Below are 113951 nucleotides of genomic sequence, written 5' to 3' on the forward strand. Positions count from 1 at the left end.
CGCACGACCTAGCGGCCTACGAGAAACTGCCAGCGCAGCAGCATGACGAGATCGGCGATCTGGCGCGCGCCTTCGGGCAGCTGATGCATGACGTGCGCGAGCGGCGCGAGCAGCTCGACCTGAGCGAGCGCCAGTTGCGCGCGGTCACCGATACGCTGCCTGCGCTGCTGGCGTTTATCGGGCCCGACGAGCGCTACGTCTTCAACAACCTCGCCTACGAGCGGACTTTCGGCATCACGGTGCAGGCGCTGCGCGGCATGAGCGTGCGCGAAGTGATCGGCGACACCCGCTATGCCCGCGCCCGGCCGTTCCTGCAAAAAGCACTGGCGGGCAGCGCGGTGACGTTCGAGACGGAAGAAAGCGATCCGGATTACCGCTGCATGGAGACCAGCCTGCGCCCCGAATGGAGCGCGGATGGCAGCCATGTGGTGGGCGTGCATGTGCATGTGCAGGACGTGACCCAGCGCAAGCTGGAGACCCTGCGGCTATCACGCATCTCCCGGCTCGACCACCTGACCCAGTTGCTCAACCGCAACGCCTTCGAGGCGCTGCTGCAGGCCGCCATGACGCGCAGCCGCGAAGACGGCCGGCTCATGGCGCTGCTCTACCTGGACATGGATCGCTTCAAGGCGGTCAACGACTTCCACGGGCACATCACCGGCGACCTGCTGCTGCAGGCCTTCGGGCGGCGCCTGCAGCGCTGCGTGCGCGAGCGCGACACTGTTGCGCGCCTGGGCGGCGACGAGTTCGCGATCGTGCTGGAGGATATCGGCGGCGCGGCCAATGCACAGCGCATTGCGCAGGCCATTGTGCATTCGGTGAGCCGGCGCTTTTTCATCGACGGGGTGTTTGCCGATGTGGATGTGAGCATCGGCGTGGCGCTCTACAAGGGCGCGCCGATGCCGGACCAGGAGTTGATGCGCCAGGCCGATGCCCTGCTCTACCGCGCCAAGGCGGCAGGCCGCGGCCGCTTTGAGATGGGGCCGCCGGACCTGCTGGATAGCTGACTTAGCTCACCTGGCTGACTTACTTGCCTTCTTCGAACGGCACGTGCTTGCCGTCGCGCGACTGATAGCCCAGCTTGGTGTCCGCGCCCATCATCCGCTCCCATGCCACCATGGCATCCGCCACGGCTTGAGGCTCGCCCTTGAACACCAGCACATCGTTGCCGCAGTTCGGGCACTGCCCGCCAAACACGGCATCGATGCCGCGCAGGTTGGGGGCGTCGATGGCATCGAAGGTACTGAACGCCGTCTTGCAGGCGCCGCACACCAGTTGCGCGGGCCGCATGCCTTCGAGCCGCGCGCGGGCCTGGCCGGCACGCTCTGCCTGGCTGCCCCGTTGTTTTGCTTCACCCATGATGGACTTCCTTTGCGCAGCCGCCTGGCTGCGCTTCACTTGATTGATTCATCCGTTGCGCGCCCCTCAGAACGGCGCGGGGCCCACGGCCGACTGCGGCGCCACCGGCGGGAACGCGATCTGCCCGGTCTGGCGCTGCAACGCGTAGCGCACATAGACGCCGGCATACCACTGGCGATAGTCGCGCGCGTTGTCGATGCCAAGCATGCCGCCGACAAACAGCTGCTGGGCCGCCTGGTACTCCATCGAGCCAACCAGATTGTAGGCCAGGCCGGTCTTGGACTGGCCAGGATAGACGGTATTGCCGGCCGCCGACTGGGCCGCTCGATCGGTCGGGAAATAGTCCGATGCATCCTCGCGGAACGCCTGCATGCCTAACGCGCCGCGCACATTGTAGGCCAGCCGGCCGCTGCGCCCTGCCAGCGAGAGCGGCACGGTCACGGCGAAGTAGGTCTGCGGGCTGAAGTAACCACCCTGGCCGAAGGTGAAGTAGCGCAGGTTATCCGCGTACCCCATCGAGGTGAAGTTCACGCCGCTCATCAGGCGCTGCTCGGCGTTGTCGATCAGGCGCAGGTAGAACCCGCCACCGCCTTCCCAGCGTGTGTTGCGCTTCACATCGTGCCCGGTCAGCAAGCCGTAGCCGCCGTAGCCGTAGATACCGAAGAAGCCATCGTCCCAACCCAGGTCGACGCGCCCGCTGCTGTTCATCACGCCCCCCCACTGCAGGCCGGTGCGGTCATCGCGCGCGCCCGCGTACGACAGCAAGCTGTCGGTGACGGGGCGGCGCGATGCGCCAAGCGACAGCGTGGTGCGTTGCGTCAGCGGCAGGTTGAAGCGCACGCCGGTATTGACGTCGGTGTAGCGGAAGCCCAGCGGCGTGCTGCCAATGTCAGCCTTGATGCGGTCCGATTCATAGGCCACGCCCAGCGCCACACCAAAGGCATTCTGCTGGCCGGCGGAAGTGGACCGCAGCGGCGTGCCGGCCGAGTTGACGGGCGCGCCGCCCACCGGGACCGCCAGCGGGCCGCCGCCAAAGCGCGAGGCGGTGTTGAAGTCGCTGCCCACAGAGCCCGCATCCAGCGCGACCGGTGTCACGCGCGCCACCAGCTTGCCGTTGCCGACGGCTATCTTGGCTTCGGCCACCACCTGCATCTCGGTGAGCTGGCTCATGCCGGAGTCGCCATTGCGCCCGCGTAGCACAGGGCCGCCGGCGAGCGTGCTGGTGCGCTGCGATTCGATCTCGTTGAGTTCCTGCTGCGCGGTCTTGGGGCCGGTTGGGTTGGCCTGCGAATCGGCTTCGGCCAGCCAAGGCGCGCGCGACTGCGCGCCAATCGGCTGGCGCGCGGTCGCGGCGGGCGCCGGTGCCGCCGCGTAGCCGCCGGCTGCCGGCGCGGCGTACTGCGCGACGGGATACTGCGGTGCCACGGCCTGCTGCGGCACGGGATAGGGCACGCCAGGCTGCTGGGCGAGCTGCGCGTTGGCTGGATAGGCGGGGTAAGCCTGACCAGTTTGACCAGCCTGACCAGTCTGATAAGACCGGTTGGCTGGGTAAGCCTGCGCAGGCGCCTTGGCCGCGCGCGTGTTCTTGCCGCGTGTGCTGGCGGGCGCCTGCATCGGCATGGGCGCTTGCACCTGCTGCGCATAGTAGGCCTGCGGCTGCTGGATCTCCGGCGCCATGCCTTGCCCGGCAGCGGACAGCGGCGCCGGGATGTAGGGCTGCGAGGCCTGTGCGCTCGCGTTCATCATCACCGGCGCGGGAGCCATTGCCGGCTGGGGCGCGGCCGCGGCGCGCGTGGGACCGGGCACGATCAGGTACGGCGCCTGCGACCCGGGCGGCGGCAACTGCGAGCTGCCGCGCTGGCCGGGCAGGCCGACAAACGGGTTGGACGGCACGCGGTCGAAGCCCGCGCCATTCGGGCGCGCGCCGGTCGAGGCTATGCCCGTGGCGTTCTCTGCTGCCACCGCTGCGCGGAAATACTCGGCGGCACGCGAGGTCTTGCCTTGGGCGCGGTAGAGCCGCCCGGCGGCGGTCAGTACCTTGGGCGATTTGGGTGCCTGCGCCAGCGCCATCTGCAGCGTGCCTTCGGCCCAGCTGTATTCCTTGGCGGCGGTGGCGGTGCCGATCGCCGCCAGCATCAGGTCGAGGTTGCGCGGATCCTTCTCCAGCACGCTCTCGTACAGCGTCAGGGCCTTCTTGTTCTCGCCCGCTTGCGCGTACATGCGCGCCAGGCTTGCGCGCACGGCGCTGTTGCCAGGGCGCTCGGAGAGCGCCGGCGCCAGCATGTCGTAGGCAGCCACGAGGTCGCCGCTCTCGGTCAGCGCATCGGCCTGGCGCACGATGTAGGCGACCCGCAGGTCGTCATAGTCGCGGCGCTGCGAACTACTCAGGTTGGCGTTGGCAAGCTGGCGCAGCACGCCAGCCAGCTCCACGTCCTGCTTGGTCTTGAGCAGGATGGCGGCGTACTGCAGCTGCATGCCAACGTCCGGGCGCACCGTGCGGCCCATGACGTTGCGCATCAGCGAGAGCGCGCGCGCCTCGTCGCCAGCGTCGGCATAAGCCAGAGCCAGCGCGCCCAGCTGGTCGGGGTCCTGCTGGGCGTAGCGTTCGGCTTGCGGCAGCACGCCCAGCGCGGCGGCCTGCTGGCCGGCGGCGGCGAGCCCGCTGGCGCGCTCGGCTTCCGCGTGTACCCACAGGCGGCGTTGCAGGGTACCCATGTCGCGGGTGCGGTTCTGCGGGGGAATGCGCTCTAGCGCTTCGAGCCCGCTTTGCCAGTCGCCGGTTTCGGCGGACAGCAGCGCGCTGGCGTACAGCGCGTCCGGCATATTGGGGTTGGAGAGCAGCAGGCCGTCCATGACGCTGCGCGCCTGCTCCTTCAAGCCCATCGACGCATAGGCGCGCGCTACATCCAGGCGCACCCACGGGTTGGTGGGGTCGGCCGCCATCGCGTCTTCCAGCGCGCGGCGCGCGCCGGCGGCATCGCCGCGCTGCAAGGCGGCACGGGCCTGGCCTCGGGCCTCCTCGGCGCGCAGCTTGCCCAGCGAGCCCACCTTGTCCTGCTGGGCGGGTGTCAGGTTTTGCACGATGGCGAGCGCTTCCGCGCTCTTGTTCTGCGCCGCCAGCACGCCAACCAGGCCGCGCGTGGCGTCGGGATTGTCGGGCTGCTGCTTGAGCACGCGGCGATACGCGGCTTCGGCCGGGGCGTACTGGCCTTCCTCGGCCATCACGTCGGCCAGCGCCACCTGGGCGGAAGGCTCGCGCGGGTCGAGCTTGACCGCACGCTCCAGCAGGCTGCGCGCCTCGGCGCGATTGCCCGCGCCACGCGCGGCGCTGGCCTGCTCGGACAGCAGCCAGTATGTGGCGCTGTTCTGCGCGCTGCGGTAGCGGCCCCCGGCACCACGCTTGGCGGCCTGGTCGAGGAAGTCCAGGGCCTCGGCAAACTTCTCCTGCTTGAGGCGCAACACGCCCATGCCGCCGAGCGCGTCGGCGTCGCCGGGGCGCTCCTGCAGCGCGGTCTGGAACCGGTCGCCGGCGCGCTCGAGGTCGCCGGCATCCATGGCGTCGAAGCCCTGCTGCACGATCTGGCGCGCAGGGTTGCCAGCGGCACCTGCCGCTTGCGTGGCTTGCTGTTGCTGCTGGGCCTTGACCGCATCGAGCTTGGCGCGGATGGTGGCGTCGTCGGGATGGCTTGCCAGCCAGGCCTGGTACAGCGGCGTATCCGCCGGGCGGCCGCCCAGCCAGGTCAGCGCCCGCCGCCAGCTCTCGCTGGCCTGGCTGGCTACGTCACTGCTTTTAGACAGCCCCTCCAGCTGGCGAATGCCGTCGCGGCGCGTGGACTCGCGATAGGTCAGGTGCTGCGCCAGCGCGAGCTGCGCGCGGTTGTCCGACGGATTGGCGCGAGCCAGCCGCTCCAGGCCCTTGCGGGCTTCTTCCCAGCCCTGTGCCGTGCCGCCCAGCGTCTGGTAGTACTCCAGGGCCAGGTTGCCTTGCGGCACCGCGCCGCCCACAGCTTGCTGATAGCGCTTGACCGCTTCCTCGCTCTGGCCGCTGCGCGCCAGCTGGCGCGCCTGCTCGACCTGCTGGGTTGCGCCGCCGCTGCTGATCACCTGCGTGAGGCGCGCCACCAGCGGGGAGTTGGGCTGGGCCTTCTTCAGGCGCTCCAGGTAGGTGCGCGCGCCATCGGGGCGGCCCGCCTCGGCTTCGGCCACGCCCATGCCATACAGGGCTTCCGGCTGGGCCGGATTCAGGCGCAGGATCTTCTGCCACGCTTCGGCAGCGCGGTCGCTGCGGCCGCGTTCCTGCCAGTACTTGCCCTGGTCCACCAGCAGCTTGACCGGGTCCTCCTGCGCCGTGGCGGCCGCGGCGAACGCCGTCAGCAGGCTCAGCACCAGCGTCTTGGCGCGCAGGCCCTTGCTGCGCGCGGTGTCCGCAACAATGTGCTGCCCGCTCGCCGAGCGGGGGGTGTTCGCGCGTCCGTTCATGGCCGGGCGCTTGCGGTTCGACATGTCTTCTCCCACTCCAGCTCCAGTTGCCCCGAAGGCGCGAACCGGTAGCGGCCTTCGGCAAAGCCGAGGCCGAATAATCCCAATACGGTGTCGTAGTACGTGGCGGCGGATCTGCCCGTGGCCGAGCCGATCATTGTCTCCGCCCGGGTGCGCTGTACCGCGGCTGCCGGCGATCCGGCCGCCTGCAGGAACGGCACCAGCGCGGCGGAAAAGCCCGTCGGGCCATCGCCGTCCACGGCACCGCTATCGGCGTGCATGCGCTCGGGCGGCGCAGCGCGTCCCGCCATGCGCTGCGCCTGCGGCACCAGCGCCTTCATCAGCATGCGGCCAGCGGCGTCACCGCGTGGCGTCACGCCGGCCCATAGGTAGACACGGATGGCGTCATAGCTGCTGACATCGCCCTTGTCGGGGTCGGTGAGAAAGCCGCTGCCGGCTGCGTCGCTGCGGTAGGCCGACCAGTCGGGCACAATGCCCTGTTTGGCCACCGCTTCGACCAGCTTGCCGGCCTGCGTGGCAAGCGTGCCCCACGGGCCGGACGGCTCGGCCGAGGCCAGGCGGCGCAGCAGCGGCACCGGCAGGTAGCTGGCATTGAGGCGCCACTGGCGCGGGCCATCGGCATTGCCTTGGACGAAGCCCTGCGGGCCGGGCAACAGCATGGTGCCAAAGCCGGGCAGCGACACCACTTCTTGCCTGGCCACCAGCTTGAGCAGCGCGCGCGCCTGCTCGCCATAACGCGGCTGCTTCCACAACCGCGCGGCTTCGAGCAGCGCGAAGGCGAACCACAGGTCAGCGTCCGATGCGGGGTTGGCATCGATCACGCCCCACGAGCCGTCGGCCCGGTGGCCCCACTGCCAGGCGGGCAGCTTGTCCTGCAGGTTGCCCGCACCGAGGTTGGCAACGCTCCATTGCCACAGACGGTCGAAAGTAGCGCGGTCGTTGGCCATCAGGGCGAACACCATGCCGTAGGATTGGCCCTCGGAGGTGCTTTGCTGCTCCTTGGTGGACGGGTCGAGCACGCGGCCGTCGGCCTGCACGAAGCGGGACAGGAACTGCTGGTACAACGGCCACGCGCAGGCAATCTGCGCCGATGCCTTCGGCGCTGCGGCGCGGGCCAGCACGGGCCAGCCACCCAGCGCCCCGAGCGCGCCCAGGCCGGGCAAGCCCGCGAGCCATCGGCGGCGTGTGCGGTTCACGCTCACTTGTGTTCCCCCAGCTTGCGGCGCGCGGCGCGTGCCCGCAGCGACAGATACATCAACACCGCCAGCAGCAGCGCGGCGCCGCCGATCATCAGCACCATGACGAGCGGCCGCTGCGAGAGCCACCACTGCACATAGGTCCAGGGCGGCAGCTTGCCCACGTGGTAGTTCTGCTGTGCCGCCAGGCTGTCGATCTCCTTGCCGCGCACCAGCGCCAGGCTGCCTTGCACCTTCGTGACCCGGTCGGGATCGAGCAGCACCTCTGTCACGGTCTGCAGGCCTTGCGGCGCGTTGCTGGTGACGGCCACCACACTGCGCCCGGACGCCAGCGGCGACTCGAAGGCGCTTAGCGCGGCATCGGTGCTGGCGCTGCTGATCGACATGCGCGTCTCGACCGGGCGGTTGCGCGTGCCATCCGCGCCGTTCCACCAGCCCGTCACCGCGGACACCAGATCGGTCAGCGCAAAGCGCTTTTCATTGCCGGCCAGCGTGACCGGCATGCGCTCGGCCCATTGCGTGAAGAGCGGCTGGCTCTGCGTGGTGCCGATCACCAGCAGGTCGCGCGCGGCCTGCTTGTCGACCTGCGCGGCGCCGCTCACGGCCACTCCGGTAGTCGGATAGCCAGTGGATTCGCCCATGCGCCCCATCAGCGTGAGGTAGGTCGAGTAGTCCTCGGCAGCGGGCTTGTCCGGCAGGATGACGGCGGTCTCGGAGAGGTCGGCCATGCGCGTGAAGGGAAAGCCGCTGTTGCCGAACACCGCCAGGTCAGGCAGCGCGATAAAGTGCGGCAGGCCGGTGATGTTGATGGTCGAGTCCGGGTCGATCGCGCCCTTGACGTTGTCCAGCATCACGTCCTTGCACGCGCCCTGCTTGAGGTAGTCGTAGTAGAAATGGAACTGCAGCTGCGACTGCGCGGGCAGCATGAACAGCGGCAGCGCGATGCGCTCGTCGACCGGCACCGAGCCATCCGGCAGCACCTTGGCCAGCAACTGGCTGGCACGGCCATCCTGGTTCTTGACCGAGCGCAGCGCGTAGGCGCGCAGGAACTGGTTGCTCACGCTGATGTTGAGGGTGGACTTGTCCACCACCGGGCGCGGCGTATAGCGGTACTTCAGGTCGATCGGGATGCCCTTGCTGCGCCAGCCGAACAGGTCGGGCGGCAGCCGGAAATTCACCCGCACCAGGTCCGGATTGTAGCCCGAGACATTGAGGTCGCGCATTTCGGCTAGCTCGCCAAAGCGCACCGGGCGGTCGCTGCGGATCCAGTTGGGCGCGTCGTAGGGCACGCGCGGCGCCACGTCGTCGAGCTTGTTGATGGTGGCGCTCTGCCCGGACAGCGCGCGCGCGCCGAGCGTAAGCGCCTGCGCCGCGGTCTTGAGCTCGGCGCTGTCGCGGCCCATCACCAGCAGAAGCTTGCCGTTCGCATCGCCCGGATTCGGCACCACCGCGATCGACGGCCCGCCGATGGCGGGCACCTGCACACCCGCAGGTTTTTCTTCGTTGGTGACGAACACCACCGCATTGCCGGCAGCCGGTACCTGGTTGAGCGTGGCGGCAAACGACGCACCGCGATAGCCGGCCAGCGCGCCGAACCACGACGAGACCGTGCCCGCGGCTTCCAGCGTGGCCGGCGACGGCGCGCCAGCGAACACAAAGGGCAGCCTGAGGCGGCTAACGTCGCGCCGATCGAAGAACGGCAGCGGCAGCAGCGCCAGGTCGTTGGCCAGCGCCACCGGCGTGAGCGTGAGCTCCAGCACGCTGCTGTTGCCAACGGTGGCCCACAGGCTGGAGTGGAAGGGATCTTCGCAATCGGTGGTGTAGTGGCCGATCAGCTGCAGGTTGAGGCGGTTGAACTCGGTGATCAGCCGCGGCTCGATCGGCACATCGCGCTCCAGGCTGGTGCCCGCGGTGTCCTTGGGCACCGGCACGGCGCCGGCAACCTCGCCGTTGACCATCACGTTGATATGCGACAGCGCCGGTATCAGCGCGGGCGAATACGTGTAGCGCAATTTCAGGCGCGCGCCGGTCACGACCTCGTCAGCACGGATCGAGAATGGCACGCCGTTGATGGCGTCCACGCCGCGCAACTGGAACGGCGCGGCGGCACCCAGCTGCTTGAGCGTGAGCTGCACGGTGCGCGCGCCGCTGCGGGGCGCGGCGGCGACGGCCTGCGCCGCCACCCCGGCGGGCGACTGCGCGACGACCTCGTCGCGCGTGGTGTCGGGCACGCCGGCACGCTGGGCGCCGGCCGGGGTCACCGTCAGCATGGCGAGCGCGAGCAATGCGCTAAGGCGGGTCGCGGCGGGCAGGCGCGCGGTGCGGTGCGCGGTTGAGCGCGCAGGCGAGCGATCGGTCAGGCGTGGTGTCTTGGTCAAACGCATTCTCTGTCTTTTTGCCAGTGGTCCGGTGCGTGTTCAAGCCGCGACACGAACCGTTGCGGGACGCGGCGCTGGGCCGACGAGGCCGATCAACGGGTGGAAGCGCCAGGTTCTGGACGGCGCAACAATTGGCGCATCTCGCGCCCAAGGTGGAACATCACGTTATGGAAGCCAAGCAGGCCAATGCGCAGGATCTGGCCGGCGGCCAGCCCCGGGGCATCCGGCCGCTTGCGGCCCCACGAATCGATCCACGCGTCGGCTCGCGCAAAGGTGCACTGCACGAAAGCCATCTCCTCGCGCGGGCTCATTTCCGCCAGTTCCAGGCCGGTGTGCGTGTCGCCCTGGAACACCACCTTGGCGGGGAACATGTGCTCGTCGTTCTGCAGGTAGAGCGAGATCTGCACCTGCTCGCCCACGGCTGCCTTCATGCCCGGCGGCAGCCGCATGCCAATGCCACCCTCGGCGAAGTCGATGGTCTCGCACACCAGCGTGCGGCCATCGGGAAAGTGCAGCGTGGCGGGCAGCTTCATCGCCACGCGGTGCGCCACGCGGATCTGGCGCGTCTCGCTGGCGACCGCAATCGAGGCGCCGAGGATGATCAGGTTGTAGAACGTCCAGATCAGGTTGAGCACCACCGTGGTGGCCTCGAACTGGTTCCACAGGAACAGCCGCAGGAAGCCCACCACCACGCCCAGCAAGTTGAACAGCAGCAGCACCAGGTAAGGCCGCGAGATCACCCAGTCGAAGTAGGCTTCCTCGATCACGCCGCCCTTGGGCGTCACGTTGAACTTGCCGGCCGCGGGGTTAACGAACGCCACCAGCACGGGCCGCATGATGTACCACGCCAGCACGGATTCGTAGACTTCGTTCCAGAACGAATGGCGGAACTTGCCCTGGATGCGCGAATTGGTCATGTTCGCGTGCAACAGGTGCGGCAGCGCGAAGGTGGCGATGGTCAGCGCCGAGGCCTGGATCACGTGGGCGCCGAACAGCAGGTAGGCCAGCGGCGCCGTCAGGAACACCAGCCGCGGCAAGCCGTAGAAGAAGTGCAGCATGGCATTGAGGTAGCACAGCCGCTGCGGGATCGACAGGCCTGGCCCGAACAGCGGGTTGTCCACCCGGCAGATCTGCGCCATGCCCCGGGCCCAGCGAATGCGCTGCCCGACGTGGCCGGAGAGGCTTTCCGTGGCCAGCCCCGCGGCCTGGGGGATCGCCAGGTAGGCGGTGCCGTAGCCCTTGCGGTGCAGCTTGAGCGCGGTGTGCGCGTCCTCGGTCACGGTTTCCACCGCGATGCCGCCCACTTCCAGCAGCGGCGCGCGCCGGATCACGGCGCACGAGCCGCAGAAGAAGGTAGCGTCCCACAGGTCGTTGCCGTCCTGCACCAGGCCATAGAACAACTCGCCCTCGTTGGGGACTTCCTGGAAGGTGCGCAGGTTCTTCTCGAACGGATCGGGCGAGAAGAAATAGTGCGGCGTCTGCAGCATGGCCAGCTTGGGGTCCTTGAGGAACCAGCCCATGCTGATCTGCAGGAAGGAGCGCGTGGGAATGTGGTCGCAATCGAAGATCGCCACGTACTCGCCGTGCGTGCCCTTGAGCGCTTCGTTGATGTTGCCGGCCTTGGCGTGGCGATTGTGGTTACGCGTCACGTGGGTGACGCCGACCTTCTCGCAGAACTCGCGGAATTCCTCGCGCCGGCCGTCGTCCAGCACATAGACGTTGATCTTGTCGCGCGGCCAGTCCAGCGCCATCGCCGCGAATACCGTCGGCTTGACCACCGACAGCGGCTCGTTGTAGGTCGGGATGAAGATATCCACGGTCGGCCAGCTGGCAGTATCCGCGGGCATGGCCACCGGACGGCGCTTGAGCGGCCACGCGGTCTGGAAGTAGCCCAGCATCAGCACCACGAACGCGTAGATCTCTGCCAGCACCAGGCCGATGCCAAAGGCGGCGTCGAACCAGCCGCCCAGGCCCACCGTTTCCGTCAGGCGCCAGTACATATAACGGCTGGAAGCCGCGATCGACAGGATCACCATCATCAGCGTGGCGAGGTGGCCCTTGACCCGGTTCAGCCAGACCGCCAGCCCGAAGCACACCGCGGCAAACCCGACCTGCTGCCAGAAATCCAGCGGCACCGTGATGACCAGCGCAAACATGAGCAGCCCGGCCAGCAACGCCAGCCCCCGCGCCACAGCGCTATCCCAAAAGGGAAGCTCGACGACGGTGTTGCCGAAACGCTGCAACGCGGCCGACAGCGCGTTGGGCTTGTCGTCGCCCTCGCTTTTGACCTTGTCCTTGACCTTGCCCTTGGCCCGCGCGCCCTTGGGCGCCGCGGCGGCTTTTGCCTTGGCTGGCTTCACGCGGCTTCTCCGTGAGCGGCCAGCGCCTGGCGCACCCATGCAGCGCAGCGCTGCAGGTCGTGCGTGGCCTGGCTGTGAGGGTTGTACTCGAGCACGCTGCGGTCGTAGGCCAGCGCCTCTGCCACCGCCTGGTCCTGGTGGATCACGCCCAGCACGCGCTCGCCCAGCTGGGCGCGCAGCACCTGCACCACATCCTTGCCGAGCTGACGGCTCACGTCGACCTGGTTAATCACCAGCATATGGCCCAGGTAATCGGGCCGGCCCTCGCAATAGGTGCGGATCAGGTCTTCCATCAGGGGCATGGTGGCGTAGGACGCGGCGTCCGGCAGCGACACCATCAGGCACAGCTGCGCGCATGACAGTGCCTGGCGCATGTATGGCGACGGGCCCGGCGGCGTATCGATCACCACGACATCGTCGCGGCCCAGGCCAAGTCCGGCAAGCTGGGTGCGCAGCCATCCCGGATGGGTGGAGAGGTGCGCTTCAAACGCAGAGCGGTCCACCTCGTTGAGCGAGCCGAACGGCATGACCAGCACACGGGAGCGGCCCTTGTACATGCTCTGCTGCCACGCTTCTCCGGCCAGCGTGGCGCGCGCATGCCCGGCAACGTCCTGCGGCGGCATGCCGAAATGCAGGCGCAGTGCATTTTGCGGATCCAGGTCCACGGCGAGTACGTTCTCGCCGGCAACCGCCAGCGCTTCGGCCAGGTTGGCCGACAGCGTGGTCTTGCCCACGCCGCCTTTGGCCGAGACAACAGCAATGATCTTCACGAGCGATTCAGCCGATCAAGAAAGGAGCGGCGCGCGGGTGCGCGCTCGCTGGTAGTGGCCGGCTCCTGGCGGCCTTCGAGGCGGGCGAACACCTTGGACAATTCGGTGTCGGCGGCGCGGGCCGGCTCTGCCGGCGGCGCGGCCGCTCCCGCAGGCGCGGCCGGGGACCAAATGCGGGCCGGCTCGGGCTCGGGGGCAACGACCGGGTTCGCTACGGCTGCCACTGGGGGTAGCGCAGCGGCAACTTCCGGCGTTGAACGCGGCATCGAGGCCGACGCCGCCGGCGCCATGCCTTCCGGCGTGCGGAAAAGCGGCCTCATCGCCGAGGGGGGCGCGCCAGTTGCCGCCGGTGCCACCGGTGCCACCGTTACCGCCGGTGGGACAACCTGAGCGGCCGGAGCCTCGGCGGCGCGAGCCGGCTCCGCGGCAGGCGCAAGCTCGCCTGCCGGCAGGGCCGCGCGCCACAATGGCGCGGGTGGCGCGGCTTGCGCCGCTGCCGGGCCGGCAACGTCATGCGCATGCGGCGCGGCGGGCTGCACGGGCGGCACTACGGCAGCGCGGTCGACCCGCACGGACGTCAGCAGCGGCCAGCGCTCGCGCGCCTGCGTCGCCGCGTCTTCGCGCACGATCTCTTTGTAGGACTCCGCCTTGCCTCCGAAGCGCTGGAACAGCTTGGACAAATCGTCGGATTGACTCATGGGATCTCACTCACGCAAGGCTGTGCGCAGGCGCGAAAACTATCGCAAACCGCTGACGGCACTTCAACGCCCGAACCGGAATTCCACGCAGCCGGTGGCATCGATCGGTGTACTTTGGCTGACCCGCAGGCTCTCGGACGAGCCGAGCATGCGGAACCAGTGCTGGTACGCCCCCTCCAGGAATGCCGGCGACCAGGTGTCGGCCCCGTCTCCAAGCGCCGCGTTCAGCGGCGCGCAGTAATGCCGGACCACCAGAGCGCCCCCCACATCCTCGATGCTGGTCCAGCCCCAGTCCACATCCAGCCAGATCTGGGCGACGGCGCGCTCCAGCTCGGCAAGCGTCGCACAGGCGCCAGGATCGAAACGCTTGGCAAAACGCGCGCCAACGCGCCACATCACGGCGCGCAGGCCGGCCACGTCCATGGTCTCGGATAGTTCTTCGGCGAGCGCCGACAGTACATCACGCCATTGCGACGAGCAATGCCGCTCAGTGAGATATTGCAGAATTGCTTGATTCACCCCGACATCCTGTTTTTATTGCTTACAGTCAATATTCTTCTTATTGTTGGAGCGCCATTTTCTTACCAACCCCGCGATCTGGGCAAATGCTTTGCGAGCAGCAATGGCTATGTTCCATCCTTGCAACATCCACAACGGCAGCCCCCAATGCCCCGATCCGGACGATTTCCCGCGCGCGGGCAGGCGCCGCGGCCTTTCACAGGCAACCCAAGCCTGACAGTTTCCAGGTCACGGGGGAACCCACCCCCTTCTGAAGCGGGGAACGCTTCACATTGCCAGCCAAATGTCTCTACATTAGCCCGCAAGGTGCTGTTGCCGGTCAGTGAAGACCGCTAGTGCCATTCTGGCGGGATAAATTGCAGGCCAGTACACGTATTTTCTCCCTGCGAGGATATAGCGCGGCTGATGGCTAGAAACGATAGGACAGGGCCCGCGGCAGCAAAGCGGGCGGCTGCGGAGGCGGCCGCGGACTAGTCCGACATGACCTGTGCGCCGGGGCGGGCCGCAGCGACGAATGCATCGATCAGGCGCGCCCCGCGCCGTTCGCGCAAAAAATAAAGATACTCACTCATTTCCTCGCTACCGTCTTCAAAATCCAGCATTTTCAGGTGCGGATGGCTCGGCACCTCGTGGCGGGCGATAACGGATACACCGAGGCCGCGAATGACCGCCTCGCGGATCGATTCCCGGCTGCCGATCTCCATCGGCGTGGCAGGCACCACCCCCGCCCGGGCCAGCATCCGCTCGGTGACAATGCGCGTGGTCGACCCGGCCTCGCGCATCAGCAGCCGGCAACTGGCCAGCGCGGCGACCGGCACCCGTGCCTGCGCCGCCAGCGCATGGCTGCGATGCACCACCAGCACGAGCGGGTCCTCGCCCAGCAGCATGCGCTCCAGGCGGGGGTCGTCCACCTTCTGCGAGGACGAAGCCACGTCCACGCGATATTCCTGCAGGGCATCGAGCACCTCCTGCGAGTTGCCGGTCTCGACCGCCACATCGATGGCCGGATAGCGCGCGCTGAAGCGGCCGATGATGTCGAGCACGTAGTACGGCGCGGTGGCGCCGATGCGCAGGCTGCCCGTGCGCAGGTCGCCCGAGTGGCGCAGGAAGAAATCGATTTCCGTTTCCTGCTGTACCAGCGCTTCGACCTTGGGCAGCAACGCCAGCCCGGCATCCGACAGGGCCAGCCGCCGCCCGCCGCGATGGAACAGCTCGACGCCGTAGGCCTCCTCCAGCGCGCGGATCTGGGCGGTGATGGTCGGCTGCGAGAGGCCGAGCCGCTTGGCGGCCTGGGTCACGCTGCCGATGCGGGCGACCATGAAGAAGGACTTGAGCTGGGCAATGAGCATGCTGGAGACGCGTGGTGATAGCGCAGGTGATTCGGGCGCTGGGCCTCGGTGGCCGCGCCCGGCGCCACGGATGACGCCGTTGCTGCCGGGGGCGTATTCTAAGGCCCGGGATCTGTTGCCACGCCGCCTTCGGCCGAACAGGAGAATGCCATGCCCGAGCGCAAGCAGGACGCCACCCGGATCGAGACCGACAGCCTAGGCGACGTACCGGTGCCAGCCCGGCACCTGTGGGGCGCGCAGACCGAGCGCTCGCGCCAGAACTTCCGCATCGGCAGCGAGACGATGCCGCCCGCGCTGATCGAAGCGTTCGCCATCCTCAAGCTCTGCGCAGCGCGTGCCAACCGAGAGCTGCGCGTGCTCAAGCCGGAACTGGCCCACGCCATCGAGGCGGCGGCGCAGGAGATCATCGCCGGCAAGTGGCCCGGGGAGTTCCCGCTCTCGGTCTGGCAGACCGGCTCCGGCACGCAGACCAATATGAACCTGAACGAGGTGATTGCCAACCGCGCGATCCAGCTGCTAGGCGGCAAGCCGGGCGCGAAGCAGCCGGTGCATCCCAACGATCACGTCAATGCCAGCCAGTCTTCCAACGACAGCTTTCCCACGGCGATGCATATCGCCGCCACCCGGACAATCCAGCTGCAACTGTTGCCCGCGCTGGAGCGCTTGCAGCAGGCGCTCGGGCGCAAGGTGGACGCGTTCAGCGATATCGTCAAGGTGGGCCGCACGCACTTGCAGGATGCCGTGCCGCTGACGCTCGGCCAGGAGTTCTCCGGCTACGAAGCCCAGGTGGGCGATGCCCAGTCGCGCCTGCGCCAGGCCATGCTGCGCGCCATGCCGGTACCCCAAGGCGGCACCGCGGTGGGCACCGGGCTGAATGCGCCACACGGCTTTGCCGCGGCCTTCGCGCGCGCGCTGTCGGACTACACGGGCCTGCCGTTCGAGCCCGCGCCGAACCGCTATGCGCTGCAAGCCTCGCACGATGCGCTGGCCGACCTGTCGGGCGCGCTCAACACCACGGCATCGTCCTTCCTGAAAATAGCGCGCGATTTCATGTTGCTCGGCTCCGGCCCGCGCGCGGGCCTTGCCGAGCTGATCCTGCCGGGCAACGAACCCGGCTCGTCGATCATGCCGGGCAAGGTCAATCCCACCCAGGCCGAGGCGCTGGCCATGGTGTGCTGCCGGGTGATCGGCAACCACACCACCGTCACGCTGGCCAATGGCCTCGGCACGCTCGAGCTCAACGCGTACAAGCCCGTGATCATCTACAGCCTGCTGCAATCGGTCACGCTGCTTGCCGATGCCGCCGCGGGCTTTGCCGAACGCATGGTGGAAGGGGTCCAGGCGGATCGCGAGCGCATCGCCGAGATGCTCGGGCGTTCATTGATGCCCGTGACGGCGCTCAACCCGCACATCGGCTACGACCGCGCCGCCGAAATCGCCAAGCTGGCGCTCACGCGAGGCCTGGCGCTGCGCGAGGCGGCGCTCGCCTCGGGACATGTCACGGCGGCCCAGTTCGATGCATGGATCGACCTGAAGGGAATGGCCAAGGAAATATGAGGCCGCCGATTGCGGCCAACGCTTAGCGCTGGCCCATCTCGCACACCGCGCAGACGATTTGCGGCCTTGGCAGAAAACGCCGGGGCCCGCATTCGGCGATCAGCATGCGTGCCGCCCGAGTGCCACCCGGGCTGAAGCAGGGTTCGGCGAAAGCCGGTTGGCTATCAGGGGCCGTCTGACAGGGTGCACGGGCCGGCCTTTGTTGCCGAAAAGCAAAAGCGTACCCGTTTCTGCGTGCCTTCAAACCCATCTGCAACGGCCAGGAAGGGGCTCGCGCCTACTTGCCCGCAGCCTTCTGCCGGTAGCGCGCCAGTTCGGCGCCTAGCCATGGTGCGCTCTCCATCGGCTGGGCCTGGCCGCACTTGACCAGGTAAGGCTTGCCGCTGACGCTGCTCTTGCTCGCGCCCAGTTCGATAAAGCTCTCGCTGGTGCTGATGGCGCCCTTGTCGGCCAGGTAGTTGTATTTCTTCTTGAGGTGGGCGGCCGCATCCGGCGCCGGATACCAGCTGCCGTTGCGGTTGAACTGGCAATTCGAGCCTGCCAGGTAGGCAAAGAGATGGGTGACCTCGGCCTGCGTGGCGGCAGGCGGCGGCGCGGCGGCAGCGGGGGCCATGGGAACCGCCAGCGCAGTGGCTAGCAGCAGGGCGGACAAGAAAGCAGGCTTCATTTTCACGGAGTCGATAAGTCGCATCCGCTGCATTAGAGCGGCATTCCCGCTCCACTTCAAGGCTTGGCGAGCAGCCAGGGCGCCCGCCGCGTGGGCGGAACCAACTGCCCGCGCGGCAAAGCGTACCCGTTTCTGCGTAGCAATCCGGAGCGTCAGCCGATCGCGCCGCCGCCATCGAGCAGCACCGCCGAACCCGTGGCAAGGCCCGTCCCGGCCAGGTAAAGGATGGCTTGCGCCACGCGCGGGAGCACGCCAGCAAGCCCGGCGCACCGCCGCTACAATGCTGCGGTGCAGCTTAGGCCTCGTCCCGGGGCCGCTCACCCTCCTCCCAGCCGTCGCCAACAGCCCCGAACTTCCTGCCCATCATGAAGCCGCTCCTGCTCGTCCTCAGCCACAACAGCGCCCAGCATCTGTCCTGGATTGCCGAACAATACGAGGTGCTTTATGCGCCCGACAGCGCGGCCCGTGCCGCGCAGGTCCGGGAGGCCGGCGCCCGCGTGCGCGCGGTGCTGACGATCGGCACGGTCGGCCTCACCGCCGCGGAGATCGACGCCATGCCCGCGCTGGAACTGGTGTGCGCGCTGGGCGCGGGGTACGAGAACATTGCCGTGGCCCACGCCCGCGCGCGCGGCATCGTCGTGGCCAACGGCGCCGGCACCAACGACAGCTGCGTGGCGGACCACGCCATGGCGCTGCTGCTAGCCACCGTGCGCGCCATCCCGATGCTGGACCAGGCCACGCGCGCCGGCAAGTGGCGCACCGCGCTGCCGCTGCAGCCCAATGTGTCGGGCAAGCGCATGGGGATTCTCGGCCTGGGCACCATCGGCCGGCGCATTGCGCAGCGCGGCCTGGGCTTCGACCTGGAGGTGGGGTATCACAACCGGGCCCCGCGCGACGACGCGCCGTATCGCTATTTCGACAGCCTTGGTGCGCTGGCCGAATGGGCCGACTACCTGATCATCGCCACGCCCGGCGGCGCGGGCACCCGCCACCTGGTCGACGCCAAGGTGCTGGCCCAGCTGGGCCCGGGCGGCTTCGTGGTCAATATCGCGCGCGGCAGCGTGCTCGACACCGCGGCGCTGGCGGATGCCCTGCGCGCCGGCAAGCTCGGCGGCGCCGGACTTGACGTGTACGAGACCGAGCCTGAGCCGCCCGCCGAGCTGTTCGACTGCCCCAATGTGGTCCTGACCCCGCACGTGGCAGGCAGGTCGCCGGAAGCCATCGACGCTTCGGTGCGGCAGTTCCAGGAGAACAGCCGGCTGCATTTCGCCGGCGAGCCTGTACTCACGCCGGTAGGCTGAGCAAAGGCCCCGCCGCGCGCTCACGCGACGGGAAACGCCACCCGCACGCGCAGCCCGGGCGCGGCGTCTTCCAGCGAGACCCGCGCGCCGTGCGATTGCGCGATCTCCGCCACGATGGCCAGGCCCAGCCCGCTGCCCCCCGTGGGCGCTTCCGGCACCCGGTAGAAGCGGTCGAACACGCGCGCGCGCTCGGCGGCGGGAATTCCCGGGCCATCGTCCTGCACGATCAGCTCCGCGCTCTGCGTACCCGTTTCTCTTCCGCCCATCATGGTCCGCTCACGGCCAACCAGCACATCGACCCTGCCGCCGGCCGGCACATAGCGCAGCGCATTGTCGACCAGGTTGGTCAGCAGGATGCGCAGCGCATCGACGTCGCCGCGCACCATGACCGGGCCGGCGGCAGCGTCGAGCCCGAGGTCGATGTGGCGGTCGAGCGCGGCCTGGGTCATCTCCGCCACCACGCTTTGCGCCAGCGCGCACAGCTCCACCGGCTCATGCGGGGGCGCTGCCGCGCCGGGCTCCTGGCGCGCCAGCGTGAGCAACTGGGCCACCATGTGCGTGAGCCGCTCCAGCCCCTGGCGCAGCTTGCCCACGGCCTCCTGCCGCTCCTCGGCCGTATCGGCGCGCTCCACCAGCTGGGCCTGCAACTGCAGCGCGGCCAGCGGCGTGCGCAGCGCGTGCGCGGCGTCGGCCACGAAGGCGCGCTGGGTATCGATGGCGTGGGACAGCCGCGCCAGCAGCTGGTTGAGCGCCTCGGTCAACGGCGCGATCTCGTCCGGCATGCGGCTGACCGCCAGCGGGGCCAAGGCGTTGGCGTCACGCTGGCGCACCCCCGCGGCGATCTCGCGCAGGGGCCGCAGGCCGCGTCCCACGGCCACCCACACCAGCCAGCCAATCAGCGGCAGCAGCAGCAGCAGGGGCGCCACGGTGCGCAGCGCCATGCGCGCGGCTACCTCGCTGCGCGCCGACATGGGCTGGGCAATCTGCACCACGCCGAGCCCGAGCTGCACGCTGTAGATCCGCCATTCGCCCTGCTCGGTCTTGACATTGGAAAAGCCCAGCTCGGCGCGCGGCGGCAACGCCGGATGCGCGTGCGACAGATACAGGCTGCGGCCGGAGCCATCCCAGATATGGATCACGACGTCTTCATCGGCATGGAACAGGCTGTCGCTAGGCGAGCCCGGCGCGCCGGGCGACTGCTGCGCAACGAACGGCGGCATTACCGGATCGGCAAACTGGCTGGGCAGCGCGGCGGCCACCTGCTTCATCTGGTAGTCGAACAGTGCGTTGGCCTCCTGCCGGGCCTGCCCGTAGATCAGCGCAGTGGCAACGGCAATGCCGGCCAGCAGGCCCAGGGCAAGCCACCACAGCAGGGTTCTCTGGATGGAGCGCATCAGCCCGCGCTCCCGGCTTCGAGCTTGGGCACCACATAGCCCACGCCGCGGATATTGCGGATCAGCCCCGCGCCGAATTTCTTGCGCAGCGCGTGGATGTAGACCTCCACCGTGTTGCTGCCGACTTCATCGCCCCAGCCGTACAGGCGCTCCTCCAGCTGCGCCACCGACCACACCTTGCCGGGCCGCGCCAGCAGCGCCGAGAGCAGGCCGAACTCGCGCGCCGACAGGCGCACCGCCTCGCCGTCAAGGGTGGCCTCGCGGGTCACGGGATTGATCACGATGCCGCCATAGCGCAGCAGCGGCTCCGCCCGGCCTTCGGCGCGGCGCACCAGCGCGTGCATGCGCGCGGCCAGTTCCTGCAGGTCGAAGGGCTTGACGAGATAGTCGTCGGCGCCGCTGTTCAGCCCCGCCACGCGATCGGCCACGGCGTCGCGCGCGGTCAGGATCAGCACCGGCGTATTCACGCCGCGCGCGCGCAGCGCGGCAAGCACCTCCAGCCCGGAGCGGCGCGGCAGGCCCAGGTCGAGCAGGATCAGCGCATAGCAGGCCTCGCCATCGGGGCCGCCCGACTGGGTGGCCGCGGCCAGGCCGGCCTCGCCGTCCTGCACCCAGTCCACCGCGAAGCCTTCCTGGCGCAATGCCACCTTCACGCTATCGCCGATCATGGCGTCGTCTTCCACCAGCAACACTCGCATGGGCAGGTCCGGATCAGGCAGGGTTAGGTTGGTTGGCCGGGTTGGCTCGGCCGGCGCCATCGCCATCGGCGCCGTGCGTAATCGCTTCCTCCAGCGCCTGCGCCAGTCCGGGCAGCGCCGGGTACTGCGCGTTGATCACGTAAACCGGCAGGCTTTCCAGGTACGCGCTCAGCCGCCCCTTGGCGGTAAAGCGTGCGTTGAACGCGGAGTTGCGCAGCGCGGGCACGAAGCGCGGCACGATGCCGCCGCCCAGGTAAACGCCGCCACGCGCACCCAGTACCAGCGCAATATCGGCCGCCACGGAACCCAGCAAGCCGCAAAACACGGCAAGCGCGCGCTCGCAGAGCGGGTCGTGCCGGTGGATCGCGCCTTCGGTCACCTCTGCCGGCTCGAGCTGGCGCGCCAGGGGCGTACCCGTTTCTGCGTGCAACGCGGCATGCGTCAGCGACAGCCCCATGCCCGACAAAAGACGCTCGGCCGAGACACGGCCGAAGGCCTGGCGGGCCGCGCGCCACGCGGTCCATTCGTCTTCGGTCTCCGGCATCAGCTCGATATGGCCGCCCTCACCGGCCAGCGCCACGGCCGGCCCGGAGCGCGCGGGCACCAGCCCGGACACGCCCAGCCCGGTGCCGGGCCCGACCAACGCGAGCGGCGCGCCGGCCACCGCCATGCCCTGGCGCAGCGGAGTGAGATCCTGCGCGCCAAGGTGTGGCAAACCCAGCGCCAGCGCGGTGAAATCGTTGATGGCCAGCAGCAGGTCCAGGCCCAGCGAGCGCTGCATCTGCGAGATGGAGAACGCCCAGGCGTGATTGGTCAGCTTGACGCGATCGCCGGTCACCGGGTTGGCGAGGCCAACGGCTGCGTAGCGCGGCCTGGCACTGCCGGCCGGCAAGCCGCCGAGATAATGCTGCATGGCAGCCTCGAGCGAGGGGAAATCGGCCACTTTGAGCGCGGTCACCGGGCCGATGCGCTGCGGCGCGGCCTCCAGCGCAAAGCGCACATTGGTGCCGCCGACATCGCCCAGCAGGCGTGGAAAGTTCTGCATGGCATCAAGCCGAGAAGACATCGGTGCCGTGCCGGTGCCGGCTCAGCACCAGGCTGATGGGCAGCGCGGGGATGGGTCCCTTGCTGGCGCGTGCGAACACGGCTGCCTTGACGGGTCCCGCGAACGACAGGAAAACGCGCTCGGCGGCCAGCAGCGCCGCCAGGTTCAGCGTGATGCGCGCGTGCGGCGCCTCGCGCGGATGCGTCACCATATAGCCCGGCCGCGGCTCGGCAAGCGCCTGCTGCAACTCGGGCGCCTCGGGAAACAGCGAGGCGGTGTGGCCATCCTCGCCCATGCCCAGCACGATCACGTCGGGCTGGCGCCAGGCCGCGTTCAGCCGGGCCACCGCGCTGGCCGGGTCGGCCGCTTCGGCGGCATCGGCCACCAGCGGCACGAAGGCCGCCTTGCCAGCCGCCTCGCGCAGCAGGTGGCGGCGCACCAGCGCGCCGTTACTGTCGTCATGGTCCGGCGGCACCACGCGCTCGTCGACCAGCGTGATGGTGACCGCGTCCCAGCGGATGGTGCGATGGCGCAGGCGCTCGAACATCGCCACCGGCGAGCGGCCGCCGGACACCGCCAGCACCGCCCACCCGTTCACGCCGATGGCGATCTCCAGCGCGTGGGCCACCGAGATCGCCATCGCTTCGGCCAGGTCCGCCTCGGAGGTATGTTCGTAGCGTCGCATGGGCAATGTCTCCTGTTCGAATGAGGGTCAATCAATGATCAGCGGGCGCGGCTCACACCTCTTCGTGCCAGAGCGAGCCGTCGCGCGACATCAGCGCGGACGAGGAAGCCGGGCCCCACGTGCCGGCGGTATACGCCTTGGGCGGCACGGTGCTGCCCGCCCACGTATCGATGATGGGCTCGACCCAGCGCCAGGCCTGCGCCTGTTCGTCGCGCCGCACGAATAATCCAAGGCGTCCGCGGATGACATCGAGCAGCAAGCGCTCGTAGGCGCCCGCGCGGCGCACCTTGAAGGAGTTGGCGAAGTCCAGGTCGAGCGAGGTGCCCGTGAGCGCCACCGTATCGCCGGGCTGCTTGACCAGGAAATACAGGCGGATGCTCTCCTCCGGTTGCAGCCGGATCACCAGCCGGTTCTGCGGCGACAAGGTCAGCGGGCGCGGGAAGATGGCGTGCGGCACATCGCGGAAGTGGATGACGATCTCCGCCACGCGCGACTGCATGCGCTTGCCGGTGCGCAGGTAGAACGGCACGCCGGACCAGCGCCAGTTGGCGATCTCGGCCTTGATGGCGACAAAGGTCTCGGTATGGCTGTCGGGCGCGATGCCCTTCTCGTCCAGGTAGCCCACCACCGGCTTGCCGCCCACCGCGCCGGCCCGGTACTGCCCGCGCACGGTTTTCTCGGCCACGTCCTGCGGCGTGATGGGCTTGAGCGCCTTGAGGATCTTGATCTTTTCGTCGCGGATCGCGTCCTCGGACAGGCTGCTGGGCGGCTCCATCGCCACCATGCACAGCAGTTGCAGCAGGTGGTTCTGCACCATGTCGCGCAGCGCGCCGGTGTTGTCGTAGAACTCGCCGCGCGTCTCCACGCCAAGCTCCTCGGCGATGGTGATCTGCACGTCCTGCACCCACTCGCGGCGCCACAGCGGCTCGAACAGTGCGTTGCCGAAGCGGATCGCCATCAGGTTCTGCACCGACTCCTTGCCCAGGTAGTGGTCGATCCGGTAGATCTGGTCTTCGCCGAAATACTGCGCCACGGCCGAGTTGATCGCATCGGACGAAGGCAGGTCGTGCCCGAGCGGCTTCTCCAGGACGATGCGGACATTGGGATGGTTGAGCCCGGTGCGCGCGAGCTGCTCGCAGATGGGGACAAAGATATGCGGCCCGGTGGCGAGATAGCACACCACCACCTCTGGCGAGCGCTGCAGCACCTTGGCCGCCAGCGCGTCGAAGTGCTCGGGCACGCGGGCGTCGGCCTGCACATAGCTGATGCGCGCAAGGAAGGTGGCCCAGGCTTCGGGCGGCGCATGCTCAAGACCCGGCCGCACGCTCTGTTCCAGCGAGCCGATGTAGTCTTCGGTGGAAAGGGGATGGCTGCCGGTGGCAAGAATGCGGGCGTTGGGATGAAGCAAACCCGCGCGGTGTGCATCGAACAGCGCCGGCAGCAGCTTGCGCCGCGCCAGGTCCCCGGTGCCGCCGAACAGCACCATGTCGAAATCGGGCATGCTCACCCTGTACTCCTTGTCTTGGCCAACGTGGGTGCGGCGCAAGAGCCCGGCGGGGCCTGCGGGGTTCCGGGAACACCAGCGCGCGTCACTTTACTGAGTGCCGCGGTGCGCCGCATAAGTTCCGGCCAGTTTAGTTGAGTCGCTGCCGCTTGGCGAGGCGAGGATCGCTCGGCGCCACCCGGCGCGCAGCCCGCGATTCGCCGCCTGCGCGCGCTAGCCGGCCAGCAGATCCACCCACAGGCCGCGCGCCTGGAGCTGGTAGGCGCGCGTGGCCTCGATCAGGGCGCGGCGGGGCGCCGGGTCCATGATGGCCTCGGGCAACAGCGGATCGCGCACGATGGCGCGGATGATGGCACGCCCCACCAGCATGGTTTCGCGCGCGCCGGCATCCGGCGCCATGCGCGCCAGCTTGGCCCGGCTGCGCTCAAGCTGCGCCAGCGCGCGGCGGTACGCGGATTGCAGCGCCGGCACGTCCCACAGCTGGGGCATGCGCGCGGCGGCATCGGCATCGAACTCGCGGCCCACGAATAGCAGGCCGGCGCTGGCCATCCCGAGCCGGGACAGCGCCGCGCGCATGGCCGGGGCGCCGCCCGCGAGGTTGTCCGGGCGCACGTTGATGCCGGCGGCCAGCACCCGAAAACCGGACAACGAAAGCGCGCGCGCATGGTGGCGCCAGGCGGTCTTCTCGCTGCGCGCCACCGCGGCGTCCTGCACCACCAGCCAGTCGCCAGCCCAGTGCCCCAGCCGGCTCTCCTTTTCAAACCAGTGCTCGACCTCGTCGTAGACCGGGTTGCCTTCCGGCAACACCGCGTAGCAGCCGCGCTCCGTCTTGACGATGCGGCCCTGGCGCTGCAGGCGCGTCAGCGCCACCCGCACGCTGGGCGTGCCGATGCCCATCACCTCAGCGCCGCGCGCCAGCGCCTGCACCGGCAGGGTACGCTCCGGGTGGCCGTAGAGCAGGTCCAGGACCAGGTCGGTCGCCGAGGGCTCGCGGATTTCTATTTCATGCATGGGTCGAAAGCGGGAGCAACGTGGGCGGTAAAGAATGCCGCGAAGGGTAAACCAGGAATATTTCTTTTATTGGCATAAATATATCATTTGACGAAATATTTACGCATGTGGAAAAACACCTAGAAAGTACTTGAAAGTACCCGATTCACCCTTGCCAGGCGCAGGCACCGAGGATGAGAGCATGGATAGTAAGCCCAGTCAGCCCAACCATTATGTCAGGACCGAAACGTGCGGCCCGGTCCTCACCATCATTCTGGACCGCGCCGACAAGCGCAACGCCGTGGACGGCCCGATGGCGCTGTCGCTGCGCGAGGCATTCACCCGGTTCGAATCCGACCCGGCGCTGCGCGTGGCCGTGCTGTGGGGCGCGGGCGGGCATTTCTGCGGCGGCGCCGACCTGTCGGCGGTAAGCGACCCGGCGCGCCGTCACGAACTGGATCCGCAAGGCGGTGGCGCGGGCCCGATGGGCCCGAGCCGGATGGCGCTGTCCAAGCCGCTGGTGGCCGCGGTCAGCGGCTATGCGGTAGCGGGCGGGCTGGAGCTGGCGCTGCTGGCGGACCTGCGCGTGGCGGAGCGCGATGCGGTTTTCGGCGTGTTCTGCCGGCGCTGGGGCGTACCGCTGATCGACGGCGGCACGGTGCGCTTGCCGCGCATCGTCGGCATGGGCCGCGCGCTTGACATGATCCTGACCGGCCGCCCGGTGTCCGCCGAGGAAGCGCTCGCCATGGGGCTGGCCAACCGCGTGGTCGAGCCCGGCCAGGCCCGCGCCGCGGCCGAGGCGCTGGCGCATGAGCTGGCCGCCTTCCCACAGCGCTGCATGCTGGCGGACCGGGCCTCTGCCTACGGGCAATGGGACCTGCCGCTGGCCGACGCACTGCGGGCCGAAGGCGCCAACGGCACGCCGATCGTGTTCGAGGAGGGCATTCCGGGCGCCGCCCGCTTTGTCGGGGGTGCCGGCCGGCACGGCAATTTCTCCGGCTAGGCAAGTATCGGGAACAGGGACGGGGACGGGGACGGGGACGGGGACGGGGACGGGGACGGGGACGGGGACGGGAACGGGAACGGGAACGGGGCAAACACGCCCCGGCGCAATAAAGCGTACCCGTTTCTGCGTAGCCAAACCGGGACGCAATGGCCATGGAATCAGCCCCATACCGCCAGCGCCGAATTCAGCCCACCATGCATGGCCGGCCCGGCGGCCACGATCCCCTGGCACCCCCAGGCGAACGGCTTGCCATCCAGCGCGGTCACCACGCCACCCGCCTCGGTCACCAGCAACGCGCCTGGCAACCAGTCGTAGTAATCCTGCCCGCACTCCCAGTAGCCATCTAACGCGCCACCGGCAACCAGCGCCAGCAACAACGATGTGGGGCCGTATACGCGCTGCCCGAACACCTGCGGCAACAAACGGCCAAAGCGATCCAGAAAGGCCGCGGTATCGCTACGCACCTGCCCTGGCCAGTTGGGATGCGCCGTGGCGATCAGCGCCGAGGCCAGCTCCCCGCGCGCATTGGCCCGCAATGGCGCCCCGTCGCAATCGGCGCCCTGGCCGGCGCCCGCGCGATACGTCCGCCCGGTGGCCGGGTCATGCACCAGCGCCAGTGCTGGCACCCCTTCCACCACCAGGCACAGTGCAATGGTCCAGCCCGGCATGCCGCTCAGGTAGTGCAGGGCGCCGTCGATGGGATCGCAAACCCAGTAGGCGTCGGCATGCTCCGGTGCCTGCTGCGCGCCGCTTTCCAGTTCCTGGTCGGAAAACGGAATCCGCGGCCAGCGCTCCAGCAATGCCCTTTTCAGCGCCAAGCCGACGGCGCCGCTGTGCTGGTCGAACGCCGCCCGCAGGGCCTGGAAGTCGGCGGGGGCGCTGCGCGGCTGCTGCGTGCGCAGCCGCCGGCCTTGCTGGGCGAGCAAGGTGCTCAGGCTATCGAGCACTGCTGCCACGGGCTGGCCGAGACGTTCGGAAAGGGGCTGAGTGTTGGTGTTGATGTTGGTGTTGATGTTGATGTTCGCGTGGGCATTGATGTTGGCATTCACGATGCATCGCTCCTGGCTGGGTTGGAGCAGCCAGTCTAGGCACTTGCCACATTGCCCTCTAACGATAGAATGCCAACTTATATTCGAAACGGGCCAAATCGATGTCGCTACGAGAAATCCGGCCGATCGCACATGAAGCCGCCCGGGAACAGGTGCCGCATGCGCATGCCGAGGGCCAGTTGTTCACCGTGAAGTCCGGCGTGGTCAGCATCGAGGCCGGTGGCGGGCGCTGGCTGATGCCGACCGGCTGCATCGGCTGGGTGCCGCCGCATGCATCGCACGGTGCGCACATCCATGGCGCGATGACCGGAATGAGCCTGTATTTCGACGAGGCATGGAGCCGTGCCGCCATGCCGGAAACCCTCAAAGTGGTACGCCTGTCGCCGCTGCTGGCCGCGCTGCTCGACGCGCTGGCGCAAGCCGAGCCGCCGTCCGGATCGGTGCGCGAGCACTACCTGGCGGTCTTTGCCGATGACTTCATCCGCCAGCCGGCGCAAACACTGTTCCTGCCCATGCCCCAGGAGCCGCGCTTGCTGCGCATGGCCACCGCCTTGCTGGCCAGCCCGGACGACAACACCGGCCTGGATGGTTGGGCGGCACGCATCGGCATGGCCCGCCGCACGCTCACCCGCCACTTTCAGGCCGACACCGGCTGGAGCCTGGCGCAATGGCGCCAGCAGTTGCGCATGCTGGCGGCCATGGAGCGGCTGGTGGCAGGCGAAAGCGTCACTACCGTGGCGCTCGGCCTGGGCTACGCCAGCGTCAGCAGCTTCATTGCCCTGTTCCGCCGTTACACCGGCGCCACGCCGCGGGCCTACCTGGCGCTGGGCAAGTGCTGAGATAGGACAGGCGCGAGGGTCCCCTCGCGGGTGCAGCAAGCGCCGACCTACCCACTCTTGTATGCTACGGCTATTGCCGCCGAAGAAGCCTGACCGCGCCATGAGCCACAAATCCCGCAGCCTCCTGCAGTCGATCTTCAGTCACCCGCTCAGCAACAACATCCACTGGCGCGAGGTGGAGTCGCTGCTGCAGCAACTCGGCGCGAAGGTGGAGCCGATCCAGGGCGCCCGCTTCAGGGTGGTGCTCAACCAGTATGAGTTCTACCTTCATCACCCGCACCATGGCAATGTCTGCGCCAAGCAGGAGATCAAGCACCTGCGCGATTGCCTGGTTGCCGCCGGCGTCAGCCCTCCCGACGGCGACGACAAGCCGAAGTGACCCGGCGCTTGCCCGGGCAGGCCCCGCGGCGAACCCCGGCACGGCCATCCTCATCGGCCGCCAAGGCCAACCATTGCCCCAGCTCATCCATTCCCATTCCTACGGAATTCCATGACCAATCTTTCCGCCTTCCTCGTTACCAATAAATGGCCCGCCCTGCGCCCGGAGCGGATCCAGCTCTATTCGCTGCCCACGCCCAATGGCGTCAAGATCTCGATCATGCTCGAGGAAACCGGCCTGCCGTACGAACCGCACCTGGTGCGCTTCGACACCAATGACCAGTACACGCCGGAGTTCCTGTCGATCAGCCCCAACAACAAGATTCCCGCCATCCTCGACCCGAACGGCCCCGGCGACCAGCCGCTGGCCCTGTTCGAGTCCGGCGCGATCCTGCTCTACCTCGCCGACAAGAGCGGCAAGTTCATCCCCCAAGATCCCGCCGGCCGCTACGAGACCATCCAGTGGCTGATGTTCCAGATGGGCGGCATCGGGCCGATGTTCGGGCAACTGGGATTCTTCAACAAGTTCGCCGGCAAGGAATACGAGGACAAGCGCCCGCGCGACCGCTATGTCGCGGAAGCCAAGCGCCTGCTGGCCGTGCTCAACGGCCGCCTCGCGGACCGCGTCTGGATCATGGGCGACACCTACACCATTGCCGACATCGCGACCTTCCCCTGGGTGCGCAACCTGATCGGGTTCTACGAGGCCGGCGAGCTGGTCGGCATCCAGGACTTCCCCCACGTCACGCGCGCGCTCGAGGCCTTCCTGGCGCGTCCCGCGGTGGCCAAGGGCCTGGATATTCCGAAGCGCGTCTAGACCAACCCGGAGCCACACCAGTGCCGCTGATTCAGTTTGACGACCTTGCCGCCGCGCTGCCCAGCGCATGGAAGTCCACAGTCGTGGGCCAGGTCGGCCCCGCCCGCATCAAGGTCCTGCGCATGGATGAACAAGCGTATGAAGCGGAGACGCACGACTACAACGAAGGCCTGCTCGTGGTGAGCGGACGGCTCATGTTGCAAGTGCAAGGCGAAGCCGGCACCGTTGTCGTCGAGCCGGGGCAGATGTACCTCGCCCTTGCCGGCATCCCCCACGCCGTGCTGCCCGGCAGCCACGGCACGCTGGTGATCGTCGACGTCTGAGCGGGCGTGTGCGCGCCGGCGGATGAAGCCTCGCCGGTCGCCAGGGGGCGGGCACCCACGCGGCGCCCGCCCGATTGCAACCGCCGTCAGACTCAGCCAGCCATCTCCACCACCGCCGTGGCCGGTGCCGCGGCATAGTGATCGAACTGCATGCCAAAGCTGGCGCGGCCCGAGGTCAGCGCGCGCAGGCTGCCGATGTAGCCGAACATGCTGGCCAGCGGCACATGCGCCTCCACCACCATGGTGTTGCCGCCACCGCGTTGCGATTGCCCGCGCACCATGCCCCGGCGCCGGTGGATATCGCCGATGACATCGCCCACATGATCGGCGGGCGTCACCACTTCCACGCTCATCACCGGTTCCAGCACCACGGGCGCAGCCTGCCGCGCGGCTTCACGGAAGGCGCACGCGGCCGCGGTCTCGAAGGCCAGGGCCGAGGAGTCGCGCTCGTGATAGCTGCCGTCCAGCAGGATGGCCTGGACATCCACCACCGGGTAGCCGGCGAGCACGCCCTGCGCGGCCGCGCGCCGGATGCCGGCCTCCACCGCCGGCACGAACTCGCGCGGCACCGCGCCACCGCTGATGCGGCTCTCGAACCGGACGCCCTCGCCACGCGCCAGCGGCTCGAAGCGCAGCACCACTTCCGCGTACTGTCCCGGGCCACCGCTTTGCTTGCGATGCAGGTAGCGCGCATCGGCGGCACGGGTCAGCGTTTCGCGATACGCCACCTGCGGGCGGCCTACCGTGACCTCCACCTGAAAGCGTGTGCGCAGCTTCTCCAGCGTGACCTCCAGCTGCAGCTCGCCCATGCCGGACAGCAACGTCTGCCCGCTCTCCGGATCCTGGCGCAGGCGCAGGCTCGGATCTTCCTGCACCAGCACTTGCAGGCCGCGCGACAAGCCGGCCTGGTCGGACTGGCTCTTCGGCTCGATGGCCACGTCGATCACCGGCTCGGGCGAGTCGATCGTCTCCAGCACCATGGGGTGCGCGGGATCGGTCAGCGTGTCGCCGGTGATGGTGGCCTTGAGGCCCGCTATCGCCACGATGTCGCCGGCCACGGCAACCTCCAGCTCCTGCTTGCGGTCCGCATGCATCTCATACAGCCTTGCCACCCGCTCGCGCTTGCCACTGCCCGCGTTGAGCACGGTGTCGCCGACCGCGAGCCGCCCGCGATACACCCGCAAGAACGTCAGCGTGCCGTGCGCATCGTGCACGACCTTGAAGGCGAGCGCCACCAGCGGCTGGTCCGCGTCCGCGCTCACGGCATGACGGCCCGCTTCGCCAGGTGCCGGCAGGTACGCTGTCACCGCATCGAGCAAAGGCTCCACGCCCTTGTTCTTGAAGGCGGAACCCGCCAGCACGGGCACCACGGCTGCGCTGATGGTCGCGCGCCGGATGGCTGCGCGCAGGGTGTCCGCGGCCGGCTCGCGGCCCGCCAGGTAGTCTTCCAGCAAGGCATCGTCCTGCTCGGCCAGCGTTTCCAGCAAACGCTGGCGCCAAGCCGCGGCCTGCTCCGCCAGCGCCTGCGGCACGGCATCGGTCACGTAGCCCGTGCCGCCCGCGCCGCCTTGCCATAGCAGGGCCTGCATGGTGACGAGGTCGACCACGCCGTGGAAATCGCCCTCGCTGCCGATCGGCAACTGCAGCACGAGCGGCACCACGCCAAGGCGTTCCTCGATCATGCCGGCCACGCGCAGGAAATCCGCGCCGGTGCGGTCCAGCTTGTTGATGAAGGCCAGGCGCGGCACGCGGTAGTGGTCCGCCAGGCGCCAGTTGGTCTCCGTCTGCGGCTCCACGCCGGCCACGCCGTCGAACACCACCACGGCGCCGTCGAGCACGCGCAGCGAGCGGTTCACCTCGATGTTGAAATCGATGTGGCCCGGGGTATCGATCAGGTTGATCTGGTGCCCGCGCCAGAACACGGTGGTGGCCGCGCTGTTGATGGTGATGCCGCGCGCCTGCTCCTGTGGATCGAAATCCATGGTGGCGGCGCCGTCATGCACCTCGCCCAGCCGGTGGCTGGCGCCGGTGTAGAACAGGATGCGTTCGGACGTGGTGGTCTTGCCCGCGTCCACGTGGGCAATGATGCCGATGTTCCTGAGTTTCCTGCTTTCCTGCCTGCTTTCGTTTCTGCTTTCCATGATGGGCTGCCTGAATGCAAACACCCTGGCGGGTGCGTGCCTGCCAGGGTGTTTTTGGTCCCTGGGAGGCGATCTGCGAGGCCTCCCGGACTGCATGTGCAGCCAGGAGGCTATGGGATCGCTTGCGAGGCGGCGCCGGCATGCCGCATGCGGCACGCAATGGTCTCGGTGACTACGCCAGACGACGCCGTTACCGCACCAAGGGACGAGCGCAAGCCCCCGTTCCCTTGGCCGGTTTGAATCGTGGCAATCAACTTGTCGTAGGTACGCATGGCGTGTCAGATGGTGGCGAAACAAAAAAACAAAACCCCGGCGGGCCTGCGGGCCGTCCGGGGTTGGCGATGATCGGTTTCGTCGTTCCCGGAACTGGCCTTGCAGCCTTCCGGGCGGGACGCTCGGAAGACTAGACGTGAATAGCCAGCAGCACGCGTTCACCGTAAGGTGCCGCGGCAAACGCTGCAATGGCGGTGCGTTGCGCTACTTGCTTCATGTCGTTTGAACTCCAGAGAATGGGGCGGAGTCTAGCACTTGTGGAGAAAACGTGCAGCGGCTCATACTGGCGCCAACCGCGCGCCAACCGCGCGCCAACCGTGCACCCCTCCCCAAAGTGCACTAGGCTGAAAAAGCACCCACGCAGGAGATCCCCATGCCAAGTCACCCAGTCCTGGAACGGGTCACCGCCCGCATCATCGCGCGCAGCGCCGCCACCCGCCAGACCTACATGGACCGCACCCGCGCCATGGCGGGACAGAAGGTGGAGCGCGCGCAGCTCTCGTGTACCAACCTGGCGCACGCCGTGGCGGCCATGCCCGAGCAGGCCAAGATCCGCCTGAAGGCGCAAGAGCGCCCCAACCTCGCCATCGTCTCCTCCTACAACGACATGCTGTCGGCGCACCAGCCCCTGGCGGAGTATCCGCAATGGCTCAAGGAAGCCGCGCTGGAGGCGGGCGGCACCGCGCAATTCGCCGGCGGCACGCCCGCCATGTGCGATGGCGTGACGCAGGGCCAGGACGGCATGGATCTCTCGCTGTTCTCGCGCGACGTGATCGCGCTATCCACCGCGGTGGCGCTGTCGCACCAGATGTTCGACGGCGCGCTGTACCTCGGCGTGTGCGACAAGATCGTGCCGGGGCTGGTGATGGGCGCGCTGTCGTTCGGCCACCTGCCCGCCATCTTCGTGCCGGGCGGCCCCATGACCACCGGCATCGGCAACGAGGAAAAGGCGCGTGTGCGCCAGCGCTACGCCGAGGGCAAGCTCAGCCGCGCGGAGTTGCTGGAGGCGGAGAGCAAGTCCTACCACGGCCCCGGCACCTGCACCTTCTACGGCACCGCCAACTCCAACCAGATGCTGATGGAGATCATGGGCCTGCACCTGCCCGGCACCGCCTTCGTCAATCCCAACACGCCGCTGCGCGAAGCGCTCACGCGCGAATCCGCGCGCCAGGCGCTGCGCCTTGTGCATGGCGGCGATCGCTATACGCCGGTGGCGGACGTGCTCGACGAGCGCGCCTTCGTCAATGGCATCGTCGGCCTGCTGGCCACCGGCGGCTCCACCAACCATACGCTGCACCTGGTGGCGATGGCACGCACCGCGGGCATCGTGCTGGGCTGGGACGATTTTGCCGAGCTATCGGAAGTGGTACCGCTGCTGGCGCGCGTGTATCCGAACGGCAGCGCGGATGTGAACCAGTTCCAGGCCGCCGGCGGACTCGGACTGGTGATTCGCGGCTTGCTGCAGCTTGGCCTGCTGCACGATGACGTGACCACCGTGGTCGGCAAGGGCCTGGCCGACTACACGCGCGAGCCGGTGCTGCGCGATGGCAAGCTCACCTGGATCGAGGGGCCCGAAGCGCCGCTGGACGACAGCATCGTGCGCGCCGCCGGCCAGCCTTTCGCGCCGGAAGGCGGCATCAAGCTGCTTGACGGCAATATCGGCCGCGCCGTGCTGAAGATCTCGGCGGTCAAGCCCGAGCACCACATCGTGCAAGCCCCGGCGATGGTGTTCCACTCGCAAGACGCGCTGATCGAAGCGTTCAAGCGCGGCGAGCTGGAGCGTGACTTTGTCGCGGTGCTGCCATGGCAAGGGCCGGCCGCCTGCGGCATGCCGGAGCTGCACAAGCTCACGCCCACGCTGACCGTGCTGCAGGACCGCGGCTTCCACGTGGCGCTGGTGACGGACGGACGCATGTCCGGCGCGTCAGGCAAGGTGCCGGCCGCCATCCATGTGTGCCCCGAGGCATTGAGTGGCGGCGGCATCGCCCGCGTGCGCGAGGGCGACCCGATGCGCGTGGACGCGCATGCGGGCGTGCTCACGGTGCTGGTGCCCGAAGCGGAATGGGCCGCGCGCTCGGTGACGCCACCCGATCTGTCCGCCAACCGGCATGGCGTGGGACGCGACCTGTTTGCCAATTTCCGCCGCCACGTCAGCACGGCGGAGGCCGGGGCGTGCTCGCTGTTTGCCGAGGAGGGCTGACGGGAGATGGCTTGTGCGCGGCTTAGAAGCTATGGCTGATGCCGGCGCCGAAGCCGGTGCCGCCGCCTGCGTAGCGGCTGTGGCGATACGACACCGCGCCGTACAACGTGGTGCGCTTCGATAGCGCGTAGTCCACCCCGCTGGTGACGTAGCCGGTCGCGCCCGCCGTGCCATAGCCCTGGAAATCGCGCGCGCCCGAGAGCTTCAGCGTATAGGCGCCCACGCGCCAGTTGACGCCAAGCGTGGCGGCGCTGCGCCTGGCGCTGGCGTCGCCGAGCAAGGCCTGGCTCGCGGCGCTTAGATGGGTCTGGCTGTACGAGGCCATCAGCCGCACCTTGGTGAACGCGTAGGCCAGCCCCGCGAACCACGTGTTGTCATAAGCCGAATTGCGCTCCGCCGTCAGCATGGCCGACCAGGGCCCGGCATCGTAGTTGAGCGAGGCCGCCAGCGGGCGCGTGCGGTCCTGGTTGCCGGCGGCGTCCGGCGTTTCGTTCTTCTCCACGCCGGCGGATACGTGCACGTGCATCCCGCCCCATTTTGGCGAGTCGTAGAACACGCCGTTGTTCAGGCGCGAGTATTCGCCCGCGGGGCCATTGTGATACGGATCGGTGCGATAGGACGGGTGATACACGTACCACGCCACGGAACTCACGCGGTTGAAATTGTCCCAGCTGTCGTACTGCCAGTCGTATTGCCACATCGGCGTCAGCGCGCGGCCAACGCGCAGGTCGCCATAGGGCGACCTGATGCCGACGGTGGATTCGCCCTGGAAATACGGCGTGGCGCCGCTGGCTTCGAGCCGGCCATTGCCCATGTCGAAGCGCGTTTGCAGGTTCAGGGTGGCGGCCCAGCCGGGGGCCAGGGTTTCGCTGCCGCGCAGGCCGATGAAGCTGCGCTGCAAGGTGCCGAGCTGAATGGGCTGGCCGGGCGCGGGACGAAAGATGCCGACGTTGGCAAACCCGTACAGCGTGAGGCTGCCCTGCGCGTTGGCCATTGGCGCGGCGGGAGCGAGCACGGCGGCGCAGGCCAGCGCGGGCAGACACCGCGCGAGCCTCGCGCGCGATGCACAAGGGAAGATGCCTTGATTGGCGGGAGAGACTTTGCGCAAGCTGAGGGGCTTCCGGGCGAGGGGGTTCAGTTCGAGCTTGTGTGCAGACAGCAAATCCAATTCCAGAGATTGAAGGCATGCCGTGTTGCGCCGCGTGGCGCAACGAAACGCGGATACCGGTGAAGAACCCGAAGGGGAGAGAGAAATGGAAAGGCCAATGGCGGCGCAAGCGCTCACCACCAAACGAGATCGCCACCGGGGTGCTTGCGCACCGCGGCGGCGGTATCCGAAGAGGTTGGTTCGTCAGCTCAGGCGATGCGCGGGACTCGGCGCGGCGGGCGCGGCCGCTTGCACGTCCTCGGACACGCGCCACTCCTGCACCGGCAGGGCGATGGCACAGCCGGCGGCTTCGAGCACCTGCTTGATGCGGTGGTAGAAGGCGAAGCGCACGTTCCAGTAATCCCCGGCGGCAACCCAGCAGCGCACGTTGAGCGTCACGCCCTGCGCGGCGTAATTGACCACCATCGCCTCGGAGGCCGGGTCCGCCAGGACGCGGCCCTCGGCCGCAAGCATGGCGCGCAACGCATCGAGTGCGGCCTGGATGTCGGCATCGAAGGTGACCGTGACTTCAATGTCGAGCCGGCGGGTGGGATTCTCGCTGTAGTTGGTGATGGCGCTGCCCCAGATCTTGCCGTTGGGCACGCGCAGGCAAACCCCGTCGAAGGTGGTCAGCTCGGTCATGAACAAGCCCGTCTCGCGGACGGTGCCGGCCACGCCCTGCGCATCGATGTATTGGCCCACGCGAAACGGCCGCAGCAGCACCAGCATGATGCCCGCGGCGATGTTCTGCAGCGTGCCCTGCAACGCCAGGCCGATGGCCAGGCCGGCGGCGCCGAGCATGGCGATGATGCTGGCGGTCTGCACGCCGAATTGCGACAGCACCAGCACCACCGTGATCACGCGCACGATCCACTGCGTGACGCTGGCCAGCATCGGGCGCAAGGTGGCATCCACGCTCGGGCGGTCAAACGCGCGCAGCACCGCGGCGCGGGCGCGCCCGGAGAGCCACCAGCCCAGGATCAGGATCAGCATGGCGGCGATGCAGTTCAGGCCTTGCTGCACCACCAGTTGCAGCAAGTACGCCCAGGCTGCTTCCAGCTTGTGGGGCTCGATGAAGTTCAGGTTCATGGATTCGGCTCCGGCGATCAGTGTGGAAAGGCGAGACATGCTTGGCTCAGGATGCATCGTCGTCGCGGCAGCGGTGCACCGGTTCCCCGGCATCCGGCAGCGGCGTTTCGCTGCGCGCCGGTTGGCCCGGATCGAACTGGTGCGAGAAGCCAGCCACCGAGCGCATGCGGCGCTGGCGGTCCTCCGGCAAGGTAAGCACGCTCTGAATATAGACCGCGAGCCATTCCGCAAGGCGCACCAGCACGGACAAGCGTGCGCGCGCGTAGCCATGCGAGGCGTCGGCGCCGAAACAAAGCAACGCGGTACGCACATCGTGCCCGGCGCTCACCGCCGCGCCCGCATCGGCATGATGGAAGCGGAACATATCCCGATGGCTGGGAATGCCGTGCTTGTCGCACAGGCGCGGCGAGCGCGGCGGTGACGAAATCGCCCACCTGTATACCGATTTGCGCTGCGCCTGCGGCGTGGTCTTGAGGTAAAGCGGGTCGATCTTCAGTGTCTGCATGCGGGCGGGTTCATGGTTCGGTTCGAAAGATTTCAGGAAGAGGTTGGTACGCTATTGATCGTGAAGAGGTTGGTACGCACGAGCGTGGCATCGGGCCATGAAGCGCTCGGCGACCGGCTGCGGTTCGTGGTTGGCCACGCCGGTTCGCTCGTTGGCTTCGATGATCACGTGCTGCGGCTGATCGTGCGCCGGCACCAGAAAATCCACCCCCACCACCGGGATGCGCAGTGCGCGCGCAGCGGTGACGGCGGCCTCGCCGCCCGCGGCTTCGAAGCCGATGGCGTAGGCACGCAGGTCGGGCGTACCCGTTTCTGCGAGCAATCCGGTGATCGGGCTGGCGTCCATGCCGCCCGACAACAGCCCGCTCATCGACACGTCGGCCACGGTGCGGCGATAGTCGAACGCGCGTGCGCCCAGACCGACCAGGCCCTCTGCGCCGGGGCCGCGCCTGGCCCGGTCGCGGGTCATGTCTGTGACGGCGCGCAGGTCGGCCATGACCCGATCAGAGCGTCGTTCTCCAGCAATGCCACACATGTTTGGTCACTCTCCTGTCACTGGCGGTGCCCGGACTACCAAAGCCGGCGATGGCCAGACTTGATATCAGACGATTGCCTGCATTTGATTGAAATTGAGGATACTTTCAGGACAAATGACAGGGGAATTGGTTTCCCCCAGATGCGCGGGAACAGCGGGGCGAATCGGCGCCAGCCCTGCGTGGGCAAGGGCTGGCCCCGATTGAAAAAATCTTTCGCCGGAGTGGGCTTGGGCGTACTTTTTATGTGGGGAACATCGTGCGGCACCGCTGCGCGGGAGCACGCAGAATTGGGTACGCTTTGGTGCGAAGGAAGGCGCGGAGGAAGAACGGGCGCTGCACCCGGCCGGTGCTGGGACCGGCCGGTTTGGACCTTATTTCAAGCTGTGACGGGGTGATTGTGCAAGCGGTCGCGCGAGGCTAGCGAGGGGAACAGGCGCATCCACACCACCACCACCAACAACGTGCCGATGCCGCCAAGCAGCACCGCGCCAACCGGCCCGAACAGGGCAGCCGTCACGCCGGACTCGAACTCGCCAAGCTGGTTGGACGCGCCGATAAAGACCGAATTGACCGCGCCCACGCGCCCGCGCATGTCGTCGGGCGTATCGAGCTGGACCAGCGTGGAGCGCACCACCACGCTGATCATGTCGGAGGCGCCAAGCATGACCAGGGCCGCCATCGACAGCGGCAACCAGTGCGAGATGCCGAACACCATCGTCGCCACGCCGAAGACGGCCACGGCGCCGAACATCACGCGGCCCACGCGGCGGTTCATCGGATGGTGGGCGAGCCACAGCGCGGTCGCCAGCGCGCCGATGGCGGGCGACGAGCGCAGCAGGCCCAGGCCCCAGGGGCCGGTATGCAGGATGTCGCGCGCGTAGATGGGCAGCAGCGCGGTGGCGCCGCCTAGCAGCACGGCAAAGAGATCCAGCGAAATCGCGCCAAGCAGCACCGGCCGGCCGCGGATATACGAAAAACCCGCGAACAGCGTGGCGATGCTGACCGGCGTGGTCAGCCGCTGCGCGGCCTGGCGCAGCTTGAGGGCGGTGACCAGGCAGGCGGCCACGGCGAACAGCGTGGCGCTGATGGCGTAGACCACGCCCGGGCCAGCCACATAGGCGAAACCGCCCAGCGCGGGGCCGATGATGATGGCCGTCTGCGTGGCGGAGCTGGACAGCGCGACCGCGCGCGGAAACATGCGTGGCGTGACCACGCTTGGCAGCAGCGCTTGCAGGGTCGGCGTTTCAAAGGCTCGGGTGGCGCCGATCAGGGCCACAAACACGAAGATGTGATCGCGCGTGATCCAGCCCGACAAGCTTGCCACCGCCATCGACACCGCGATCAGCGCTTCCAGCGTCTGGCAGATGCGCACGATCAGGCGCCGGTCGAAGCGGTCGGCCACGTGGCCGGACATCAGCAGCAGCATCACCGAAGGCAGGAACTGCACCAGCCCCACCATGCCAAGCATGAACGGGTCGCGGGTGAGATCGTAGATCTGCCAGCCTACCGCCACCGTAAAGATCTGGTAGCCGATGGTGGTGCACAGGCGGGCAAACCAGAACAGCCGAAATGAAGGGTCGCGAAAGACTGAGTCCGGCTCGGGGGCCGGAACGGAAGCAGGGGTCGGCATGGATGGCTGTGATGACAGGACGGGCGGCGGGGCAAAGCTGGCACGAATTCTATCCGAGCCGCGGCGTGCATGCAGGCGCATGCATCACGTCCCACCCCCTTTCATGTATCAACAATGATGCATTGTTGCAACGGGGAAGACACACACAGTGGAATCGATAATGATTCGTATTTATAACGCGAGCCCTCGATGCGGCGGATGCACGGATCCCCGCCAGCGCTTCCCAGGAATTCCATTTTGCAGCCCACCTTCAAGCTCTCCAGCGCCGCCATCGGCGCTGCCCTGCTTTGCCTGACCCTGTGCGTGCATGCGGCCGACCCGCAGCCCGCGGCCGCGCCGGCAACCGCCCCTGACGCGGCAACCCCAGGTGCTTTCAGCGCCGAAAGCACCCTCAATGCCGTCACGGTGGTCGGCAACTGGCTGGAGAGCCCGAACGAGGCCAAGGTGCTGGAGCACCCCGGGGCGCGGACCATCGTCGACCGCGAGACCATGGTGGAAAGCGGCGCGAGCTGATGAACCTGCGCCTGGGCTACGACTTCGGCAAGGCGGCGCAGAACCTGAAGATCGCGGTGGGCGTGAAGAACCTGTTCGACCGCCGCTACTTCACCCGCTCCACCGACAACAACGCGGGCAAGTACGTGGGCATGCCGCGCACGTTCTACGTTCAGGCTTCGCTGGCCTACTAAGCGACTAAGGCGATTAAGGCGACTATCGAGGCGACAGCGCCGCACGCAGGCACTGCGCGAGCGCCGCGGCGGCTGGCGCGGCGTCGCGGCGCGACAGCAGCAGCACGCGCGTATCACATCGACTATCACAGCGACTATCACAGCGACTATCGCCGCCGGCATCGGCCAGCGGCACGCAGCGCACGCCCGGCGGTGCCAGGCGACTGAGCGAAGCCGGCACCAAGGCTACGCCAAACCCTGCCTCCACCAGCGCCAGCTGCGACAGCTTGCGCGAGATCGCCGCCGCCGCGCGCGGATAGAAGCCACGCTCCAGGCAGCACTGCGCCACGCGATGGCTCAGGCCGCCCCGGTCCGGATGCGGCAGCGACACGAAGGACTCTTCCCGCAACCGCTCCAACGCCACGCTTTGCTCATGCGCGAGCGGATGCGCACTGCATACCGCCAGCACCAGGCGCTCTTCATAGAGCGGGTCCACCTCGACGCCGGGGAGCCGGCGCAGCAGCGGCTCGCGCGCCAGGCCCAGGTCGGCGCGGCCCTCCTCGATCTCCATGGCCTGCTGTTCGCTGGAGGCCTGCGAGATCTCGAAACGTATCCCCGGGTGCGTCGCCTGGTACTCGCGCAGCACCGCCGTGCATGCCGGCGTCAGCGGCACCGAGCTGGAATGCAGCAGGCGCACCGTGCCCTGCTCGCCGCGCTCAACCTGACGCGCCTGCGCCGAGGCCTCGGTCAGCTCGGCCAGGATGCGGCGCGCCGCCTCCAGGAAAGCGCGGCCGGCTGGCGTGGTCTCCACATGGCGCGGCTTGCGCACCAGCAGCACCACTTGCAGCATGCCCTCCATCTCCTTGATCTGCCGGCTCAGCGCCGACTGCGCGATAAAGAGCCGCTCCGCGGCCAGGCTGAAGCTGCCGGCATCGACAATTTCAACGAAGTAGCGCAACTGCTTGAGGGACGGACTCATTGAATGGGCGGGCTCATGGGACGGACGGGCTGACATCGGCCTGGGTCGTGCGCGCAAGTGTGCCATGGCGCGCGCGCCGCGCCCAGCGCGCTGCCATGCCGCTTTGCGATGGATCGCGGGGCGCTTTGATATTGGTCCGAGCACGCACGCGTCCCTATGCTGTGGGGCACGCAACCCTGATGCCAATGCCCGTGGACCTGACCGCCCTGCTGCCCGACGTTTCCCTGCCTGCCTACCTCGCCATGTGCGTGGCCATCGCCGGCGCCTATGTGATCTTCGGCATGGCGGGCTTCGGCACCGCGCTGGTGGCCGGGCCCCTGCTGGCCTACCTGATGCCGGTGCGCCAGATCGTGCCGCTGCTGGCGCTGATGGACTGCACGGCCGCAGCCTTTGCCCTGCTGCGCGATGGCCGCGCCGCCGACCACGCCGAGCTTGGGCGGCTGCTGCCCTGCATGCTGGCCGGCAGCCTGGTGGGTGCCGCACTGCTGCTCAAGCTGCAGTCGGACCTGTTGCCGCTGCTGCTTGGCGTGTTCGCCATGGGGTATGCGATCTGGTCGCTTGCCGGCAAGCGGCCCACCGGCTTCACGCCACGCGCGGCGCTGCCCTTTGGCCTGGGCGGCGGCGTGTGCTCGGCCATGTTCGGCAGCGGCGGCTTTCTCTATGCGATCTACCTGTCGGGCCGGCTGGGCAAGGACGCCATGCGCATGACGCAGTCCACGCTGATCGGCGTGAGTACGCTGACGCGGCTGGTGCTATTTGCCCTGGCGGGAGTCTATGCGGGTGCGGCCATCATCAAGCTGGCGCTGCTGCTGGCGCCGGCGATGGCGCTGGGCCTGTGGGCCGGGCGCAGGATCACGCTGCGCTTGTCGCGCGAGCAGTTCCTGCGCATGGTCAATGCGGTAGTGCTGTGCTCCGGTTGCACGCTGGTCCTGCACTACCTCATGCGCCTGGATTAGGCGCGCCGCCCGAGCGGGCGGCGCTTGCGCCAGATCGCTCTGGCAGCGCGAAAATCAAACGATTTCGCGCGTCTCCATGAACTGCAGCTTGGGGAAGCGCTCCTGCGTCAGGCGCAGGTTGACCATGCTGGGCGCCAGGTAGACGTGGTCGCCGGCGCCGTCGAGCGCCACATTGTGGCCCGCCTTCTCGATCAGCTTATCGATCTCCGCGGGGTCGCCCTTGAGCCAGCGCGCGGTGGCGCAGTCGTGCGACTCGAAGATCGCGTCGACACCGTACTCGTGCTCCAGGCGGTGCGCCACCACATCGAACTGCAGGATGCCGACGGCGCCCAGCACCAGGTCGTTGGAAGCGATCGGGCGAAACATCTGCGTCGCACCCTCTTCCGCCAGCTGCTGCAGGCCCTTTTGCAACTGCTTGACCTTGAGCGGGTTGTTCAGCCGCGCGCGGCGGAAGAACTCAGGCGCGAACGACGGGATGCCGGTGAACTTGAGCGCCTCGCCCTCGCTGAACGCATCGCCCAGTCGGATGGTGCCGTGATTGGGCACGCCAATGATGTCGCCAGCGTAAGCCTCTTCGGTCGTATTGCGGTCCTGCGACATGAAGGTGATGGCGTTGTTGATGGCCATCGTCTTGCCGGTGGACACATGCTGCACCTTCATGCCGCGCTCGAAGCGACCCGAGCAGACGCGCACGAACGCGATGCGGTCGCGGTGGCGCGGGTCCATGTTGGCCTGGATCTTGAACACGAAGCCAGTGAACCTGGGCTCCTGCGGCTCCACCGCGCGCGACTCGGCATTGCGGCCCTGCGGCGGCGGTGCCAGCTCGCACAAGGCATCGAGCAGTGATTGCACGCCAAAGTTGTTGACGGCCGAGCCGAAGTACACAGGCGTCTGCTTGCCGCTAAGGAACGCGTCCTTGTCAAAGGCATGCGACGCGCCGCGCACGAGTTCGATCTCGATGCGCAGCTCTTCCGCCTGGGTACCCAGCACGCGGTCCAGCTCCGGGTTGTCCAGGCCCTGGACCATGGCCGAGGTGCCCTTCTCGCCGTGCGGGTCGAACAGCTGCACGCGGTCGTCGATCAGGTGGTACACACCGCGGAAAGCCTTGCCCATGCCGATCGGCCAGGTCATCGGCGCGCACTGCATCTTCAGCACGTCCTCGATTTCGTCGAGCAGCTCGATGGGCGAGCGGCCTTCGCGGTCGAGCTTGTTGATGAAGGTGATGATGGGCGTGTCGCGCAGGCGGCAGACGTTGAGCAGCTTGATGGTCTGCGCTTCCACGCCGTTGACCGAGTCGATCACCATCACCGCGGAGTCCACCGCGGTCAGCGTGCGGTAGGTGTCTTCGGAGAAGTCCTCGTGGCCCGGGGTGTCGAGCAGGTTAACGATGTTCTCGCGGTACGGGAACTGCATCACCGACGAGGTCACCGAGATGCCGCGCTGCTTTTCCAGCTCCATCCAGTCGGAGGTGGCGTGGCGGTCGGCCTTGCGCGCGCGCACTTCGCCCGCGACCTGGATGGCGCCACCGAACCACAGCAATTTTTCGGTCAGGGTCGTCTTACCCGCGTCAGGGTGCGAAATGATGGCAAAGGTGCGACGACGCGCAATTTCGGATACGAGCGAGCTCACGGCAGTGGATTCGGCAAACAGAAGATGAAAAAGGGCCCGGGGCGCAGCGGACCGGCGCCAGGGGCCGGCGCGACCATCAGCTTGCGGTCGGGGGCCGGGCACTGCGGGCATGCACGAAGGGAATCGGGCCGTATTTTACCGGTTCGCGGGACCGGCCGCGCGCGGATCGGGCGGCGGGCCGATGCTTTGCCCTCGCAAACTGCCGAATTGCAGCGCGTATTGGCGGGTCAGCTCGGCACCGAAGAAGAAAATTTGTGCCGAATAATACACCCACAACATCAACGCGACCACCGACCCCGCGGCCCCATAGGACGAAGCCACGGCGCTATTGCCCAGGTAAAGGCCAATCAGCCGCTTGCCCACCGAGAACAGCAAGGCGGTGATGATGGCGCCCATGGCCACGTCGCGCCAGGCGATGCGGGCATTGGGCAGCATCTTGAAGATCACTGCGAACAGCAGGGTCACCACGCCAAATGAAAATGCCGTTGAAAGCACGTCCGCCACCGGCGAAAACCACGATTGCGTCCACATCTGGCCCCAAAACCGGTCGACTACCGCCAGCGCGGCATTGACGATCAGCGACACCAGCAGCATGAAAGCCAGTACCAGCACCAGGCTGAACGAGAGCAAGCGGGCGCGCAGCAATTGCTGCCAGCCGGCACCCTGCGGCGCCGGTGTCTCCCAGATCTCGTCGAGGCTGCCTTTGAGTTCCGCGAAGGCGCTGGTGGCGCCGACAAACAAGATGCTGGTGGCGATGGCTGCGGCCAGCCCGCCACCACCCGAGCGGTGCGTGGCGGCAAGGATTTCCTGGATGGCAGCCGCGCCCTGGGCGCCGACGAGGCCGTCGATCTGGGCAAAGATCTCGCCCCGTGCCGCTTCCGCGCCAAAGAAGATGCCGGCAATCGAGATCACCAGCACCAGCACTGGCGCCATCGAGAAGAGCATGTAGAAGGACAGCGCCGCGCCCTTGCTGGCGGCCCGGTGCGCCAGCCATGCGCTGACCGCGGCCAGCACCACCTTGGCCGTGCGCGTGGCGGTGTGGCGATCGGGCAGCCAATGGCCGATGCCGCGAGCGTGTCGCTTGGGTGGCGTGCGGTCCAGGGACTGGTCGGGAGAATCTGCTGGATTCAAGCGTGGATCCCGTTGTCGGTCGGGCGGCTAAAGGGCTCGGCGACCTGCCCTAGCCCCGGTCTTTGCTCAGGCCCCATATCAACGACACCGCGCACAGCACGAGGAAGATGATGAAGAGGATCTTGGCGAACTCCGCCGCCGCGGCGGAGATGCCGCCGAAGCCAAACACGGCCGCGATCATGGCGATGACGAAGAAAACCACGGCGTAGCGCAACATGATGGGACTCCAATGAAGCCTTCTCCCGTTTTGTTATCCGTTCCAAGGTTCATGATACAGCCCATCCCGCGCTTTGCCCAAGCCGCCCGGGCGCGGCTCGCGCCCCCGGTTCCGACCCGGTCCGGGCCGTGAACGGCTAGACTAAAAGGTGGGCTACGCGCCGTCTCGCTGCGGGTGAACGGCGCCGCCGGGGCGGTTGGTCGCAAGCACCAGCCGTCCAGGTACCGTCCTCCCGCACACCACCTTTCGACAACCAGAAGGAGGCACCATGAACCGGAAAACCCTCCGCCGCCTTGGCACCGCCGTCTTCCTGGCGCTCGGCCTGCTCGCCGCCGCCGGCTGCGAACGCAGCCAGCCCGGACCCAAGCCCATCTCCGGTGCACTGGCCGAGCAAGCCGCCGGCACCGCGCAGACACCTCTTGCTCCATCAGCCTTGCCCGTGCTGCCGGCCTGAGCGCCAACAGCTTCGCAACGGCGCGCCCAGGCCAATGCCGCCGACCCAGGCATCACGCTCCTGCAAGCCCGGAGCGTACCCGTTTCTGCGTACGGAGCCGCGCGCCTGCAAACGCGCGTAAAGCGGCGCAGGCGGGACGCAGACTGCCCGGGCCGCCCGCCTTGCCGCCGATACCAAAGACCGGGCGGCACGCTTGCCGGCCCCAGCCCTGTTTCAGCGATGCAACCAGCACCGGCCCGCCCTTGCGGGCGCTCATGGCGCGTCGTCGTGCCTGACTCAGCATGGCCTTGCGCCCAATCGGCGATCGCTTTCGTCCGGCACCATCGGCAATGCCGCGTTACAGCGCTGCAACCATAATGTTCTTCCTCTATCAGGGAACTTCCGCGCGCTCTCGCGCACCACCCGCAAACCGTTGCCAGCGCTCGATTGCAGGGTATTGGCACGCTTGTCGCTCTGTTCGCCACAGGGAGACATAAAAAGATGACGCGACGAGTCCTACAACGCGGGAGTGAGTTCAGCCATGCGTCAGCCGCCAGCGCGAATGACGGCACGGAGGCGTTCGTATCGACTGGCGCGGCCTGCGCCATCGGTCTTGCAGCTTTTGTCGCCGCCCTTGCTTCCTTCTCCGCGATTGCAGACTCAAGCGATATCGTCGTTCTGCGCAGCGTCGAGCCGCGTATTGCCTATCGCGGCATACCGCAGGGGGACATGCCGATAGCCGCCGCTGTCGAACCGTTTCCGTCCGCACGTTTCCAGCAGTCCACCGCCGCCATCGCCAGCGACCTGACCGACAGCGATCTCGCTGCCGCGGTAGGCCGCAGCGCGGCCGGCAACGCCGTGTCCGGCGCCAGCCAGTCCGCCACCGGGCGGCTGGCCCTGGCGCCCCGCCAGATCGAGGGCCTGGCTAGTGGCAGTGGCGCCGGGAGCGTTCCGGTCGGCATCGCCGGCCAGGTCGCGCAGGCTAGCGGCAACATGACTGGCGCCTTGATGCGCGGACTGGCGCCGCTCGCGGTGGGAGGCCGGCCATGACAGGCGTCCACACCATGCGCGGCAACCACGCTGCCTGGCTTGCCACCCTGATGCTTGCCTGCCTGCCGCTCCATGCGCAGGTCCAGGGCTCAACCACCGACAGCACCCGCATCGATGTCGGCGCGCTCACCGGCGTTGCCGGTCGCGCGGCCGTGAACCTGGCCGCCGGCAGCGGCAACGCGCAAAGCAACCAGGCCGCCATCGCGAGTGGCAGCGCGGATGTGCAATCGCGGCAGCGTGCCGGCGCAACCGCACCCGCGACAAGCGCCGTCAGCCAGATCGGCGGCGGTGCCTTCGCCAATGGCAGCGGGATGCTTTCGGCAAACGTGGCCAGCGGCAACGGCAACGTGCAAATCAATGCGGCAGTGCTGGCGCCGGCCGCCAGCGTAAAGATCGAAGCCATCTCCGACGGCTTGCTAGCCGCGGAATCGGCCGGAGGAAGTCGCCCGGGTTCAGCGGGCCACGCAACGGGTCCGCGCGAGGCAGTCATCCAGCCAGATGCCTACCGCAACGCAACTGGCCTGGTGCAGCTGAACCAGACGGCAGGATCGGGGAATGTCTCGTCCAACGTTTTTGTGCTCCGTCCCCCGGCGGGCACTTTTTTCTAAGCAGGGAAGGAGAAAATCATGAGAACGAAAATCCTCGCCATTGCAGCGGGCATCGCGCTTTCAACCAGCGCATTCGCGGGCGGCTTCAGTTACTTCGACCGGCCGGACGACGCCGATATCTACAGCCAGACAGCGATCAGCAACGACATCTATGTCCGTGGCTTCGGCTTTGCCTGGGGAGATATCCACTTCAGGTCCGAATCGGGCGCGGTGGTCAACAGCCAGCAAAGCGCGCGCGACAACAGCGTGCGCATCGGCCCGTCCACCAACAGTGCATTCGGCGGCGGCAGCGCGCTGTTCAATGCGCAAGGCAATATCGGCGTGAACATATCCGCTGGCGCTGGCAACGGCCAGTCCAACCAGGCCGCGCTGGCCAGCATCGACGCGTCGGATGTCTTCGCCTCGGCGCAGGTGTTCTCCAGCCAGAAGACCGGGGATAACGGCATGCACATGGTCGGCGCCGCAAACAGCGCCAGCATGGCCGATAACATGCTGGCCGGGGCCAAGGGCAACGTCGGCGTGAACATCGCCGCGGGCGCCGGCAACCTGCAGAGCAATGCGCTGGCGGCCTCGGTCAATATGGGCAGCGGCGACAGCGGCCGCAAGGGCGGGGACCCTGTCGGCGCGCTGGCCAAGGCAACCGCGTCCAATGACCAGACCACCTACGGCAATGACCTGTCCATGTGCGGCTGCAGGCCGAACAACGCCGCCACGCTCAACGGCGGCGCCCTGGTCAACGCAGTGGGCAACATCGGCGTAAATATCGCCGCCGGGGCCGGCAACGCGCAGAGCAACGGGCTCGCCATTTCCACGGCGACCCACTGAGCAAGCACTGCGGCAACAGCACGAACGCGGCAGGAGAGCCGGGGTCCGGGGGACGCCGGCTCAACCCGCCCAAGGGGGAGTGTCATGCGCGCGCTATTCCGCGTGACCGGGGCATGCATGCTGCTGGCAGCAGCATTCAGTGCCGATGGTCAGAGCACGATGACGATCGACATCGACGGACAGCCGATGCTCAGGAAGCCCGTCAAGAGCATGCTCGAGATGCGCTACCAGAACATGATGCGCCAGCAGCTTGACTTTAGTTGCGGCGCGGCCGCGGTAGGCACGCTGTTGCGCTACGGCTACGGCTATGACCTGGCGGAGCCCAGGATCGTCGAGGACATGCTGCGCATCTCCGACGCCGACACCGTGGTCAAGAATGGCTTCTCCATGCTCGACATGCGCAACTACGTCGAAACGCTGGGCTTGCGCGGACGGGGATTCCGCGTGGACTACAGCGCCCTGCGGCAACTCAAGATCCCGGTCATCACCTTGCTCGACGTCAACGGCTACCTGCATTTCGTGGTGGTGCGCAAGGCTATCGACGGGCGCGTGTTCGTTGCCGATCCGGCGCTGGGCAACCGCATCATCAAGGAGGAGGATTTCGCGGCGAACTGGAACGGGCTGGTGTTCGCCATCGTCGGCCGGCCGTTCGATCCAAACTCGCCGCTGCTCGATATCGCCGCGCCCGCCTTGCGCGACCGGACCAATGCCGCGCTGGCCGGGGGCATGGTGCCCGCGGCGCTTGACTTTGGCCTGATACGGATGGACTACTTCTGACATGGACACCGCACTGCGCCTCCTCTGCCTGAGCTGCTCCGCCGGCATGGCGCTGGCCACGCCAACGCCTGCGCTGGCATCCACGGCGGCTGACGATGCCAGCGACGTGATGGCCTCGCCGGCAATGGCGGAACTCGTCTCCGACGCGGAAATGGCGGGCGTGCGCGGCAAGTACATGGGCGCGAGCCTGGTCAGCGGCTTTGTGGTGGAGATGGTTTCGCGCTGGCAGAACGATACGGCGATCGCCACGGCAACCGCCCGCGTCGCCGCCGCCAACCTCGCCGCCAGCACCGCGGTGGCGCAGGCCACGGCGAGCTTGTCGGCTCGCGTCCAGAGCCTTGCCCCCGGCAATGTGCAAGGCAATGGCGGCACTGCCAGCTCCGCGGTGCAGGTGGCAGGCGTGGGCCAGGTCGCGCAGATCGCCGGCGATGGCAATTCGGCCAGCAACGTCAGCACCATCACGACCCAGACCACACCCATCGCGGCGGCGCCCACACCGAGCATGGCAAGCAGCAACCCGGCAGCACAAGTGGCACACGGCAATGGCATCACCGCCAGCGCCACGGTCGCGCCAGGCGGCGGCGTGTCGCTGGCCATCCAGTCGGCCGCGGGCAGCGCCACGCAGAATGCGCAAGGCGGCAGCCTGATGCAGGCGGCACGCATCACGGGCGATGCGCAGCAAGTGCTCAACCTCACCAACATTACGTTGCAGGTGCAGCAACTGACGATCCAGCAACTGACGCAAACCAGCATGCGGGACGCACTAGCGGCAATCGCAACGATGCGACGATAATCCAGCATGCACAGGGCTGGCGCACCCGCTTCGCGCCCATTCAGATTTCCGGGGGGAAAGATGAAGACCGAACTCGCTCTGATAGGTACCCTGGCGGGTACGCTGATCTCGGCCGGCGCGTGGGCGCAGGTCAGCGCCCAGCCCAGTGCCGACGAGCGGATCGAACGGCTGACAAGACTGGTCGAGCAACAAGACAAGACCATCAAGGCTCTCGAACAGCGCCTGAACGACCTGGAAATGGTCGGGGCGCGCGGGCGGGGGGTAGTAGCAGGAACGGGGAGCAGTGCCAACGGGAACGCCGGTGGCGGAATGACCGCCGCCGGCGTTCCCTCCTTGGCACAAAGCGCAAGCCCTGCCGCGGGCGGCACGGCCACCGCAACGCCCGCCGGCGACACGCCGGTGGTGGGTTCCGATGCGCGCGAGACACAGCAACAGGCACGCGTGCAGAGCAAAGGCCTGGTCTACCAGAGCGAGCATGCGCCGCTGTTCGAGCGGCGCCTGACCATCGACAGCGGCTTCATCTACAGCTACTACGACCGGCGCGCGCTGTCGCTGTCCGGCTTCCTGGCGCTGGACGCCATCTTCCTCGGCACCATCAACCTCAACCAGACCAAGTCGCACACGCTCACGTACGACACCATCGCACGCTACGGCCTGTCCGACCGCCTGTCGATGGACTTCGATCTGCCGGTGATGTACCGCAACACCAACTTCATCTCCGGCGGCGCGGGCGGCTCCGCCTCCAGCCTGTCCGATGCCACGCTGAGCACAACGGCGCTGGGCGATATCAGCATGGGCCTGTACTACCAGTTCCTGCGCGAAAGCGGCGCCGCGCCCGACGTGGTCGGCAGCATCCGCGTGCGCGCGCCCACCGGGCGCTCGCCGTTCGGCATCAAGCTGGTGTCGGCGAATGCCAATAACAACAACCTGAACATTGCCGACCAGTTGCCCACGGGCAACGGCGTGTGGGCCGTGACGGCCGGCTTGTCACTGCTCAAGACCTATGACCCCGTGGTGTTGTTCGTCAATGGCAGCTACACCTACAACATCAAGCGCTCAGTGAGCGATATCTCCTCGGTGCAGGGACAAGTCACGCCGGCCGATGTGAAACTGGGCGACACCATCGGGTTTGGCGGCGGTCTCGCGCTCGCGCTCAACGACCGCACGTCGATGTCGATGGCCTTCAATGCCGCCATCTCATCGAGCACGCAGGTCACCACCGCGGGTGTCAAGCAGACTGTGATCGGCAGCCGGGCCAACGTAGCCACCATGACATTCGGCTTCAATCACGTGATCACCAAAGGCTTGTCAGTGAGCACCGCGATCGGCCTCGGACTCACCCCGGATGCGCCGAACTACACGGTGACGCTGCGTTTTCCCTATACGTTCTGAACACCCCAAGGCCGGACAAGAAAAGCGGGCCGTAGCCCGCCCGTCCTTCGATGGCCGGCTATTCGCCGGCGCCGGGATGCGCCTCGATCCGGATATTGTGCTTGTGCATCAGCCGGTACAAGGTGACACGCGAAACGTTGAGCTCGCGCGCGGCAGGTACCACGTGGAAGCCGTGGCTTGCCATCACGGTACGGATCGCCTCGCGTTCCGCCTCCTCGCGGATCGCATCCAAGGTCTTGCGTGGCGAGTCGCTGCCACCGTGCAATTGCAGGTCCTCCGCGGTGATCTTGCGGTTATCGGTCATCACGATCGCGCGCCGTACCCGGTTGATCAGTTCGCGCACATTGCCCGGCCACTCGTATTGCATCATGGCCTGGGTGGAACATGGCGAGAATCCGCGAATGCGCCGATGGGCCTCGTGGCCATGCTCGGCAAGCACCGAGTTGGCCAGCAGCAGGATGTCCTCGCCGCGCTCGCGCAATGGCGGGATCGAGAGGGTCAGAACGCATAGCCGGTGGAACAGGTCGGCACGGAAGCGTCCGTCGGATTGCGCCGCCACCAGGTCCACGTGCGTCGCCGAGATGATGCGCAGATCCAGCGGGATCGACTGGTGCCCGCCAAGCCGGGTGATGGTGCCTTGCTGCAAGAAGCGCAACAGGGCTACCTGGCTTTCCAGCGGCAGGTCGCCGATTTCATCGAGAAACAACGTACCGCCCTGCGCCTGCTCGATCCAGCCGATCTTGCGCTGGTTGGCACCGGTGAACGCCCCCTTCTCATAGCCGAACAGCTCGGATTGCACCAGGTGCGGCGGAATGGCGCCGCAGTTGATCGCCACGAACGGGCCTTTGCGCCGGCTCGAGGCTTCATGGATGGCCTGCGCCGCCAGCTCCTTGCCGGTGCCGGACTCGCCGGAGATAAAGACGGGCGCCTCGTTGTGCGCGACCTTGGCGAGCGAGCGGAACATGCTGCGCATCACCGCGCACTCGCCGATCATGGGGCCGTGGCCGACCAGTTCGTGGCTGCGCGCGCCATGCAGGCAGGCCATGCCGTGGGCATGTTTAAGCGTGTAGAGCAGTTCGCTGAACGAAAACGGCGTGCGCACGTAGTCCACGCAGTAGTCGCGTATCAGCCTCCTCACGCGTTCGTCTTCCAGCATGCGCGACGACGTGATCGCCACCCACATTACGTGCAGGTATTGCAGGCTCTGCTCGAGCTGCATCAGCTCGGCATCGCTGTATTCGGTCTCGAGATCAAGGACGCCGGCCATTGGCGCGCTGCCCCGCACCACCCGGCTAAGGTCCCGGATCTGCTGGATGTGGCGAATCTCCCAGCCGGAGCCGAACTGGGCCGGATCAAATCCATAGGGTTCGTGGCGAGATACGACCAACACCTGTGCGGTGCGTGTCGCCGCCTTGCACAGTCGGTCCATAACGTTCTCCCTGACATTGGGCATCTTGACTATTCCGGCTTGCACCGCGATCCCGCTCTCGTGCGGGCTCTGTGTGCGGTCAAGCTGAGTCGGTTGGGGGAGTTCCCCCACGCGCAACGTCGGCATTACGGCTTGGACAGACTGCGGGACTGCTCGCCAAGAATGGCGGTGTGGTCGCTACCGGCATGGAGCTGGTCGCGAATACGCCGGCGCACCTGGTCTTTTTCGCGCATCAACTCAGCGCGTGGCGCTTCAGGCGATTGCCCGGAATACCGGTAATAGAGCGCCTTGTAGGTCAACTGGCTGAGAATCCATTCCTGCAGCAGCGCGCGCTGGCGGGACAGCTCGCCATCCACCGATCGCTGCCGCTGCAGCAATTGTTCGATCGCGGCACGCACGTACGCCGGCAACGCCTGGTCCTGGCTCAGGAACGCTTCGACGGTACTGGCGGCAGGATCGCCGCGCTCGCTGACGCGGCTTCGGCGCGGTGGCTCGGCGGCGGTTTCTCCCAAAGCCGCCCAGGCACGGTGAATGGAAAGACTGGCGGACTCGCTGATGGGCCCCATGGCGGGTCGCCGGATTTCTCCTGCAGTCATGATTGATCCCCGTTGAACAACACCCCCGGCACTACACGTTCGCGATTACCACTTTTGTTTAGTCTTATTGTTTGCTCTTGTCGGGCGGGCGTGTCTCCGCGCGCTCCTTTCGTGGTGGCGAAGCCATCTTGGCGATGGTCTGCTCATTCAGTCCCTGCCCTCGCATTTAAGGTGGACTTGTTGTTGTCGCTATTGCAGGCCTGAAGACGCTGAGCCAGCAGGCGCGGCCCCGGAGTGCCGGAGTCAAGAAGGGGCGCCCTGAAGCGCCCCGCAATCTGCCACGCCTCTAGTTCAGTGCATTTAGGCCAGTTTGTCCAGTCCTCAGTATGGGTACTCAACCGAATATCATCCTTTAGTATGAGCACATTGGCACTCACTATCTGCCATGCGAGGTAATTGGTCACTTACATTCCACGCAGAAATGGGTACGCGGGTGTCATGCCTCGGTGTGCGCCGGATACGCAGAAACGGGTACGGCGCCGTCTGGAGGGGAAGGACGGGAGGGCCACGCCCAGCCACGCAGAAACGGGTACGCTTTTCTCGTCACCCGGCAAACGCTCGCCAACGCGGTCCTTCAAACGGGCGCCAGTAGGCTCAATGCCCCGGCAGGTAATAGAACTTGAAGACGAAGACCGCCGCGATGATCCACACCATGAGCGGGACGCTCCTGGCACGTCCGGTCAGCAACTTGAGCCCGGCATAGGTGATGAAGCCGAAGGCCACGCCGTTGGCCACCGAATAGGTGAAAGGCATGCCAAGCGCCGTCAGCACAGCCGGCACCACCTCGGTCGCATCGCTCCAGTCCAGATCCACCAGTTCGCGCAGCATCAGGCAGGACACGTAAAGCAGGGCCGGCGCCGTGGCGTAGCCCGGGACAGTGCCTGCGAGCGGCGAAATGAACAGGCATGCGAGGAAGAGCACGCCTACGGTGACGGCGGTCAACCCGGTGCGCCCGCCTGCCTGCACGCCGGAGGCGCTCTCGATGTAAGCGGTGGTGGAGGAAGTGCCCAGGAACGAGCCCGCCATGATCGCCGTGCTGTCGGCCATCAGCGCCTTGTTCAGCCGGTCCATCTTGCCCGCCTTGAGCAGCCCGGCGCGATTGGCCACGCCCATCAGCGTGCCGGTGGCATCGAACAGTTCGACCAGGAAGAACACCAGCACCACGTTGATGATGCCGATCGACAGTGCGGCGGAGATATCCAGCTTGAACAGGGTCGGCGCAATCGAGGGCGGGGCGGAAAACACGCCGTGGAAGGTGTTGTCGCCCACTGCGAAGCTGAGGAGGGTGGTCAGCAGAATGCCGATCAGGATGGCGCCTTTGACCTTGAGGTGGTCTAGCGCGACGATCACGAAGAAACCGACGATCGCCAGGATGGCAGGGGTCCGGTGCAGGTCGCCAATGGTGACAAGGGTAGCGGGGCTCGCGGCGACGATGCCGGCGTTCTTGAGCGCGACGATGGCAAGGAAGAGCCCGATGCCTGCGGTAATCGCCACCCGGATCGAGTGCGGGATGCCATTGACGATCATCTCGCGCACGCGGAACAAGGTGACGAGGAGGAACAGGCAGCCTGAGATGAAGACGGCGCCCAGCGCGGCCTCCCAGGGAAATCCCATGCCCTTGACGACCGTGTAGGCAAAGTAAGCGTTCAGTCCCATGCCCGGCGCCATCGCGATCGGGTAGTTGGCATACAGGCCCATGATGAACGTGCCGATCGCGGCCGCCACGCAAGTTGCCACGAATACGGCGTCCTTCGGCATGCCGGCATCGCCCAGGATGCTGGGGTTGACGAAGATGATGTATGCCATGGTCAGGAACGTGGTCAGCCCCGCCAGGAACTCGGTGCGCACGTCGGTCTGGTGCTCGCTGAGCTTGAACCAGCGTTCCGCCAGCGAAGTGCCGGCGGCGGCGGGTGGTGTGGGCTGGCTGATGGGTTCCTGTATCGGCATGGGGTCTCCTGTTATCGTGGTCGCGCCGTGCTTCCGGCTTGCACATGCGGCTGAGGTTGCGGGCCGTGCACCTAGACCCGCCGAGCGTACTGTCGGGCAATTTCCCCCTCGGCACAGCACTAGCGGCGAATAGGAATCATCTGAAAAACGTGATGACCCGACGATGGCTCGTAGTGGATCCAGGCAGACATCCAGAATGACCCTACCTTGACGCTGACGCTAATCCGCCGTATAAACCCCGCTAGATTCAAGCGACGAGGCAACAGCACATTCGTTAGCCACCGTCATGGTACTTCCGTTGTCCATGGTGTCCTTTCCTTGAGTTGCTTTGCTCGGATATGCGTGAGCTATCCGTTTCTTTTAAATTTTTCCCAGGAAAAGCAATACCATGCAAACCGGTATCGTTAAATGGTTCAACGACGCCAAGGGCTTCGGTTTCATCAAGCCGGACGCTGGCGGTGACGATCTCTTCGCGCACTTCTCTGAAATCCGCTCCGACGGTTTCAAGTCGCTGCAGGAAAACCAACGCGTGTCGTTCGAAGTCAAGAACGGCCCGAAGGGCCTGCAAGCTGCGAACATCACGCCGCTGTAAGCAGTAGACTGGCACCCCACTAGGGGGTGCGCCCAGTCAGGAAAACCCCGCCTCTCGAGGCGGGGTTTTTTTTGTCCGGCAATCCTCCTGGCCTCGCCCGGATCCCGCACCGCAGCGAGATCGCCACAGGGACGGCGCCGCTGTTCCCACCTGGCAACGCAGTCGGCCTCCCCCTCAAAAGGCACGCAGAAATGGGTACGCTCCGCTCTCTGCCGCCGCGTCGGCTCCGGAAGGCCTCCGGAATCCCGCGCAGAAATGGGTACGCACCCTCCCGGGTGCCGTGACTTCTTTAACCCGTAGCCGCCTCTCCTGACGCCAGGCAGCCACTAGGCACGCAGAAACGGGTACGCACTGCTTGAAACTCCACTGCGTGTCGGCATTCGGGCGCTGCGAGCACCTCCGCAGGCATCCCGCAAGGGGGTGACTGACGCAATATCACAACGCAGAAACGGGTACGCCCCGTTTTTTTTTCTTCTCGCCGTCCAGTAGCTCAGACACCTGAAATCGCGCAGAAACGGGTACGCGCAACGACCGGAATCGCGTTTCCGGTATTCAGCCGTCCCCTTCAGGCGGGCCCTCGACCGCATTCCCCGTCTCCTCCCCTCCCAAAGTCCTTGCCCAGGAAGGAATTTGTCTTTTTCCCGCAGAAATGGGTACGCATAGCGCCCCTCTCGGCCCTGTCACGGCCGCAGAAACGGGTACGCACACCTGACTGGTGCCCGCAGCAGATGCCCGTGCCGGCGACAGCCCGATCGGAGGCATACGCAGAAACGGGTACGCCTGCAAAAGTCCTTTTACTTATTTGCTTTTTTTGAGTGCAAGCACTCGCTTTCGATATAAGTCTTATGTATAATAGAAAGAAGAGAATTCTGTGCGCAGGACGACCGGCTTCGATGTCGCAGAAACGGGTACGCGAAGAGGAAAGCGAGGTCGCAGCAGGCACGCAGAAACGGGTACGCTTTTGGTGCCGCGTGATTCGGAAGGCAGGTTCGCAGAATTGGGTACGCCGCAGAAACGGGTACGCTTCGGGGCAGCGAGCCCCGAAAAGTCTGTTTTCAAATGCCGCAGCGCAGAATTGGGTACGCAAATGGAACGGCGAGGGCCTTCGCGACGCAGAATTGGGTACGCAGGGCAGCAGGAGAGGCTTTGGTAAACCTGGAGGCGTACCAATTTCTGCGGGGATAACTACTCCGGAACGCCGGTTTACGCGGTATACGTGGCTGAAAACGCTCGGCGTGCGCAGAAACGGGTACGCTTTTGGTGTCCCCAGCTGTGGAAAAGCCTGTGGGAACAGGGAGTTATCCACGCAGAAACCGGTTCGGGCTTTGCGCTGAAACGGGTTCGGTATACCGCAGAATCTGGTACAGCACTTCGCAGAATCGAGTACGGTTTCACGCAGAATCGGGTTCGCGGAGGGTGTTTTTCCTCATACAAATCAAGGTCCTGAGTCTCCCGTATACGGTTTACAAGTAGTTAACCCATACTCTTAACGTTTACCGGTAGCTGATGGCTGGCCTTCCGTGGACAACCCTTCGGGATTGCCCACCGTAGTCCACCATGCAATCAGCCATGAGACCCAGCACACCCAAAACACGCGGCATTGCAGGAAATTCGTCTACCGAACCCGTTTCTGCGTGACAAGGCGGATTGCTTCGCGTAAAAAGTCGTGTATTCCGAAGCACGCCAATATGCCCATCAAACGCAACCAGACCATCCTTGGGTCCCGCGGTCCAGCCGATCTGGACAGTGAGCCCTCCCGCATCATCGTTCCCGGCGACGAGAACAGTCTGGTTCCGTCCGAGAAATTCCAGCGCCTGTTCGACGAAGCCCAGGCCATGGAACGGGAAGATGCCTGGCAAAGTGGCGAAGTCGGCTTTTTGAGCCGGGCCAGTGTGCAGGTCACCTTGCCTTACCGGGCGCCAAAAGGTGCGCCGCCCGTGTGGACGCGGACCAGCGGGAATATTTCGCTGATGATCCAGCCTGGGTACTTCACGCAGCAACGTTCAGAAAAGGCCAGCAACGGTCGCCAGAAACTGGTGTCCGAAACGGTCTCGCTCGGCTATCCCTATGGCTCCTATCCGCGCCTGATGCTTGCCTGGATCGGCAAGGAGATCATGGCCAAGAAAAAGCGCGGCGAGTTTACCGGGACGGTCGAGGACCGCCGCATCTCATTGGGCAATTCGCTGTCCGAGTTCATGTACAACCTGGGCATTCCGATGGCCACAGGTGGCAAGCGTGGCACCATGACGCTGGTGCGACAGCAGATGATCCGCCTGTTCTCCGCCACCATTGCCATCGTTCAGAACAAGTCCACGCCAAGCCAGAATCAGAACCAGAGCCATGAGCCGCTTTCGATCGATCGCGTCGGCTATCTGCTGGCAGACCAGCTGTCGACCTGGTGGGATCCCATGCAGCCGGGGCAGGGCTCGATGTTCGAGAGCTTTGTGGTGCTGTCCGAGCCATTTTTCAATGAGCTGGTTAACCGGCCCGTCCCGGTCGACATGCGCGCGCTTAAGGCGCTCAAGCAGTCGCCGTTCGCGCTGGACGTATACTCCTGGCTGACCTACCGCTTCTTCACGATCCAGCGGCGTACCGAGATTCCGTGGGAGGCCTTGCAGATGCAGTTCGGCACCGAAACCGAAAGTGAGCGGAAATTCCGTGCACTGTTCCGCAAGGCGCTCAAGGATGTGCTGGTTGTCTATCCGGGCGCCAAGGTGGATGCGGATTCGTCCAAGGCCCTGATCCTGCAGCCTTCCCGTACGAGCGTTCGCAAGCTCGCCTGAGCCTGGGCACATGCATTGCCGAACCCGCCTGCTGAATGAGCTGGCGGGTTTTTCGTTAAAGCCCCCCTGGAAATGGCGCGAAGGTGCCTGGATGCAGAGCAGACGTTGTCGCACCGCAAGAAGCACAAAAGGCAAGCGTGAAACGCTTGCCTTTTGCTTTACTCACCACGTCAAGCCCGAAAGCCCGGCGTAGTTTGCGATTTCGGCGTGATTCGTGAGATCAGGCCGGCTTGATGGCGGATGCCTGCAAGCCTTTCGGGCCCTGCTTTACTTCAAACGTGACGCGCTGACCATCTTTGAGCGTCTTGAAGCCCGAACCTTGGATTTCGGAGAAGTGCGCGAACAGATCCGCACCGCCGTCATCCGGGGTAATGAAGCCAAAGCCTTTGGTCTCATTGAACCATTTGACCGTACCGGTTGTCATGTGAATTTCCTTTCGAAGCAAGTTCTTGTACACAACGCAAACAACGCTAACAACCGTTCAAGCACGCTAAGTTCTCGTAGTTACCGAACGGACGCCGACGAGGTGACACGACTTGACTCGACTGTTGCGGGCATCATAACCAGTTTGTCTAGTTGTGTCATGTGCGTCGAAAGACGCACTATCGCTACTTTAGGCGTATTCCGTGCCGCATTTCAAGTGGAAATCTATCGTTTCCATAACGCGAAATATCCTCGCTAATATTATATTTAAAATATAAATTCAAAAAACAGTTGAGCCAGCACGTCACTTTGACTAAAGTTGCGGCTAGCGATAATCGCGCTTTCAGCGCTGAAAGAGAGGTCGTAGTGCCAGCTAAAATCATCACGGTCTTCAACCAAAAGGGCGGGTGCGGAAAGACCACAGTCAGCATGCATCTCGCAGGTACGCTCGGATTGCGCGGCGCGCGGTCGATGCTTGTCGATATGGACGAGCAAGGCACGGCAACACGCTGGGCCGCGCAGGCAAGCGACGAGCGGCCTTTTCCTGCCTCCGTGATCGGCCTGGCGCCGTCCGGCGGCGCAATGCACCGCGAAGTCAGGAAATTCATCCAGGACTACGATTACATCGTGGTCGATTGCCCTCCGGCGGTACATTCGGCTGCGCCCTCGAGCGCCCTGTTGATTTCCGATCTGGCTATCATCCCGGTCGTCCCATCGCCTCCCGACCTTTGGGCGGCGGTGGCCGCCAAGACCCTAGCCCAACACGCTCAGGTCCAGAATGAAACGCTGCGGATCCGCGTCATGGCGAACATGGTGCAGCGGCGCGTTTCCATTGCGCGCCAGGCGATTGAGATTTTGGGGGATGATCTGGAAATCCCGTTGATGCAATCGATGATCGGTTCGCGCTCGCCGTTCCGCGAATGCCAGGCGATTGGTTGCACCGTGCACGGCGTGGCCGGGGCGCGCGAGTCCGTGCAGGAAGTCGACATGATGGTCGACGAAGTATTGTCTTTGATTGAGCACTAGGTATGGCGACAAAATTGAAAAGCCTCAAGGCAGGCATGTTGGCGGGAATGGCGGCAGAAAAAACACGAGGGGACGCGATCGATCGCTTTGCCCGCGCCGAAGCGGCAATTTCGCAGCACCCCAACGGATTGCTCCAGGTGCGCGGCCGAGAACCGAGCCCCATTTTCAGCGCTGAAAGTGAGTCCGAGGAGGAGGGTGGCCGAATCCTGATGAAGGTGCCGCTGGCGCAGCTCCACGACAATCCGTTCAATGCCCGCCGCATCTACGACCCTGTGGTGGTGCAGGAACGCGCGGCTTCGATTGCCACCCACGGCCAGAAAACACCGGGCCTGGCTACGCCGGATCTGGCCCGGCCGGGGCACTACATCCTGATCGATGGCCACTACCGCAAGCGGGCGTTGGCCTCCGCGGGCAAGCTCGAGATGGAATGCTTCATCGAGAGCAACCTGAATGACCTGGATTTCTACCGGCTGTCGTTCCTGCTCAATGAGCAAAGGTCCGACCAGTCGGCGCTGGACAACGCGATTGCCTGGCGGCAACTGCTCGACGAAGGCAAGGTCCAGAAAGAGGAAGACATCTGCGAACTGACAGGGATGTCAGCCGGCACGGTCAACAAGACACTGGCGCTGCTGAGACTGCCCGAGTCCGTCCTGGGCGTCATGCGCGAGCGTCCCAGCGCAATCGGAATTGCCACCGGCTATGAGCTGACGCTCTATTGCAAGATCGTTGGAGAGGACCGCACACGGGACCTGGCCACGCGCATCATGGCAGAGGGCTTGTCCAGCCGTGAGGTCGAGGCGATTCGCAAGCACGCGCAGGAAGGCAAGGCACGCAAGATCAAGGAGATCAGCCGCCAGTACAAGATCCGCAGCGACGCTGGGCAGTTGCTGGGCACGATCAAGGAGTGGGATTCCGGGCGCGTGGTGCTGGATGTGCAAGTGAGCGACCGAGGCGCGCGCGAAGCGCTGGTCGAGACCCTCAAGGCGCGTTTTGGCCTGGAAAAGACCGCTAGCTGACAGCTGCAGCTTGCATAGTCGGAGTCGAGGGGGAAGGGCAGCGATCACCCACCCCATCCGGTCACTCCAAGGCCGGAACGACATGAACATGATCCGCTGTGCAGGCCCCGGAAGCCTCAGGGGCCATGACTCCCGCCCCAATCCGTTTCACCCGGGTTCTTCGCCCTGCAAGGTCGCGCGGCGAGCGGGCCGCGAACTCGGCATCCTCGGCCTCCCGATATCGCTCGATCACCTGGCTCAGCAAGGCATGCAATCCCCTGACCGAGTAGCCTGCACCCGGCGACCTCTCCGCCTTGCGCCTGGCACGGCCGGTAGGCGGAAGCCGGGGAGGGCCGACGAGCACGATCGGCTGGCCGGCCTGCCTGCTCCAATCCAGCCCGCGGTCCTGCCAGTGACGCTCCAGTGCGCTGCGAGCCGCCTCGCTTAGACCCTCACCCTCGCCGTGCCCCTCCTCGGCACAGGGCGTACCAACTTCTTCATGCGTACCAACTTCTTCGTGCTCGCTAAGCTTGCCGCGCGTGAACGTCGCCAGGCTCGCAAATCCGATGGGCTGCTCCTGCAACAAGCGGACTGCCGCTTCGGCGGCGCGATAGCGAATGCCTTCGGGATCCCGGCCCTGGGCCGCTAGCCAGGCAAGGAATCTGGCCAGCGATTCGGACTCAAGGGTGGTCCCGGCGGCCACGGGCACGGCCATGCGCGGCGCCATCCTCTTCGACTGGCTCTCGGGCTGCCAGACGTGCTCCGCCACATGTCCCTGGCTTTGCAGCCATTCAAACAGCGCGCCCAGGATGCGCGAAGCATGGAGCACGCTGCTCTCCGACAGCGGACCGGTGAACGGGCGCCATGCCGCCGACTCCCTGGGCGCACGCGGACCGACCCACAACTGTACGGGAGCAGGATGACGAAGGAACGCCAAATAGTCCTGGCGATCCTGCCGATCCAGCATGGCCAGCGGCTTGCATCGCGCCATCGCCGTCCAGAGCAAAAGCCGCTCGGCCTCCTTACGGTACGCCAGCCAGGTACTTTGCTGCGCCTGATTTGCTGCGAGCCAAGCCCGAACGGCGGCGAGATCGCTTATAAAAGAGCCTTTTAGATCACTATCAGGTGAAGTCGCCGTCACCGTACCCGATTCTTCTTCGCGCATCAGCTCAAACGGCACCAGTTGGCGCAAGCGCGGGCCAAGCGTGGCTTCGGCCAGGCGGCCCCGCGCGAAAACGTGCTCCCGCAGCAAAGGTTCTCCCCGCTCATCCCGCACCACATCGCGATGATCGGCCAGCCACCGGTTGATTGCCGCTCCGGCAAGGGCGCCGATGCGGGGCACCGAACGCCACCACGCATTGCCGTGGCGGTTGGCAAGATCCACCAAAATATGCAGATTAGATATCTTTTGTGCTCGCAAGCGCCTCGCCAGGGCGGGGGAAAACCAGAGCTCGATGCCGTGATCGGCGCGGGGCTGGGCGGTACCAAGCCGTTCCAGCTCGGCCAGCGCTTCGACCCGGCGGTCCATGCCCCGGTTGGAGCGCCCGGGGCCACCTTCCAGCAGTTCGGCCAGATCCTGCCGGCTATGCAGGTGCGCCAACTGCACCATGCGGTCGCGCAGCCCCAGCAACAGCCGCAAGGCGGATTCGCCGCCTGCGTCATCGTCGTCGTCGTCATCAGAGAGGTAGCGCCCGGCTACCATGGCGGCCGGCATGCCTTGCACGTAGGCCCGCACAGCGGCAAATTCGCTGCGGGTGAGACTCAGGCTAGGGGCCTTACCGGGTTGCATGACAACGTTCGATTTGGTCGCTAAGATCTTGATTCATAAGGCACTTATTCAATCGCTAAATGCATCCGGGTGTAAATGCATAGTGAAGTTTAATGCCGATAATTATACCGGCAAAATCCCCCATTTTCGCCGGTTTGCCACCTGCGGTAGGCCGATCCGGCCGCGCAGCCCAACGCCGCTGACATTGCACGACATGCTTCGCCCGGTGTAACCCTGACTTGCATTCACCCCCGCCAGTGCATATCCTGAGACCCAGAGTTAGACTTCTTTAACTCTGAATTAAGAAACATCTACAGCGTAAGAAAGCGCAAACGGGGCGATTCGAGAGCGACTCCACGGGATGGTCAGTCGGGCAGCGGGACCTGGACGGGTACGCTGCCACGGCCTGGAGACGAAACGGATCGTATGGAAATGCAACCGCAGCATAGTGGGGCATTTCCGTTAGCATGTGCGGGTTGTCGCGGGGCTCGCCATGCCGTAACAAAAAAAGAGAGCGGCCATGGCCACAATCCTCTTGATCGAGCCTCATCCCCTCCTGCGCCTGGGTCTGCGCCATTTGTTGACCCAGGCCGGCCTCCACGGCGACCTCGTCGATATCGATCCCGGCGCCCTGCCCTATCCAGCCGAGTGGCTCTGCCATGCCGACCTGATGATCTACGGATTGTCGGCGGACCCGGCGTTGAGCTGGCAGGAACTGGATCAGGCCTGCCAGACACTGATGCCCAAGCGGGTCCTGGTGCTATCCGAGCAGATCTTGTCGCCGCAGAACGGTACCTCCATGCCCGATAGCGTGCGCGGCCTGTTGTCCAAGGCCTGCAGCGCCGACATGCTGGATGCGGCGATCCGCCTTGTCCTTGCAGACGGCGAGTGCTTTCCCGCCCGGGCCCAGGCGGCGCGCGCCGACGCGAGTCCTGTGCCGTGGCCCTCGATTCCGGCCAGGCCGTCGCTGGCCACGCTGCATATGCACGCCGGACCGACCCAGGTCGATGGCGAACATGACGCTGCCGTCCACCCGGCACAGCATCTGCCGGGCGACACCGCCCCCGAGCCGGAAACGCCTTCGGCCGGATCGCACCTGCTTAATATTACCGAGCGCCAGTACGAGGTGCTGGCGCTGCTGGCGCGCGGCTATCCGATCAAGACCGTCAGCCGTCTGCTGAACATCTCGGTGGCTACCGCCAAGACGCATGCGTGCACCCTTTACCAGCGGCTGCACGTGCGCAACAAGGGCGAGGCGGTTTACGTAGCGCTGCAGCGCGGCGCGAAGCTGAGCTGGCCGGGCCCGGCAACCGCTGCCGTGCCGATTCGCGGCGCGGGGCCGTCGCCGGTCGAGCTGGCCGGTGTCTGCCAGGCGGCCTGATTGTTAGTCCCGCTGGGCGCGCGCAGTGGCGCCCGGCGGCCCAGAGCACCAGCGACTCCATCCTCTGCAACACGCTGCCTCATCCGAATGCACGAGGCGGCGTAGTGCTGCACTTGCTACCCTGATCAACAAACAAGTGGCTCTCGCGGGAAGCCGGTCCCGGCACTCGCTGGCTAAGCGCACCTCGCGCAACCAACGCAACCCGCTGTCGCCCACAGCCGATGACAACGCTCCTGCTTGCCCACAACATGATGCTGCGACGAGGTGTGCTGCGGCACCTCCGCGAGCTTGCCGCGCTCGCCCCCGTGCTATCGCATACCCCCGAATGGCTGCTGGAGGCGACCCCAGCCGAATTACCGCCGGGGCCCATCGATTTCGCGCTGCTTGACTGCAGCGGCACCGATACCGATTCGTTCCGTCTGCTCGATGCACTGCACTCCCGCCTGGCGCCCCGGCGCTGGCTGGTCATGTGCGAGACCCCCGACCCCGAGTTCGCGCGCTACGCCGCCGGCCTTGGCGCTAGCGGCTGCCTGCCGGTGCCAGCCTCGCCCGAGCAAACGCGGGCTGCGGTGGCGCTGGTGCGCGCCGGGGGCCAGTGTTTTCCGCGCCGGGCCTTTGCCATGCCACCGTCCTCCCCCATCTGTTCAGGTGGGTCTACGGCAAGGGGATGATGCGCGCGCCACTGCGACTGCCTATGCTGAACGTGCACGGGTCATGAAGCCGGGACGCTCAATGTCAAGCCGGCCACCGCGCGATGCACAGGGGGTCGTATGGAAAACGGGCTGGATATCCTGGTCGTGCGCGGCTTTGCCGTGCCGGAGGGCCGGGGCAAGTGGGCGTGCTGCTACGAAATCAGGCTGACTACCGGGCGCGACGAACCGCTGCTGTATCGCGGAGAGTTGCATGGCAGGCGCTACACCTGCGAGGCTGCTGCGATCGCGGCAGCTACCTTTGCCGGTGAGCAGGAAGCACGCAGGCAGGTGGCATCCGTGCGGGCCGGACTGCTTGCTCGCCACGAGTACTGCGTGGTGGTGGCAAGCGAACCGGCGCTGGAGAGCGTGCATGAGCCGGCGCCCGGCTAGGCCGTGGCCGCTAGCCAGGGCATCCCGGTAGCAGTGCGGGATGCCACCGGCTGTTCATCCGCCACAAGACAACGAGAGTAAGGCAAGAGGGGGCGACGACGAGCGCGTGTTCGGGGGACCGGAGCTTTTCCGGTGCGCATGCCGGCAGGGATGCGCGCACGCGCGTTTCGGCCGCAGCGCATGCTGCGCCGGATCTTGATGGCCACGGTTGAGCCGGCTGGCAGAGGCGGCAAACCGTGGCCTGTTTCTTTTCCTGCCTGCGCTGGCCGCCCGCATAATTGCCGAAATCCAAAGGCGCCGCACAAAAAAAGAGTCCGCCGACCGGGGGACCATGCGGACTCTAAAGTGGCCAGCTCGATTCCGCTCGGCGGGCCACTCTCCGACGATAGCCAAACACCCGCGGTAGCTGTATCGACCAGAAGATGCAACTGCCACATGGCTGAAGGGATTGCCCGCCAGTGCCTAGGGAAACCCGCCAGCCCAGTGCGTGCTTCGCATCGCCGCATGGCCAGCGGGTGGCACCTTGGCCGCCTCATGCTTCTGGCTGGGTTGAAGCCGGCCCGAAGGCCCGCGCAGCCGGCAAGCCTGCGGGGAAGGCTGTTATGCAACTGTGTTACTTTGCTCGCGTGCTCGACCCTCCAACAGCCATCATGATTCCCTGGCACCTCATCTCCCGCTTCGGCGAAACCTCCCTGCTGCTGCCCTGCGCCGTGTTGATCGCCGCATGGCTGTTCCATGCCGGCGCCGTTGCCAGCGCGCGCCGCTGGGTGCTGAGCTTCGGCGTGACCGCCGCGGTGGTGCTGGCCTCCAAGCTGGCCTTCATGGGCTGGGGCATTGGCTGCGCGGCGCTCAACTTCACGGGGGTTTCCGGCCATAGCATGATGTCGGCGTCGGTATTGCCGGTGCTGTTCTACCTGATCGTGTCGGCTCGGCATCCTCGTCTTGCCGTTGGCGCCGGCGGGATCGGCCTGTTGCTAGCGTTGCTGGTGGGCGTCTCACGGCTGAAGCTGCAGGCGCATTCAGGCTCGGAAGTGCTGAGCGGGCTTGCGCTCGGCTTTGCCGTCAGCCTGAGCTTCATCTTCTGGGGCCGGCGGCCGGCCCGCTCGGCGCCGGCCCTGGCAGCCGTGCTGGTGGTCGTCCTGATGCTGGGCGTGTCGGCGGTTGGCGTCGCCGCGCCCACGCATCACTGGCTTGAAATCATTGCCGCCCGGCTGGCCGGGCGTGACAAGCCGTTCCAGCGCGGGCAATGGCGCGAATGGGCTGGCCAGCGCGAGGGATCCGCGGTGCTGGCTTGCCAGCCCCCCGCCCCGCTCCGCTGAGCCGGGAGGCCCGGCCCGCCAGCACGCGCCCCGAGCCCGTCTGTGCGCAAGCAAACAGACGGTAGCGCTGCCGCGGCGTAACCATGATCTGCATAGCAAGTCCGGCTCGCCGGATGGAGGCAGATCATGTCGACGGTTCGCGCATTCGTTGCCGAGAGGCAGGCCGCCCTCCAAATCCTGTATCGCTTCGCCGATGCGGCCATCGTTGCCGCCTGCGGCGCGGTGGTAGGCGAACTGCTGTTCCCCCAAGGCCTGCGTGGCGCCGCCCCGGTCCATGGCTTCATCACCGTGTTGTGCTCGGTCAGCACCTTGCTGGTGTTCCCCGCCTGTGGCCTGTACAACTCCTGGCGCGGCCGCAGCCGTGCCGCGTTGGCGGTGCGTACGCTCGCGGCCTGGGGTGCGGTGTGCATGCTGGGCCTGGTCACTGCGTACCTGATGCACCAGTCGGCCGCGTTGTCCCGGCTCTGGTCGATGGGCTGGGTCCTGAGCGTGGCCGTCATGCTGCTGGCCTCCCGGGTGGTGCTCTACGGCATGCTGGGCAGCGTGCGCGAGCTTGGCATCAATGCCAAGCGTGTGGTGATCCTGGGCTATGGATCACTCGGCCACGAGATGTACCAGCGCGTACGGAACAATCGCGGCGCGGGCTACGACGTGGCCGGCATCTACGACGAAGGCATGGAGCAGCCGGTGCCCGCGGGCGTAACGCGGCTGGATTCGCTGGAGCAGGTCTGCACGTTCGTGCGCAACAACGGCGTGCGCGAGATCTGGCTGACGCTGCCGATGGCTGCGTGCCGCGATCTCTATGACGTGGTCTCCCACTTCCGCAACGACCTGATCGACATCCGTTGGGTGCCCGACATCATGGCGGTCGAACTGCTCGGCCATCGCTTCAGCGACTTCCTCGGCCTGCCGGTCATCGACCTGAACAGCCCACCGCAGTCGGGCATCACGGGTTTGCTCAAGGGCAGCTTCGACCGCGCTTTCGCGCTGGCGGCGTTGGTCGGGCTGTCGCCGCTGCTGCTGGTGATCGCCGTGCTGGTCAAGCGCTCGTCTCCCGGCCCTGTCCTGTTCCGCCAGACTCGCCTGGGCATGGATGGCCGGCCGTTCCACGTCTACAAGTTCCGCACCATGGTGCAGCATCAAGACGCGGGCTGCGTGACCCAGGCCGTGCGCGGCGATGCACGCGTCACGCGCATCGGTGCCTTCCTGCGCCGCACCAGCCTGGACGAGCTGCCGCAGTTCATCAACGTGCTGCGTGGCGAGATGTCGGTGGTGGGCCCGCGCCCGCACGCCATCGAGCACAACGAACTCTACAAGGAAGTCATCGATCGCTACATGCTGCGCCACCGGGTCAAGCCCGGCATCACCGGCTGGGCGCAGATCAACGGCTTTCGCGGCCCGACCGACACGGTAGAGAAGATGCGCCAGCGCATCGAGTTCGACATCTTCTACATCCGCAACTGGTCCTTCCGCCTGGACCTGCACATTATCTTGCGCACGGCGCTGTATGGCTGGACGGGACGCGAGGCGTTCTGAGTCCTTCTCCCCCAGTGCGCCCGCGCCGCCAACCTACATGCAAAGTTGGTGGGCCAGCGCACCGAAACCGGCCGGTAGCTGCGGCCCAATGATGAGACCCGAGCATCCTCACCGAGGAGAACCAGTGATGAAGGCAACCATTCGACAAATTCTTGCCGAGGTGGCGCGGCTCGACGTGTCGGTAGACGCGCTCGACGACCAGGCCGATCTTTACGAAGCCGGATTGTCATCGCTTGCCACCGTTCATGTGATGCTGGCAATCGAAAACGCATTCAACATCGAGATCCCGGACGCCATGCTGACCCGGCAGCTCTTTCGCAGCGTCAACTCGCTGGCAGCGGCGGCCGAGCAGCTAAGACGGCAACAGGAGGCAGCATGAGCCCCCCCTTAGCCCGCGTGGACCTGGCACGCCCGATGGCTGCGCACAGCACTGCCGCCGAGCTGATGGCGGCGGCGCAGCTTGCCGCGCTCGAAGCGGCCAAGCACGCCGATCAGGTCGACCGCGACGCAGCGTTCCCGCACGACGCGTTTACTGCAATCCGGCAGCACCGGCTGCTTAGCGCCATGGTGCCCGCGGCGCACGGCGGCGCAGGCGCGTCGCTCGACACGGTCGCGGCCATCTGCCGCGTGCTGGGTGCGGCCTGCTCCTCGGCCGGCATGGTCTACGCCATGCACCAGATCCAGGTGGCCTGCATCGTCGAGCACGGAACAGGTAACCCCTGGCACGAGCAGTTGCTTCAACGTATTGCCTCAGAGCAATTGCTGCTGGCCTCGGCCACGTCCGAGGAAGCCATCGGCGGCGCCCTGCGCAACAGCGGCTGCGCCGTCAATGTCGAGAACGACCGATTCCATCTGCTCAAGATGGCGCCCACGATTTCCTATGGCGCGCAGTCCGACGCCATCCTGGCCACCGCGCGCCGCCATGCCGATGCCTCGCCCTCGGACCAGGTCATGGTGTGCCTGCTCAAAGACGATTTCACGCTGCAGAGCCTCAGCACGTGGGACACCCTTGGCATGCGTGGTACCTGCAGCAACGGCTTTCGCCTGGAAGCGCGCGGCGCCTGCGAGCAGATCCTGCCGGTGGCGTTCGGCGAGATCGCGGACGGCACCATGACGCCGGTTTCGCACATCCTGTGGGCCGCCTTGTGGACCGGCATCGCTGGCGATGCCGTGCAGCGCGCCAAGGCCTTCTTCCAGGGGCAGGCGCGTGCGCGCCCGGGGTCGCTTCCGCCGTCGGCCACGCGGGTGGCCGATGCGGTGGCGATGGTGCAGATGATGGAAGGGCGGCTTGAGCTCGCATTGGAGCACCAGCGCCAGCGTCACGCGGGCCTCTCGGTGTCGGCACTGTTCTCGCTCGCCGCGGAGATGAACGGCCTGAAGACCAGTGTGAGCACGATGGCGATCGAGGTGGTGCAGCAGGCGATGATGATCTGCGGCATGGCCGGCTACAAGCAAGGCACGCCTTACAGCCTCGGGCGTCACCTGCGCGATCTCTGGTCCGCGCCGCTGATGATCAACAACGACCGGATCCTGACCAATACCGCTAGCTTGCTGCTGGCCGAGCGTTCCAGCTAAGGAGCACGACATGGATGCCAACGTCAGCGTGGAAGATCGCGCCAACTCCGCGCCCGCGGACGCCGCCGCCGCGTCGGCCGCTACGCCTTCGTACAGCGATCCGCAGGCAGGCCAGCGGCGCTACCAGCAGGCATTGATCGAGGCGGGCCTGCTGATCCCGAGCGGGGTCGATGGCGTTTATGGCCGCAGCGCGGTGTTCGAGGCCATCGCGGACGGCCTGAACGTGGCCGTCACTGCGCTCGGTGCCGACCAGCGCGCGGAAGTGATGCGCTTTCCGCCCGCCATGTCGCGCGAGGATTTCGAGGCTAGCGGCTACCTGAAGAGCTTTCCGCAGCTGGCCGGCACCGTGCACAGCTTTTGCGGCAGCGATCGCGACCATCATCGCCTGCTTGCACGGATGGAGGCAGGCGAGGAATGGGCCGACGAGCAGCGGCCGACCCGCGTGGTGCTCACGCCGGCCGCGTGCTACCCGATCTATCCGGCGGTGGCGCGGCGCGGCCCGATGCCGCCGCAGGGGCTGGTGGTGGATGTGCTGTCATATTGCTTCCGCCACGAGCCTTCGATCGATCCGGCGCGCATGCAGATGTTCCGCCAGCGCGAGTACGTGCGCCTGGGCAACGCCGGGCAGATCATCGCCTTTCGTCAGCTGTGGATGGAGCGCGGCCAGCAGCTGGCTACCATGCTCGAGCTCCCGCACGAGGTGGAGGTGGCCAATGACCCGTTCTTCGGGCGTGGCGGCAAGATCGTGGCGGACTGCCAGCGCGAGCTGAAGCTCAAGTTCGAGTTGCTGGTCCCGATCAACGAGGGCGCCCCGCCCACGGCGTGCATGAGCTTCAACTACCACATGGACCACTTCGGCCAGGTGTGGACGCTGCGTACCGCCGACGGCGAGCCGGCGCACACCGGCTGCGCGGGATTTGGCATCGAGCGCCTGACGCTGGCGCTGCTGCGCCACCACGGCTTCGACCTGTCGCTGTGGCCCAAGGACGTACGCGCCACCCTGGGAGGGCTGTAATGCTCGTTGACCCGCGGAACCTGGAGCGCGGCATGCACGTGTCGCACGCCTTGCACAATGGCAATCCCGTCTGGCCGCAGACCAACTGCTATGTGGACTTGTGGATCGAGCTGCTGCACGGCTGGGAGCTGGACCCGGTTGCGGCGCTCGGATTCACCGTGTCGCAGGATTTCGAGGGCGATCAGTTCACCTTCTTCAAATACCCGCCGGACGATCTCGAACGTCTCTACGGCGTGGTGGTGCAGGAGCTGTCGCTGTATGAGTCGATGGAAGACCGCGTCGCCGGGCAGACCTGCCGCGGCCACGTGGTGCTGCTCGAGGTGGATGGATTTTACCTGCCGGACAACCGGGCTACGTCGTACCGGCGCGAGCATACCAAGACCACCATCGGCATCGACGTGATGATGCCCGAGGCGCAGTCCGTGGGTTACTACCATAACGAGGGCTATCACGTGGCCACCGGCGAGGACTACGCCGGGCTGTTCCGCCGCCTGCCCGCGCTGGCGGACGACGTGAACCTGCTGTTTCCCTATGCCGAGGTGGCGCGCCGCCGGTTCCCCTCGCTGGAAGGAACGATGCTGGTGCGCGCCTCGCTGGCGCTCTTGCGCAAGCACCTGGCGCGCCGTCCGCGCCAGAATCCCATCACGGCATTCCGCACGGCGTTTCCCGCGCATCAGGAAGCACTGATGGCCGGTGGCGAGCAGACCTTCCATCCCTACGCCTTTAGCGTGCTGCGCCAGCTGGGCGCCAACTTCGAGCTGCTCGGGCAGTACCTGCGCTGGCTGGCGCAGCATGGCCAGCCGATGCCTGAGAGCATAGCGGGCGCGTGCCAGAAGCTCGCGTCCGAGGCCATGGTGATGCAGTTCCGCCTGGTGCGCTCCATCATCAGCCGCCGCGTGGATTGCTGCCGGGATTGCCTGGACCAGCTCGAGGCCTCCTACGAGGCCGCGGTGCCGGCGCTGGCGGGCTACGTGGGCGAAGCCGAGTATTGAGGGTGCCTGCCATGCATGCGCCGCTTGGCTTGACACCCGTCCCCGGGCGGCCCGTGCACCGGCAGCCGCTCGCCGGCAACTGGGCCTTGCTGGAGACGCCCGCCGGCGCCGTGGCATCGCCCGCGGCGCTGGCCGGGCGCGGCCCGTGGATGGCGGCCCAGGTGCCCGGGACGGTGGCACAGGCGCTTCAGGCTGCGGGGCAATGGCAGGCGGCGGCACCGCGGCCGCTGCACGACCACGACTACTGGTACCGCGTGACGGTGTCCGGCGCGGGCGCGTACCGGCTGCGCCTGCACGGCCTGGCCACCGTGGCCGAGGTCTGGCTGGATGAGGTGCGCGTGCTCGACGCGCAGAACATGTTTACGGCGTTCGAGGCCGAGCTCCATCTCGATGGCGAGCATGTGCTCTGCCTGTGCTTCCGCTCGCTGCACCGCTGGCTGCGCGCGCAGCGCGGCCCGGTGCGCTGGAGGCCGCGCATGATCACGCCGCCCGCGTTGCGCCTGGTCCGCACCACGCTGCTCGGCCACATGCCCGGCTGGTGCCCAAGCGTGCACACGATCGGGCCCTGGCGCGGCATCGACCTGCTGGCGCTTGCCACCGACGCGAGCCCGCTGCTGACGGCGCGCCTGGACCTGCAGGCAAGCCTGGCCGCCGATGCCGCGCAGGGTGGCGTCATCCGGCTGCGCCTGCGCGACGTGGCATCGCTGCCGCCGGCGATGGCGATCATGCTGTGCGCCGATGGCCGCGAGGCACCCATGAAAGCCGTGGACGCGGGCACCGGCGGCATCGCCTACGAGGGCGAGCTGGCCGTGCCCGAGCCGCGCTTGTGGTGGCCGCACACGCATGGCGAGCCCGAGCGCTATGCGGTGCATCTGCGGCTGGGCGAAGAGCGCATCGCGTGCGGGCAGGTTGGCTTTCGCCGTATCGAGCTCGACCGAACCGTCCATGGCAGCACCGACGGCCTGGCGGACCGAGAAGAGGACGCCCAGGCGTTTGCGCTGCGCATCAATGGCGAGCGCATCTTCTGCCGCGGGGCCTGCTGGACCAGCCACGACCTTGCCGGCCACGCCGATGCGCCCGACCAAGTGCAGAAGTGGCTTGCGCTGGCGCACGGCGCGGGCATGAACATGGTGCGCGTGAGCGGCGTCACCTGCTACCAGGGAGAGGCCTTCTTCGACGCGTGCGACGCGCTTGGCCTGCTGGTCTGGCAGGATTTCATGTTCGCGAACTTCGATTACTCGGCCAGCGCCGAGGCCGCGCGCCCGCTGATGGCGCAGGCCACGCGCGAGGTCAGCGAGTGGCTGGCGGCGCATCGCCACCATCCCAGCGTGGCGGTGCTGTGCGGCGGCAGCGAAGCCGAGCAGCAGGCCGCGATGATGGGCACGCCTGCGGCCAGCTGGCGCCAGCCCTTGTTCGACGAGATCATTCCGGCGTGCATTGCGGCCTGGCATCCCGACGCGGTCTATGTGCGCAACTCGCCGTGCGGCGGTGCATGGCCCTTCCAGGCCGACAGCGGCGTGACGCACTACTACGGCGTGGGCGCGTACCAGCGCCCGCTTGACGACGCGCGCCGCGCCAATGTGCGGTTTACCTCGGAGTGCCTGGCGTTCTCCAACGTGCCATGCGCACGCACCCTGGCGGACGCGCTCGCGGTGCCGCCCGTGCATGATCCGCGCTGGAAGGCCCGTGTGCCGCGCGATGCCGGCAGCGGCTGGGACTTCGAAGACGTGCGCGACTACTATTTGCGAGAATTGTTCAAGGTGGACCCACCGCGCCTGCGCTACGAGGACACGGCGCGCTACCTGGCGTTGTCCCGCGCCGTGGTGGCGGAGCTGATGACCGACGTCTTCAGCGAATGGCGGCGAGCGGGCTCGACCTGCTCGGGCGGCCTGGTGTGGCAGCTGCAGGATCTGCTGCCGGGCGCGGGCTGGGGCATTGTCGATGCGCTGGCCCGGCCCAAGTCGGCTTGGCATGCCTTGCGCCAGGTGTGGCAGCCGCTGCAGGTGCTGATCACTGACGAAGGCCTCAATGGCATTCACCTGCACTTGATCAATGAGCGCGCCACGCCGCGCAATGTGCGCCTGCAACTGCAATGCTGGCGCGGCGGCGAGACCGCGCTACTCGATGTCGCGCGCGATGTGTGCCTGGCCCCGCGCTCCACGCAGCACATCAGCGGCGCCGCGCTGGCAGGGGCCTTTTTCGATTTCACATACGCCTATCGCTTCGGGCCGTGCCTGCATGACGTGGTGCGCGCCGCGCTGGTCGATCCCAGCGACGGCGCCCTGCTGAGCCAGGCCTGCTACCTGCCCGAGCGCAGCGCGGCCGCTCTCGAGCCGCCGGAGCTGACGGTGGGCGTGGCGCGCGAGGATGGCGATTGGTGGCTCACGGTATCGACCCGGCGCTTTGCGCGCTGGGTGCACATCGACGATATCGCCTTTCGCGCGGAACACGACTGGTTCCATCTCGCGCCCGGCAGCCAGCGGCGCGTGAAACTCTTACCCGATAACGGCCAGCAAGGTGGAGGCCGTGAAGGCGCGCAGGGTGTAGGCCGCGCGCAGGCAGATCCCATCCCGATGGGGGAGGTCAATGCGCTCAATGCGCGCCGCGCGATTGCCTACAGCGCGCCATGCGCCTGAAGAGGCGGAAAAACGCCAGGCGATGACGGTGCGAAGCGCCGCCTAGGTGTCATTGCCGCGCACCGGCGATGCGGCCCCGGCCGCGCTCTCACACCTACCGAAGGATGATCAGGTTTCAGCCGTGCGGCTACTGTTGGCAGGGCCACATATGGCACTTAATACAAGCACAAATGCCGTGCGAACCAGGGTCAGAGAAAAGGTGGTCGGCGCGGGTCTTCCGGATCACGGCGGGCCGGCTTCGGTCGAGGTGTTCGTACGGCTGGTCACGGGGAGAGAGTCATGATCAGTCAGCGTTCGGATCTGCACGTCAATCATGTGCTTGGCGCCTTGCCGCGCAACGATTGGGAAGCACTGTCCTCGAATCTTGAGCTGGTACGCATGCGCGCCGGGCAGTTGCTGACCGATTCCGGCCAGCGCATCCATCATGTCTATTTCCCCACGACGGCCATCGTCTCGATGCTGTCGCTGCTGGAGGACGGCGCCACCGTCGAGATCGCCGCCATCGGCAATGAAGGCCTCGTCGGCATCCCGGTGCTGACCGGTGGCGACACCATGCCCTGCCGCGTCGAGGTACGCACGCCGGGCTTTGCCTACCGCCTTTCCGCCGCCACGCTCAAACAGGAATTCACGCACTCCCCGGCCATCCAGCGCGTCACCTTGCTCTATGTGCAGGCCGTGCTCACCCAGATCGCGCAGACCGCCGTGTGCAATCGTCACCACTCGCTCAACAAGCAGCTTTGCCGCTGGCTGCTGCTGGCCCTCGATCGCATGGCGTCCAACGAGCTGGTGATCACCCAGCAGGTCATCGCCAACATGCTGGGCGTGCGCCGCGAAGGGGTGACGGAGGCCGCCGGCAAGCTGGAGGACCTGGGCCTGATCCAGCATAGCCGCGGGCACATCACGGTGCTCGACCGGCATGGGCTGGAGGCACATTCCTGTGAGTGCTACAAGCTCGTCAAGCGCGAGTTCGATCGTTTGCTGCCGGCGCTTGCCAGTGCTTGAGGCGGGAGTGGGGTTGGGTCAGGGAGATTGCCGTGAACAGGTTGACCTTTGCCGGTGCGTCGCCGGCTGCAAATGAGCCGGCGCAGCCGCGAGCGCACGGCTCGCGCGCACTAGTCGATCACCTTGGCTGGATCGTCGCGCTGACGCTCGCCGGTGGCGCCATCGGTGCCCTGGTCGCCCTGTCCATGCCGCAGCGCTATCGCGTCGAGGCACTGGTGCAGGTGGAGCCACACGACGCAGGCCAGAATGCCGGCGCGCGCGGCGCGGCGCAGGCCGGCCCCGCCGCCCCGTTCGATGCCGGCATGCTGACCAGCCGCGCAGTGGTCGGGCCCGTGGTGGAGCGGCTGCACCTGGACGTCTCGGCGGTGCCGTTGCGCGCGCCGCTGGTGGGTGCGCTGGTGGCGCGCTTTGCCGAGCCAGGGCAAGCCATGGCCCCTTGGCCGGAAAGCCTGGGCTACGCCTGGGGCGGCGAGCGCATCCAGATCGAAAGCCTGGCGGTGCCCGAGCGCCTGCTTAACGTGCCGCTGACGCTGGAGGTCCAGCCGCAGGGCCACTATCGCTTGTATGCTGGCAATGCGCTGCTGTTCGAGGGCGTGGCGGGCGAGCTGGGTGCGGGCAACGATGTGGAGCTGCAGGTGGCCAACCTCGATGCGCAGCCGGGCACGCGCTTCGAACTGATCCGCCGCGATCCGCTTTCCACTGTGGATGCCATCTCGCGCGAGCTGGTGGTGGACGAACACACACGCGACGCCGGCACGGTTCGCATCTCGTGGCGCTACCCCGATCGCAAGCTGGCCGCCGCGCTGGTCAATGGCGTGGCGCAAGCGTATATCGACAGCCAGACCACCCAGCGCCGCGACGATGCGGCCGGCAGCCTTGCCTTTGTCACCGGCGAGCTGCCGCGCGTGCAGGGCGAGCTGGAGCGCGCCGAGGCCGCGCTCACGCGCTACCGCACCCGTAGCGGCACCATGGCGCCGACCCAGGACGCGCAGTCGTACCTGAACGGCAGCATGGACTACCAGCGCCAGATCGCCGCGCTGCGGCTGGAGCGCACCCGCCTGCTGCAACGCTTTACCACCGACAGCAATGAAGTGCGCACGGTCGACACCCAGATCCAGGAGCTCAGCAAGGTGCGCCGCGACATGGACTCGCGCATGCAGAACCTGTCGGAGACGGAGCGCGAGTCCGTGGCGCTCACGCGCGACGTGAAGGTGGCCGAGGACATGTACATGACGTTGCGCAACCGGGTGCAGCAGCTCTCGCTGGTGCAGTCGGATCGCACCAACAACATGCGTATCGTCGACGCGGCGCTTCCGCCCGCCCGCCCCGACGGGGTTGGCCCGTGGCCGCTGACCGGCGGCGGCGCGCTGCTTGGGCTGTGCCTCGCGCTGGCCGGCGTGGCCGCGCGGCAGCGCTACAGGCCCTCGGTGGCCGACGCAGCCGATGCCGAGGCGCGGCTGGGCATGCCCATGCTCGGCGAGATCGCGTTCAGCAGCGAGCAGACCGAGCTCGAACACCAGTCCGAGGTGCATCGCCGCCTGGGCATGATGATGGGCTTCGCCGCCCAGCCCGCCCCGCGCCTGTATGCGCCCGCGCCTGGCAGCGCCTTGGCCGAGCCCGGCGGGTTCTCCAGCGGCGAGGCCGATCGGCTGCTGCGGTGCGGGCTGCATGACCGCTTCCTGCTGGCGCGGCGCTCGCCGCACGCGCTCGCGGTGGAGGGCCTGCGCAGCGTGCGCGCGGCCTTGCATTTCGCCGTGCGCAACGCGCCCGATGCGGTGCTGGCCGTGACCAGCCCGGCACCGGGCACCGGCAAGACCTTTGCATCCGTTAACCTGGCCGTGCTGTTCGCCGAGGCTGGCCAGCGCGTGCTGCTGATCGATGCCGACCTGCGCCGCGGCAAGGTTGCCAACTGGTTCGACCAGGCCGCCGAGCCGGGGCTGGCCGAACTGCTCGCGGGCCATGCCGAGCTCGCGGCGGTGATGCGGCCCACCGTGGTGTCGGGGCTTTCGGTGATCACCGCCGGATCGATGCCACCCAATCCCTCCGAGCTGCTGATGATGCCGGCGCTGGCCGAGACGCTGCAGGCCTGCAAGGCGCGCTTCGACCTGATCATCATCGACACGCCGCCGGTGCTGGCCGTGGCCGATGCCACCCTGGTCGCCAACCTGGCCGGCTCGACGCTGCTGGTGGTGCGCGCCGATGTCACGCCCGCCGCGCAAGTGGACGAGACGCTAAAGCGCCTGGCTCGCGCCGGGGCGCGGCTTGCCGGCGGCATGCTTAACGGCGTCACGCGCCGGCGCAGCAACCGCGCGGACTTCGCCGCGATGAGCCCGTACCTGGGGCTGCCGCTGCCGGCCGCGCAGCCTGAAGCGCTGGCGCTGGAGTCGCGCCCCGCACGGGACGGCACGGCGGAGCAGCAGGCGGGCCGTGGCTCCATGCCGGCCGCCTGATAGCCGGGGATGCCAGGGAAATCGCCATGAGCGTACCCGTTTCTGCGTGCGCCTGGACCTTGTGAAACGCCGCCTCGCAACCTGCGCGCAGCGTGCCCCGCACGTTGCGCGTTGTCATGAAAATCGCAGCCTGTGGTGGCCGATCAGGGCCGTTGGGCGGGCCGCGGCACGGATTTTGATGGCTTGTGCCAGGTCGGTAGCCGCCGGCGGGCATGGCGCACGAACACGAACTAACAACATCAGCAGGCAAAGCGTACCCGTTTCTGCGTGCGCCAATGCCTGGGGCCAATGCCTCATTTTTCGCTGGGAGAGGTCATGAAACCGGTCTTGTTCGAGGGCTGTGCCGGCTGGCTGCACGAGGCGCCAGGCACCACGGGCGTGGTGCTGTGCAACCCGCACGGCCACGAGGCGATGTGGTCCCACCGGGCGTTTCGCCACCTGGCCACAGACCTCGCCGCCGCGGGCTTGCCTGTGCTGCGTTTCGACTATCCCGGCACCGGTGACTCCGCCGGTACCGATGCGGATGCCGAGCACATTGCCTGGTGTGTGCATGGCATCCTGGCCGCGGTAACCACGCTGCGCGAGCAGGCCGCGGTGAGCCGGGTCGTGCTGTGCGGCCTGCGCCTGGGGGCCACGCTGGCCGTGCTCGCCGCCGAGGCACTGGCCGCGCGCGAGCCCGGTGCCGTGGCCGGCCTGGTCTTGCTGGCGCCGGTGGTGAGCGGGCGCGCCTATCTGCGCGAGCTGCGCGCGTTGCACACTAGCTGGGTCAACAACGTCATCCCCGACATCGAGCTCACGCCGCCCACCGACGGGTCGCTCGACGTGCTGGCCTATCGCTTCCAGCCCGACACCGTGACGGCGCTCGAAGGCCTGCGCCTGACCCGCCGCAAAGGCTGCCCCGCGCCGCGCGTGCTGCTGCTCGACGCCTGGCCGGGCGCCACCTCCCCCGTCGCAGAAATGGGTACGCTTTATCGCGGCTCGGGGGCTGAAGTCACGCTGGGCACCTTTGGCGAGTATCCCGGCATGATGCAAGCCGCCGAGTACGCGCAGGTGCCTGAGAGCGCCTGGCAAGAGGTGCTGGCCTGGGTGCGCCCGGCCATCGCCGCCGGGCGCCGCGGCGCCGCGCCCGGCCGGCCTGCGCCGGGCCATGAGAGCCTTGCGCTGGAGTGCGAGGTGGACGGCGTGCGCGAGCAACGGGTATGGCTGGACCGCGGGCGCCAGTTCGGCATTCTTTGCCAGCCCGCGCGGCGCGGCGCGAGCGATGTCGCGGTGCTCTTTCCCAATACCGGCGGCAACCATCATGTGGGCGACGGGCGGGTCTTCGTGAGCCTGTCGCGCGAGCTGGCCCGGCACGGCGTCACCGCATTGCGCCTCGATCTCTCCACGCTGGGCGATAGTCCGGCCCCGGCTCGCCAGATGAGCATTCCCGCGGTCTACGCGCAGAGCGCCTGCGACGATGCCAGTGCCGCCGTCGACTGGCTGCGCGCGCAGGGGTACCAGCGCATCGTCATGGCCGGGGTTTGCTCGGGCGCGTTCATCAGCTTGCATGTGGCGCTGCGCAATCCGGCGGTCAACGGCCTGGTCCTTGCCAACCTGGCGAAATTCCGCTGGGACGATGCCGACACCGCCGCGGTGAACGAACGGGTGCAGTCCATGCGAGGCTACGTGGCGGCCGTGCGCCGCGCGCAGAACTGGCGGCGGCTGTGGCGCGGCCAGGTCAAGGTCTGGCCGATCCTGTCCGGCTTCGCACGCCGATGCACGCGGCGCGCGCTGCAACGCGGCGCAGCCGTCGTGGCGCGCTGGCGCGGCAGCGACGACACCACCACCGTGACCGGCTTCGCGCGGGCGGCCATGCGGGAGCTCGACCGGCGCGGCGTGCGGACGGATTTCCTCTACGGCATGAGCGATATCGGGCTGGAAGAAGCCAAGGACCGCTTTGGCGGCAACCTCGAAGCGCTGCAGGGCCTGGGCAACATCCGCGTGCGCACCCTGCCCACGTTCGATCATTCGCTGTTTCTTGCTGACAGCCGCGCCGCGCTGGCGGCGCATCTGGTGCGCTACGTCGAGGCGCAGCTGGCGCGTGGCGAGCCGGGCGAGGTGAGCGAGGCGGACGAGGACAGCTCCGGCGCGCTGGCGGAAGCGGTGTCGGGCACGGCGAGCGCCTGAGCGCGGGCGGCGAGCCCTCGTGGCCCCCGTGCAACGACGAAAGAAGAGGCGCCGGATCCCGGCGCCTTCGATTGCGCGCTGCGCGGGGCAGCCCTACCGGCTCTGCACCGTATCCACGTCCTGGTACCGATAGTTCAGATACCGGTACTTCCCGAAGTTGTAATGCGCCCGATACCACCGCCCTTGCACATTCAACCCGTTGAACAGCACGCCCTTGACTTCCCCGCCCACCTGCCTGATGGCCCTGCCCGCGGCTTCCAGTTCATCCACGGTAGTGGAGTCCGCCCGGGCCACCATGAAGACCGCATCCGCCTTGGTAGCGAGGATTCCGGTATCCGAGGCGGCCAGCACTGGCGGCGTGTCGATCAGCACGATGTCGTAGTTCGCCTTTAGCGCGTTGAGCAACGCGTCCATAGCGGGACTCAGCAGCAGGTCCGCGGGATGCTCGGGCAGCGTCCCAGTGGGAATGAAATCCAGCCCGGGCACAACCTGCCTGCGCACGGCGGGTTCCACCGGCGCGCCCTGCAGCAGATCGGTCAGGCCGGGGCCGCGGTCGGTGTCGAAGCGCCGGTTCAGGCTGCCCCGCCGCAGGTCGGCGTCGATCAGCATCACACGCTTGCCGCCGGCGGCGAGCACCGCGGCGAAGTTGGCGCAGATGAAGGACTTTCCGACACCGGGCGCCGGGCCCGTCACCAGCACCACCGGATGGCGGTTGCCAAGCAGCGAGAACTGCAAGGCGGTGCGGAAGCTGCGCAAGCTCTCCATGGCGGGATCGTCAGGCATCTGGCAGGCCAGCAGCGCGGCGTTCGGGTTGCCCTGCGTGACCAGGCGCGACTGTTCCGGGCTGAACGGGATGGTGGAGTACACCGTGAACCCTGTCAGGTTCTCGATATCGTCGGCCTCGGCGACGCCGCCGTCCAGCATGTGGCGCAGGCCCACGACGATCAGCGCGCCCACGGTGCCAAGCATGGCCGCGAATATCACCAGCAGCGACCGGTTGGGCCGCACGGGCTGCAAGGGCACTTCGGCCGGATCGACCATGCGCGCGGTCCCCACCTTGCTGGCCTTGGTCAGCTTGAGCTGCTGGGCGTCATTGAGCAGCGATTGGTAAAGCTCGGTGCTGACCTTGACATCGCGCAGCAGGCGCAACACGTTTTGCTCCACTTCGGGCAGTTTCTGGATACGCGTGGTCACGCCGGCGAGCGCGCCATTCAGGCTGCCGATCTGCTCATCGATGATGCCGATGCTGGGATGGTTGCCGGTAAAGCGCGTCACCAGTTCCTGGCGTTTCGCGCGCAGCTCCTGCAGGCGCGTCTGGATCTGCACGGACTGCGAGAGGATCAGCTTCGACTCTTCGGTCAGGTCGATCGTGCCGCGCTGGTTGCGCAGCGCGTTGTAGCGCGTCTCGGCGGTTTCGACCTGCTGCTTGACCTGCGGCAGCTGCTGGTCGAGGAAGGCCAGGGATTTCTCGGCTTCCTCCGCCCTGCGGCGCACGTTCTGGTCGACATACTCGCTGCCGATCTCGTTGAGCGTTGCCGCGATCAGGTCCGGGTCCGGGCCTTCAAGGGTGACGCCGATCACTCCGCTCGACTTGCCGCGCTCGGCAATCTGCAGGGATTGCTGCAGCCGCGCGATGGCAATGGCCCGAGGCAGCCGCGTCACGTTGAAGGTGGCGCCAGGGTTGCCTTCCAGTTCCGTAATGAGGATCTCGACGTTGCCGCGTGAGGTTGGCACGACCAGCGGCTGGCCGACGGTGCCCGTTGCCATGGCCTGCTCGCCCTTGACTTTCAGCCGGTACCGTTTGCCGTCAAGGGCCGTCACCGTCATCCTGGTGCCTTCCAGCCGCGTCGGCATGTCGAGGCGGTCTACCGTAATGCGCTCGTCGCCCCAGACGAAGCCGCCCCAGCCGAAGAGGCCGGGTTCCGACAGGCCAGGGTTGTAGCGTGCCAGCGCCTGGCCGATCAGCGGAAAGTAGCTCGGCCTGGCATCGATGAACAGCTTCAGGCTTTCCACTGCCTTGCCCACCACCATGCGCGATTGCAGCAGCTCGATCTCCGCGGCGGCGGCCGGCTTGACGTCGAAGACCGGCGCCACGCTGCCCGCGAGCTTTGTGTTGGCGCTGCTCCCCGTGTCCTCCACTTGCACCACGATATCGGTACGGTAGACGGACTTGGTGAAGAACGCGTAGGTCGCGCCCAGGGCGAAGACCGTGCCCGCGATCAGGATGAAGGTCCAGCGATAGCGCATCAGCACGTCGAGATAGCCGGTCAGGTCAACCGGTTTTTCCCGCTGAGTGCATCCCCCCGGCAATGCCTCGTTTGGATTGAACGTGTTCATGCGACCTCCCCGTGACATTGATCCTGTGCAATGGCGCGAATGCGCACCGACCATGAATCGACCCCTTGCTTGATCAGCCCCAGCACGATCCTGAACATATTCTGCGAACAGCCATAGGGATCGGGCACGTCGGCGTGCATGAATTCGCAAAGGCGGTAGACCTTGCCGCGTGCCTGCGGATACTGGCGCTCAAGCGCTTCTCTTTGTTCCGTGTCCATCACCAGCACCAGGTCGGCGCCGTTGATCATGTCCCCGTCCAAGGTGCGCGCGCGGTGCCCTGAGAGATCGAGGCCGTCCTCCTCGAGCAGGCGCACCGTGTGCGGATCGGCGGCGGCGCCCTCCAGCGGGGCCAGCCCGGCGGAACTCACCGTGCAGCCGGGCAGCGCGTGGCGCAGCAGGCCCTGCGCCATGGGGCTGCGGCAGGTATTGCCAATGCACACAACCAGGATTGAGCGGATCATCGCGGCCTCGCTTACTTGACCACGCTGGCGGCGCTGAACGCACCGCTCGTCGATGGCAGCAGCAGGTTGACCACGCGGCTCCAGCGCACCAGTTCGCGCGCGTCGACATACACCACGTCCTTTGCCTCGAGTTCGAAGCCTTCGGCAATGGCCAGGGCCACGGGCGATGTGCCGTCGAGGTGATACACCTTGGGTTCGCCGTCCGCCGCCTTGCGGATCACGAAGATCTGCTCTGCGTTGGCGGTGTTCGGGTTCACGCCGCCAGCGTCGCCAATGGCCTCATTCAGCGTCATGCGGCCATTGCGCATCAGCAAGCTGGTGGGGCGCACCACCTCGCCGGTGACGAAGATCTTGCTGTCCTCGCGCTGTTCCACGCGCACGATGTCGCCGTTCTTGAGCATGATGCGCGAGGGATCGATGCCGCGCGCGAGCAGTGCGGGGATGTTGACGTGCCAGCTGCGCTCGCCGCGCGTGATGCGGATGCGGCTGTTGTCGCCTGTCAGGTTGAGCACGCCGCCAGCGCGGTTAAGCGCCTCGATCAGCGTCATCGGCGCGTCGTCGATCGGTTGCATGCCAGGCGTGCGCACTTCGCCATCGACATAGATGCGCTGGCTGCGGAACGCGAGCACGCGCACCGTCATCTGGGGATCACGCACCACGCGCGAGAGCACCTTCGCGATCTGGTCGCGCACGTCGTTCGCCGTCCTGCCGGCGACCTTCATCACGCCAGCGTAGGGAAACTGGATATCGCCCTGCGCGCTCACCACATAGCCGGGCACATTGGAGCCGCCACCCACCGCGGGGATTTCATACGCGGCGCCGATGCTGTAGGTCTGGTTGGGGAAGACCAGTTCCGGGTGATCCCATACCACCACCGAGACGATGTCGCCCGGGCCGATCAGATAGGGCTGCGGCTTGCCGTAGAGTTCGTCCAGCTTCTCGACCTCGCGCTGCGCCATGGTGCGCTGGTTGCGCACCACCTCCAGCGTGATCGGCGTGATGTTGGGCATGGCATCGGGTCCGACCGCGCCGACGGGCGCCTTGGGGTCGAAGTGCATGCCTGGGGAGCTTGCGCAGGCGGCGAGCATCAGGGTCGCGCATAGCATGGCAAGGCATGCCAGCGGCCGGCCTTGGCGTTGCGTCTTCCTGTGTTGCCCGTCATGGTCGGTGATCTTGTTCACGGCAGCCTCCTGCATTGGGCGACAGGGACATCGCAACCGCTGCGACAGTCCCCCGATGCTGCCATCCTAGGAGGCGTGAGGGGGCCAATCGGTGCGCTGTCACACATTGCACTGCGATGCCGGAACCAGCGTGCGCGAGGCGCCAGGGCGAACGAACCGGGCCTGCCCTTGGGCGGGGCGAAGACACACGACGGATGCTGGAGAGCGTGCCCTGCGGCCCGGAGAAAAGACAACGGCGGCAGGCTTGCGCCTGCCGCCGCCGGTTGGTTGCGTCGCAAGCGCGCCTCAGCGCATCGCGGCGGAAACGCCCGTGCCGTACTCCGCAACCGTGCGTACCGGCCTGGTGCCGGCAGACGGCGCGGTGCGCGCCGCCGTGCGCGGCGCGGCCTCGTCGCCGCTGACCCATTCCAGCGACGCGCCGCGTTGGAGCGCCGCGTAGACCGCCTCGCCCTTGTTGCGCACCTTGAGCCGCTGGTACAGGGTGCAGGCATGGCTCTTGACGGTCGCCACCGAGATATTGAGCATGCGGCTCACAGTCTTGATGGGATGTCCGCGCGCCAGCAGCACCAGGACCTCATATTGCCTCGGGGTGATCTGCAGCATCTCGGCTTCGTCGTACGCGGTCTCGCTGTGCCCGGCGGTGCTACCGGCGTCGGCCGGGACAGCGCTCTGGCGAGACATAGCAGCCAGGGACTCGCGCGAGGATGGCGCGGCCTGGATGCGCATGCCGGCGGAGTTGCATTGCGCGCTGTCAGCCAGCGGCGCCAGCACGGGAATGCGTCCACCTACAGGATAGTTGCCGGCCGAGAGGCCCGGCGATCCGCTGCTTGACGCGCCGGCCTGGCGGTTGTTCTGGCCGCGCACGTATTGCCCGCCGACCATGGCCAGGCGGATGCCGGCTTCCAGCACCGCCAGCGAAGCGGATTTCGGCAGGCAGCCGCAGATCCCTTGCGCCATGGCGAGCGCGGGAATCTGCAGCGGGATCATCTCGGCGAGCAGCAGCAAGCGATCGGCCGAGAGCACGGAGCGCACCTTGTTGAGCAGTTGCCATCCGGCGTCGGTGTCGGCCGGCATGCCGAACACGAGCAGGTCGCAATGATTGCCTTCCAGCAGGGCGACGTCGGCCGGGTCGACGGTGATGACGTGGTCGACGCCATGGATGCGCTCGAGCATTTGCAGCAACCCGAGACGCAGCAATGGGTGACCCTCGATGAGCAGTGCGTTCATGTTGTTATTCCCCCCGTATGATTGCGGTAGGAAACAGGTTGAACGCAGCGGAATAATGACCTGCGCGACCCTCGTGGTGCTCCACGCGCGCCGCCCCAATTTATCCCCGTACCACCGCCAAGCCGGAGCGCCCGTTCTTATTGCCGGGAACTGACCGCGAGCCGGAAGGCTGACCCCCTGAACCCACCCCAAAATGCCATTCGTCTTAAAACGAATTAAGGTCATATTATGGTCTGATCTGCACGAAATCAAGTTGCTTTGGCGGCGCTCTAATTGGGTTGGAGAGGTTTGTTCTCATCATCCGGAAAGCCTTGGTAGTGGCCGCATGGCGGGTTACCCGAATGGGTGATGGATAATTGCCGGGATTATGTTTCAGGACTGAAACAGTTATTGGCCAATATAGTTTCACAGCTGCAACAGAAAGGGGTGTTGCTAGCGCATTTACGGCTTTTCCGGGTGGCGCGCCCGCGTGGCGAATCAATCTTGAAACGCGCGCCGAGGTGGAGTCCGCGACCCTCTTGCGCCTCCGGCATGAGCCTTGGGCGAGCGCCGCGCGACAAACGGATGAGAGCCATCTCAGCCATCAGGATGAGGGGAGAGCGCCAGCCGGCACGCGAGCATGCCCGCGGTGCCGGATGCCCCCCTTGCGCTGCAGGAAAGCGATGCTGGCGGTACCCCGCCGCCGCGCCTGAGCAAGGCCCCGCATACCTCGCGGCGCACGCCGGTCTTGCCTGTTCCCGGCGTGCCGACCCGTGTGTGGCAACGTACAGAAACCCGAATTCCGCCCCGGCATCCTCACTGCAGGCAGAACGGTCATCCGCCCGGCATTGCATGCCAGCGGCACGGCTGCGCTTTGGTCCAACGTTGCTCATCTTCACGAGGATGTCATGGCTTCAGGCACGGCGCAGGATCGCATCAATCAACACGCATGGCGTAGCTGGGGCGCGCGCCGGTGGTTCGGCACCGCCAGCGATTGGACCGACCCTGGCGAGGCCGCGGCGATCGCCCGGGTGGCGGACGAAGTGCGGGGCCAGCCCATCCTCGACGTTGGCGTGGGCGGTGGGCGCACCGTGGCGCTGCTGCGCGCGCTGAGCGACGACTATACGGCGGTCGACTACATGCCCGAGATGGTCGAGATCTGCCAGCGCAATCATCCCGGCGTGCGGGTGATGCAGATGGATGCGCGCAACATGTCGCGCTTTGCGGACAGCAGCTTCGCGCTGGTGATGTTCAGCTTCAACGGCATCGATGCGGTCGACTACGCGGGGCGCGTCGCCATCCTGCGCGAGTTCGCGCGTGTGCTGCGGCCCGGCGGCCTGATGCTGTTTTCCACGCACAACATGCGTGGGCCCAGCTATCGCGAGAATCTCTCGCGCTTCGTGCGGCTTCCGCATCTGTCGGCCAACCCTATCGCGGTTGGCATCGATACCGCGCGGGTGATCTGCAACCTGCCGATTGCCACCTTCAACTATCTACGGCACTCGCGGCTGAACCGCGAGTTCGATGGCTATGCCATCCGGGTTTGCGCCGCCCACAAGTTCGGCATCGTGATCGTCTACACCGAGTTCGCCGCGCAAAAGCGCGCGCTCGCGGAGCTAGGGCTGCACACCGATGTGGTGTTCGGCAACCTGAACGGCGAGCCGGTGCGCGAAGGCCAGGACCTGCGCGACGTGCACTGGTTTCATTTCATCGCGCGCAAGCCCGCGTCCGGCGACTCGTCACCGGCGGCCCCCGGAACCCGGCAATGAAGATCTTGCACGTGATCTCGTCGATCGATCCGGGTGGTGGTGGCCCCATAGAGGGCGTGCGCCAGCTGCGCGCGCCGCTACGCGAGCGTGGCGTGCAGGTGCAGGTGTGCTGCGGCGACGCGCCCGACGCGCCCTGCGTGCGCGATAGCGAGCTCGACGTCATCGCGCTGGGGCCGTCATCGCTCAAGTACGGCTTCAACCGGCGCATGGTGGCCTGGTTGCGCGCGCATTGCGATGAGTACGATGCGGTCATTGTCGAAGGCCTGTGGCAGTTCCACGCGCTGGCCGTGTGGCTGGCGCTGCGTGGCAAGCGGGTACCGTATTTTGTGTTTACGCACGGCATGCTGGACCCCTGGTTTCGCGACCACTATCCGCTCAAGCATCTGAAGAAGAGTCTCTACTGGCTGGTCGGCGACTACTGGGTCCTGCGCCACGCGCGCGGCGTGCTGTTCACGTGCAGCGAAGAGAAGCAGCGCTCCAGCGGCGCGTTCTGGCCATATCGGTGCCGGGAGGTGGTGGCAAGCTACGGCACGGCGCAGCCACCGCAGGACAGCGCGCCGTTGCGTGAGGCCTTCCTTAGCGCCTTCCCGGAGGTGCGCGGCAAGCGCATCGCGCTGTTCCTTGGCCGGATCCACGAGAAGAAGGGTTGCGACCTGCTGGTCGACGCCTTCGCAGGCGTGGCCGCAGCGCATCCCGCGCTGCATCTGGTGCTGGCCGGACCGCACGACGCCGCGTTGCGCGCGATGCTGGAGCAACGCATTGCCGCGCATGGGCTGTCCGCGCGCGTGAGCTGGACCGGCATGCTCAAGGGCGAGCTCAAGTGGGGCGCGTTTCATGCGGCCGAGGTGTTCTGCCTGCCTTCGCACCAGGAGAATTTCGGCGTGGCGGTGGCCGAGGCGCTCGGCTGCGGCGTGCCGGTGCTGATCTCCGACAAGGTCAACATCTGGCGCGAGATCGTCGCCGACGGCGCCGGGCTGGTGGGCCCGGACACGGCGCAGGGCGCCGCCGCCTGCCTGCGGCAGTGGCTGCAGGCCGAGCCCGCCGCGCAAGCGCGCATGCGTATTGCCGCGCGGCAGTCCTTTGCCCGGCGCTTTCATGCCGGACAGGCCGCACAGCGGCTGCTGGACATCCTCCATGGCGCGACCGAGGCTGCGCAGCCTGTCCACCACGCGGCGGCGGGATAGAGGAGGCAAGGCCATGCTCGCGCCGTCATGCCACAGCGTCATTGAGCGGGGAGCGGGACCGCCATGAAGCTGCTCGGATTCCTCGTCTATGCGGTGCTTTCGCAGGGGATCGGCGCGGTCACCGGCCTGCTGCTGGCCCGTTGGCTTGAGGTGGGCGACTACGCCATCTACACCGTGGTCGGCCTCATCATGGGCGCCATCGCCATCGTCACCAAGGGTGGCATCCAGCTTGGCCTGAACGCGCTGCTGGGCAAGACCTGGCCGGACCGGGAGCGTGCCGCGGAACTGGCCTGCGCGGCCATGGGCCAGCGCTGGAAGCTCTCCGCCTGGCTATTGCCGGTGGTGCTGGCGATCGCCGCGTGGCTGCTGTATCGCAACCATGCTGGCGTGCTCCTGATCGTGTTGCTGCTGGCGCTGTTGCTGACGACCTGGTACTTCGACATGCAATCGCGCGTCGTGGACCAGGTGCTGCTGTTTGCCAACCGCGCGCCCGCGCTGCAGGCGCTGGATACCGGCTTGTCCGTGGGCCGCCTGGTGCTGTCGTCCGCGCTCTACGCGCTGGGCCTGCTCGGCGTGCTGGGCGCGACCCTCGTCAACGTGCTGTTCGCGGGACTGCGCGTGCCGTTTGTGCGGCGCTGGATCGCGCGTGAGATACCACTGGCGGCGCACGCCGGCAGCGCGGGCAAGGCGGAAGACAGCCAATACATCGGCCGCATCATGCGGCGGCAATTGCCGCTGGAGGCGTTCTACTGCGTCCAGGGGCAACTGGTGTTTGCCATCGTCGCCTATCACGGCGCGGTCGGGCAAACGGCCTCGCTGGGCGCGCTGTCGCGCATCGGGCAATTGCTGATGCCGGTGGGCGCCGTGGTCGCCGCGTATGTGATTCCGCGCTTCGCGCAAGCGCGCGACGGCGTGCTGCGGCGCTTTGCCGGCTGGGTGGCGCTGGCTTGCCTGCCTGCCGCCGCGCTGGTGCTTCTTGCCGCGACATGGCCGGGGTTGCTGCTGTGGCTGGTGGGGCCGAACTACGCCTCGCTGGGCGCCGAACTGATGATCGCCTGCCTTGGCGCGGGCGTTGCCAGCGTGGTCGGCATCGCCTGGCAGTTGCTGGCCAACCGCGGCCTGAATCATTTTGCCTTCGTGCAGGTGCCGGTGGTGCTGGCCTGGTGCGCGGCTGCGCCGCGCTTTCTCGATCTCACCACGCTCGATGGCGTGCTGTGGTTCCAGCTCGGGCTGTCGTCGGGGCTGGCCGCGGCCATTGTCTGCGAACTCGCCGCGGCCGTGCGTGCCGGACGCCTGCTGCCGAGCGACGAGCGCCTTGCCCCCCATGGAGGAAGCACGCAATGAGCGATGCGCCCAGCGTTACGCTGATGGTCCCGACCTACCGGCGCCCGGACATGCTCCAGCGCTGCCTGCGGGCCGCTACCGCGCTCGTGCCGGCGCCGGATCAACTGATCGTGGTCTGCCGCGGCGCGGACGATCCCGACACGGCGGCGTGGCTGGCAAATACGGCGCAGGCTCGCTATCCGGCGTTGCGGGTAGTCAAGGTGACCGAGCCCGGCGTGGTGGCTGCCATGAATGCCGGCCTGCCGCACGCAACCGGCGAGCTGCTCGCGATCCTGGACGACGACGCGCTGCCGCGCGCGGACTGGCTGGCCCGCTTGCTGCCCCACTTTGCCGATGCCGCGGTGGGCGGCGCTGGCGGCCGTGATGTCGTGCGCAGCGCCGATGGCGCGCCACTGGCCGTGCCGGATGTGCCGCTGGCCGGCTATCGCGACGGCTGGGGCAGGATCATCGGCGAGACCCATCGGGTGTGCGGCGCGCCGCGCGCGGTGGAAACGCTCAAGGGCTGCAACTGGATCCTGCGCCGGGCGGCGCTTGGCACCGCGCGCTTTGACGAGCGGCTGCAGGGGCAGGGCGCGCAGCCCGGCAACGAGACGTGGATGTGCCAGATGCTTCGCCACGCAGGATGGCGCCTGGTGCTCGATCCCGGCGCCATCGTCGATCACTATCCGGCCGCGCGCTACAACTACGAGCGCCAGAGCTATGGGCGCAGGCGCTGTTTCGAAGAGACCTGCAACATGACGGCGATCTCGATGGCATACGCACCGCCGGCGATGCGCCTGCGGCTGGTGCTGTTCCAGCTGCTGGTGGGGTCGCGCAGTTGCCCCGGCGCTTACTTCCTGGCGCACAGCCTGCTCAAGCGTCCACGCAGCCTGCCCGGGCAATTGCTGGGTGGCTGGGGTGGTTTCGTGCAGGGCGTGCGCCTGGCGGGCACGCTGCGCATGCAGCCGCCCGGCCGGCCCACGCGCTGCGCCGGGCCGCCCGCGCAAGCCGTGCCCGCGGGGGCGAGGCTCGATGGCCCCCCACAGGGGAGCGAAGCATGAAAGCCCTCGTCACGCATCCCGGCCTGCAGCATTCGCACCAGATGGCACAGGCGCTTTATGAGCACGACATGCTCAAGCAATACTGGTCCGGTGTGCCGGTGCGCGCCCCGGGCGAAGCGCCGCCCTGGTGGCTGCCGGCCGGATATCGCGCCAAGGTGCGCGAGGTCGCCATCCCCAAGGCCCTGCGGCGGCACCCGGTGTTTTTTCCCGGTGTGCTCAAGCTTGGACTCAATCGCTATGTCGGCCGCTCCGGGTCGGCCTACGCGCACCGGATCTTCCATCTGTTCGACCAATGGGTGGCCGCCCGGGTGGAGGCGGTGCGCCCGGATGTGGTGGTCGCCTACGAGAACTCTGCGCTACGGACCTTCCAGGCGGCGCGGCGCATCGGCGCGCGCTGCGTGCTGGAGGCACCCTCCGTGCATCATCGCGCGGCCGAAGCCATGGTGCCGGTCGAGGACCGCACCTACCTTGCACAGATCAACGCGCAAAAAGATGCGGAGATCGCGCTGGCGGACATCATCATCACCTGCTCGGCGTTTGCCGCGCGTACCTACATCGACGCCGGCGTGCCCCCGGCCAAGCTCAAGCCGATCCTGCTTGGCGCAACGCTGCCGGACGGCGTCCGCCGCCAGCGGCTCGCCGGCGGCCCGCGCTTTGTGTTCGCCGGGGCGGTGCGCGTGGGCAAAGGCATCGACCTGCTGCTTGACGCATTCGCGCGGGTGCGGGAGCGGGTGCCGGAGGCGGAGCTGGTGCTTGCCGGTGCGCTAGTGGAGCCGGAGCTGGGCGGGCGCATCGCTGCCACGCCGGGCGTGCTTCAGCTTGGCGCGTTGCCGCAGCCGGCGCTGTTCCAGGTATTTGCCGATGCCGACTGCTTCGTGCTGCCGTCGCGCTTCGATTCCTTTGGCATGGTGGTAGCCGAGGCCCTGGCATGCGGCACGCCGGTGCTGCTCTCGGATCGGGTCGGTGCGAAAGAAATCATCGATGAATTCCCGCAGGCCGGGTGGGTGGTGCCGCTTTGCGCGGACGCGCTGTACCAACGCATGCTGGCCCTGGCGATAGATCGCGCGCAGCTGGAGCGGGCGCGCGCCCATGCCCGTAGCGCCGGGCAGAAGTACACCTGGGCGAGGTACCGCCTGAGTGCAGCCGAAACGGTAGGCGCGCTATGCTGAGCCATTCCCTTCCCTACGCGAAACCCGCCGTGCCAGCCCGCCGGGCGCGCGTCACCGTGTTCGGGCGGATCTTCATCACCGTCTTCGTGATTGCCGTGTTCGAGGGCGCCGCGCGCAAGTGGGTCTCGGATTCGCTCACCATGCCGCTGATCCTGCTGCGCGACCTGATGGTGGTGTATGCGCTGTACCACGCGGCGCGCTATTCAGGCTTTACCCCGGCGCGGCGCACCGTGCGCATGCTGCTGTGGTGGTCGGCCATTGTTTGCTTCTGGGGCTTGCTGCAGCTTGCTGCGGGCATCAACTCGCTGCCCATTTTCCTGATCGGCGTGCGCTTCTGGCTGCTGTACCTGTGGTTTGCCTACGCCGCGGCCGAGCTGCTCGAGGAGCAGGACCTGCAAGCCATCTCCAAGGCCGCGCTTGCCATGCTGCTGATCATGGCTCCGCTGGCACTGATGCAGCATTTTCAACCGCCGGAGAGTTTCCTCAATCGTCAGATCGAGGGCGATCCGGATACGGTTTTCCGCGTGACGGCCGACGTGGTGCGCACCACGGGCACCTTCTCGTTCACGCTGGGCTACACCTTGTTCCTGGCGATCGTCAGCCCCTTCGCGCTGGAGGCCGTACTGGGCGAGCAGAAGCCGGGGCTCTGGGGCAAGCTGCATTCGCTTGCGGTCATCGGCAGTCTGTTCATCGCCTCGCTGGTCAGCGGGTCGCGTTCGGCCATCCTGCTGTTGCCGATCGTGTTTGGCATCGCGCTGCTGGCAAGCTTGCGCTACGGCAAGGGAAAACGGCGCAGGGCGGCGGTGTCGTGGGGCATTGTTTCCATCCTCATGAGCGTGGTCATCGTGCTGTTCGTCAGCTCGGCGGTGGACGCGACCTTGGAGCGCTTCAGTTCCGCGGCGCAGATGGAGAGCTTCGGCGACCGGGTGGAGTCGATGTTCTTCGGTGTTAACGATATTTCGGCCGAGCAGAGCCTGCTTGGGAGCGGGCTCGGGCTTGGCAGCAACCTGGCCAACTACTTCCTGCAGACCGGCCTGCTGTTCGTGATCAGCGAAACCGAGACCGGCCGCGTCATCGGCGAGATGGGCCTGGTCGGCTATCTGAGCATCTTGCTCAAGGCGCTGATCTTCATCAACGGCATGTGGCGCGCATTGCGCGTGGCCAGGCGCACCGGCAGCGCTTTTCTCATCCTGATGTGGACCGTTGCCATCTTCGGGCTGACCTCCTGGCCGATAGTCGGGCAACTCACGGCCAACGCGCTTGGCTTCGTGTTTGCCGGCATTACGCTGGCGGCCACGCGGCAAGCGAGCCAACGCTTGTATCACCCCGGCTAAGCCCTGTCCCGGATCGGCATGACGAAATCAGGACAGAAAAAAACGACACGGCAACGACCAGCTATCCGCACACTTTTCAATCGCCATGAAAATCATCTTGTTGGGTCACCCCGCCTTCTTTGGCAGCCACAGCATGGACCGCTTTGCCGCGATGATCATCGACGGCATGCGCGCGCGCGGCCACCAGGCTGAACTATGGACCCCCGCCGCCGTGATGTGCCGCCTGCCGGCGCGCGGTGGGCTGCGAAAATGGCTGGGCTACATCGACCAGTACATCCTGTTCCCGATGCTTGCGCTCTGGCGTCTGCGCAAGGTCGACAAGGACACCTTGCTGGTGCTGGCCGATCATGCGCTGGGCATCTGGATGCCGCTGCTGCGCCATCGTCCGCACGTGGTGCATTGCCATGATTTCATTGCCTTGCGCACGCTCGCTGGCGAGTTCCCCGAGCACGGGCTTTCGGCCAGCGGGCACACCTACCAGTCGCTGATCCGTTGGGGCCTGTTGCAGGGAAGGGCGTTTATCGCCGTCTCCAACAAGACCATGCGCGACCTGCGGCGCCTGCATCCGTGCGCGCCCGAGGCCGCGTGGGTGGTCTACAACGGGATGAACTTTCCGTTCCACAGGATGGGCACCACCGAAGCGCTGGCCTGCCTGCAGCGCGCTGGCGTGCCGGCCGATCCGCAAGGCATGCTGGTGCATGTCGGCGGCAACCAGTGGTACAAGAACCGCGAAGGCGTGCTGGCGCTCTACCTCGCCTATTGCCGGCAGTGCGGCGAGCCGCGGGCGCTGTGGATGATCGGTGGCGATCCCACCGCGGAAATGCGCGAGCAGGGCCAGCGGGCAATCGCCTTTGGCGGCAGCGTGCGCTTCCTGACGGGGCTGCCCACCGAGGCGGTGCAGGCAGCCTACTCACTGGCCGCCGTGATGCTGTTTCCGAGCCTGGAAGAAGGCTTTGGCTGGCCCATCATCGAAGCCATGGCATGCGGCGCGCCGGTGCTGACCACCAACCGCGCGCCGATGACCGAGATCGGTGGCGACCAGGTGCAGCTGCTTGAACCGATGGCCAGCGGTGACATGGAAGGTTGGGCGCAACGCGGTGCGGACATGCTGGCCGCGATGCTCGCATGGCCGCAAGCGCGGCGCGCCAAGGTGGCCGCGCGCTCGATCGCGTGGGCCGGGAACTTCTCCGCCGAGAAGGCCATGGACCAGTACGAGAGCATCTATCTCACGGTGCTGGCAGCGGCTTCGGTGGAAGATCGCGTGTCGGTGGACGCCTGAACACCTGAACACCTGAACACCTGAACACCTGAACACCTGAACGGTGGCGTGTGCTATTCGCTGCCGAGCCCGGCGGTGCTGGGCGCGCCGGCGGGCTGGTGCCTGATCAGCGCGAACAGCGCCTTCTCCAGTTCGCCCAGCACCATGTCGCGGTCCAGGTGCTGCTCGGCCCAGCGCCGGCCCGCGTTGCCCAGGTGCGCGCGCAGCGCGGGCTGCGCCGCCAGCGTGTCGATGGCGGCGGCCAGCGCGGCCGCGTCGCCCGGCGGCACCACCACGCCGCATTGCGCAACCACGCGGCCAAGTTCCGTGTCCGGCTGCGCGGTGGCGACCACCGGGCGAGCGCTGGCCAGCATGCCGGTCAGCTTCGAGGGCATGACCAGGTCGGCGGCGCCGGCGCGTTGTGGCAGCAGGTGAACGTCGGCGGCGGCCAGCAACGAGGCAAACATGCCGGCGGGCTGCAAGGGCAGGAAGCGCACCTGTGGCAGCCCCGCGCAGGCGGCCTCCAGCGCGGGGCGCCCGGCGCCGTCGCCGCAGAAGATGAAGTGCAGGCGTTCATGGCCATCGAGCAGGCGGGCGGCATCAGCCATGACATCCAGCCCCTGCTTGGCGCCCATATTGCCCGAGTACAGCGCCACCACGGCATCAGCCGGGATGCCCAGCGCGCGGCGCGCCAGCGTGGCGCTGCCGGCGCCGATTTCCCTCAGGTTGACCCAGTTGGGCAGCAAGGCCGCGCGCTCGGGCTCCGTGCCCTTGCCGCGCGCCAGCGAGACCATGGCCTGCGAGATCGACGAGACCCGGTCAAAGCGCATCATCAACTGATGCTCCACGCGGTGCGCCACGCGGCGCAGCCAGGGCCGGCGGAGCAGCCCCAGCGCAAACGCCGCGTCGACCTCGTAGTCCTGCACATGCAGCCAGGTCTTGCAGCCGCTCCAGCGCGCGAACAGCAAAGCGGCCGGCGCGCACATCAGCGGGGGCTCCACCACGAACAGCACATCCGGGCGCCAGCGCAACTGGGCCATCAGGCTGGGCAGGCTGGCTACGGCAAAGCTTGCCAGGTGCAGCAGCCGCGCGATGCCGCCTGGCTTGCGCGGTACCCACAGCGGCGCGCGATACACCTCCACCCAGTGCCGCCGCTCGCGGCTGTATTGCCATGCGCGATAGCCCTCGCCCACGCGCCACGCCGGATAGTACGGCGGCGCGGTGACCACCCGCACCTCATGGCCGCGCGCGGCCAGCCACTCGGCCTGCTCGCAGGTGTACTTGCCGATGCCGGTCAGCTCGGGCGCATAGTTCAGGCAGTACATGAGTATCTTCATGGCAACGGTAGCGTCAGTGGCATCGATGCTCTGTATGGGTACGCAGCCGTCACGCCCGCTGCGGTGCGCAGGGTGCGTGCCGGCATATGCCGGCGTGCGCCTAGTCCGCGGCCATGATCCGCACGCAGCCAGCCGCCATGGCCCTGCCCGCGGAGGCAGGAGAGTCCTCCAGCGCGGCGGCCTGGCAGCGCTCGGCGGTGGCGGCGGCATCCGCAAAACGCGTGGGCACCTGCACCAGGCACCTGGCCAGCGCACCGGCGTCGCCCGCCTTGAAATACAGGCCGGTGACGCCGTCGCGTATCAGTTCGCCGGCGTCGTCGTTGTTTACGCTCACCACCACCGGGCAGCCATAGCTCAGTGCCTCGCGCACCAGCGGGTGCCAGCGCTGCGCGGCGTCGGGCAGCACCAGGCAGCTCGCCTTGCGGTACTCCACGGCGCAGTCGGCCGGCGCCATCGCGCCCAGGAAGCGTACCGACGGCCCCAGCCCGAGCGCGTCGGCCATGGTGCGCAGCCGGCCATAGGCGCGGCCGGTGCCCACCAGCGATAACGTCGCCGCCGGCCACGCCTGCCGCGCGCCGGCAAAGGCATAGAGCAGCAGCACCAGGGCCGGATCGTGCGTGAGCGCGCCAACATGCAGGAAATGCGGCGCATGCGGCGGCGCAGCGCGCTCGACCCGCTCGCGCCGTTCGGCGGCGGCATCGAATCCGTCCGGCAGCACGGCCGGCGGGCGGCAAGCAAAGATCTTGCACGGGGGAACGTCGGCGGCAATGGCGCGCGCGCAGCCGCGCTCGCTGCCCACGAAGACGCCCTGGCAATGGCGCAGCAATACCGCGTCTGCCAGTGCGCCAAAGCGCCCAGGCACGCTGGCAAAGGCGGCCCCGTGGAAGAAGGCCGCGCGCCGCCGCCCAAGCGCCATGCTGGCCAGCAGCATGGCCCAGTTCTCGAGCCGGCTCTGGCCCGCCAGCACCACCAGCGCGCCGGGGCTGAGCGAGATGGCGCGCATCTGCTGCAGGCAGCGCCTCCACAGGCCCGCATCCGCGCTGCCCGTGGGAAAGATGACCTGCCCGGGCCAGAGCGTGCCGGGACACGCTGCCGCGCCGTTGGCGGCCGAGGTAGCCGAGGTAGCCGACGTTGCGGACGCTGCGGACGCAGTGGCCTGAGGCCGCGCGCGCTTGCCGGGATGGCGGAGCAGGGGTTTCATGTCAGGCCTCCACGTGTTGTGCCGGTGCTGTGCCATGCGCCAGCCTTCCGCTCTGCAGCGCATCCAGGTAGGCCAGCCGCAGGCCGTCGCGCAGCGCCACGGCCGGTTGCCAGCCCGTGGCGGCAAGGGCCGTGCAGTCGAGCCGCTTGCGCGGTGTGCCGTCGGGCTTGCCGCTGTCGAAGACGATGTCGCCGCGAAACCCCACGGTCTGCGCCACCAGCCTCGCCAGCTCGCGCACGCTGACTTCCTCGCTGCTGCCCACGTTCAGGAATCCGGCCGGCGCGGTCTGGCGGTACACGTCCTCGGTCAGCGCCATCACATGCAGGCATGCCGCGGCCAGGTCGTCCGCGTAGAGGAACTCGCGCAGCGGCGTGCCGCTGCCCCACACCAGCACGTGCTGGGCGTGCGCCATGCCGGCTTCGTGGAAGCGCCGCAGCAGGCCCGGTATCACGTGGCTGTTGTCGGGGTGATAGTTGTCGCCCGGGCCGTAGAGATTGGTCGGCATCACGCTGCGGTAGTCGGTGCCGTACTGGCGGTTGTAGCTCTCGCACAGCGCAATGCCGGCGATCTTGGCCAGGGCGTAGGGGGCGTTGGTGGGTTCCAGCGGCCCGGAAAGCAGCGCGGCTTCGCTGATGGGCTGGGGTGCGAACTTCGGGTAGATGCAGCTCGAGCCGAGGAATAGCAGGCGCTTCACGCCCGCGCGCCAGGCTTCGTGGATGACGATGGCCGCGATCATCAGGTTCTGCTGGATGAACTCGGCGGGAAAGGTGTGGTTGGCGTGGATGCCGCCTACGCGCGCGGCTGCCAGGTAGACCGTGTCGATGCCCTGGGTGGCAAAGAACGCGCGCACCTGCTGCTGGTCGGTTAGGTCGAGCTCGGCGTGGCCGCGCGTGACGATGTCGGCCTGGCCGCGCGCGTCCAGCGCACGCACGATGGCTGAGCCGACCATGCCGCGGTGGCCCGCCACGAACACCCGCGCTTGCCGCGCTGGCTGGGACGCGGATGACGGCGCGGGGTCGCTTGACACTGCGGTGCTGGCTTCACTCATGATGGTCGTAGGCCCGGAAGCCAGCCAGCTTGACGAACGCATCGCGCCGCGCAGCGGCAAAGTCCGCTTGCATCATTTCCCGCACCAGGGCCCCGAAGCTCGTGCGCGGCGACCAGCCCAGCTGTTCGCGCGCCTTGCTGGCGTCGCCCAGCAACGTCTCGACTTCGGTCGGGCGGAAGTAGCGCGGATCCACCCGCACAATGATGTCGCCCGGCTTGCAGCGCGCTGCCACCGGGCAGGTGGCGACATCGACGCGGGCCACCACGCCCACCTCGCTGGCGCCCTCGCCCTCGAAGCGCACCGCGATGCCGAGCTCCAGGGCGGCCAGCTGCACGAACTCGCGCACGCTGTGCTGCTCGCCGCTGGCGATCACGTAGTCCTCGGGTTTGTCCTGCTGCAGCATCAGCCACTGCATTTCCACGTAGTCGCGCGCGTGGCCCCAGTCGCGCAGGGCCGACAGGTTGCCGAGATAGAGCGTGTCCTGCAGCCCCAGCACGATGCGCGCCATTGCCCGCGTGATCTTGCGCGTGACAAAGGTCTCGCCGCGCACCGGGCTCTCATGGTTGAACAGGATGCCGTTGCAGGCATACATGCCGTAGGCCTCGCGATAGTTCACCGTGATCCAGTAGGCGTACAACTTGGCGGCTGCATAGGGGCTGCGCGGGTAGAACGGCGTGGTCTCAATCTGTGGTGTTGCCTGCACCAGGCCGTACAGCTCGGATGTGGACGCCTGGTAGAAGCGCGCTTGCTTCTCCAGGCCAAGGATGCGCACGGCTTCGAGCAGGCGCAGCGTGCCCAGCGCGTCCGTGTTGGCGGTGTATTCCGGCTCCTCGAACGACACCTGCACGTGGCTTTGCGCCGCCAGGTTGTAGATTTCATCAGGTTGCGATTGCTGCACCACCCGCACCAGGCTGGCGGCGTCGGTCATGTCGCCGTGATGCAGGATCAGGCTGCGCCTGGGCGCTTGCGGATCCTGGTACAGGTGGTCGATGCGCTCGGTGTTGAACAGCGAACTGCGGCGCTTGATGCCGTGCACCTCGTAGCCTTTGGCAATCAGCAGCTCACACAGGTAGGCGCCGTCCTGGCCGGTGATGCCGGTGATCAGCGCGCGGCGCGGGCGTTGCACCCCTGCGCTGCCGGTGTTGCCGCTGGCCTCGGGCTGCAGCTCGGCGGTCGCGAGCCGGCCGATGGGTTCGAGCTCATGTGCGCCCATAGATATCTGCCATCCGGATGATGTCGTCTTCGCCAAGGTAGGAGCCGGACTGGATCTCGATCAGTTCGAGCGGGATCCGGCCGGGGTTTTCAAGGCTGTGCGCCTCGCCGATCGGGATATAGGTGGATTGGTCTTCGGTCAGCAGGTACTCGACGTCTCCGCGGCGCACGCGCGCCGTGCCGGAAACCACCACCCAGTGCTCGGCACGGTGGTGATGCAGTTGCAGCGAGAGCTTGGCGCCGGGTTTGACCGTGATGCGCTTGACCTGGTAGCGCGTACCGTGGTCCACCGCGTCGTAGGCGCCCCAGGGCCGGTATACCTTGCGATGCTGGGTGGCCTCGGGGCGGCCCTGGGCGCGCACCGTTTCCACAAGTTGCTTCACGTCCTGGCAGTGATCCTTGTGGACCACCAGCACCACGTCCGGCGTTTCCACCACCATCACGTCGTCCAGGCCGGCGACCGCCACCATCCGGTGCGAGGCGTGGACGAGGCAGCCCTGCGCGTGGTGCGTGACCACGTCGCCGATGGCCACGTTGCCATCGGCGGTCTTCTCGGCGGCCTTCCAGACCGCATCCCAGGAGCCCACGTCGCTCCAGTCGGCGGACAGCGGGGCCATTTGCGCGTCACGCAGGTGCTCCATCACGGCGTAGTCGATCGAGTCGGAGCGGCAGGCGGCGAAAGCGTCTGTGTCGAGCCGGAAGAAATCCAGGTCGCGGTGGCCGCGCACCATCGCCTCTTGCGCGGCCAGCAGGATGTCGGGGGCGAACCGCTCCAGCGCGGCGAGATAGACGGAGGCGCGGAACAGGAAGATGCCGCTGTTCCAGAAGCAGTTGCCTTCCTGCAGGTAGCCGGTGGCCATTTCCAGCGAGGGCTTTTCGACGAAGCGCGCGACCGGCAGCAAGTCGGCCGTATTGCTGGGCACCGCCTTGATATAGCCGTAGCCGGTGGCGGCAAACGTGGGCACCACGCCCAGCGTCACCACCACGCCCGTTGCGGCCACGGCGCTGGCCTGGCACACGGTCTGCGTGAAGGCGGCGCGGTCGCGGATCAGGTGATCGGACGGCAGCACCAGCAGCACCGGGTCCGCGCCGCCGCCGCGCGCTTGCAGCGCGGCCACCGCCGCGGCGGGCGCGGTATTGCGCGGATGCGGCTCGAGCACGATGGCGGACAGCGCACAGCCTGCCTCCCGCGCTTGCTCGGCCACCACAAAACGGTGCGCTTCGTTGCTGACCAGGATCGGGGCTTGCGCACCGGGAATCTCCCGCACCCGCAACAGGGTGTCCTGCAGCAGCGAGTCCTGTCCGAGCAGGCGCAGGAACTGCTTGGGATAGCCGTCGCGCGACAATGGCCACAGCCGCGAGCCCGCGCCGCCACACAGGATGACCGGTACGATCTGCTTGTCGTCTGCCATGGCATGTCTCCTTCACGCAGCACGAAGCCTGGCTCGCGTTCGTGGGGAGCCGGGTGACGGGTAGTGAGGTGACTGTACTGCCGGGCCGCGGGGGGGACTGTTGGCTAGCACACACTCGATGGCGCACTGGCGCGGCGTGCCGGGTGCGCTATGCGAGCACAAAAAAAGACGCCGTCTGCGCGCAAGGCGGGGACGGCGTATGTGGCTACCTTGCCGGGGTAAATCGGCTTAGCCGGCTTAGCGGGTCCAGTAGCCGGGCCGCATCACCCAGCCGCCGTGCGGGCTTTGCACCCAGCGCTCGGGCACATAGCGGTGACCGGGGCGTTCGCGTTGCCAGTAGCCGCCGCGCCAGGCATAGCTGCCGCCGTGGGCGTTCCAATGCCCCGGCACCCATGCCTGGCCGGGGCGGCCCTGCGGGCGCGGCTCATAGCGCGGCGGAGGCGGCGCGGGGCGCATGTGCGGGGTGCCGTGGTAGCCCGGGGGATAGGCCTGGGCCTGGGCCGGCGAGATCAGGCCAAGCGCGGCGCCGGCGGCAAGGGTAGTGAGGGCGAGCAGCAGTTGGCGTTTCATGGTTCAACTCCGGGGGGCGAGCGATGCATTGGATTCGGGGGCGGCGCGTGCGTGTTACCTGAGGCTGCTCAATAGCGGTCGTGGTAACGGTACGGCGGCGGGCCGCCACGCGGGGGCACCACGATGCAGGCGGACAGCAGGGCCGCTGCGGAGGAGAGCAGGACAACCAGGGCGATGGCGCGTTTCATGTTGGGGACTCCGTGACTGGCTTCGCGTTGAACATGGCCTCACTGTAGCCATCGGGCCCGCGCCGGTGTGCTTGCACTTGTAAGGCGCAATCACACTTTCAAGGGCCCCGGCTTCACCTTTGGCGAGGCATTCCGGGGCCTTGCGCGCCACCCGCCAGGCCTTGCCGGCGTTGGGCGTACGGGTGGTGGTGCGGGGCCGGCCGCAGCCTCGAAAAGAAAAGGGACCGTGGCCGGTCCCGTAATGTGGCGTTACATCGGAAATAATTCTCGCAAGGATTTGCCAGTGCAGCGGCCCGTTTGCGCGCGTCTCAGCGTGCCCGCACCTCGCGCTGGAACACCGTCAGCGCATGCGCGCGGGTGGCGATGAAGCGCGGATCGGCCACCGCCTGCGCATCGCGCGGGCGCGGCATGTCGAAGTCGATCGCCTCGGCCACGCGCGTGGGCCGGCGCGTCAGCAGCAGGATGCGGTCGGCCAGGAAGACCGCGTCTTCCAGGTCGTGCGAGACGATCACCATGGTGGTGCCCTCCGCCAGTTGCACTTCCTGGAGCTTGTCGCGAATGAACAGGGTGGTCTCGAAATCCAGCGCGGAAAAAGGTTCGTCGAGGAACAGCACCTCGGGCCGCGGCGCCAGCGCGCGCATGATGCAGATCAGCTGCTGCTGCCCGCCCGAGAGCTCATAGGGAAAGCGGTTAACGTCGAAGCGCACGTCGAAGGCGCGCAGCAGCTCCTCGGTGCGCGCCTTGGCCTGCGCCTCCGGCATGCCTTTGCGGCGCAGCGGGTAGGCCACGTTGTCGCGCGCGGAGATCCACGGCAGCAGGGCGTCCCGGTAGTTCTGGAAGACGTAGCCGATCACGGTCTGGCGCAGCGTCTTGCCATCGAACAGCACCTCGCCCCGGTCGAGGGGCAACAGGCCCGCCACCATGTTGATCAGCGTCGACTTGCCGCAGCCATTGGGCCCGAAGATCGAGACGATCTTGCCGCGCGGCAGGTCCAGGTCGAGATGCTGGTACAGCGGCACGCCGCCGAAGGCCTTGGACAGGCCGCGGATGGTGACATGGACCTCGCGCCCGGCCGGTGCGGCCACCAGCGGCGATGGCGGCGGCGCGTCGGCCACGCCGGCGCCCGATTGCAGGACTCTCATTTGCCGCTCCAGTGGACAAAGCGCTTCTCCAGCATGAAGAAGGCCAGGTTGAGCACGTAGCCGAGCGCGCCGGTGACCAGGATGGCGGCGTACATGCTGCGGATATTGAAGACCTGCTGCGCATCGATGATGCGGTGGCCAAGGCCCGTGTCCGAGCCGATGAACATCTCCGCCACGATCACGATCACCAGCGACATCGACACGCCGGTGCGCAGCCCGACAAAGGTCTGCGGCAGGCTCTCCATCAGCAGCACATCCTTGAACACGTGCCATTTCGATACGCCCATGGCCTGCACCGCCAGCACGCGCGTCTTCCTGGCGTTCATCACGCCATATGCGCTGTTGAACAGGATCAGCAGCACCGCCGCGAAGGCGGCAATGGCGATCTTGTTCGCATCCGACAGGCCGAACAGCAGCATGAACAGCGGGATCAGCGCGGATGACGGCGTGGAGCGGAAGAAGTCGATCAGGAACTCCACGCTGCGATAGGCCGGGACCGAGCTGCCCAGCGCCACACCCAGCGGCACGCCGATCACCGCGGCGATCGCGAACGCATAGAAGGTGCGCGAGACGGTGGCCAGCAGGTCCGCGCTGAAGGAACCGTCGGCAACGCTTGCGAACAGCACCCCGAGCGTTGCCGCCGGCGATGGCAGCAGCACCGGGTTGACCCATTTGGCCGACACCGCCGCTTGCCACAGCGCCAGCAGCGCCAGTGGGCCGATCAGCGGCAGCAGCCGCGGCGCCAGGTTGGATGCACGCATGTCAGCCCCGGTAGAGCATGTCCGCCACCGGCACCCGCCGGGCAAACAGCTTGCGGTCGTGGAAGACGTCGAAGAATTTCTGGAAGGCCTCGATATCGGCCGGCTTGAACTCGTTGTAGAGCGTGAAGCCGGGTAGCGGCACTTCCCTGGCCAGCTGGTCGTCGATGCTGGTGTAGCCCTTCAGGAAGGGGCGCACCTTGACGGGATCCTTGCGTACCATGTCGATGGCCTGGCCGTAGGCGGCGATAAAGCGTTTCGACAACTCGGGGCTGGACGAGAGGAAGGCCGAGGTCAGCGAAGCCGAGCCGCCAAACCACGGCAGGCTGGCGTTGCCCAGCACGTAGCGCGAGATCACGCCGTACTCCAGCGCGCGGCAGGTGCCGTTGAGCCGGCCCACGGTGCCGGTGGGTTCCAGCGTGTAGACCGCGTCGAGCTGGCCCGCGGCCAGCGCGGCCACGTGCTGGCCTACCGGCAACTCGACGGGTTTGACGTCGGCATAGCCGTTCTTCTCGAAGATCACCCTGGCCAGCGTCACGTTCTGGATGCCGGGGCCGCAGCCGATGCGCTTGCCCTTGAGATCGGCCAGGGTCTTGAACGGGCTGTCCTTGGCCACCAGGATTTCATCAAGCAGCAGTGTGGCGTTGGACGGGTTGGCGGCAAAGATCTTGCACAGGCCGGGCGAAGTGATCTCGCCCAGGCCCAGCGCCGCGGAAGCCGTGCCGTTGGCCGAGCCCTCGATGCGCCCGGCGATCATGGCCTCCACCACTTGCTGGGCGCTGGCGAACTTCACGGCTTCCACCTCCAGGCCGGCTCGCTTGAACAGCCCCGTTTCGATGCCCGCATACAGCGGGATGCCGCCGGCGATCGGCCAGAAGCCCAGGCGGATCTTCGGCGTCTGCGCGCGCACGATGGCAGGCGCGGCCAGCATCGCACCGGCGGCAAGGCCCTGGCGCAGGGCGAGGCGGCGGCGTGGGTTGAAGCGTGAATCGGTCATGGTGATCTCGCGGCTAAAGGAGTGGAGGGACAAAATCAGGAGACGCCCGGTAGCGCCGCGCCCAGGTGGGGCTATCGCGGTGCATGTCAGGCGCGCGCGCGCGCGCCGTCGGTGCGTATCGTCTGCAAGCGGTGCAGCGTGATCTTGCGCACTTCGGCGCGGCTTTCTTCAATATGGCTGGACAGCAGCAGCACGGCCTGCTCCGCGCGCTGGCGCTGGATCTCGCGCAGGATGGCGGCGTGCTCGTCGTAGGTGGCGGTCACGCGCGCGGCGTAGGTGAAATCGAGCCGGCGGATGATGCGGATGCGCTCGGTCACCTGCCGGTGCACGCTGGCGATTTCGCGATTGCCCGCCGCTGCTACCAGTGCCGCGTGAAAGGCCTCATCGTGCTGCGCCACCAGGCGGCCGTCGTCCAGGCGCGCGTTCCGCGGCACCTGCCAGAACTGCGCAAGCTGGGCCAGCGCGCCGTGATCCACCGTGGGCGTGGCGTGCGTGCACAGCATGCGCACGGCGTTGACCTCGATCAGCTTGCGCAGCTCGTAGAGCTCGTCGAAGCGTGTGAAATCCAGCGGCACCACCTCCCAGCCGCTGCGGAAATACACCTGCACCAGCGCGTCGGATTGCAGCCGCAGCAGCGCCTCGCGCACCGGCGTGCGCGACACGCCCAGGCGCTGGGCGATCTCGCCTTCGGTGAAGCGGTCGCCGGGAAGCATCCGGAACTCGAAGATGTCGTCGCGCAGCTGCGCGTAGACCGCTTCGGCGCGTGAAACCACACGGACCTCGGCGCCGCTCATGCCGCGGCCCGCGCGAGCAATGCGGATGGCCGCGGGCATGCGGCCACACCTGCGGCCTCCAGCGCCTGGGCGGCTGCAAAGGCCAGGTCCTCGCGCCACGGCGGCGCGATCAGTTGCACGCCTAGCGGCAAGCCGTCGGGGCCGGCCAGCGGCACCGTGAGCACCGGCAGGCCGATGCACGAGATGGGCTGGGTCAGCAGGCCCAGGCTGGCGCGCGCTGGCAGTACCTGGCCGTTGATGTCGATGCTCTCTTGCCCGGCCAGCGGCGCTGCCACCGGCGTGGCCGGGGCGATCAGCAGCTCGGCGCGCATGAAGGCGTCGAGCAGTTCCTGGCGAAAGGCCGCGCGCACCTGCTGTGCGCGCACATACCACGCGGCCGGCAGCACCAGCCCGGCAGCCAGGCGGTCGCGCGAGAGCGGCTCCATCTGCGCATACTGGTGCCGCAGATGCTCGCGGTGCAGGTGCCCGCCCTCGGTGCCGGTGATGACGAAGGCGGCCGAGCGCGCGGCCGCCGCGCCCGGCAGATGGATCACGCCCGTGGCTTCGAGCGCATCGGCCACGCGCTGCGCGGCGGCGCGCGCATCGGGGCCGGCCATGTCGTCGAAGTAGCCGCCCAGGCGTGCCGCGCGCACGCGCATCGGCGCCTGCCCGCTGACGGCTTCGAGCGGGCGGCGCGCGCAGGCCGGATCCCGGGCGTCGGCGAACTGCAGCATATCGTAGGCCGCCGCGAGGTCCGCCACCGAGCGTGCGAAGGGGCCGACGTGGTCCAGGCTGTGCACGAACGGATAGCTGCCGCGGCGGGACAGCCGCCCATAAGTGGGCTTGAGCCCGAAGATGCCGGTGAGCGCCGCCGGCACGCGGATCGAGCCATTGGTGTCCGAGCCTAGCGACAGCGGCACCAGGCCCGCGGCCACCGCCGCCGCGCTGCCGCCGGAGGAGCCGCCCGCCACGCGGGCCAGGTCGTGCGGATTGCGGCAGGTGCCCCGATGCGCGTTCTCGGTGGTGAAGCCGTAGGCGAACTCGTCCATGTTGAGCGTGCCCACCAGCACCGCGCCCGCCTCGCGCATGCGCGAAACCAGCACCGCGTCGCGCCGGGCCGGTGCGGCGCCGGCCAGCACGCGAGAGCCCGCCAGCGTGGTGAGGTCCGCCACGTCGAACAGGTTTTTCACGGCGTAGGGCACACCCGCCAGCGGCGGCAGCCGCGCGCCTTGGGCGCGCAGCGCATCGACGCGGCGCGCCTCGCCCAGCGCGCGCTCGCGCGTCACGGCGGTGAAGGCGTGCAGCAGCGGGTCGCAGGCCTCGATGCGCGCGAGCGTGGCGGTGGCCACATCCAGCGCGCTGCGCGCGCCGGTGTCGATGTCGCTGCGGATCGCCAGCGCGGAGTCGAACAAGGGTTCGCGCGCGTTCATGGCCGGTACACCGGAGCCGGCTCGTCGTGCGCATCCAGCGGGTGCGCCAGCATGGGTGCCGCGACCGCGGCCACGCGTAGGAATTGTTCGATCACGCGCGCCTCGGCGTCCTTGGGCAGCTCCAGCCCGTGCAGCTTGAGCGCGCTGCGGGCGTAGTGCGCCAGCGTCTCGTCGCAAAGTTGGGTCATGGCATTTCTCCGGGAGTTCGTGGGTCTCAGGCCACGGCCTGCAGGGGGCGCGCTGTGCGGCCGTTGTGCCCTGCTTGTATGCGATCTTGTATGCAAGCAATGGCTGTGCCACGTGCGGTGCGACGCGATGCACGGCGTGCGGCAGGATGCCACCCGCCGCGCTGCACCGCTTGGGGGCGAGGGTGCAATGCCAGGTGCGCACGCGCGGCGTGATTCACCGCGGCAGTGCGTGCGCCGCAGCGGCCTTGGTGCGCCTGCGTGTTGCGCCCGCGCTTGCATGCGCCACCTGGCGAAGCGTCAAGTGTCCCGTGCAGTGGCATGAACCTTGCGCGGAGCGCTTTGTCACGGGAGCGCGCGCGTGGTCATTCTGGCGATGCGCGCAACGATCCATGCTGGCACGCGGTGACATTGCCTGATGCATGCCTGAAGCGTGCCGGACGCGTCACCATCTAGTGCGCATGAACCTGCGGAGGTGCGATGCCGATCCTTCTTGTCGTGTTGGCGCTGCAGGCCCTCGTGCCGGGTGCTACGTCCTTTGCCGCGCTGGTGCGATACGACAACGCGCGCACCGCGGCTTGCACGCGGCTGGATGGGCTTCCCTGACATCGTCCGGCGCTAGTGCCGCCCCGTCGCGGCATCCGCCCCCAAGCCAATCCAGAATCCAGAGGAGCGCAAATCCAATGAATCGCAGCGATATCACTGACCTGATCATCGAGGCCAAGGTCACCAAAGGCATCCGGTGGTCCGATGTGGCCGAGAAGGTCGGCAAGAGCAAGGAGTGGACGACCGCCGCGTGCCTGGGCCAGATGGCCTTCGACGCGCCCGGCGCGCAGGCCGTGATGGAGATCTTCGGCTTGCCGCCGGAGGCCGAGCCGTGGCTGCGCACCGTGCCTTACAAGGGCTCGCTGCCCACGCCCGTGCCGACCGATCCGCTGATCTACCGCTTCTATGAACTGGTCAGCATCTACGGGACGACCTTCAAGGCCCTGATCCACGAAGAGTTTGGCGACGGCATCATGAGCGCGATCGATTTCCGCATGGACCTGCAGCGCGAGGCCGATCCGAATGGCGATCGCGTGAAGATCGAGATGTCGGGCAAGTTCCTGCCCTACAAAACCTACTGACCGGGGCTGGCGCCCAGGCGCTTTGCGCCACGCAGAAACGGGTACGCCCCCTGTTCCGGCCTGCTGAAAATCACGCAGAAACGGGTACGGAGCGGCCCTGACGGTCACGCAGAAACGGGTACGCTTTGCTTTGCGGCCCGTTTTTGCGCATGGTTTTCGCCCTATGCCCCATACAGTTGCGCTGCTGTCATCCCCGCCGGCAGGCGCGTGAGCGGCAGCGGCGGCGGATCCAGCGGCAGGCGCAGCGCCTGGTAGGCGGCCTCGCTCGAAAGCCCGTAGGGTGCGGCGTCGGCATTGTCGAAGGCGTAGTACACCGCCTCCACGCCGGTCATGATCAACGCGGCCAGGCACATCGGGCACGGATGCCCGCTGGCGTACACCACGGCACCCTTGAGGCTCGGCCGGCCGAGTTTGCGGCACGCGGCGCGGATGGCCTGCATCTCCGCGTGCGTGGTGGGATCGAAGCTGTGCACGATGTCATTGACGCCGGTCGCCACCTGCTCGCCATCGAGCGTGAGCACCGCGCCAAAGGGGCGGCCGCCGCGCGCGCGATTGGCGTGCGCCAGGCGTACGGCTTCCCGCAGGTGTTGTTCATGGATGGACATGGGGATCTCCGGGAAGGGGGGTGTGGCTAGAGCAGATAGTCCTTTGCCGCACGCGATGCATGTAAATATGAAACTTTGCGCATCAGGGTATTTGAAAAAAATGATATACAATGGCGACGCTGAATCCCGCCATTGCGCCTGCCCAAATCCTAGGCTGGCGTGCCAGGGCCGACCTGCAAGGTCACCACCAGCGACTGCAGCACGGACATCGGGATTGGCTTGGAAAAGACGCGGATATGCCCGGGAATGCCGCCGCGGTCCGCAATGGCATGCTTGTCCAGCGAAGTCACCACGACGATGCGCGTGGCGGCAAACTCTTGCTGCGCGTCGATGGTCCTGCACAGGCGGAAGCCATCGATGCCAGGCATGATCAGATCCAGGAGGACAAGGTCGGGTTTGCTGCTGCCAATGAGCAGCAGGCCGTCGTATCCGTTCGTGGCCTCGAGTATTTCGACCGACGGGTTGAGGGTTTCCAGCGCCATGCGGTAAATCTGCAGCAGGTGTTCGTCGTCTTCCACCAGCAGTACGCGAAACGCCTTTCCCGCCGGGGCGGCTGCCGCTGTCGTGGGCGCGGCGGTCTGGCTGCGCTGGTCGGCCACCATGCGGTCGACCGAATCGGCCGGGATCCTGCGATGTCCGCCGTCGGTCTTCCACGCGGGCAGCCGGCCATTTTCGACCCAGAGCTGGACCGTGCGCAGGGAGACGCCCAGCATCTCGGCAGCGGTCTTGGTGGAATAAAAGCGCAGATCGGTCATATGGCCTCTTCAACTGACGCAACGCGCGCCGGGTGAGGCCGCGGCGTTACGTATCGTATTGTTTTCATTATTCTTCGGAAAGCTGCCTAAGCGCAACTTAATGCCAGGAAGACACGCAATTATGATAAAGCCTCGCTGAACCGTTGAAGTTAACGCTTCGCGATGCACCTGGCCGGCTACGCCGGATGTCCCGGGGCGATGGGCCAGTGCGAGCGGACTGGCGCAGCCGAATAGATCATACTGTGAAGTTTTGCCGCAAGCAGGCTGCCTTCAGGCAGCGGCACCCGGGGGGGTGCGCGGGGCGCACGCACGCGCGGACTAGTATCGAAGGCTGCGATTCACGGCTGTGATGAACAATATATTCGTTTTTTGGTAGCTTTCCCATGAGGCTGGAAATCTACCGACAGGCATTGGCAGGTGCGCATCGCTCCGCGAGACACCCGTTCTGGTCAGGCATTGTCATCGTGGCCTGCATCTGGTGCGCGCTCGCCGGCTTGGGGCTATGGGACCGCGAAGCCGAATTGCGGCACGTGCATGCTGGCCTGGCCCGCGTGGCCGGGCTGCTCGGCGAGCACGCCGAGCGCACGCTGGCCGAGGCCGACCAGATCGCGTCGCTCGTTGGTGGCGCGGTGGTGGAGCGCGGGCCCGCGTTGCCGCTGGCGCAATGGAAGCGTGGCGGCTACCTTGCCATCGACCCCTTTCTCGAGGTATCCGTGCTCGACCGCGCCGGCAGGCTGCGTGCATCCACCAGCGCTGGCTTCGAGTCGCTGGACCTGAGCGACCGCCAGTATTTCCGCGTACACGAGAGCCGCGCGCTGCCGTCGCTGTATGTCGGCATGCCGCTTGTCGGGCGTGTCAGCGGCCGCTGGTCCGTGCAACTGTCCCGGGGTATCGCGGGCGCCAAGGATGGCCGCTTCGCGGGCGTGGTGGTGGTGTCGCTCGACCCCGGCGACCTGTCGCGGGTCTACGCCAAGGCGGGCCTGGGGGATTCCGGCACTGTGCTGCTGGCGGGCACGGACGACTTCGTGGTGCGCGCGCGCTGGAGCCAGGAAAGCAGCCAGCCAGGGCAGGTGCTGATGCCCGGCTCCGCGTTGCGCGGGGCGCTGGCCAGCGCGCAGGACAGCCTCATCACGGCCGTCGGCGGGTTGGATGGCGTTCGCCGCATCTACGCCATCCAGCGCTTGCCGGGGCGCAATCTCGCGGTGCTGGCAGGTATCAGCAGCGATGCGGCCCTTGCCAGCTATCACGACCGCTTGCGCGCTGGGATCGCGATCGCCGGCATGGTCACCGTACTGGTGATGTTCTTCCAGGTCAGGCAGTTCGTCGCGCTGGGCCAGCTCGCCGCGCTGGCCGACCGCGAGACCGTGGTGCGCGATATCCTGGCCGAGAAGAAGCAGCATTTGCGCGGGCTGTTTCTGGCCATGCCCGACGGTGTGGCGGTGTTTGGCCGCGATCGTGTGATCGACGAGACCAATACCGCGCTGTGCGAACTGCTAGGCGTGCCGTTGTCGCGGCTGCGCGGCGCCACGCAACGCGAGTTTGTCCACTGGCTCTACCGCGGCCGGCGTGCGGCGCGGCAGGCCTGCCGTGCCGAGCAGCTCCTGGCGGAGCTGGACCGGGCCGAGCCGGCCGGGGAGTTTGCCGGCATCGTCGAGTTCGACATGGCGGTGTCGCCCGCCTACGAGGTGCGCATCGTGCATGCGGCCAGCGGCGGCGGCCTGGTGCTGGTGCTGCGCGACGTGACGACGCAACTGCGCCATGACCGCATGAAATCCCATTTTGTCTCCGCGGCCGCGCATGAGCTCAAGGCGCCCGTGGCGGGCATTGCTGGCTATGCCGAACTGCTGAGTGCCGATGTGGTGCCGGTGGAGCGGCGCAGCGGCATTTATCATGCCATCCACGCCCGCGCCAGCCAGCTCAATGCGCTGTTGTCCGACCTGCTCGACCTGGCCCGCATCGAAGCGCGCAGCAGCGGCATGCTCGAGCGTGAACGCGTGGAGGTGGCCACGCTCGTGCGCGAAACGGTGGCGGGCGAGTTCGCCGAAGCCGGCAGGGTGCGCGTGATCGATGCCGGCGTGCCGCTGCACGTTTTGGCGGACCGCGCGCAATTGACACAGGCGGTACGCAACCTGATAGAAAATGCGCTGAAGTATTCTGACGGGAAAGACGAAGTTACCGTCACGGTCGAGCCCCTGCCGCTAGAGCAGGAAAAGGTCTCGGTCAGGGTCGAGGATCGGGGTATCGGCATGACGAAGGAAGAAGCGGGCATGGCGTTCGACAATTTTTACCGGGCCAACCGGCAGGGCAATACAACGGGGAACGGCCTGGGCCTGGCGATCGTGCGCGAGATCGTGGCGGCGCATCAGGGGCAGATCACGCTTGCCAGTGAGATCGGCAAGGGCACCATCGTCACCCTCAGCCTGCCGGCGGCAATATGAAGCGCTGTCTGCGGGAAGAAGCCGGCCGCGCGGGGGCGCGGCGGCCCGCCGTGCTGGCGGCGTTGCTTGCCACCGGCCTAGCGCTATGGCTGAGCGCGATGCTGGCCGCGCACGATGCGCGCGAGCGCGTGGAGCGCATGTCGTCGGCGGTGCGCGACAACCTCGAACTCGCGCTGGCCGATACGCTTGACATTGCCTACCGGGACCGCGCGCTGGCAGGCGCACCCTGCCGCGGCGTGGCGCGCCAGTTGCAGGAGCAGGTTGCCTACACCGCCTATATCCGCGATGTGGTGCTGGTGGCGCGCGGCATGCGCTATTGCTCGGCGGTGCGTGGCGAGATCGCGACCCCGCTGGGCGAGCTGCTGAACTGGCGGCCCGGGTTGCAGTACCACCTTGCCAAACCCCATCGCGGCAGCAGCATGGCGCTCGCCGTGTTCTTAGGCACCGTCCCGGGCAGCGGCGTACTGGTCTGGGTGGAGGGGCGTTACCTGGCCGACATGGTGCAGTCGGCGGGCAAGCTGGGATTTCCCGGTATCGAGATCGAGGTGGCGGGCACACGCTTCATGCTCAGCGGCGGCGCTGGCGATGAAATGGGCGACGCGGGCGAGCCTGCCGTCGCCCCAACCCTGGTGCGGCGTGATGACGCCGGGCAGGGCGCGCACGGCATTGTCGACATCCGGCCACTGGCGGGACACCCGATCACCGTCATCGCGAGCGCGCCGCACGGCCTGGTGCTGCAAAAATGCCTCAAGTACATGGTGCTGCCACCGCTGGCCGCGGGCATCGCCGCGCTGGTGGTGCTGGGGCTGCATTCGCGCCGGGCGGCGCGCCGCTCCGTTGCCGCGGACATGCAGCGCGGGCTGCGCAATGGCGAATTCGTGCCTTACTACCAACCGCTGGTCGATCTCGAAAGCGGGCTGTGCGCGGGGGTGGAAGTGCTGGCACGCTGGGCACACCCGCGGCGCGGCTTGCTCGAGGCGGAGCATTTCATCCCGGCCATCGAGCAACAGCATCTGGCGGTCGCGCTGACGCTGAACCTGATCCCTCGCGTGCTGCGCGATCTCGAGTCGCTGGCGTTGCCGCCCGCGTTCCATCTCGCCTTCAACGTCACCAGCGAGCACTTCGACGATGCGGGCTTCTGGGCCGAAGACTCGCCGCTGTTCGCGCTGCTGCGGGCCAACGTGACCCCGGTGCTGGAAATCACGGAGCGCGATGCCGTCTCGCTCGTGGAGCACCAGCGCAGTGCGATCCAGCGCGCCAAGGCACGCGGCATCAAGCTGGCGGTGGACGACTTCGGCACCGGCTATTGCGGGCTGGCCTACTTCAAGCAATTCGAGGTGGACTTCCTCAAGCTCGATCGCATCTTTGTGCAGGCCGATCCTGGCGACAAGGTGAGCGGGCAGATTGTCGACGTCACCATCAACTTTGCCCACGCCCTGGATCTGGCGGTGGTGGCTGAAGGCATCGAATGCGAGGCGCAGCGCGCGTGGCTGGCGGGCAAGGGCGTGCGCCTGGGGCAGGGCTATCACTTCGCGCGCCCGCTGACGCGGGCCGGGCTATGCGAGTGGCTGCCCGCGCATCTCGAGCGCGGCACGCCGGCAGCGTTGCCCGGCAGCAGCCTGGGTGTGCCGGAGCGCGTCTGATCCTGTTCCGCCTGACCGGTCTTTGCGCAAATATGAAACATCCCCCCCCTATTTTTAATTGATAAAAATGATATAGAATCCGCGTGTAGCCTTACTTTCCCCGTCGGGCTATGCGCCTCCCTGCTGGTATCTCCTTGCCGGCCAGCGCCTCGTGTTCCCACGCGAGGCGCTCTTTTGATTTCCCAGCGGATTTCCCTGTCTCCCGGACGGCCGGGCCTCGTTCGCGTGGGCATTCGTCCTACAGGGCTTACAGCCGCCACCTGACACGCAAAGCCGCCGCGGCTGCCTAAGCTGATCTCAGCGCCCTCCTGTCCATGCATGTGGACACGGCGCGGGCACGGCGAGATTGCCGGCCGCGCCGCCGGAGGGCGATTCATTCCTGTACCGTCGCTAAAACTGGAGCTGACCATGAACAAGGATCAAGTGAAGGGCCGTATCGAGGAAGCCAAGGGCAAGGTGAAGGAAGTTGCCGGGAAGATGACCGGCAGCGTCAGTACCGAGATCAAAGGCAAGGCGGAGCAGATCGCCGGCAAGACGCAGGCCGCCTATGGTGACGCCAAGGAAGACGCCAAGCGTGGCCGCTAGCGCGTGAGCGCCATGGCGCAATGGAAAACGCCGCGGATGCCCGGGGTCATGCGACCTGGGGCATCCGCGGCGTTGCTGCATTCAGCGGTTCAGAGCGGCTTAGCTGAAGCACTCGTTGTAGAAGCGAGTGGCCGTGCCCACCGGCCGGAACGTATACGGCAGCTCGGCAAGCGCCGCTGCGTCGAGCGAGCCGTATGGGATATCGAGGCCGAGGCCGCTGGCGTCAGTAAACGCCTGTTCCTTGCGCTGGGTGTCGTGCGTGGATTTGTGATGCGTGCTCATGTGCGTTCTCGCTGAGTCTGACTGGCGTGCCACGCGGTGATGCCTCGTGGCTGGCGCTGGTGAAATGGCGATCCCTGTGGCTGCCATCGATGCGGGCCATCTTAGCTAAACGCGCCGGAAAGATAATCCGGCCCTGGCAAAATACACTGTTGCGCAATCCCATCCAATGGTGCGCGGGCCGAGGCGCCGCCAGCACGTGGCGCGCTGATCGGGCATGCGTGGTGCCTTAGCCGTCCCATCCGGCATTCCTTTCCGGATTCCCTTTCCCCATCTCGATTCACCGGCCTTATCGGTCTATATTTGGCTAGTGCACGCGCACGCCGCGTTGCCTCGCTGCCGTGAGCGCGTGCCGGCACCGCTGCGGCACTGGCCTGCCCCGGCCCGACCGACCCACTGCAGGAGCCAGCCATGTCACGCTTCCCGCCGTTGCCGCCGTGCTTTGCCGATCGCCGCGAAGCCGGGGTCTTTCTTGGACGGCACCTGGCGGAACGCGGCTTTGGCGCCGCCGAGGCCGGCGAGGCGCCGTTGGTGCTGGCGCTGCCGCGCGGCGGTGTGCCGGTTGCCTTCGAGGTGGCGCGGATCCTTGAAGGACGGCTCGATATCCTGCTGGTCCGCAAGATCGGTGCTCCCGGCTATCCCGAGCTGGCGCTGGGCGCGGTGGTGGAGGGCGACGCTGCCGGCAGTGCGCCGCTGACGGTGGCCAACGACGATCCCTGGACGCGCCGCGCACGCGAAAGTGGTTCGTTCGATGCCGAGCGCGGCCGCCAGCTCGACGAGATCGGGCGGCGGCAGCGGCGTTATCGCGGTGATGCCTCGGTGCCGGCCATGGCTGGGCGCACCGTGATCGTGGTGGACGATGGCGTGGCAACCGGTGCCACCATGCGCGCCGCGCTGGAAGGCGTGCGCCGGG

The 113951-nt window shown here is 67.1% G+C and carries 99 protein-coding genes and 1 pseudogene (2 of these 100 running past the window's edge); 49 read left to right on the forward strand and 51 right to left on the reverse strand.

The window, feature by feature from the left end; translation table 11 throughout:
• Positions 1-1007, forward strand: the 3' portion of a protein-coding gene (locus AB4061_RS07885; protein WP_441632492.1) for a diguanylate cyclase domain-containing protein. The gene continues 946 nt to the left of window position 1, outside the view; 1007 of the gene's 1953 nt are visible here — the last part of the coding sequence; its start codon lies beyond the left edge, outside the window; its stop codon occupies positions 1005-1007.
• A 19-nt stretch (positions 1008-1026) separates the two neighbouring features.
• Here AB4061_RS07885 and AB4061_RS07890 read toward each other — a convergent pair whose 3' ends face one another.
• The 9 genes from AB4061_RS07890 to AB4061_RS07930 all read right to left on the reverse strand — a co-directional run bounded on the left by AB4061_RS07890 (position 1027) and on the right by AB4061_RS07930 (position 15129).
• On the reverse strand, positions 1027-1359 hold the full coding sequence (locus tag AB4061_RS07890; RefSeq protein ID WP_441632494.1) for a hypothetical protein: 333 nt from the start codon (positions 1357-1359) through the stop codon (positions 1027-1029).
• Between the two features lie 66 nt (positions 1360-1425).
• Positions 1426-5862, reverse strand: coding sequence for a cellulose synthase subunit BcsC-related outer membrane protein (locus AB4061_RS07895; protein ID WP_441632496.1), 4437 nt, complete (start codon positions 5860-5862; stop codon positions 1426-1428).
• Positions 5835-7061, reverse strand: coding sequence for a cellulose synthase complex periplasmic endoglucanase BcsZ (bcsZ, locus tag AB4061_RS07900; protein ID WP_441632498.1), 1227 nt, complete (start codon positions 7059-7061; stop codon positions 5835-5837). Before bcsZ ends, AB4061_RS07895 begins: the two co-directional genes overlap by 28 nt.
• Entirely contained in the window at positions 7058-9325 is a 2268-nt protein-coding gene (bcsB, locus tag AB4061_RS07905) for a cellulose biosynthesis cyclic di-GMP-binding regulatory protein BcsB (protein WP_441632843.1), read from the reverse strand. Before bcsB ends, bcsZ begins: the two co-directional genes overlap by 4 nt.
• Positions 9326-9525: 200 nt before the next feature.
• Entirely contained in the window at positions 9526-11793 is a 2268-nt protein-coding gene (bcsA, locus tag AB4061_RS07910) for a UDP-forming cellulose synthase catalytic subunit (RefSeq protein WP_441632500.1), read from the reverse strand.
• Positions 11790-12563 carry a cellulose biosynthesis protein BcsQ gene (gene bcsQ, locus AB4061_RS07915; RefSeq protein ID WP_441632502.1) on the reverse strand — a complete coding sequence of 258 codons (774 nt, stop codon included), beginning with the start codon at positions 12561-12563 and terminating at the stop codon, positions 11790-11792. Before bcsQ ends, bcsA begins: the two co-directional genes overlap by 4 nt.
• Entirely contained in the window at positions 12560-13261 is a 702-nt protein-coding gene (gene bcsP / locus AB4061_RS07920) for a cellulose biosynthesis protein BcsP (protein WP_441632504.1), read from the reverse strand. Before bcsP ends, bcsQ begins: the two co-directional genes overlap by 4 nt.
• 63 nt (positions 13262-13324) lie before the next feature.
• The gene (gene bcsD / locus AB4061_RS07925) at positions 13325-13780 is read right to left on the reverse strand and encodes a cellulose biosynthesis protein BcsD (RefSeq protein ID WP_441632506.1); all 456 of its coding nucleotides are present in this window, start codon (positions 13778-13780) and stop codon (positions 13325-13327) included.
• A gap of 470 nt (positions 13781-14250) precedes the next feature.
• Complete coding sequence (locus tag AB4061_RS07930) at positions 14251-15129, reverse strand: LysR family transcriptional regulator (RefSeq protein ID WP_441632508.1); 879 nt, start codon at positions 15127-15129, stop codon at positions 14251-14253.
• Positions 15130-15279: 150 nt separating this feature from the next.
• Between AB4061_RS07930 and AB4061_RS07935 the strand changes: the two genes are divergently transcribed.
• Complete coding sequence (locus AB4061_RS07935; RefSeq protein ID WP_441632510.1) at positions 15280-16686, forward strand: class II fumarate hydratase; 1407 nt, start codon at positions 15280-15282, stop codon at positions 16684-16686.
• 277 nt (positions 16687-16963) lie between these two features.
• On the opposite strand, the gene AB4061_RS07940 is transcribed toward AB4061_RS07935, so the two are convergent.
• The gene (locus AB4061_RS07940) at positions 16964-17353 is read right to left on the reverse strand and encodes a DUF5329 domain-containing protein (protein ID WP_441632512.1); all 390 of its coding nucleotides are present in this window, start codon (positions 17351-17353) and stop codon (positions 16964-16966) included.
• 365 nt (positions 17354-17718) lie between these two features.
• On the opposite strand from AB4061_RS07940, the gene AB4061_RS07945 reads away from it, so the two are divergent.
• Positions 17719-18654, forward strand: a complete 936-nt coding sequence (locus AB4061_RS07945; protein WP_441632514.1) for a 2-hydroxyacid dehydrogenase — start codon at positions 17719-17721, stop codon at positions 18652-18654.
• Positions 18655-18674: 20 nt separating this feature from the next.
• On the opposite strand, the gene AB4061_RS07950 is transcribed toward AB4061_RS07945, so the two are convergent.
• The 6 genes from AB4061_RS07950 to AB4061_RS07975 all read right to left on the reverse strand — a co-directional run bounded on the left by AB4061_RS07950 (position 18675) and on the right by AB4061_RS07975 (position 24991).
• Positions 18675-20048: an ATP-binding protein gene (locus AB4061_RS07950; protein WP_441632515.1), complete on the reverse strand. Its 1374-nt coding sequence runs from the start codon at positions 20046-20048 to the stop codon at positions 18675-18677.
• On the reverse strand, positions 20048-20746 hold the full coding sequence (locus AB4061_RS07955) for a response regulator transcription factor (protein ID WP_441632517.1): 699 nt from the start codon (positions 20744-20746) through the stop codon (positions 20048-20050). The genes AB4061_RS07950 and AB4061_RS07955 overlap by 1 nt, the downstream gene beginning before the upstream one ends.
• 13 nt (positions 20747-20759) lie before the next feature.
• Positions 20760-21791 (reverse strand): glucokinase, encoded by a 1032-nt coding sequence (gene glk / locus AB4061_RS07960; protein ID WP_441632519.1) that lies wholly within the window; start codon positions 21789-21791, stop codon positions 20760-20762.
• 4 nt (positions 21792-21795) lie between these two features.
• A complete protein-coding gene (pgl, locus tag AB4061_RS07965) occupies positions 21796-22476 on the reverse strand; it encodes a 6-phosphogluconolactonase (RefSeq protein ID WP_441632521.1) in 681 nt (226 codons plus the stop codon).
• Between the two features lie 52 nt (positions 22477-22528).
• Positions 22529-23977: a glucose-6-phosphate dehydrogenase gene (zwf, locus tag AB4061_RS07970; RefSeq protein WP_441632845.1), complete on the reverse strand. Its 1449-nt coding sequence runs from the start codon at positions 23975-23977 to the stop codon at positions 22529-22531.
• Positions 23978-24193: 216 nt separating this feature from the next.
• On the reverse strand, positions 24194-24991 hold the full coding sequence (locus tag AB4061_RS07975) for a PaaX family transcriptional regulator (RefSeq protein WP_441632523.1): 798 nt from the start codon (positions 24989-24991) through the stop codon (positions 24194-24196).
• 181 nt (positions 24992-25172) lie between these two features.
• Here AB4061_RS07975 and AB4061_RS07980 point away from each other — a divergent pair, with 181 nt between their 5' ends.
• Entirely contained in the window at positions 25173-25973 is an 801-nt protein-coding gene (locus AB4061_RS07980) for a crotonase/enoyl-CoA hydratase family protein (protein ID WP_441632525.1), read from the forward strand.
• Positions 25974-26134: 161 nt separating this feature from the next.
• On the opposite strand, the gene AB4061_RS07985 is transcribed toward AB4061_RS07980, so the two are convergent.
• On the reverse strand, positions 26135-27025 hold the full coding sequence (locus tag AB4061_RS07985) for an inositol monophosphatase family protein (RefSeq protein ID WP_441632527.1): 891 nt from the start codon (positions 27023-27025) through the stop codon (positions 26135-26137).
• A 101-nt stretch (positions 27026-27126) separates the two neighbouring features.
• Here AB4061_RS07985 and AB4061_RS07990 point away from each other — a divergent pair, with 101 nt between their 5' ends.
• The 4 genes from AB4061_RS07990 (at position 27127) to AB4061_RS08005 (ending at position 29382) form a co-directional block, all read left to right on the forward strand.
• The gene (locus AB4061_RS07990) at positions 27127-27864 is read left to right on the forward strand and encodes a helix-turn-helix domain-containing protein (RefSeq protein WP_441632528.1); all 738 of its coding nucleotides are present in this window, start codon (positions 27127-27129) and stop codon (positions 27862-27864) included.
• Between the two features lie 100 nt (positions 27865-27964).
• Positions 27965-28243: a type II toxin-antitoxin system HicA family toxin gene (locus AB4061_RS07995; protein ID WP_441632530.1), complete on the forward strand. Its 279-nt coding sequence runs from the start codon at positions 27965-27967 to the stop codon at positions 28241-28243.
• A 111-nt stretch (positions 28244-28354) separates the two neighbouring features.
• Positions 28355-29059: a glutathione S-transferase N-terminal domain-containing protein gene (locus AB4061_RS08000; protein WP_441632532.1), complete on the forward strand. Its 705-nt coding sequence runs from the start codon at positions 28355-28357 to the stop codon at positions 29057-29059.
• Positions 29060-29079: 20 nt separating this feature from the next.
• Positions 29080-29382 carry a cupin domain-containing protein gene (locus AB4061_RS08005; RefSeq protein WP_441632533.1) on the forward strand — a complete coding sequence of 101 codons (303 nt, stop codon included), beginning with the start codon at positions 29080-29082 and terminating at the stop codon, positions 29380-29382.
• A 92-nt stretch (positions 29383-29474) separates the two neighbouring features.
• Here AB4061_RS08005 and fusA read toward each other — a convergent pair whose 3' ends face one another.
• Positions 29475-31523, reverse strand: a complete 2049-nt coding sequence (gene fusA / locus AB4061_RS08010; RefSeq protein WP_441632535.1) for an elongation factor G — start codon at positions 31521-31523, stop codon at positions 29475-29477.
• A 646-nt stretch (positions 31524-32169) separates the two neighbouring features.
• On the opposite strand from fusA, the gene edd reads away from it, so the two are divergent.
• Positions 32170-33996: a phosphogluconate dehydratase gene (gene edd / locus AB4061_RS08015; RefSeq protein ID WP_441632537.1), complete on the forward strand. Its 1827-nt coding sequence runs from the start codon at positions 32170-32172 to the stop codon at positions 33994-33996.
• A gap of 22 nt (positions 33997-34018) precedes the next feature.
• Here edd and AB4061_RS08020 read toward each other — a convergent pair whose 3' ends face one another.
• From AB4061_RS08020 to AB4061_RS08040, 5 genes are all read right to left on the reverse strand, one after another.
• Positions 34019-35011 carry a porin gene (locus AB4061_RS08020; protein WP_441632539.1) on the reverse strand — a complete coding sequence of 331 codons (993 nt, stop codon included), beginning with the start codon at positions 35009-35011 and terminating at the stop codon, positions 34019-34021.
• A gap of 336 nt (positions 35012-35347) precedes the next feature.
• Positions 35348-36232: a mechanosensitive ion channel family protein gene (locus AB4061_RS08025; RefSeq protein ID WP_441632847.1), complete on the reverse strand. Its 885-nt coding sequence runs from the start codon at positions 36230-36232 to the stop codon at positions 35348-35350.
• A 46-nt stretch (positions 36233-36278) separates the two neighbouring features.
• Positions 36279-36737, reverse strand: a complete 459-nt coding sequence (locus AB4061_RS08030; RefSeq protein ID WP_441632541.1) for a hypothetical protein — start codon at positions 36735-36737, stop codon at positions 36279-36281.
• Between the two features lie 51 nt (positions 36738-36788).
• Positions 36789-37232: an asparagine synthase-related protein gene (locus AB4061_RS08035; RefSeq protein WP_441632543.1), complete on the reverse strand. Its 444-nt coding sequence runs from the start codon at positions 37230-37232 to the stop codon at positions 36789-36791.
• A gap of 416 nt (positions 37233-37648) precedes the next feature.
• Entirely contained in the window at positions 37649-38902 is a 1254-nt protein-coding gene (locus tag AB4061_RS08040) for an MFS transporter (protein WP_441632545.1), read from the reverse strand.
• A gap of 237 nt (positions 38903-39139) precedes the next feature.
• On the opposite strand from AB4061_RS08040, the gene AB4061_RS08045 reads away from it, so the two are divergent.
• Positions 39140-39415: a hypothetical protein gene (locus AB4061_RS08045; RefSeq protein WP_441632547.1), complete on the forward strand. Its 276-nt coding sequence runs from the start codon at positions 39140-39142 to the stop codon at positions 39413-39415.
• Positions 39415-39588, forward strand: a pseudogene (locus AB4061_RS08050) (hypothetical protein); the annotation flags it as partial. The gene AB4061_RS08045 and the pseudogene AB4061_RS08050, both read left to right, overlap by 1 nt.
• 22 nt (positions 39589-39610) lie before the next feature.
• Here AB4061_RS08050 and AB4061_RS08055 read toward each other — a convergent pair.
• Complete coding sequence (locus AB4061_RS08055) at positions 39611-40546, reverse strand: LysR family transcriptional regulator (protein ID WP_441632549.1); 936 nt, start codon at positions 40544-40546, stop codon at positions 39611-39613.
• Between the two features lie 179 nt (positions 40547-40725).
• Between AB4061_RS08055 and AB4061_RS08060 the strand changes: the two genes are divergently transcribed.
• Positions 40726-41502 carry a sulfite exporter TauE/SafE family protein gene (locus AB4061_RS08060; protein ID WP_441632550.1) on the forward strand — a complete coding sequence of 259 codons (777 nt, stop codon included), beginning with the start codon at positions 40726-40728 and terminating at the stop codon, positions 41500-41502.
• A gap of 54 nt (positions 41503-41556) precedes the next feature.
• On the opposite strand, the gene AB4061_RS08065 is transcribed toward AB4061_RS08060, so the two are convergent.
• The 3 genes from AB4061_RS08065 to AB4061_RS08075 form a co-directional block, all read right to left on the reverse strand.
• Positions 41557-43131, reverse strand: a complete 1575-nt coding sequence (locus AB4061_RS08065; protein WP_441632552.1) for a peptide chain release factor 3 — start codon at positions 43129-43131, stop codon at positions 41557-41559.
• A gap of 135 nt (positions 43132-43266) precedes the next feature.
• Positions 43267-44232 carry a YihY/virulence factor BrkB family protein gene (locus AB4061_RS08070; protein WP_441632849.1) on the reverse strand — a complete coding sequence of 322 codons (966 nt, stop codon included), beginning with the start codon at positions 44230-44232 and terminating at the stop codon, positions 43267-43269.
• Between the two features lie 79 nt (positions 44233-44311).
• Positions 44312-44479, reverse strand: coding sequence for a DUF1328 domain-containing protein (locus AB4061_RS08075; protein WP_150989214.1), 168 nt, complete (start codon positions 44477-44479; stop codon positions 44312-44314).
• 268 nt (positions 44480-44747) lie between these two features.
• Between AB4061_RS08075 and AB4061_RS08080 the strand changes: the two genes are divergently transcribed.
• From AB4061_RS08080 to AB4061_RS08110, 7 genes are all read left to right on the forward strand, one after another.
• Entirely contained in the window at positions 44748-44933 is a 186-nt protein-coding gene (locus AB4061_RS08080; RefSeq protein WP_441632554.1) for a hypothetical protein, read from the forward strand.
• Between the two features lie 480 nt (positions 44934-45413).
• Positions 45414-45962, forward strand: a complete 549-nt coding sequence (locus AB4061_RS08085) for a hypothetical protein (RefSeq protein WP_441632556.1) — start codon at positions 45414-45416, stop codon at positions 45960-45962.
• Complete coding sequence (locus AB4061_RS08090; protein WP_441632558.1) at positions 45959-46570, forward strand: hypothetical protein; 612 nt, start codon at positions 45959-45961, stop codon at positions 46568-46570. Before AB4061_RS08085 ends, AB4061_RS08090 begins: the two co-directional genes overlap by 4 nt.
• 18 nt (positions 46571-46588) lie before the next feature.
• Positions 46589-47395, forward strand: coding sequence for a hypothetical protein (locus AB4061_RS08095; RefSeq protein WP_441632560.1), 807 nt, complete (start codon positions 46589-46591; stop codon positions 47393-47395).
• Between the two features lie 84 nt (positions 47396-47479).
• A complete protein-coding gene (locus tag AB4061_RS08100; protein ID WP_441632562.1) occupies positions 47480-48172 on the forward strand; it encodes a C39 family peptidase in 693 nt (230 codons plus the stop codon).
• Position 48173: 1 nt separating this feature from the next.
• A complete protein-coding gene (locus AB4061_RS08105; RefSeq protein ID WP_441632564.1) occupies positions 48174-48965 on the forward strand; it encodes a hypothetical protein in 792 nt (263 codons plus the stop codon).
• 60 nt (positions 48966-49025) lie between these two features.
• On the forward strand, positions 49026-50357 hold the full coding sequence (locus AB4061_RS08110) for a transporter (protein ID WP_441632566.1): 1332 nt from the start codon (positions 49026-49028) through the stop codon (positions 50355-50357).
• A gap of 58 nt (positions 50358-50415) precedes the next feature.
• On the opposite strand, the gene AB4061_RS08115 is transcribed toward AB4061_RS08110, so the two are convergent.
• The 3 genes from AB4061_RS08115 to AB4061_RS08125 form a co-directional block, all read right to left on the reverse strand.
• Positions 50416-51786 (reverse strand): sigma 54-interacting transcriptional regulator, encoded by a 1371-nt coding sequence (locus tag AB4061_RS08115; RefSeq protein ID WP_441632568.1) that lies wholly within the window; start codon positions 51784-51786, stop codon positions 50416-50418.
• A gap of 125 nt (positions 51787-51911) precedes the next feature.
• Complete coding sequence (locus tag AB4061_RS08120) at positions 51912-52382, reverse strand: hypothetical protein (RefSeq protein WP_441632570.1); 471 nt, start codon at positions 52380-52382, stop codon at positions 51912-51914.
• A 594-nt stretch (positions 52383-52976) separates the two neighbouring features.
• The gene (locus AB4061_RS08125; protein ID WP_441632572.1) at positions 52977-54329 is read right to left on the reverse strand and encodes an NCS2 family permease; all 1353 of its coding nucleotides are present in this window, start codon (positions 54327-54329) and stop codon (positions 52977-52979) included.
• 388 nt (positions 54330-54717) lie between these two features.
• On the opposite strand from AB4061_RS08125, the gene AB4061_RS08130 reads away from it, so the two are divergent.
• On the forward strand, positions 54718-54921 hold the full coding sequence (locus tag AB4061_RS08130; RefSeq protein ID WP_006159057.1) for a cold-shock protein: 204 nt from the start codon (positions 54718-54720) through the stop codon (positions 54919-54921).
• A 1688-nt stretch (positions 54922-56609) separates the two neighbouring features.
• Positions 56610-57704 carry a replication protein RepA gene (locus tag AB4061_RS08135; RefSeq protein ID WP_441632574.1) on the forward strand — a complete coding sequence of 365 codons (1095 nt, stop codon included), beginning with the start codon at positions 56610-56612 and terminating at the stop codon, positions 57702-57704.
• A gap of 220 nt (positions 57705-57924) precedes the next feature.
• On the opposite strand, the gene AB4061_RS08140 is transcribed toward AB4061_RS08135, so the two are convergent.
• A complete protein-coding gene (locus AB4061_RS08140; protein WP_043352637.1) occupies positions 57925-58128 on the reverse strand; it encodes a cold-shock protein in 204 nt (67 codons plus the stop codon).
• 365 nt (positions 58129-58493) lie between these two features.
• Between AB4061_RS08140 and AB4061_RS08145 the strand changes: the two genes are divergently transcribed.
• Together AB4061_RS08145 and AB4061_RS08150 are read left to right on the forward strand one after the other, a co-directional pair.
• The gene (locus AB4061_RS08145; RefSeq protein WP_006159055.1) at positions 58494-59153 is read left to right on the forward strand and encodes an AAA family ATPase; all 660 of its coding nucleotides are present in this window, start codon (positions 58494-58496) and stop codon (positions 59151-59153) included.
• A 2-nt stretch (positions 59154-59155) separates the two neighbouring features.
• Complete coding sequence (locus tag AB4061_RS08150; RefSeq protein ID WP_441632577.1) at positions 59156-60169, forward strand: ParB/RepB/Spo0J family partition protein; 1014 nt, start codon at positions 59156-59158, stop codon at positions 60167-60169.
• 61 nt (positions 60170-60230) lie between these two features.
• Here the strand turns inward: AB4061_RS08150 and AB4061_RS08155 are convergent, their stop codons facing one another.
• Positions 60231-61937, reverse strand: a complete 1707-nt coding sequence (locus AB4061_RS08155) for a phage integrase family protein (RefSeq protein WP_441632579.1) — start codon at positions 61935-61937, stop codon at positions 60231-60233.
• A gap of 499 nt (positions 61938-62436) precedes the next feature.
• On the opposite strand from AB4061_RS08155, the gene AB4061_RS08160 reads away from it, so the two are divergent.
• The 13 genes from AB4061_RS08160 to AB4061_RS08220 all read left to right on the forward strand — a co-directional run bounded on the left by AB4061_RS08160 (position 62437) and on the right by AB4061_RS08220 (position 79070).
• Entirely contained in the window at positions 62437-63297 is an 861-nt protein-coding gene (locus AB4061_RS08160) for a response regulator transcription factor (protein ID WP_441632581.1), read from the forward strand.
• A gap of 221 nt (positions 63298-63518) precedes the next feature.
• Complete coding sequence (locus AB4061_RS08165) at positions 63519-63968, forward strand: DNA-binding response regulator (RefSeq protein ID WP_441632583.1); 450 nt, start codon at positions 63519-63521, stop codon at positions 63966-63968.
• Positions 63969-64067: 99 nt separating this feature from the next.
• Complete coding sequence (locus AB4061_RS08170) at positions 64068-64379, forward strand: hypothetical protein (protein ID WP_441632584.1); 312 nt, start codon at positions 64068-64070, stop codon at positions 64377-64379.
• A 650-nt stretch (positions 64380-65029) separates the two neighbouring features.
• Positions 65030-65698: a phosphatase PAP2 family protein gene (locus tag AB4061_RS08175; protein ID WP_441632586.1), complete on the forward strand. Its 669-nt coding sequence runs from the start codon at positions 65030-65032 to the stop codon at positions 65696-65698.
• 126 nt (positions 65699-65824) lie between these two features.
• The gene (locus tag AB4061_RS08180) at positions 65825-67234 is read left to right on the forward strand and encodes an undecaprenyl-phosphate glucose phosphotransferase (protein WP_441632588.1); all 1410 of its coding nucleotides are present in this window, start codon (positions 65825-65827) and stop codon (positions 67232-67234) included.
• A 127-nt stretch (positions 67235-67361) separates the two neighbouring features.
• A complete protein-coding gene (locus tag AB4061_RS08185; RefSeq protein ID WP_441632590.1) occupies positions 67362-67613 on the forward strand; it encodes an acyl carrier protein in 252 nt (83 codons plus the stop codon).
• Entirely contained in the window at positions 67610-68809 is a 1200-nt protein-coding gene (locus AB4061_RS08190; RefSeq protein WP_441632592.1) for an acyl-CoA dehydrogenase family protein, read from the forward strand. The genes AB4061_RS08185 and AB4061_RS08190 overlap by 4 nt, the downstream gene beginning before the upstream one ends.
• Positions 68810-68819: 10 nt before the next feature.
• Positions 68820-69824: an amino acid--[acyl-carrier-protein] ligase gene (locus AB4061_RS08195; RefSeq protein ID WP_441632594.1), complete on the forward strand. Its 1005-nt coding sequence runs from the start codon at positions 68820-68822 to the stop codon at positions 69822-69824.
• Positions 69824-70816 (forward strand): DUF1839 family protein, encoded by a 993-nt coding sequence (locus tag AB4061_RS08200; RefSeq protein WP_441632596.1) that lies wholly within the window; start codon positions 69824-69826, stop codon positions 70814-70816. Before AB4061_RS08195 ends, AB4061_RS08200 begins: the two co-directional genes overlap by 1 nt.
• Positions 70817-70827: 11 nt before the next feature.
• On the forward strand, positions 70828-73452 hold the full coding sequence (locus tag AB4061_RS08205; protein WP_441632598.1) for a glycoside hydrolase family 2 protein: 2625 nt from the start codon (positions 70828-70830) through the stop codon (positions 73450-73452).
• A 279-nt stretch (positions 73453-73731) separates the two neighbouring features.
• On the forward strand, positions 73732-74454 hold the full coding sequence (locus tag AB4061_RS08210; RefSeq protein ID WP_441632600.1) for a Crp/Fnr family transcriptional regulator: 723 nt from the start codon (positions 73732-73734) through the stop codon (positions 74452-74454).
• A 41-nt stretch (positions 74455-74495) separates the two neighbouring features.
• On the forward strand, positions 74496-76904 hold the full coding sequence (locus AB4061_RS08215; RefSeq protein ID WP_441632851.1) for a polysaccharide biosynthesis tyrosine autokinase: 2409 nt from the start codon (positions 74496-74498) through the stop codon (positions 76902-76904).
• Positions 76905-77219: 315 nt separating this feature from the next.
• Positions 77220-79070, forward strand: coding sequence for an alpha/beta fold hydrolase (locus tag AB4061_RS08220; protein WP_441632602.1), 1851 nt, complete (start codon positions 77220-77222; stop codon positions 79068-79070).
• Positions 79071-79163: 93 nt separating this feature from the next.
• On the opposite strand, the gene AB4061_RS08225 is transcribed toward AB4061_RS08220, so the two are convergent.
• The 4 genes from AB4061_RS08225 to AB4061_RS08240 all read right to left on the reverse strand — a co-directional run bounded on the left by AB4061_RS08225 (position 79164) and on the right by AB4061_RS08240 (position 84276).
• Entirely contained in the window at positions 79164-81407 is a 2244-nt protein-coding gene (locus tag AB4061_RS08225) for a polysaccharide biosynthesis tyrosine autokinase (protein WP_441632603.1), read from the reverse strand.
• Entirely contained in the window at positions 81404-81868 is a 465-nt protein-coding gene (locus AB4061_RS08230; protein WP_441632605.1) for an arsenate reductase/protein-tyrosine-phosphatase family protein, read from the reverse strand. The genes AB4061_RS08225 and AB4061_RS08230 overlap by 4 nt, the downstream gene beginning before the upstream one ends.
• 11 nt (positions 81869-81879) lie before the next feature.
• Positions 81880-82974: a polysaccharide biosynthesis/export family protein gene (locus AB4061_RS08235; protein ID WP_441632853.1), complete on the reverse strand. Its 1095-nt coding sequence runs from the start codon at positions 82972-82974 to the stop codon at positions 81880-81882.
• A gap of 360 nt (positions 82975-83334) precedes the next feature.
• On the reverse strand, positions 83335-84276 hold the full coding sequence (locus AB4061_RS08240) for a response regulator transcription factor (RefSeq protein WP_441632606.1): 942 nt from the start codon (positions 84274-84276) through the stop codon (positions 83335-83337).
• 887 nt (positions 84277-85163) lie between these two features.
• Here AB4061_RS08240 and AB4061_RS08245 point away from each other — a divergent pair.
• The 7 genes from AB4061_RS08245 (at position 85164) to AB4061_RS08275 (ending at position 93374) form a co-directional block, all read left to right on the forward strand.
• On the forward strand, positions 85164-86024 hold the full coding sequence (locus AB4061_RS08245; protein WP_441632607.1) for a class I SAM-dependent methyltransferase: 861 nt from the start codon (positions 85164-85166) through the stop codon (positions 86022-86024).
• Positions 86021-87208, forward strand: coding sequence for a glycosyltransferase (locus tag AB4061_RS08250; RefSeq protein WP_441632608.1), 1188 nt, complete (start codon positions 86021-86023; stop codon positions 87206-87208). Before AB4061_RS08245 ends, AB4061_RS08250 begins: the two co-directional genes overlap by 4 nt.
• A gap of 63 nt (positions 87209-87271) precedes the next feature.
• Positions 87272-88552 carry a hypothetical protein gene (locus AB4061_RS08255; protein WP_441632610.1) on the forward strand — a complete coding sequence of 427 codons (1281 nt, stop codon included), beginning with the start codon at positions 87272-87274 and terminating at the stop codon, positions 88550-88552.
• The gene (locus AB4061_RS08260; protein WP_441632612.1) at positions 88549-89592 is read left to right on the forward strand and encodes a glycosyltransferase family 2 protein; all 1044 of its coding nucleotides are present in this window, start codon (positions 88549-88551) and stop codon (positions 89590-89592) included. The genes AB4061_RS08255 and AB4061_RS08260 overlap by 4 nt, the downstream gene beginning before the upstream one ends.
• Positions 89589-90761, forward strand: a complete 1173-nt coding sequence (locus tag AB4061_RS08265) for a glycosyltransferase family 4 protein (RefSeq protein WP_441632614.1) — start codon at positions 89589-89591, stop codon at positions 90759-90761. Before AB4061_RS08260 ends, AB4061_RS08265 begins: the two co-directional genes overlap by 4 nt.
• The gene (locus AB4061_RS08270) at positions 90755-92095 is read left to right on the forward strand and encodes a hypothetical protein (protein WP_441632616.1); all 1341 of its coding nucleotides are present in this window, start codon (positions 90755-90757) and stop codon (positions 92093-92095) included. The genes AB4061_RS08265 and AB4061_RS08270 overlap by 7 nt, the downstream gene beginning before the upstream one ends.
• An 85-nt stretch (positions 92096-92180) precedes the next feature.
• A complete protein-coding gene (locus AB4061_RS08275) occupies positions 92181-93374 on the forward strand; it encodes a glycosyltransferase (RefSeq protein WP_441632618.1) in 1194 nt (397 codons plus the stop codon).
• 53 nt (positions 93375-93427) lie between these two features.
• Here the strand turns inward: AB4061_RS08275 and AB4061_RS08280 are convergent, their stop codons facing one another.
• From AB4061_RS08280 to AB4061_RS08335, 12 genes are all read right to left on the reverse strand, one after another.
• A complete protein-coding gene (locus tag AB4061_RS08280) occupies positions 93428-94690 on the reverse strand; it encodes a glycosyltransferase WbuB (RefSeq protein ID WP_441632620.1) in 1263 nt (420 codons plus the stop codon).
• 100 nt (positions 94691-94790) lie between these two features.
• Positions 94791-95891: a glycosyltransferase gene (locus AB4061_RS08285; protein WP_441632622.1), complete on the reverse strand. Its 1101-nt coding sequence runs from the start codon at positions 95889-95891 to the stop codon at positions 94791-94793.
• Position 95892: 1 nt separating this feature from the next.
• Positions 95893-96939, reverse strand: coding sequence for a GDP-L-fucose synthase family protein (locus tag AB4061_RS08290; RefSeq protein ID WP_441632624.1), 1047 nt, complete (start codon positions 96937-96939; stop codon positions 95893-95895).
• Positions 96932-98152: a GDP-mannose 4,6-dehydratase gene (gene gmd / locus AB4061_RS08295; RefSeq protein WP_441632625.1), complete on the reverse strand. Its 1221-nt coding sequence runs from the start codon at positions 98150-98152 to the stop codon at positions 96932-96934. The genes AB4061_RS08290 and gmd overlap by 8 nt, the downstream gene beginning before the upstream one ends.
• The gene (locus tag AB4061_RS08300) at positions 98139-99563 is read right to left on the reverse strand and encodes a mannose-1-phosphate guanylyltransferase/mannose-6-phosphate isomerase (RefSeq protein WP_441632627.1); all 1425 of its coding nucleotides are present in this window, start codon (positions 99561-99563) and stop codon (positions 98139-98141) included. The genes gmd and AB4061_RS08300 overlap by 14 nt, the downstream gene beginning before the upstream one ends.
• A 237-nt stretch (positions 99564-99800) precedes the next feature.
• Entirely contained in the window at positions 99801-100133 is a 333-nt protein-coding gene (locus tag AB4061_RS08305) for a hypothetical protein (RefSeq protein WP_441632629.1), read from the reverse strand.
• A gap of 496 nt (positions 100134-100629) precedes the next feature.
• On the reverse strand, positions 100630-101463 hold the full coding sequence (locus AB4061_RS08310) for an ABC transporter ATP-binding protein (protein ID WP_441632631.1): 834 nt from the start codon (positions 101461-101463) through the stop codon (positions 100630-100632).
• A complete protein-coding gene (locus AB4061_RS08315) occupies positions 101460-102224 on the reverse strand; it encodes an ABC transporter permease (RefSeq protein ID WP_441632633.1) in 765 nt (254 codons plus the stop codon). The genes AB4061_RS08310 and AB4061_RS08315 overlap by 4 nt, the downstream gene beginning before the upstream one ends.
• 1 nt (position 102225) lies before the next feature.
• Positions 102226-103218: an ABC transporter substrate-binding protein gene (locus AB4061_RS08320; RefSeq protein ID WP_441632635.1), complete on the reverse strand. Its 993-nt coding sequence runs from the start codon at positions 103216-103218 to the stop codon at positions 102226-102228.
• 86 nt (positions 103219-103304) lie between these two features.
• Positions 103305-104051 carry a GntR family transcriptional regulator gene (locus AB4061_RS08325; protein WP_441632637.1) on the reverse strand — a complete coding sequence of 249 codons (747 nt, stop codon included), beginning with the start codon at positions 104049-104051 and terminating at the stop codon, positions 103305-103307.
• Positions 104009-105421: an AtzE family amidohydrolase gene (locus tag AB4061_RS08330; protein ID WP_441632639.1), complete on the reverse strand. Its 1413-nt coding sequence runs from the start codon at positions 105419-105421 to the stop codon at positions 104009-104011. Before AB4061_RS08330 ends, AB4061_RS08325 begins: the two co-directional genes overlap by 43 nt.
• Positions 105418-105609, reverse strand: coding sequence for a DUF4089 domain-containing protein (locus AB4061_RS08335; RefSeq protein ID WP_174425783.1), 192 nt, complete (start codon positions 105607-105609; stop codon positions 105418-105420). Before AB4061_RS08335 ends, AB4061_RS08330 begins: the two co-directional genes overlap by 4 nt.
• 477 nt (positions 105610-106086) lie before the next feature.
• On the opposite strand from AB4061_RS08335, the gene AB4061_RS08340 reads away from it, so the two are divergent.
• Together AB4061_RS08340 and cynS are read left to right on the forward strand one after the other, a co-directional pair.
• On the forward strand, positions 106087-106212 hold the full coding sequence (locus AB4061_RS08340; protein WP_441632642.1) for a hypothetical protein: 126 nt from the start codon (positions 106087-106089) through the stop codon (positions 106210-106212).
• A 77-nt stretch (positions 106213-106289) separates the two neighbouring features.
• Positions 106290-106733 (forward strand): cyanase, encoded by a 444-nt coding sequence (gene cynS / locus AB4061_RS08345; RefSeq protein ID WP_174425784.1) that lies wholly within the window; start codon positions 106290-106292, stop codon positions 106731-106733.
• Positions 106734-106894: 161 nt separating this feature from the next.
• On the opposite strand, the gene AB4061_RS08350 is transcribed toward cynS, so the two are convergent.
• Positions 106895-107338: a nucleoside deaminase gene (locus tag AB4061_RS08350; RefSeq protein ID WP_441632644.1), complete on the reverse strand. Its 444-nt coding sequence runs from the start codon at positions 107336-107338 to the stop codon at positions 106895-106897.
• A 149-nt stretch (positions 107339-107487) separates the two neighbouring features.
• Complete coding sequence (locus AB4061_RS08355) at positions 107488-108093, reverse strand: response regulator (protein ID WP_441632646.1); 606 nt, start codon at positions 108091-108093, stop codon at positions 107488-107490.
• A 383-nt stretch (positions 108094-108476) separates the two neighbouring features.
• On the opposite strand from AB4061_RS08355, the gene AB4061_RS08360 reads away from it, so the two are divergent.
• From AB4061_RS08360 to AB4061_RS08370, 3 genes are all read left to right on the forward strand, one after another.
• On the forward strand, positions 108477-110531 hold the full coding sequence (locus AB4061_RS08360) for an ATP-binding protein (RefSeq protein ID WP_441632648.1): 2055 nt from the start codon (positions 108477-108479) through the stop codon (positions 110529-110531).
• On the forward strand, positions 110528-112174 hold the full coding sequence (locus AB4061_RS08365) for an EAL domain-containing protein (RefSeq protein WP_441632650.1): 1647 nt from the start codon (positions 110528-110530) through the stop codon (positions 112172-112174). Before AB4061_RS08360 ends, AB4061_RS08365 begins: the two co-directional genes overlap by 4 nt.
• 408 nt (positions 112175-112582) lie before the next feature.
• On the forward strand, positions 112583-112759 hold the full coding sequence (locus AB4061_RS08370) for a CsbD family protein (protein WP_441632652.1): 177 nt from the start codon (positions 112583-112585) through the stop codon (positions 112757-112759).
• A 99-nt stretch (positions 112760-112858) separates the two neighbouring features.
• On the opposite strand, the gene AB4061_RS08375 is transcribed toward AB4061_RS08370, so the two are convergent.
• Positions 112859-113041, reverse strand: coding sequence for a hypothetical protein (locus AB4061_RS08375; RefSeq protein WP_441632654.1), 183 nt, complete (start codon positions 113039-113041; stop codon positions 112859-112861).
• Between the two features lie 408 nt (positions 113042-113449).
• Here AB4061_RS08375 and AB4061_RS08380 point away from each other — a divergent pair, with 408 nt between their 5' ends.
• Positions 113450-113951, forward strand: partial view of a phosphoribosyltransferase gene (locus AB4061_RS08380; protein WP_441632656.1) — the 5' portion only. 206 nt of this gene lie beyond the right edge of the window; only the first 502 of its 708 coding nucleotides appear in the window; the start codon lies at positions 113450-113452; the stop codon falls past the right edge of the window.

Origin of the sequence: Cupriavidus sp. YAF13 (genome assembly GCF_052113425.1) — a bacterium.
Classification (GTDB): Bacteria; Pseudomonadota; Gammaproteobacteria; order Burkholderiales; family Burkholderiaceae; genus Cupriavidus.

Excerpts from the sequence above, each read along its gene's own strand:
- AB4061_RS07890 (WP_441632494.1), bottom strand. The coding sequence starts at position 1,359 with ATGGGTGAAGCAAAACAACGGGGCAGCCAGGCAGAGCGTGCCGGCCAG.
- AB4061_RS08125 (WP_441632572.1), bottom strand. The coding sequence starts at position 54,329 with ATGCCGATACAGGAACCCATCAGCCAGCCCACACCACCCGCCGCCGCC.
- AB4061_RS08315 (WP_441632633.1), bottom strand. The coding sequence starts at position 102,224 with ATGCGTGCATCCAACCTGGCGCCGCGGCTGCTGCCGCTGATCGGCCCA.
- AB4061_RS08185 (WP_441632590.1), top strand. The coding sequence starts at position 67,362 with ATGAAGGCAACCATTCGACAAATTCTTGCCGAGGTGGCGCGGCTCGAC.
- AB4061_RS08340 (WP_441632642.1), top strand. The coding sequence starts at position 106,087 with ATGCCGATCCTTCTTGTCGTGTTGGCGCTGCAGGCCCTCGTGCCGGGT.
- AB4061_RS07995 (WP_441632530.1), top strand. The coding sequence starts at position 27,965 with ATGAGCCACAAATCCCGCAGCCTCCTGCAGTCGATCTTCAGTCACCCG.
- AB4061_RS07980 (WP_441632525.1), top strand. The coding sequence starts at position 25,173 with ATGGATAGTAAGCCCAGTCAGCCCAACCATTATGTCAGGACCGAAACG.
- AB4061_RS08265 (WP_441632614.1), top strand. The coding sequence starts at position 89,589 with ATGAAAGCCCTCGTCACGCATCCCGGCCTGCAGCATTCGCACCAGATG.
- AB4061_RS08155 (WP_441632579.1), bottom strand. The coding sequence starts at position 61,937 with ATGCAACCCGGTAAGGCCCCTAGCCTGAGTCTCACCCGCAGCGAATTT.
- AB4061_RS08170 (WP_441632584.1), top strand. The coding sequence starts at position 64,068 with ATGGAAAACGGGCTGGATATCCTGGTCGTGCGCGGCTTTGCCGTGCCG.
- glk (WP_441632519.1), bottom strand. The coding sequence starts at position 21,791 with ATGCAGAACTTTCCACGCCTGCTGGGCGATGTCGGCGGCACCAATGTG.
- AB4061_RS08320 (WP_441632635.1), bottom strand. The coding sequence starts at position 103,218 with ATGACCGATTCACGCTTCAACCCACGCCGCCGCCTCGCCCTGCGCCAG.
- AB4061_RS08000 (WP_441632532.1), top strand. The coding sequence starts at position 28,355 with ATGACCAATCTTTCCGCCTTCCTCGTTACCAATAAATGGCCCGCCCTG.
- AB4061_RS08075 (WP_150989214.1), bottom strand. The coding sequence starts at position 44,479 with ATGTTGCGCTACGCCGTGGTTTTCTTCGTCATCGCCATGATCGCGGCC.
- AB4061_RS08255 (WP_441632610.1), top strand. The coding sequence starts at position 87,272 with ATGAAGCTGCTCGGATTCCTCGTCTATGCGGTGCTTTCGCAGGGGATC.
- AB4061_RS08040 (WP_441632545.1), bottom strand. The coding sequence starts at position 38,902 with ATGCCGACCCCTGCTTCCGTTCCGGCCCCCGAGCCGGACTCAGTCTTT.
- edd (WP_441632537.1), top strand. The coding sequence starts at position 32,170 with ATGCCAAGTCACCCAGTCCTGGAACGGGTCACCGCCCGCATCATCGCG.
- AB4061_RS08190 (WP_441632592.1), top strand. The coding sequence starts at position 67,610 with ATGAGCCCCCCCTTAGCCCGCGTGGACCTGGCACGCCCGATGGCTGCG.
- AB4061_RS07990 (WP_441632528.1), top strand. The coding sequence starts at position 27,127 with ATGTCGCTACGAGAAATCCGGCCGATCGCACATGAAGCCGCCCGGGAA.
- pgl (WP_441632521.1), bottom strand. The coding sequence starts at position 22,476 with ATGCGACGCTACGAACATACCTCCGAGGCGGACCTGGCCGAAGCGATG.
- AB4061_RS08245 (WP_441632607.1), top strand. The coding sequence starts at position 85,164 with ATGGCTTCAGGCACGGCGCAGGATCGCATCAATCAACACGCATGGCGT.
- AB4061_RS08135 (WP_441632574.1), top strand. The coding sequence starts at position 56,610 with ATGCCCATCAAACGCAACCAGACCATCCTTGGGTCCCGCGGTCCAGCC.
- AB4061_RS08250 (WP_441632608.1), top strand. The coding sequence starts at position 86,021 with ATGAAGATCTTGCACGTGATCTCGTCGATCGATCCGGGTGGTGGTGGC.
- AB4061_RS08335 (WP_174425783.1), bottom strand. The coding sequence starts at position 105,609 with ATGACCCAACTTTGCGACGAGACGCTGGCGCACTACGCCCGCAGCGCG.
- AB4061_RS08375 (WP_441632654.1), bottom strand. The coding sequence starts at position 113,041 with ATGAGCACGCATCACAAATCCACGCACGACACCCAGCGCAAGGAACAG.
- AB4061_RS07935 (WP_441632510.1), top strand. The coding sequence starts at position 15,280 with ATGCCCGAGCGCAAGCAGGACGCCACCCGGATCGAGACCGACAGCCTA.
- bcsB (WP_441632843.1), bottom strand. The coding sequence starts at position 9,325 with ATGCTGACGGTGACCCCGGCCGGCGCCCAGCGTGCCGGCGTGCCCGAC.
- AB4061_RS08195 (WP_441632594.1), top strand. The coding sequence starts at position 68,820 with ATGGATGCCAACGTCAGCGTGGAAGATCGCGCCAACTCCGCGCCCGCG.
- AB4061_RS08305 (WP_441632629.1), bottom strand. The coding sequence starts at position 100,133 with ATGAAACGCCAACTGCTGCTCGCCCTCACTACCCTTGCCGCCGGCGCC.
- AB4061_RS07930 (WP_441632508.1), bottom strand. The coding sequence starts at position 15,129 with ATGCTCATTGCCCAGCTCAAGTCCTTCTTCATGGTCGCCCGCATCGGC.
- AB4061_RS08035 (WP_441632543.1), bottom strand. The coding sequence starts at position 37,232 with ATGGCCGACCTGCGCGCCGTCACAGACATGACCCGCGACCGGGCCAGG.
- AB4061_RS08365 (WP_441632650.1), top strand. The coding sequence starts at position 110,528 with ATGAAGCGCTGTCTGCGGGAAGAAGCCGGCCGCGCGGGGGCGCGGCGG.
- AB4061_RS08060 (WP_441632550.1), top strand. The coding sequence starts at position 40,726 with ATGCCAATGCCCGTGGACCTGACCGCCCTGCTGCCCGACGTTTCCCTG.
- AB4061_RS08030 (WP_441632541.1), bottom strand. The coding sequence starts at position 36,737 with ATGCAGACACTGAAGATCGACCCGCTTTACCTCAAGACCACGCCGCAG.
- AB4061_RS08360 (WP_441632648.1), top strand. The coding sequence starts at position 108,477 with ATGAGGCTGGAAATCTACCGACAGGCATTGGCAGGTGCGCATCGCTCC.
- AB4061_RS08205 (WP_441632598.1), top strand. The coding sequence starts at position 70,828 with ATGCATGCGCCGCTTGGCTTGACACCCGTCCCCGGGCGGCCCGTGCAC.
- AB4061_RS08285 (WP_441632622.1), bottom strand. The coding sequence starts at position 95,891 with ATGAAACCCCTGCTCCGCCATCCCGGCAAGCGCGCGCGGCCTCAGGCC.
- AB4061_RS08105 (WP_441632564.1), top strand. The coding sequence starts at position 48,174 with ATGGACACCGCACTGCGCCTCCTCTGCCTGAGCTGCTCCGCCGGCATG.
- AB4061_RS08085 (WP_441632556.1), top strand. The coding sequence starts at position 45,414 with ATGACGCGACGAGTCCTACAACGCGGGAGTGAGTTCAGCCATGCGTCA.
- AB4061_RS07950 (WP_441632515.1), bottom strand. The coding sequence starts at position 20,048 with ATGCGCTCCATCCAGAGAACCCTGCTGTGGTGGCTTGCCCTGGGCCTG.
- AB4061_RS08100 (WP_441632562.1), top strand. The coding sequence starts at position 47,480 with ATGCGCGCGCTATTCCGCGTGACCGGGGCATGCATGCTGCTGGCAGCA.
- AB4061_RS08080 (WP_441632554.1), top strand. The coding sequence starts at position 44,748 with ATGAACCGGAAAACCCTCCGCCGCCTTGGCACCGCCGTCTTCCTGGCG.
- AB4061_RS07895 (WP_441632496.1), bottom strand. The coding sequence starts at position 5,862 with ATGTCGAACCGCAAGCGCCCGGCCATGAACGGACGCGCGAACACCCCC.
- AB4061_RS08230 (WP_441632605.1), bottom strand. The coding sequence starts at position 81,868 with ATGATCCGCTCAATCCTGGTTGTGTGCATTGGCAATACCTGCCGCAGC.
- AB4061_RS08150 (WP_441632577.1), top strand. The coding sequence starts at position 59,156 with ATGGCGACAAAATTGAAAAGCCTCAAGGCAGGCATGTTGGCGGGAATG.
- AB4061_RS08240 (WP_441632606.1), bottom strand. The coding sequence starts at position 84,276 with ATGAACGCACTGCTCATCGAGGGTCACCCATTGCTGCGTCTCGGGTTG.
- AB4061_RS08160 (WP_441632581.1), top strand. The coding sequence starts at position 62,437 with ATGGCCACAATCCTCTTGATCGAGCCTCATCCCCTCCTGCGCCTGGGT.
- AB4061_RS08355 (WP_441632646.1), bottom strand. The coding sequence starts at position 108,093 with ATGACCGATCTGCGCTTTTATTCCACCAAGACCGCTGCCGAGATGCTG.
- fusA (WP_441632535.1), bottom strand. The coding sequence starts at position 31,523 with ATGGAAAGCAGAAACGAAAGCAGGCAGGAAAGCAGGAAACTCAGGAAC.
- AB4061_RS08110 (WP_441632566.1), top strand. The coding sequence starts at position 49,026 with ATGAAGACCGAACTCGCTCTGATAGGTACCCTGGCGGGTACGCTGATC.
- cynS (WP_174425784.1), top strand. The coding sequence starts at position 106,290 with ATGAATCGCAGCGATATCACTGACCTGATCATCGAGGCCAAGGTCACC.
- AB4061_RS08115 (WP_441632568.1), bottom strand. The coding sequence starts at position 51,786 with ATGGACCGACTGTGCAAGGCGGCGACACGCACCGCACAGGTGTTGGTC.
- AB4061_RS08370 (WP_441632652.1), top strand. The coding sequence starts at position 112,583 with ATGAACAAGGATCAAGTGAAGGGCCGTATCGAGGAAGCCAAGGGCAAG.
- AB4061_RS08175 (WP_441632586.1), top strand. The coding sequence starts at position 65,030 with ATGATTCCCTGGCACCTCATCTCCCGCTTCGGCGAAACCTCCCTGCTG.
- AB4061_RS08235 (WP_441632853.1), bottom strand. The coding sequence starts at position 82,974 with ATGCTATGCGCGACCCTGATGCTCGCCGCCTGCGCAAGCTCCCCAGGC.
- AB4061_RS08275 (WP_441632618.1), top strand. The coding sequence starts at position 92,181 with ATGAAAATCATCTTGTTGGGTCACCCCGCCTTCTTTGGCAGCCACAGC.
- AB4061_RS07955 (WP_441632517.1), bottom strand. The coding sequence starts at position 20,746 with ATGCGAGTGTTGCTGGTGGAAGACGACGCCATGATCGGCGATAGCGTG.
- AB4061_RS08095 (WP_441632560.1), top strand. The coding sequence starts at position 46,589 with ATGAGAACGAAAATCCTCGCCATTGCAGCGGGCATCGCGCTTTCAACC.
- AB4061_RS08165 (WP_441632583.1), top strand. The coding sequence starts at position 63,519 with ATGACAACGCTCCTGCTTGCCCACAACATGATGCTGCGACGAGGTGTG.
- AB4061_RS08290 (WP_441632624.1), bottom strand. The coding sequence starts at position 96,939 with ATGAGTGAAGCCAGCACCGCAGTGTCAAGCGACCCCGCGCCGTCATCC.
- AB4061_RS07940 (WP_441632512.1), bottom strand. The coding sequence starts at position 17,353 with ATGAAGCCTGCTTTCTTGTCCGCCCTGCTGCTAGCCACTGCGCTGGCG.
- AB4061_RS08330 (WP_441632639.1), bottom strand. The coding sequence starts at position 105,421 with ATGAACGCGCGCGAACCCTTGTTCGACTCCGCGCTGGCGATCCGCAGC.
- AB4061_RS08220 (WP_441632602.1), top strand. The coding sequence starts at position 77,220 with ATGAAACCGGTCTTGTTCGAGGGCTGTGCCGGCTGGCTGCACGAGGCG.
- AB4061_RS07945 (WP_441632514.1), top strand. The coding sequence starts at position 17,719 with ATGAAGCCGCTCCTGCTCGTCCTCAGCCACAACAGCGCCCAGCATCTG.
- AB4061_RS08270 (WP_441632616.1), top strand. The coding sequence starts at position 90,755 with ATGCTGAGCCATTCCCTTCCCTACGCGAAACCCGCCGTGCCAGCCCGC.
- AB4061_RS08350 (WP_441632644.1), bottom strand. The coding sequence starts at position 107,338 with ATGTCCATCCATGAACAACACCTGCGGGAAGCCGTACGCCTGGCGCAC.
- AB4061_RS08225 (WP_441632603.1), bottom strand. The coding sequence starts at position 81,407 with ATGAACACGTTCAATCCAAACGAGGCATTGCCGGGGGGATGCACTCAG.
- AB4061_RS08210 (WP_441632600.1), top strand. The coding sequence starts at position 73,732 with ATGATCAGTCAGCGTTCGGATCTGCACGTCAATCATGTGCTTGGCGCC.
- AB4061_RS08025 (WP_441632847.1), bottom strand. The coding sequence starts at position 36,232 with ATGAACCTGAACTTCATCGAGCCCCACAAGCTGGAAGCAGCCTGGGCG.
- AB4061_RS08280 (WP_441632620.1), bottom strand. The coding sequence starts at position 94,690 with ATGAAGATACTCATGTACTGCCTGAACTATGCGCCCGAGCTGACCGGC.
- AB4061_RS08140 (WP_043352637.1), bottom strand. The coding sequence starts at position 58,128 with ATGACAACCGGTACGGTCAAATGGTTCAATGAGACCAAAGGCTTTGGC.
- AB4061_RS08130 (WP_006159057.1), top strand. The coding sequence starts at position 54,718 with ATGCAAACCGGTATCGTTAAATGGTTCAACGACGCCAAGGGCTTCGGT.
- AB4061_RS08260 (WP_441632612.1), top strand. The coding sequence starts at position 88,549 with ATGAGCGATGCGCCCAGCGTTACGCTGATGGTCCCGACCTACCGGCGC.
- AB4061_RS08200 (WP_441632596.1), top strand. The coding sequence starts at position 69,824 with ATGCTCGTTGACCCGCGGAACCTGGAGCGCGGCATGCACGTGTCGCAC.
- AB4061_RS08325 (WP_441632637.1), bottom strand. The coding sequence starts at position 104,051 with ATGCCCGCGGCCATCCGCATTGCTCGCGCGGGCCGCGGCATGAGCGGC.
- bcsP (WP_441632504.1), bottom strand. The coding sequence starts at position 13,261 with ATGAGTCAATCCGACGATTTGTCCAAGCTGTTCCAGCGCTTCGGAGGC.
- AB4061_RS08180 (WP_441632588.1), top strand. The coding sequence starts at position 65,825 with ATGTCGACGGTTCGCGCATTCGTTGCCGAGAGGCAGGCCGCCCTCCAA.
- AB4061_RS08300 (WP_441632627.1), bottom strand. The coding sequence starts at position 99,563 with ATGGCAGACGACAAGCAGATCGTACCGGTCATCCTGTGTGGCGGCGCG.
- AB4061_RS08055 (WP_441632549.1), bottom strand. The coding sequence starts at position 40,546 with ATGAGTCCGTCCCTCAAGCAGTTGCGCTACTTCGTTGAAATTGTCGAT.
- AB4061_RS08120 (WP_441632570.1), bottom strand. The coding sequence starts at position 52,382 with ATGACTGCAGGAGAAATCCGGCGACCCGCCATGGGGCCCATCAGCGAG.
- AB4061_RS08310 (WP_441632631.1), bottom strand. The coding sequence starts at position 101,463 with ATGAGAGTCCTGCAATCGGGCGCCGGCGTGGCCGACGCGCCGCCGCCA.
- zwf (WP_441632845.1), bottom strand. The coding sequence starts at position 23,977 with ATGCCCGATTTCGACATGGTGCTGTTCGGCGGCACCGGGGACCTGGCG.
- AB4061_RS08090 (WP_441632558.1), top strand. The coding sequence starts at position 45,959 with ATGACAGGCGTCCACACCATGCGCGGCAACCACGCTGCCTGGCTTGCC.
- gmd (WP_441632625.1), bottom strand. The coding sequence starts at position 98,152 with ATGGGCGCACATGAGCTCGAACCCATCGGCCGGCTCGCGACCGCCGAG.
- AB4061_RS07975 (WP_441632523.1), bottom strand. The coding sequence starts at position 24,991 with ATGCATGAAATAGAAATCCGCGAGCCCTCGGCGACCGACCTGGTCCTG.